At 44.3% G+C, this 115,343-nt stretch carries 100 protein-coding genes and 2 tRNA genes (2 of these 102 only partly in view); 36 read left to right on the top strand and 66 right to left on the bottom strand.

What is annotated here, in order from left to right; translation table 11 throughout:
* Positions 1-791, top strand: partial view of a phosphopyruvate hydratase gene (gene eno / locus QY318_03680; GenBank protein WKZ30923.1) — the 3' portion only. 484 nt of this gene lie to the left of the window's left edge; only the last 791 of its 1,275 coding nucleotides appear in the window; the start codon falls outside the window, past its left edge; the stop codon is at positions 789-791.
* A gap of 31 nt (positions 792-822) precedes the next feature.
* On the opposite strand, the gene QY318_03675 is transcribed toward eno, so the two are convergent.
* The 3 genes from QY318_03675 to QY318_03665 form a co-directional block, all read right to left on the bottom strand.
* A complete protein-coding gene (locus QY318_03675; protein ID WKZ30922.1) occupies positions 823-2,493 on the bottom strand; it encodes a CTP synthase in 1,671 nt (556 codons plus the stop codon).
* Between the two features lie 254 nt (positions 2,494-2,747).
* Positions 2,748-3,866 carry a tRNA (adenosine(37)-N6)-threonylcarbamoyltransferase complex transferase subunit TsaD gene (tsaD, locus tag QY318_03670; protein ID WKZ30921.1) on the bottom strand — a complete coding sequence of 373 codons (1,119 nt, stop codon included), beginning with the start codon at positions 3,864-3,866 and terminating at the stop codon, positions 2,748-2,750.
* Positions 3,866-4,975 (bottom strand): L-threonylcarbamoyladenylate synthase, encoded by a 1,110-nt coding sequence (locus QY318_03665; GenBank protein WKZ30920.1) that lies wholly within the window; start codon positions 4,973-4,975, stop codon positions 3,866-3,868. The genes tsaD and QY318_03665 overlap by 1 nt, the downstream gene beginning before the upstream one ends.
* 150 nt (positions 4,976-5,125) lie before the next feature.
* On the opposite strand from QY318_03665, the gene trxA reads away from it, so the two are divergent.
* Complete coding sequence (gene trxA, locus QY318_03660) at positions 5,126-5,446, top strand: thioredoxin (GenBank protein ID WKZ30919.1); 321 nt, start codon at positions 5,126-5,128, stop codon at positions 5,444-5,446.
* 16 nt (positions 5,447-5,462) lie between these two features.
* On the opposite strand, the gene QY318_03655 is transcribed toward trxA, so the two are convergent.
* The 3 genes from QY318_03655 to QY318_03645 form a co-directional block, all read right to left on the bottom strand.
* The gene (locus tag QY318_03655) at positions 5,463-5,795 is read right to left on the bottom strand and encodes an RNHCP domain-containing protein (protein ID WKZ30918.1); all 333 of its coding nucleotides are present in this window, start codon (positions 5,793-5,795) and stop codon (positions 5,463-5,465) included.
* Positions 5,796-5,899: 104 nt separating this feature from the next.
* Complete coding sequence (locus QY318_03650) at positions 5,900-6,112, bottom strand: hypothetical protein (protein WKZ30917.1); 213 nt, start codon at positions 6,110-6,112, stop codon at positions 5,900-5,902.
* The gene (locus QY318_03645; GenBank protein ID WKZ30916.1) at positions 6,060-6,623 is read right to left on the bottom strand and encodes a hypothetical protein; all 564 of its coding nucleotides are present in this window, start codon (positions 6,621-6,623) and stop codon (positions 6,060-6,062) included. Before QY318_03645 ends, QY318_03650 begins: the two co-directional genes overlap by 53 nt.
* 180 nt (positions 6,624-6,803) lie before the next feature.
* On the opposite strand from QY318_03645, the gene QY318_03640 reads away from it, so the two are divergent.
* From QY318_03640 to QY318_03630, 3 genes are all read left to right on the top strand, one after another.
* Positions 6,804-6,880, top strand: a tRNA-Asp gene (locus QY318_03640).
* A gap of 217 nt (positions 6,881-7,097) precedes the next feature.
* Positions 7,098-7,439: a DUF4238 domain-containing protein gene (locus QY318_03635; protein WKZ30915.1), complete on the top strand. Its 342-nt coding sequence runs from the start codon at positions 7,098-7,100 to the stop codon at positions 7,437-7,439.
* Between the two features lie 14 nt (positions 7,440-7,453).
* Positions 7,454-7,870: a non-canonical purine NTP pyrophosphatase gene (locus QY318_03630; protein WKZ30914.1), complete on the top strand. Its 417-nt coding sequence runs from the start codon at positions 7,454-7,456 to the stop codon at positions 7,868-7,870.
* Between the two features lie 109 nt (positions 7,871-7,979).
* On the opposite strand, the gene QY318_03625 is transcribed toward QY318_03630, so the two are convergent.
* Both QY318_03625 and QY318_03620 read right to left on the bottom strand, forming a co-directional pair.
* A complete protein-coding gene (locus QY318_03625) occupies positions 7,980-8,492 on the bottom strand; it encodes an NYN domain-containing protein (protein ID WKZ30913.1) in 513 nt (170 codons plus the stop codon).
* Between the two features lie 96 nt (positions 8,493-8,588).
* Positions 8,589-10,484, bottom strand: coding sequence for a GTP-binding protein (locus QY318_03620; GenBank protein ID WKZ30912.1), 1,896 nt, complete (start codon positions 10,482-10,484; stop codon positions 8,589-8,591).
* A gap of 173 nt (positions 10,485-10,657) precedes the next feature.
* Between QY318_03620 and QY318_03615 the strand changes: the two genes are divergently transcribed.
* From QY318_03615 to QY318_03590, 6 genes are all read left to right on the top strand, one after another.
* A complete protein-coding gene (locus QY318_03615) occupies positions 10,658-11,335 on the top strand; it encodes a hypothetical protein (GenBank protein ID WKZ30911.1) in 678 nt (225 codons plus the stop codon).
* A gap of 27 nt (positions 11,336-11,362) precedes the next feature.
* On the top strand, positions 11,363-12,517 hold the full coding sequence (locus QY318_03610) for a LysM peptidoglycan-binding domain-containing protein (protein ID WKZ30910.1): 1,155 nt from the start codon (positions 11,363-11,365) through the stop codon (positions 12,515-12,517).
* A 3-nt stretch (positions 12,518-12,520) separates the two neighbouring features.
* Positions 12,521-16,468, top strand: coding sequence for a hypothetical protein (locus QY318_03605; GenBank protein WKZ30909.1), 3,948 nt, complete (start codon positions 12,521-12,523; stop codon positions 16,466-16,468).
* 7 nt (positions 16,469-16,475) lie between these two features.
* Positions 16,476-17,087 carry a hypothetical protein gene (locus tag QY318_03600; protein ID WKZ30908.1) on the top strand — a complete coding sequence of 204 codons (612 nt, stop codon included), beginning with the start codon at positions 16,476-16,478 and terminating at the stop codon, positions 17,085-17,087.
* Between the two features lie 61 nt (positions 17,088-17,148).
* A complete protein-coding gene (locus QY318_03595; GenBank protein WKZ30907.1) occupies positions 17,149-17,820 on the top strand; it encodes an ABC transporter ATP-binding protein in 672 nt (223 codons plus the stop codon).
* Positions 17,810-19,114 carry an FtsX-like permease family protein gene (locus QY318_03590; GenBank protein ID WKZ30906.1) on the top strand — a complete coding sequence of 435 codons (1,305 nt, stop codon included), beginning with the start codon at positions 17,810-17,812 and terminating at the stop codon, positions 19,112-19,114. Before QY318_03595 ends, QY318_03590 begins: the two co-directional genes overlap by 11 nt.
* Positions 19,115-19,140: 26 nt before the next feature.
* Here the strand turns inward: QY318_03590 and QY318_03585 are convergent, their stop codons facing one another.
* From QY318_03585 to QY318_03535, 11 genes are all read right to left on the bottom strand, one after another.
* Positions 19,141-21,156, bottom strand: coding sequence for an ABC transporter permease (locus tag QY318_03585; GenBank protein WKZ30905.1), 2,016 nt, complete (start codon positions 21,154-21,156; stop codon positions 19,141-19,143).
* Complete coding sequence (locus tag QY318_03580; GenBank protein WKZ30904.1) at positions 21,143-21,982, bottom strand: ABC transporter ATP-binding protein; 840 nt, start codon at positions 21,980-21,982, stop codon at positions 21,143-21,145. Before QY318_03580 ends, QY318_03585 begins: the two co-directional genes overlap by 14 nt.
* Positions 21,983-21,984: 2 nt before the next feature.
* Positions 21,985-26,718 carry a DUF2341 domain-containing protein gene (locus tag QY318_03575; GenBank protein ID WKZ30903.1) on the bottom strand — a complete coding sequence of 1,578 codons (4,734 nt, stop codon included), beginning with the start codon at positions 26,716-26,718 and terminating at the stop codon, positions 21,985-21,987.
* A gap of 79 nt (positions 26,719-26,797) precedes the next feature.
* Positions 26,798-27,151, bottom strand: a complete 354-nt coding sequence (locus tag QY318_03570; GenBank protein WKZ30902.1) for a cytochrome b5 domain-containing protein — start codon at positions 27,149-27,151, stop codon at positions 26,798-26,800.
* A gap of 44 nt (positions 27,152-27,195) precedes the next feature.
* Entirely contained in the window at positions 27,196-28,176 is a 981-nt protein-coding gene (locus tag QY318_03565; protein ID WKZ30901.1) for a M48 family metalloprotease, read from the bottom strand.
* Complete coding sequence (locus tag QY318_03560; GenBank protein WKZ30900.1) at positions 28,166-28,528, bottom strand: BlaI/MecI/CopY family transcriptional regulator; 363 nt, start codon at positions 28,526-28,528, stop codon at positions 28,166-28,168. Before QY318_03560 ends, QY318_03565 begins: the two co-directional genes overlap by 11 nt.
* 17 nt (positions 28,529-28,545) lie before the next feature.
* Positions 28,546-30,966: a heavy metal translocating P-type ATPase gene (locus QY318_03555; protein ID WKZ30899.1), complete on the bottom strand. Its 2,421-nt coding sequence runs from the start codon at positions 30,964-30,966 to the stop codon at positions 28,546-28,548.
* Between the two features lie 17 nt (positions 30,967-30,983).
* The gene (locus QY318_03550; protein ID WKZ30898.1) at positions 30,984-31,193 is read right to left on the bottom strand and encodes a heavy metal-associated domain-containing protein; all 210 of its coding nucleotides are present in this window, start codon (positions 31,191-31,193) and stop codon (positions 30,984-30,986) included.
* 19 nt (positions 31,194-31,212) lie between these two features.
* The gene (locus QY318_03545; protein WKZ30897.1) at positions 31,213-31,620 is read right to left on the bottom strand and encodes a cupredoxin domain-containing protein; all 408 of its coding nucleotides are present in this window, start codon (positions 31,618-31,620) and stop codon (positions 31,213-31,215) included.
* Between the two features lie 8 nt (positions 31,621-31,628).
* Positions 31,629-33,041, bottom strand: coding sequence for a sulfite exporter TauE/SafE family protein (locus tag QY318_03540; GenBank protein WKZ30896.1), 1,413 nt, complete (start codon positions 33,039-33,041; stop codon positions 31,629-31,631).
* 147 nt (positions 33,042-33,188) lie between these two features.
* Positions 33,189-33,941, bottom strand: coding sequence for a ZIP family metal transporter (locus tag QY318_03535; protein ID WKZ30895.1), 753 nt, complete (start codon positions 33,939-33,941; stop codon positions 33,189-33,191).
* 49 nt (positions 33,942-33,990) lie between these two features.
* Between QY318_03535 and QY318_03530 the strand changes: the two genes are divergently transcribed.
* Complete coding sequence (locus tag QY318_03530; protein WKZ30894.1) at positions 33,991-34,389, top strand: HIT domain-containing protein; 399 nt, start codon at positions 33,991-33,993, stop codon at positions 34,387-34,389.
* Between the two features lie 3 nt (positions 34,390-34,392).
* Here the strand turns inward: QY318_03530 and QY318_03525 are convergent, their stop codons facing one another.
* The 5 genes from QY318_03525 to QY318_03505 all read right to left on the bottom strand — a co-directional run bounded on the left by QY318_03525 (position 34,393) and on the right by QY318_03505 (position 39,800).
* The gene (locus QY318_03525) at positions 34,393-35,358 is read right to left on the bottom strand and encodes a hypothetical protein (GenBank protein WKZ30893.1); all 966 of its coding nucleotides are present in this window, start codon (positions 35,356-35,358) and stop codon (positions 34,393-34,395) included.
* A 223-nt stretch (positions 35,359-35,581) separates the two neighbouring features.
* The gene (locus tag QY318_03520) at positions 35,582-36,031 is read right to left on the bottom strand and encodes a flavodoxin family protein (protein WKZ30892.1); all 450 of its coding nucleotides are present in this window, start codon (positions 36,029-36,031) and stop codon (positions 35,582-35,584) included.
* A 49-nt stretch (positions 36,032-36,080) separates the two neighbouring features.
* Positions 36,081-36,842 carry a radical SAM protein gene (locus tag QY318_03515; protein WKZ30891.1) on the bottom strand — a complete coding sequence of 254 codons (762 nt, stop codon included), beginning with the start codon at positions 36,840-36,842 and terminating at the stop codon, positions 36,081-36,083.
* Between the two features lie 40 nt (positions 36,843-36,882).
* On the bottom strand, positions 36,883-39,135 hold the full coding sequence (pflB, locus tag QY318_03510) for a formate C-acetyltransferase (protein ID WKZ30890.1): 2,253 nt from the start codon (positions 39,133-39,135) through the stop codon (positions 36,883-36,885).
* A 149-nt stretch (positions 39,136-39,284) separates the two neighbouring features.
* Positions 39,285-39,800, bottom strand: coding sequence for a hypothetical protein (locus QY318_03505; protein ID WKZ30889.1), 516 nt, complete (start codon positions 39,798-39,800; stop codon positions 39,285-39,287).
* A 4-nt stretch (positions 39,801-39,804) separates the two neighbouring features.
* On the opposite strand from QY318_03505, the gene QY318_03500 reads away from it, so the two are divergent.
* The gene (locus QY318_03500; GenBank protein ID WKZ30888.1) at positions 39,805-40,029 is read left to right on the top strand and encodes a hypothetical protein; all 225 of its coding nucleotides are present in this window, start codon (positions 39,805-39,807) and stop codon (positions 40,027-40,029) included.
* Between the two features lie 10 nt (positions 40,030-40,039).
* Here QY318_03500 and QY318_03495 read toward each other — a convergent pair whose 3' ends face one another.
* The gene (locus tag QY318_03495; GenBank protein WKZ30887.1) at positions 40,040-40,762 is read right to left on the bottom strand and encodes a hypothetical protein; all 723 of its coding nucleotides are present in this window, start codon (positions 40,760-40,762) and stop codon (positions 40,040-40,042) included.
* Complete coding sequence (locus QY318_03490; GenBank protein ID WKZ30886.1) at positions 40,762-41,469, bottom strand: NUDIX domain-containing protein; 708 nt, start codon at positions 41,467-41,469, stop codon at positions 40,762-40,764. The genes QY318_03495 and QY318_03490 overlap by 1 nt, the downstream gene beginning before the upstream one ends.
* A gap of 151 nt (positions 41,470-41,620) precedes the next feature.
* Between QY318_03490 and QY318_03485 the strand changes: the two genes are divergently transcribed.
* Positions 41,621-43,324 carry an ABC transporter ATP-binding protein gene (locus QY318_03485; GenBank protein WKZ30885.1) on the top strand — a complete coding sequence of 568 codons (1,704 nt, stop codon included), beginning with the start codon at positions 41,621-41,623 and terminating at the stop codon, positions 43,322-43,324.
* A gap of 1 nt (position 43,325) precedes the next feature.
* On the opposite strand, the gene QY318_03480 is transcribed toward QY318_03485, so the two are convergent.
* Both QY318_03480 and QY318_03475 read right to left on the bottom strand, forming a co-directional pair.
* Complete coding sequence (locus tag QY318_03480; protein WKZ30884.1) at positions 43,326-44,627, bottom strand: DEAD/DEAH box helicase; 1,302 nt, start codon at positions 44,625-44,627, stop codon at positions 43,326-43,328.
* Positions 44,628-44,839: 212 nt separating this feature from the next.
* A complete protein-coding gene (locus QY318_03475; protein WKZ30883.1) occupies positions 44,840-45,670 on the bottom strand; it encodes a hypothetical protein in 831 nt (276 codons plus the stop codon).
* Between the two features lie 45 nt (positions 45,671-45,715).
* Here QY318_03475 and QY318_03470 point away from each other — a divergent pair, with 45 nt between their 5' ends.
* Both QY318_03470 and QY318_03465 read left to right on the top strand, forming a co-directional pair.
* Complete coding sequence (locus QY318_03470; protein ID WKZ30882.1) at positions 45,716-46,483, top strand: excisionase family DNA-binding protein; 768 nt, start codon at positions 45,716-45,718, stop codon at positions 46,481-46,483.
* 175 nt (positions 46,484-46,658) lie between these two features.
* Positions 46,659-47,963, top strand: coding sequence for a hypothetical protein (locus tag QY318_03465; GenBank protein WKZ30881.1), 1,305 nt, complete (start codon positions 46,659-46,661; stop codon positions 47,961-47,963).
* On the opposite strand, the gene QY318_03460 is transcribed toward QY318_03465, so the two are convergent.
* Positions 47,960-48,379, bottom strand: coding sequence for an NUDIX hydrolase (locus tag QY318_03460; GenBank protein WKZ30880.1), 420 nt, complete (start codon positions 48,377-48,379; stop codon positions 47,960-47,962). The genes QY318_03465 and QY318_03460 overlap by 4 nt on opposite strands.
* Before the next feature lie 96 nt (positions 48,380-48,475).
* Complete coding sequence (locus tag QY318_03455; GenBank protein WKZ30879.1) at positions 48,476-50,095, bottom strand: MFS transporter; 1,620 nt, start codon at positions 50,093-50,095, stop codon at positions 48,476-48,478.
* Between the two features lie 176 nt (positions 50,096-50,271).
* On the opposite strand from QY318_03455, the gene QY318_03450 reads away from it, so the two are divergent.
* On the top strand, positions 50,272-51,105 hold the full coding sequence (locus QY318_03450; GenBank protein ID WKZ30878.1) for a class I SAM-dependent methyltransferase: 834 nt from the start codon (positions 50,272-50,274) through the stop codon (positions 51,103-51,105).
* Positions 51,106-51,160: 55 nt separating this feature from the next.
* Here the strand turns inward: QY318_03450 and QY318_03445 are convergent, their stop codons facing one another.
* The 5 genes from QY318_03445 to QY318_03425 all read right to left on the bottom strand — a co-directional run bounded on the left by QY318_03445 (position 51,161) and on the right by QY318_03425 (position 54,967).
* On the bottom strand, positions 51,161-51,862 hold the full coding sequence (locus QY318_03445; protein WKZ30877.1) for a hypothetical protein: 702 nt from the start codon (positions 51,860-51,862) through the stop codon (positions 51,161-51,163).
* A gap of 53 nt (positions 51,863-51,915) precedes the next feature.
* Entirely contained in the window at positions 51,916-52,329 is a 414-nt protein-coding gene (locus tag QY318_03440) for a VOC family protein (GenBank protein WKZ30876.1), read from the bottom strand.
* A gap of 15 nt (positions 52,330-52,344) precedes the next feature.
* On the bottom strand, positions 52,345-53,325 hold the full coding sequence (locus QY318_03435; GenBank protein WKZ30875.1) for an Ldh family oxidoreductase: 981 nt from the start codon (positions 53,323-53,325) through the stop codon (positions 52,345-52,347).
* A gap of 252 nt (positions 53,326-53,577) precedes the next feature.
* On the bottom strand, positions 53,578-54,783 hold the full coding sequence (locus QY318_03430) for a DKNYY domain-containing protein (protein ID WKZ30874.1): 1,206 nt from the start codon (positions 54,781-54,783) through the stop codon (positions 53,578-53,580).
* A 111-nt stretch (positions 54,784-54,894) separates the two neighbouring features.
* A tRNA-Lys gene (locus tag QY318_03425) sits at positions 54,895-54,967 on the bottom strand.
* A gap of 170 nt (positions 54,968-55,137) precedes the next feature.
* Here QY318_03425 and QY318_03420 point away from each other — a divergent pair.
* Positions 55,138-56,313 (top strand): serine hydrolase, encoded by a 1,176-nt coding sequence (locus QY318_03420; protein ID WKZ30873.1) that lies wholly within the window; start codon positions 55,138-55,140, stop codon positions 56,311-56,313.
* Position 56,314: 1 nt separating this feature from the next.
* On the opposite strand, the gene recO is transcribed toward QY318_03420, so the two are convergent.
* The 4 genes from recO to QY318_03400 are packed head-to-tail and all read right to left on the bottom strand — an operon-like array spanning position 56,315 to position 59,893.
* Entirely contained in the window at positions 56,315-56,947 is a 633-nt protein-coding gene (gene recO, locus QY318_03415) for a DNA repair protein RecO (protein ID WKZ30872.1), read from the bottom strand.
* On the bottom strand, positions 56,944-58,098 hold the full coding sequence (locus QY318_03410; protein ID WKZ30871.1) for a glycosyltransferase: 1,155 nt from the start codon (positions 58,096-58,098) through the stop codon (positions 56,944-56,946). The genes recO and QY318_03410 overlap by 4 nt, the downstream gene beginning before the upstream one ends.
* Complete coding sequence (locus tag QY318_03405; protein ID WKZ30870.1) at positions 58,082-59,233, bottom strand: glycosyltransferase; 1,152 nt, start codon at positions 59,231-59,233, stop codon at positions 58,082-58,084. The genes QY318_03410 and QY318_03405 overlap by 17 nt, the downstream gene beginning before the upstream one ends.
* Before the next feature lie 51 nt (positions 59,234-59,284).
* Positions 59,285-59,893 (bottom strand): hypothetical protein, encoded by a 609-nt coding sequence (locus tag QY318_03400; protein WKZ30869.1) that lies wholly within the window; start codon positions 59,891-59,893, stop codon positions 59,285-59,287.
* A 213-nt stretch (positions 59,894-60,106) separates the two neighbouring features.
* Between QY318_03400 and QY318_03395 the strand changes: the two genes are divergently transcribed.
* A complete protein-coding gene (locus tag QY318_03395) occupies positions 60,107-61,708 on the top strand; it encodes a P-loop NTPase fold protein (GenBank protein ID WKZ30868.1) in 1,602 nt (533 codons plus the stop codon).
* Positions 61,709-61,710: 2 nt separating this feature from the next.
* Here QY318_03395 and QY318_03390 read toward each other — a convergent pair whose 3' ends face one another.
* Positions 61,711-64,707, bottom strand: a complete 2,997-nt coding sequence (locus QY318_03390; protein WKZ30867.1) for an SEC-C metal-binding domain-containing protein — start codon at positions 64,705-64,707, stop codon at positions 61,711-61,713.
* Positions 64,708-64,860: 153 nt separating this feature from the next.
* Here QY318_03390 and QY318_03385 point away from each other — a divergent pair, with 153 nt between their 5' ends.
* On the top strand, positions 64,861-67,392 hold the full coding sequence (locus tag QY318_03385) for a peptidoglycan DD-metalloendopeptidase family protein (protein WKZ30866.1): 2,532 nt from the start codon (positions 64,861-64,863) through the stop codon (positions 67,390-67,392).
* 2 nt (positions 67,393-67,394) lie between these two features.
* Positions 67,395-68,231: a hypothetical protein gene (locus QY318_03380; GenBank protein ID WKZ30865.1), complete on the top strand. Its 837-nt coding sequence runs from the start codon at positions 67,395-67,397 to the stop codon at positions 68,229-68,231.
* Here QY318_03380 and QY318_03375 read toward each other — a convergent pair.
* The 5 genes from QY318_03375 to QY318_03355 all read right to left on the bottom strand — a co-directional run bounded on the left by QY318_03375 (position 68,217) and on the right by QY318_03355 (position 73,174).
* Positions 68,217-68,432 (bottom strand): DUF456 domain-containing protein, encoded by a 216-nt coding sequence (locus QY318_03375; protein WKZ30864.1) that lies wholly within the window; start codon positions 68,430-68,432, stop codon positions 68,217-68,219. The genes QY318_03380 and QY318_03375 overlap by 15 nt on opposite strands.
* Positions 68,429-68,716, bottom strand: a complete 288-nt coding sequence (locus tag QY318_03370) for a hypothetical protein (GenBank protein ID WKZ30863.1) — start codon at positions 68,714-68,716, stop codon at positions 68,429-68,431. The genes QY318_03375 and QY318_03370 overlap by 4 nt, the downstream gene beginning before the upstream one ends.
* A gap of 222 nt (positions 68,717-68,938) precedes the next feature.
* Complete coding sequence (locus QY318_03365; GenBank protein ID WKZ30862.1) at positions 68,939-70,060, bottom strand: glycosyltransferase; 1,122 nt, start codon at positions 70,058-70,060, stop codon at positions 68,939-68,941.
* A gap of 208 nt (positions 70,061-70,268) precedes the next feature.
* A complete protein-coding gene (locus QY318_03360) occupies positions 70,269-71,909 on the bottom strand; it encodes a glycosyltransferase family 39 protein (GenBank protein WKZ30861.1) in 1,641 nt (546 codons plus the stop codon).
* Between the two features lie 374 nt (positions 71,910-72,283).
* Positions 72,284-73,174 carry a glycosyltransferase family 2 protein gene (locus QY318_03355; GenBank protein WKZ30860.1) on the bottom strand — a complete coding sequence of 297 codons (891 nt, stop codon included), beginning with the start codon at positions 73,172-73,174 and terminating at the stop codon, positions 72,284-72,286.
* A 124-nt stretch (positions 73,175-73,298) separates the two neighbouring features.
* Between QY318_03355 and QY318_03350 the strand changes: the two genes are divergently transcribed.
* Complete coding sequence (locus tag QY318_03350) at positions 73,299-74,501, top strand: glycosyltransferase family 4 protein (GenBank protein ID WKZ30859.1); 1,203 nt, start codon at positions 73,299-73,301, stop codon at positions 74,499-74,501.
* Positions 74,502-74,676: 175 nt separating this feature from the next.
* Positions 74,677-75,423, top strand: coding sequence for a hypothetical protein (locus QY318_03345; protein WKZ30858.1), 747 nt, complete (start codon positions 74,677-74,679; stop codon positions 75,421-75,423).
* A gap of 50 nt (positions 75,424-75,473) precedes the next feature.
* Here QY318_03345 and QY318_03340 read toward each other — a convergent pair whose 3' ends face one another.
* From QY318_03340 to QY318_03325, 4 genes are all read right to left on the bottom strand, one after another.
* Complete coding sequence (locus QY318_03340) at positions 75,474-78,008, bottom strand: S8 family serine peptidase (protein ID WKZ30857.1); 2,535 nt, start codon at positions 78,006-78,008, stop codon at positions 75,474-75,476.
* An 83-nt stretch (positions 78,009-78,091) separates the two neighbouring features.
* Positions 78,092-79,885, bottom strand: a complete 1,794-nt coding sequence (locus tag QY318_03335; GenBank protein ID WKZ30856.1) for a glycosyltransferase family 2 protein — start codon at positions 79,883-79,885, stop codon at positions 78,092-78,094.
* Positions 79,886-79,952: 67 nt separating this feature from the next.
* The gene (locus QY318_03330; GenBank protein ID WKZ30855.1) at positions 79,953-82,025 is read right to left on the bottom strand and encodes a hypothetical protein; all 2,073 of its coding nucleotides are present in this window, start codon (positions 82,023-82,025) and stop codon (positions 79,953-79,955) included.
* 15 nt (positions 82,026-82,040) lie between these two features.
* Complete coding sequence (locus QY318_03325) at positions 82,041-82,478, bottom strand: GtrA family protein (GenBank protein ID WKZ30854.1); 438 nt, start codon at positions 82,476-82,478, stop codon at positions 82,041-82,043.
* Between the two features lie 173 nt (positions 82,479-82,651).
* On the opposite strand from QY318_03325, the gene QY318_03320 reads away from it, so the two are divergent.
* The 4 genes from QY318_03320 (at position 82,652) to QY318_03305 (ending at position 86,082) form a co-directional block, all read left to right on the top strand.
* Positions 82,652-84,139, top strand: a complete 1,488-nt coding sequence (locus QY318_03320; GenBank protein ID WKZ30853.1) for a hypothetical protein — start codon at positions 82,652-82,654, stop codon at positions 84,137-84,139.
* Positions 84,140-84,636: 497 nt separating this feature from the next.
* Positions 84,637-85,365 carry a glycosyltransferase family 2 protein gene (locus QY318_03315; GenBank protein WKZ30852.1) on the top strand — a complete coding sequence of 243 codons (729 nt, stop codon included), beginning with the start codon at positions 84,637-84,639 and terminating at the stop codon, positions 85,363-85,365.
* 97 nt (positions 85,366-85,462) lie between these two features.
* The gene (locus QY318_03310) at positions 85,463-85,768 is read left to right on the top strand and encodes a class I SAM-dependent methyltransferase (GenBank protein WKZ30851.1); all 306 of its coding nucleotides are present in this window, start codon (positions 85,463-85,465) and stop codon (positions 85,766-85,768) included.
* 14 nt (positions 85,769-85,782) lie between these two features.
* Positions 85,783-86,082: a hypothetical protein gene (locus QY318_03305; protein WKZ30850.1), complete on the top strand. Its 300-nt coding sequence runs from the start codon at positions 85,783-85,785 to the stop codon at positions 86,080-86,082.
* Positions 86,083-86,088: 6 nt separating this feature from the next.
* Here the strand turns inward: QY318_03305 and QY318_03300 are convergent, their stop codons facing one another.
* The gene (locus tag QY318_03300; protein ID WKZ30849.1) at positions 86,089-86,667 is read right to left on the bottom strand and encodes a hypothetical protein; all 579 of its coding nucleotides are present in this window, start codon (positions 86,665-86,667) and stop codon (positions 86,089-86,091) included.
* Between the two features lie 92 nt (positions 86,668-86,759).
* On the opposite strand from QY318_03300, the gene QY318_03295 reads away from it, so the two are divergent.
* Positions 86,760-87,716, top strand: a complete 957-nt coding sequence (locus QY318_03295; protein ID WKZ30848.1) for a class I SAM-dependent methyltransferase — start codon at positions 86,760-86,762, stop codon at positions 87,714-87,716.
* A 13-nt stretch (positions 87,717-87,729) separates the two neighbouring features.
* Here the strand turns inward: QY318_03295 and QY318_03290 are convergent, their stop codons facing one another.
* The 6 genes from QY318_03290 to QY318_03265 all read right to left on the bottom strand — a co-directional run bounded on the left by QY318_03290 (position 87,730) and on the right by QY318_03265 (position 94,616).
* Positions 87,730-89,583, bottom strand: coding sequence for a glycosyltransferase family 4 protein (locus tag QY318_03290; GenBank protein ID WKZ30847.1), 1,854 nt, complete (start codon positions 89,581-89,583; stop codon positions 87,730-87,732).
* A 7-nt stretch (positions 89,584-89,590) separates the two neighbouring features.
* Positions 89,591-91,555 carry a glycosyltransferase gene (locus QY318_03285; GenBank protein ID WKZ30846.1) on the bottom strand — a complete coding sequence of 655 codons (1,965 nt, stop codon included), beginning with the start codon at positions 91,553-91,555 and terminating at the stop codon, positions 89,591-89,593.
* A gap of 9 nt (positions 91,556-91,564) precedes the next feature.
* Positions 91,565-92,329, bottom strand: a complete 765-nt coding sequence (locus QY318_03280; GenBank protein ID WKZ30845.1) for an ABC transporter ATP-binding protein — start codon at positions 92,327-92,329, stop codon at positions 91,565-91,567.
* Positions 92,330-92,364: 35 nt separating this feature from the next.
* Entirely contained in the window at positions 92,365-93,135 is a 771-nt protein-coding gene (locus QY318_03275) for an ABC transporter permease (GenBank protein WKZ31576.1), read from the bottom strand.
* An 88-nt stretch (positions 93,136-93,223) separates the two neighbouring features.
* Entirely contained in the window at positions 93,224-93,664 is a 441-nt protein-coding gene (locus tag QY318_03270; GenBank protein WKZ30844.1) for a vitamin K epoxide reductase family protein, read from the bottom strand.
* A gap of 58 nt (positions 93,665-93,722) precedes the next feature.
* Entirely contained in the window at positions 93,723-94,616 is an 894-nt protein-coding gene (locus QY318_03265) for a thioredoxin domain-containing protein (GenBank protein WKZ30843.1), read from the bottom strand.
* A gap of 285 nt (positions 94,617-94,901) precedes the next feature.
* On the opposite strand from QY318_03265, the gene QY318_03260 reads away from it, so the two are divergent.
* From QY318_03260 to QY318_03235, 6 genes are all read left to right on the top strand, one after another.
* The gene (locus QY318_03260; protein WKZ30842.1) at positions 94,902-95,636 is read left to right on the top strand and encodes an HAD family hydrolase; all 735 of its coding nucleotides are present in this window, start codon (positions 94,902-94,904) and stop codon (positions 95,634-95,636) included.
* A gap of 109 nt (positions 95,637-95,745) precedes the next feature.
* Positions 95,746-97,293: a ribulose-bisphosphate carboxylase gene (locus tag QY318_03255; protein ID WKZ30841.1), complete on the top strand. Its 1,548-nt coding sequence runs from the start codon at positions 95,746-95,748 to the stop codon at positions 97,291-97,293.
* Between the two features lie 257 nt (positions 97,294-97,550).
* A complete protein-coding gene (locus QY318_03250) occupies positions 97,551-99,263 on the top strand; it encodes a hypothetical protein (protein WKZ30840.1) in 1,713 nt (570 codons plus the stop codon).
* Between the two features lie 89 nt (positions 99,264-99,352).
* Positions 99,353-100,021 carry a hypothetical protein gene (locus tag QY318_03245; GenBank protein WKZ30839.1) on the top strand — a complete coding sequence of 223 codons (669 nt, stop codon included), beginning with the start codon at positions 99,353-99,355 and terminating at the stop codon, positions 100,019-100,021.
* Positions 100,022-100,194: 173 nt separating this feature from the next.
* The gene (locus QY318_03240; protein ID WKZ30838.1) at positions 100,195-100,425 is read left to right on the top strand and encodes a hypothetical protein; all 231 of its coding nucleotides are present in this window, start codon (positions 100,195-100,197) and stop codon (positions 100,423-100,425) included.
* Between the two features lie 257 nt (positions 100,426-100,682).
* A complete protein-coding gene (locus QY318_03235; protein WKZ30837.1) occupies positions 100,683-103,505 on the top strand; it encodes a hypothetical protein in 2,823 nt (940 codons plus the stop codon).
* A gap of 32 nt (positions 103,506-103,537) precedes the next feature.
* On the opposite strand, the gene QY318_03230 is transcribed toward QY318_03235, so the two are convergent.
* From QY318_03230 to QY318_03195, 8 genes are all read right to left on the bottom strand, one after another.
* Positions 103,538-103,927 (bottom strand): hypothetical protein, encoded by a 390-nt coding sequence (locus tag QY318_03230; GenBank protein ID WKZ30836.1) that lies wholly within the window; start codon positions 103,925-103,927, stop codon positions 103,538-103,540.
* A gap of 2 nt (positions 103,928-103,929) precedes the next feature.
* Entirely contained in the window at positions 103,930-104,427 is a 498-nt protein-coding gene (locus QY318_03225; protein WKZ30835.1) for a type II secretion system protein, read from the bottom strand.
* Positions 104,428-106,416: a hypothetical protein gene (locus tag QY318_03220; GenBank protein WKZ30834.1), complete on the bottom strand. Its 1,989-nt coding sequence runs from the start codon at positions 106,414-106,416 to the stop codon at positions 104,428-104,430. It lies immediately after the preceding gene.
* Positions 106,409-106,861 (bottom strand): prepilin-type N-terminal cleavage/methylation domain-containing protein, encoded by a 453-nt coding sequence (locus QY318_03215; protein ID WKZ30833.1) that lies wholly within the window; start codon positions 106,859-106,861, stop codon positions 106,409-106,411. Before QY318_03215 ends, QY318_03220 begins: the two co-directional genes overlap by 8 nt.
* Before the next feature lie 50 nt (positions 106,862-106,911).
* The gene (locus QY318_03210) at positions 106,912-108,048 is read right to left on the bottom strand and encodes a type II secretion system F family protein (protein WKZ30832.1); all 1,137 of its coding nucleotides are present in this window, start codon (positions 108,046-108,048) and stop codon (positions 106,912-106,914) included.
* A 74-nt stretch (positions 108,049-108,122) separates the two neighbouring features.
* The gene (locus tag QY318_03205) at positions 108,123-109,775 is read right to left on the bottom strand and encodes a GspE/PulE family protein (protein WKZ30831.1); all 1,653 of its coding nucleotides are present in this window, start codon (positions 109,773-109,775) and stop codon (positions 108,123-108,125) included.
* Between the two features lie 131 nt (positions 109,776-109,906).
* A complete protein-coding gene (locus QY318_03200) occupies positions 109,907-110,350 on the bottom strand; it encodes a type II secretion system protein (protein ID WKZ30830.1) in 444 nt (147 codons plus the stop codon).
* A 204-nt stretch (positions 110,351-110,554) separates the two neighbouring features.
* A complete protein-coding gene (locus tag QY318_03195) occupies positions 110,555-111,865 on the bottom strand; it encodes a ferric reductase-like transmembrane domain-containing protein (GenBank protein ID WKZ30829.1) in 1,311 nt (436 codons plus the stop codon).
* Positions 111,866-112,042: 177 nt separating this feature from the next.
* Here QY318_03195 and QY318_03190 point away from each other — a divergent pair, with 177 nt between their 5' ends.
* On the top strand, positions 112,043-112,468 hold the full coding sequence (locus tag QY318_03190; protein ID WKZ30828.1) for a hypothetical protein: 426 nt from the start codon (positions 112,043-112,045) through the stop codon (positions 112,466-112,468).
* A 14-nt stretch (positions 112,469-112,482) separates the two neighbouring features.
* Here the strand turns inward: QY318_03190 and QY318_03185 are convergent, their stop codons facing one another.
* Together QY318_03185 and QY318_03180 are read right to left on the bottom strand one after the other, a co-directional pair.
* Positions 112,483-113,511, bottom strand: coding sequence for a hypothetical protein (locus QY318_03185; protein ID WKZ30827.1), 1,029 nt, complete (start codon positions 113,509-113,511; stop codon positions 112,483-112,485).
* Between the two features lie 186 nt (positions 113,512-113,697).
* Positions 113,698-114,321: a DUF4203 domain-containing protein gene (locus QY318_03180; GenBank protein WKZ30826.1), complete on the bottom strand. Its 624-nt coding sequence runs from the start codon at positions 114,319-114,321 to the stop codon at positions 113,698-113,700.
* A 230-nt stretch (positions 114,322-114,551) separates the two neighbouring features.
* Between QY318_03180 and QY318_03175 the strand changes: the two genes are divergently transcribed.
* Positions 114,552-115,343, top strand: the start of a protein-coding gene (locus QY318_03175) for a phospholipase D-like domain-containing protein (GenBank protein ID WKZ30825.1). The gene runs 1,827 nt beyond the window's last position; only the first 792 of its 2,619 coding nucleotides appear in the window; its start codon is at positions 114,552-114,554; its stop codon lies off the right edge, out of view.

Below are 115,343 nucleotides of genomic sequence, written 5' to 3'. Positions count from 1 at the left end.
AGCACGGGAACTGGGCAACTGATTTCCAGGAGTATATGGTTGTCCCAAAGAAAGAGAGATTCCCAAAGTATTCAGATGTAGTGCGCGCCGGAGCAGAGATTTTCAAAGCTACCCACGATGCCCTACTTAAGCGAGGCTATTCGGCCACGGTGGGCTTTGAAGGAGCTTTCGCACCACACGAGATTCGCTCGAATACTGAGGCTTTCGAGATTATGCTCGAGGGAGTCGAATTGGCAGGATATAAGGTCGGGGAAGAGATAGTGCTTGCGTTGGACATGGCGGCATCAGAGTTTTATGACCGCGAGACTGGTAAATATAACTTGAAGCGTGAGGGGTTGATCCTGTCATCTGAAGAGTGGCTTGAAAAGCAGGCCGACTGGTTCAGGCAGTATCCGATCTGGAGTATTGAAGACACACTCTTTGAAGAGGACTGGGATACATGGGTCAGGCTGGTGGATCAGTTTGGTAGCACCATGCAGATTGTTGGTGACGATCTCCTTACAACCAATGTTGAACGTATCCGCAAAGCGATTACAGCCGATGCTGCAAACGCAGTACTTGTGAAGATAAATCAGATCGGCACGATTACAGAGACGATTGAAGCGATTAAGATGGCCAAATCAGTAGGGTGGGGAGCAGTGATGTCTCACCGTGGTGGCGAGACAAACGACGACCTGATTGCTGACCTTGCAATCGGCACAATGTCAGGCCAGACAAAGTTTGGCGGTCCGGATCGTGGCGAAAGACTAGCCAAATATAACAGGCTCACTGAGATCGAGCTCGGCTGGTAGCCCATAATATGCCTACTGACTAATTCGTATCCTATTTCTTAGCTGCAGCTATAAAGCCCATAAACAACGGATGCGGCATTATAAACTGCGACTTCAGCTCAGGATGATATTGTGTCGCGACGAAAAATGGATGATCCTTTTTATCAAGCTCAATTGCCTCAACCAGCCTATCATCCGGGCTAGTGCCTGTGATCTTTAGGCCAGCCTTGCTCAGTGCCTCTCGGTATTCATTGTTAAATTCATATCTGTGGCGATGCCTTTCTTGGACGACGGGCAATTCATTAAATAGCCCGTTTGAGTACTTTTTATACATCTCCTCCAGTAGCGATCCTTTCTCGACTTTGCACGGCCATGCGCCGAGTCTTATCGTGCCACCATAGTTACCTTCAGCGATATGCTTTTTCTGCTCTTCCATTATGTGGATTACAGGATCGGCAGCTTTCTCATCGATCTCTTCAGAATTTGCACCGCTAACTCCGGCAACATTCCTTGCGTACTCAATCACAGCCATCTGCATCCCATAGCATAGACCGAGATAGGGGATCTTGCTCTCACGGGCAACCTGAACTGCTTTAATCTTCCCCTCACCACCTCTACTGCCCCAACCCTGCGGCACAATTATTCCGTCAACACTTTTTAATTCTTCAAGCATGGCTTCGTCATTTTCAAAATCGTCTGCAACAAACCATTTGATCTCTGGTAGTAGGTTTTGAGCCCATGCTGCATGTCGAATTGCCTCAATTACAGATACATATGAGTCCTTCAGGTCGAAATCGCCACTCTTGTAATATTTTCCGACGATCCCGATGGTAACTTTCTCTTTGGCATCTGATAATTTTGCAAATTTCTCTTTCCACTCTTCGAAGACGCCATTTCTCTTGGCCTGTAGGCCGAATTTCTCGAGAAGCTTTCGGCCGAGCTCATCTTTCTCAAAGTTCAATGGCACCTCATAGATATTTTCGATGTCAGGTGCAGATATGACGTTATCTTTTGGCACATAACACTTGAAGCTAAGCTTCTCCCGTCTGATATCGTCAATTGGAAGCTCAGAACGTGCAATTATGAAATCAGGATTAATTCCGGCGCCATTGAGCAGCTGCACTGAAAGCTGGACGGGCTTGCTCTTCATCTCGCCGAGATTTTTCGGGATTGGAAGATATGAGACATGTACATGAATTACATCATTTGGAAACCAAACCTTCATGATGCGATTGGCTTCGAGGTAGATTCTTTGGCCAAGCTCGCCAACTGTCGCGCCGATCTCAATCACAGTTATGTCAGATTGATTGGTTTTCTGCACATCTTCGACCCATTTGACCACCTCAAGTGGCACATGCGTATCAAATTCGACGCACCTGCCTTTATATTCCATCGATCTTTCATCTTCTAAGAGTCTTTTTAACACTCTACCGGCAGTCATAGAGCTCTTTTCATTAAATAGCTCTCCTGTAAAGCGCTCATAATGGCCTATATCCATATCGGTTTCGTAACCATCCTCTAGTACAAAAGTTTCGCCGTGCTCAAGCGGATTCATAGTACCAGCGTCGACATTTAGATACGGATCCATCTTAATCATCGTTATCTTGTAGCCGTACGATTTCATTAAGAATGCGATTGATGATGCGGCGATGCCTTTACCAATCCCAGAGATTACTCCTCCAGAAACAAATATATATTTTGGTGTCTTAACTTTGCTTGCCATAACAAAAAAACTAAAATATTAAGCATTATATGGGCATATTCCTAAACAGAATGTGGACATATTACAGGAAGGGGTGTTACTTATCATCAAGCAGCCGTTTAGCCGTTCGGTACAACACATTGTGCGTCGTTGTTTAAATATACACAATTTTTGTACAGAAAGCAGCCTCACCATCGGTTTTCATTTAGAGAAATTGACAATCGAAATAAAAAAGTAGAAGATGAGTGTTCCAACAGGGGGTTAATGAAGTTTCATTAATTGCCTATTTCAAGTCTAGGATTTCTATCTAACCTAGACTTCTGTTCGGTTGTAGTTGAGATCTCTCCACGTAGATATTTATAATATGCAACAATCCCTATCATCACGGCATTATCGGTGCGATATTTATCATCAGGAAGATTAAATTTCACCCCATAACTCCTGACCATATTGCTTAGGCTACGCGAAAGCTTTTCATTTTTGAGCACGCCGCCTCCAGCGAAGACAGATTTGGCCTCGGGATACCCTTGCAGAGCCTTTTCTAATTTGAGTACTATAGAGTCAACAATAACCTGCACAAATGCATAACAGAAGTCATTTGCAAAATCCTTATCCTTCAAACCCTGCTCACGCAGCTCGTTTATTCGGTAAAGCGAGGCTGTTTTTAGACCTGAATAGCTGAAATTCAGATCTTTGCTTTTTTCAAGCGGAATTGGAAGCTCAATCAGGTCATTCGGCTTACCTTTCTTTGCAAACTCTGACACTACAGGACCAGCAGGGTAGCCGAAACCCATCATCCTCCCAAATTTATCAAACGCCTCACCAGCCGCATCATCCAAAGTCCAGCCAATTTTTTTATACTGCCCGATTTTCTCTGAGTAGACTATCTCGGTATGCTTTCCCGAAACAAGCAGCCCAAGAGCAGGGAAATATTCATCTTCATTAAAATCTTCTATCGAGCCGTGCCCCTCCGAGTTCAACGCGAGTGATGAGAGAAAATGACCTTCCATGTGGTTCACTTCTATAAGAGGGATATTTTCATTAATTGCTAACTGCTTAATGAAATCAATCCCAACCTCCAGATCGACCGCCAGCCCTGGACCCTTGGTGACAGCAACAGCATCGAACTGCTTTGGATCATCTATGCCCGCACGCTTCATAGCCTCAGCATATGCCTTTGGGAGATTCTCTTCATGCGCACGACGTGCCACATGTGGCACGATTCCGCCCCACTTTTTATGGAGCTCCGTTTGTGACGAAACAATGCTTGTTATTACATTTCTGCCACGAAGAATAGCGACAGAGGTCTCATCGCAACTTGTATCTACAGCTAGGATTAAAGGCTCGCTACTATTTTCATTAATTTTTAACGCGCTCTTGCTCATAGATTTCATTAAATTTCTGAATAAACCTCTATTTTCCGCTTACTCTCGGAGATATGCTCGAAGCTTACCTTCAAGACTTTAGCCTTCGAATTCTTTGCAGCTTCAAGTAGCTCTGGATAAAATTTGTCTGCCCACTCGATAGCTATGACATTGCCAGGCTTAAGGTACCCCTCAAGACCTGTTCGTGCGAATTCCTCTGCCCCATCTACCCTCCATGTGTCCATGTGTGCGAGCAGCCCTTTTCTATGCTCACCAACCTCATATTTGTACTCATCAATGATTGTATAGGTCGGCGAAGATACATTTTCATTAATTTTTAACTGCTGGGCGAGACCCTTCACAAACTGTGTCTTCCCTGCCCCAAGATCACCTTTTAATGCAAGAATAAATGGCTGTTCTAGCATTGCGTCTATATGCTTCAGCATCACAAGGCTTCCAAACCTGGCGGTCTCATCTGCACTATCACTCTCAGCCTGCAAGATTAATTTATCGTTGCTTATATCTTCATTAAATTTCAATGTGCCCTCTCGCATGACATTTAAGCTATTTAAAGTTGTATCAACAACTGTTGAGGGCTCATTTTTCGGCAATACACCTGCATCAAGAATCAGATCGAGATAGCCTTTCTGCTGCTCCGAGCAATTCTTCAATAATGTATCGATATCATAAGGACGAGGCTTATATGAGACGTTGGCAGAGGTAGAGGTCACAGGCTTTCCAAATTTCTCAACGATATCAAGTATTAGCTTGTAATCCGGGACGCGGATCCCGAGAGTACCGTATTCTGACTCAACCCCAGCAGCAACCTGTCCCAAGCCCTTAGATACGACTGTTATTGGCCCGGGCAGATAGTTTTCATATAGATTATCAGCAAGATCATTTATCTCAACATATTTTGCAGCCATCTCGCGCCCAGTAACCGCCACAGACAACGGCTTCCCTTCTCTACGCGACTTATACTTCATTAAACGGTCGACAGCCGCCTGATTTGTGGCGTCAACGCCAATTCCGTAGCATGTTTCGGTTGGGTACACGACAATTCCACCGCTTGCCAACACCTCAACGGCACGATCCACTACAAGCTGATATTCATTTTCATTAATTGTTAATCTTTCCATAAAAGCAGGATAGCATTAAAACCGTTCTACTACGGCGTAATTATATTAAAAACGCCTGAAATTAGCTATACACCAGCCAATCACTTTTGATTGACCCTACCCTACTCTTGTCCTATCATAGGGCGACTAAACTATCCACAATTTTTAACTATGGTTAATGAAGTAACAGATGCAACATTTCAGGCCGAAGTTCTTAATGAAAAAGGCGTTGTTGTAATAGACCTTTGGGCTCCTTGGTGTGGCCCTTGCGTGATGCTTTCTCCGATTCTTGAAGAAGTAGCGGAGGAAATGAAAGGTAAAGCGAAAGTAGTCAAAATGAATGTCGACGAAAATCCTCAAACAGCCCAGGCAAACCAGGTCATGAGCATCCCAACGGTTATGTTCTTCAAAGATGGTCAGCTGGTAGAGAAAATGATCGGCCTACAGCCAAAGCAGAACTATGTAGAGACTATTAAAAGACTTTCTGCATAAACAACCGTTTAATCGTCTACTTTGAGGCCGTGCTGCCTTCCCAAGGCTGGACCGACACCTCGATCAGTCGGTTCATATCATCATCAGGCGCTACGATATTTCTAACGGTAGCACCGCATTTCTCACATTCGTATTCGATCTGCTGCCGATTATTGCTTTGGAGCACAGCTATTGGCTTCAAGATCCCTTTGCACGGGTTTGCTCTATCGCCTGGATTGATGTCCACATGGAGAGAATAAAGACATTGGTTACAATGATCGCGAGAGCTGCTGGGGTGAACTGGCACATCAACGCCACAATTCACGCATCTAAAGCTTTCATTATTTTTAACAAACTTTCTGTTTCCCACGGCTCCAAGTATATGATGCCGAGCGAAATAACAAAAGGGGCGGTGTGTTTTGCAAAACACACCGCCCCTGCACTTACATCAGTTCAGCAAAGTGCTCTTAAAAACTACTCCTCTGACTCTTCGTCTGAGCCATCATCAACCAATGATGGGCCATCAGTCACATTGTATGCGACTTTACCACCCTCAACATCGGTTATGACGATGTCAATTTCGACCCTCTCACCGAGCATCGATTGATCTTCGATCTCGTTTAGCTGATCACCATTAAATACAAAGTAAAGGTCTGCACCAGTTGTTTCGTCTTGAACTTTGAACAAGCGGACCATAGACTGTGTCCTCTTCTGTCTCCTCAAGCACACCAACAACTGTGTACTCATCACCTACCTGTACTCCCTCTTCTGGCTCTTGTCCTGAACCGACTGATTCCTCAATCTCGGACTTTACTGCATCATATGCCTCAACAACATATGCTGGATGCTCATCCTTCTCCAAATTAAGCCTGTTTGGATCTTCATCGATATACTCCATAACGATATCCAGATCCTCCTGTCCTTCCTGTGAAAGAGCAGGTCGCACAGTATCATACAGCTCCTGTACTGCATCATATTTATCCTGTGTAGCCTGGCTCAGCTCATCGCTCTCATCATTCTCAAAGAAAACGAAAGATGCGAATAGTAGCAGAAATACACCAGCAATGATCCAGCCCATAACACTCAGGACTGATCGGCCAGTGTCTTCTACACCCTGCGATTGAGAAGCTGAAGCACTCTGCGAACCTTGCGCAGATGCGCTACTTCCCTGACTAGACTTCTTATTTTTTGAAGCCATAATAGAGAGTTAATGAAAATTTATCTCTTTCATTGTACCACTCTCTATGGGATGTTGTAATAGGACAGCCGTGGTATTTCAACTATAGGATTACACAGGCAGGACTGCCCGATGTTGTTTGTGGCTTAGACATTTGATATACTTTCCGTGCTCCTAAAGAAAATAGCTCGTTATTTTTGTGGAGCGGTAGCTCAATTGGTTAGAGCATTCGCCTGTCACGCGAAAGGTTGCGGGTTCGATCCCCGTCCGTTCCGCCATGCTACTAACTTAGAGACCCGACAGGAAGTCGTGTACTTAGTAGAGATGGAACAAGATGTCGGGGTACCCCGCAACTGGAGATCCACGAATGTAGACTCGTAGAGGCAAATGAGTGGCTTTCGACAGGAGTACAACTATGATACGAACGCAGTGAGTGCATAGTTGACCGTTCCGTCATCTTGCAGCTCGTATCGATTGAAAGAATAACCCTTGTGTATGATTTCAGTATATGTAACTTTAGCCTCAGCTTTACTTACGTCAGACTGCCGAAACGACACCACTATCTACCCAAGTGCTGGAGCCTTGACTCGTTTGCAACAGAGAGATGAGCTTGTCTCTGTGCTTATTGCAAAGAAGCGTAACACATACATACAGCAATTAACTAAAGACACAGCAGTCGAATCAGGTTTCTATTCCTATACAGATGCAGATGGTGGTAAAAATAATGACGTTGAGAAGCTTTTAGGTGTAGTCGAGACAAGCTATCCGGTAATACTAAACAAAATAGTGAACTTTCAAGACCTCACTGATGACGAACAAGCAAGCCTATCGAAGTAGTTGCTATCTCTAAAGTGGAACAAGCATTTGAAGTCGCGAAATCAGCTGTCGTAGTAACAGATACCGGCTGGAATATCCATGCTCTAAAAGGCTTCCCAGGACCATTTATGCACTACGTAACCGATTGGTTTTCTCCACAGGATTTTCTAAACTTAATGAGTGATAAAGCAGACCGATCCATAACATTCATGGATGTACTTGCTTACAAAGATGGTGACAAAATGAAGATTTTCAAGACGATCAAAGAGGGTACAATTCTTACAGAGCCTGCTGGCGAAGGTATCCCAATTGATCAGATAGTTACCTTCAGGGCTGATGGCAAGAGTATTGCTTTATGCAACAGTGAAGAGATCTCTTCCTTTGATGAGACTGAGGATATTTCGGTTTGGACAAAGTTTGGGAAGTGGTTCAATGAACAGCATCCTAACTAATTAGCAGCATATCCATCTATTTGAGATCGGCGTTGTTTTAGTGTATAATGTCTTATCACGATGAGAGGACTACCAAAGGCTATCCTTGTATGCCGCGGGAATGCCTCTCTTATTTTTTAAGCTTCCCCTTAAACGACTGAATACTCACAATATTGCTTGCGAAATCCCTCAACAGTGAGGAGTATTTCTGATTTGGCACAATCATTTTGAGTAGCTTCTTCTTTTTGCTTAAATACTCTACTAGGCAGAAGAAGTCACCATCCCCACTCACTATTACCGCCTTGTCATAGTTGGGAAATTCAATCATCGCATGTAAGACCAGCTCCGCATCAACATTCCCTTTATACAACTTCTCATTCCCCCTTTTTATCTCAAGAACATTCTTGAACACCAGAATATAACCCAGCGCCTGGAGCTTGCTATACAATCTATGGTTCTTGGGGATATAACCGATAAACAGGAACGCTCGGGTGACATTATACTTATTCCTAAGCATAAGTCTGAACTTCCCGTAATCCAATTCCCACTTCTGAGAAATTACTCCGCGGTTCAGATTCTGACTATCAATAAACGCATAGTTTTTTGGCTTCTGATCTTTTCTGGATTTCTCTTTCTTCTTCATAGCTTGATTCTATACGATCTACAGATCGCTTCAAGCAAAACTAGATATAAATTCATGAAATTTTCATTAAATGCGAAACTGTGCAGGAAGAAGCTACTACTCCTCAACCTCAGAAGCAGCAACTCCACCCTTACCCTTCTTCTTAGTGGCCATATATTCCTCCGTCTTATTGAGGAATTTCTTGCGGATGCGCAAATTCAAAGGTGTAACCTCAAGTATCTCATCGTCTGCCAAGATACCGATCGCATACTCCAAGGTCACCTGAATTGGAGTCTTCAATGCGACGTCTGTCACAGTTGCGGTTGACTGACGTACATTGCTCTTCTCACGAGCTTTCATTGGATTTACGCTTATATCGTTCTCATACTTGCTGATTCCGATTACCATTCCCTCATATACTTCGGTTGCTGGTGTGATTAATAGCTCACCTCGCTCCTGGATAGAGTTCAAAGCATAGGCCAATGACGTACCTGTGGCATTCGAGATGAGGCGACCATTTCTCTCTTCGATTGTGCCACCACCAAGAGCTACTAGCTGGTGGAAAGTATTGCTGATTACCAGGTTGCCTTTTGTTGCTGTTGCGAGCTGCCTTCTTAGGCCGATCAAGTTGCGGGCTAAGATATGGAATGTCATCTTCGACTGACCGTTGGCGTTTTCTACATTTATTAAATTGCCTTTGCGAGTATTTACGATCTGTGAGACAACGCTAAAGTACTCCTCGGGTACCTCAACATATAGCTCCTCTTCTGGCTCCATCTTTTTGCCGTCAACAACTGTGATGATTACCTCTGGCTTGCGTAGCTGGAATTCATAGCCCTCTCTTCGTAGTGTTTCTACGAGGATTCCGAGGTGAAGCTCTCCACGACCGGATACATAGTACGATCCGTCGTCGTTCTTATCGATCTTAAGGCTGATATTGATCATCTTCTCGTGCTCGAGTCGTGCTTGAAGCTGCTTCAGGTTAGGGAATTTACCCTCTTTACCGAGGAATGGTGAGGTGTTTGCCTCGAATTTCATCTTGAGTGACGGAGGTGATATCTTGATGTCCGGCATGATCTCTGTGCCCTCCTGTACATATAGTGTGCTGCCGATGCGCACATCATCTAGACCAGCTATGGCGACAATATCCCCTACCCCAGCCTTATCTACCTGTGCATACTCAAGTCCTTTACGGACTGAGAGCATTTTTACTTTGCTTGAGATAACTTTGCCAGGAAGCTCGGGATGTGCTGCTTTTATACTATCGCCAAGGCTTACTTTTCCATGCGATATGCGACCAATAAGGTAGCGACCGTTGTGTGGGTCGTAATCTAGGGATGAAACCTGCATCTGGAACGGCTCATTAATATCTCCAGACGGTGCCGGAATATATGCGAGTACTTCATCCAAGAGAGGAGTCGTGTCACCAGGAACATTGGCTAGGTCATCACCTCTCTCTACTGGAAGCTCTTTGAAAACCTTGCCGTCACGGCCGATTGCATAATACACCGGGAATTCTAGCTGGTTCATGTCAGTAACAAGGCTCAAGAACAGATCCTGTACTTTCTTGACTGTAGATGCAGGATCCGCCAGCTTCTTATCAATCTTGTTAACCAGTACGATTATCTTCAATCCAAGCTCCAAAGCTCGCTTCAATACGAATCTAGTCTGTGGCATTACACCTTCCTGTGCATCAACTAGAAGCACAGCACCGTCTGCCATGCTCAATGTTCTCTCAACTTCACCACCAAAGTCAGCGTGACCTGGAGTATCGATAATATTGATAAGATGGCCTTTGTAAGGCAGGGCGATATTTTTAGCCTGAATAGTGATACCACGCTCTCGTTCGAGCTCATTGAAGTCTAAGATTTGCTCCTGCTGCATCTCTTCTTGATTCTCACGGAAAGTATTGCTCTGCTTCAGAAATGCATCGATAAGTGTGGTCTTCCCATGGTCTACGTGGGCGATAATAGCGATATTACGAATTTTGTCGTTAGGTGTGATTTCTGCCATATTTACGGGAAATATTGAAATGCGCGGTGATTATATCACTCCTGTAGACCAAAGTCACTCACAAAATATGAACCACGCAGTTATCCAGAGTTGAGAAAATTAAAGTATTGATTGCACTCTGTGCATATGCTACTTTAATATAATAAGTAAATCATTTAATTAGGGGTAATCAGATGAAAGCTCGAGCTGCCAAGGGAATTTTACTATTAGCTACTATTATATCTACACTTTCTTTCTTCGGTGCATCAGTATACGCACTAGACACCTCAAACTTCACCCAAACAATTAACGCAGGAACGCTTGCGATTGATATTGTTGACGGATCATATGTTACAGTTGGTTCCCCAAGCGTTGCATTTCCTACTGCAACATTCTCATTTGCTTGTCAGACAAGCTCAGGAACTTTCGGTACGGCATCTCAGAGAATCTATGTCTCAAACCCAGACGCTGCGGATAACGGATGGTCAGCAAGTCTCGCCGGATCAGCTGCAACAGCAGTATGGGATGGAGCAGCTTCTGACTACGATTTTAACGACTCATCGGGTGGTGGCTGTACAGATGGTGGTGATGCAGACTCGGTTGGTGGACAGATGACAGTTGATGCGTCGGTTGGCACATTAACAGCAGGTGCATGCTCAGGCTGTACTACCACCAACATCACTAAAGGCTCAGCCGCTTCGTTTGTTCAGGGTACTACCGACAGTATCACACTCCTAACTGCAGCTGCAGGCTCCGACGATATCGGTGATTGGGCATTAATAGGTGTCGATGTAGACCAAGATATTCCTGCACAGCAAGCAGCCGCTTCAGACTACGATATCAACATGGTTCTGTCTGTAGTTAGCAACTAAAACTTAGATTCTGCGGGATATAAACCTATGCTCAAACAGAAACTCGCTACGCCAGCAAGGCTAGCAAAACTGTCAATTTGTGTGATTCTTTTCACTTTATATAGCACTTCTTCAGCCGCTGCCATTGAATATGAAGGTATCGGACTGAAGCCTGCTCACCCAGACCCAGATAACGAGAGAACCAAATCGATTTTTATTTACAATCTCGCACCTGGTGTAAGCGAAGAGGATGAGATCCTAGTCATCAATAACACAGATCAAGACAAGACGGTGCTTCTATATGCCACTGACTCTCAGAAATCCACCGACGGCTCTTTCGCTTGCGAGCAGTATCTCGACAGCAAAGATAAAGTGGGAGGGTGGATTAATCTTGAGGCCGAAGAGCTAGACTTGGCTGCTCACACAAGTACAAGTGTAAGGTTCAACGTTGAGGTGCCAGAGGTAGCGGATGTAGGTGAACAAAATGGGTGCATAATGTTACAAGAGAAAAAAGACCCCACTGGAAGTGGATCCGGGGTGAGCTTATCATTTAGAACCGGCTTGAGAGTGGTAGTAACTGTGCCGGGTGAGCAGGTCAGGAAATTAAGCCTAACCTCTTTTCGAGCCAATCAGGCCAGCAGGTCGCTGATAACCACACGAACCGAGATCAGAAACGATGGGAATGTATCGATCGACGCCAAGCTTCATCTTGTAACCGCCTATTTCTGGGGTATTGGAAGCCATGAAGAAATCAGTCAATATCCGATACTTCGTGGTGACACCGGTGTATTTAATATTGACCTACAGCCACCGGAGTGGGGAGGCCTGATCAAAACAAGCGCAATAGTTGAGTACGACAACAGCAGCGAAGCAAGTGTTGGAGTGGACTCAGAGGCGCCAAATACATCTATATCCTCTGAGCCGAAGTATCTCCTATTCCTACCCCAACCAAGGAATGCCTTGATAGAGCTGGGTGTATTGGCCTTGGTCATCGCAGTTGGGGCTGCTATCTGGCTTCGGATTGCCCACCGAAACGAGATTAAGATGAGATGGGATACCTACACAATAAAGAGCGGCGAAAATCTAGAAGAAATAGCGAAAAGAAACAACATCGGCTGGAAAAAGCTGGCGAATGCAAACAAGATTAAGCCTCCGTATAATATCGAAGCTGGAAGGAAAATTAAAATCCCTCCAAGGGAGTAGGTTATGACAGGAGAAATTAGAAGGAAAAACCTGAGCATAGGATTAAGAGGAGCCCTGATGGCGCTGCTGTTAGTAGTGGTGCTGCTTGCCAATCTTTACTATATCACTAATAGAGATGCTACACAGAACTCTGAAAATGCAGGATCAGTTGATAGTGTAAGAGCCGATTCAAACTACATGGTAAGTGGTGGAACTTTGGTTGTCGGCTCCGAGGCATCAACAGACAACAGCAACACCGGCTCGTGGAAAGGCACATTCGGGTCAGATGACAACTACTGGACTGTCGCAAGAGCCGCTGCGAGCCCAAGTCTTGACGTGCAATTTGCTTTCAACAATGTCTCAATGCTTGGTGGCAACAAAATCATCATCTACTTTGAGGACTCAAATATTACTAATTCGATCGATTACGTTCATCAGATCTGTGATTGGACTTCTTCGACTGCTGTTGACAATGCTGCAGATGCAAACTGTACAACTGGTGGATGGAGGACACTGCACCCCCGGAGGACTACTTGGACAAACAACACCGACACCGCAAGAACGTATGAGATCTACGATGGCTACTTCTCATCAAGAAGCTCATCACCAGGAACAGTCGCTTCTACCCCGATGAGCAATTTTATTAATGCATCAAGCAATAACAAAGTATTATTGCGATCATACTCTACAACAAACGATACAACCTCATTCCGTACAGACATGGTTCGCATAGAGGTTGCCGTTGATCCGATATATGAACCGTCAGACATCACACTTACCGCGGCAGGGTCTGCTACGAACTATATATCAGACATCGTCGGTAGCCCGGCAGCAGCAGATGCTTCGGACGGCACTAAATTGACTATTCCAATGTCAGCGACGTCGACTGCAATCGAGTACTATTTAACATTTAAAAATGTAGAGACATTCAATGGCGCAAACACGCTATTGGTGGCCACAGAGCTGTGTATGTCAAATGCCAGCCTAACATTATCATCGATAAGCTTATACAATTTTGCTGACACAAACTGGACCTCAATCCCATCCCCACCAGCATCAACAGCCTGCCCCAGTGATACAGATTACGCATTCTCCTTCAACGATTCGCTCATTGGCGGTTTTGATCTGAATGAGCATATTTCGTCTGGAGAGGTACGATTTAGAGTTGTCACTAACGCTCCTGCATCGGTTTACAATATACAGATTGATAGGTCTTACATGATGGTAGGAGCTATCAATAGTGACAGCTCTAAGTGCGAGATATCATGGGGGACCGGAACTGCGACAAACTGCGTAAACACAAGGTATGTAGATGTTGGTAAGACAGGGGCACCATCAGGCTCGACTTGGCAGGCGGCTGCAACGCTGGAGTATCCTTCATCCTTTTATGCCCAGGATAACGATGATGATGCAAACGACAACGAGTACGCTGCCTCACAGAATCTTTCGTTTCCAGTAACTACTAGCTCGAACATGTCTATAACCGCTATGCATTTTGCGACAAAGCATCGTTCAAATAATTCTAACCAAACCGCATCGCCTCAATTAAGAACGTATGCTGGACAAAATGTGACCACCGGATGGACGGATACTCCAGGATCAGATAACAGCAACAGCTCCACTTATACATGGTCGGACAGCTGGGTAACTACAGAGATCCAGACCGACGCACCAATGTATGTAGACACCTCAAGCAATATTATGAATCTTCGACTTAGGACAAGTGCAGGCAATACATCGGACCCAGGTAGCAGAGACTGGGCTTTTGCAATGATGAGTATCAGATGGGTTGAGGAAACCGACAGAATAACCTTGCTAACAAAGCGAACCGCGACTGGTGGCGCGTTAATTACTGGGGCTGAGGTCTCCACCTCACAAACTAATACCGGATCGTGGAAAGGCACACTTGGCTCTGATGTTCAGTCTGATGGGACGTCAAACTACTGGACGACTGCAAGAGACAATGCTTCAGGTCTGGATAAGCAACTTACATTTGATAACATAAACCTGTATGGCGCAAATAAACTGTTCATTACCATAGAGGATACCAATATAACAACAGGTAATGCCTATTCTCATCAGATCTGTGACTGGGTCTCATCGACTGGCGTGGACAACGCTGCGGATGCCCAGTGCACAGGTGGAGGTTGGAGGACCTTAAACGATCGGAAAGCAGATCATACAAACACTACTGATACTCTCAGGGAGTATGCTGTTTATGACGGTTTCTTCTCAGACAGAAGCTCATCACCTGGAACAGCATACTCCACCCCACTTACAAATTTTATTGGTGGATCAAGCGATACAGTACTGGTTAGGGTCTACTCTACTGTAGCCTCAACAGTGCAACATAGGCTTGACTACGCAGCCGTTGAGGTCGGTATCGACCCAATCTACGAACCGGCAGCATTTACAAAGATATCACCATACACAGGATCTACATCAAACTATATCTCTGACATGATTGGAGCTGCTGCAAGCGATGGTAACAAGTTCACAATGACCAATGATGCTACCAACCCGCTAGATGTATATTTCTCGTTTAAAAACGTAGAGGCCTACACATCAGCAAATACCATCCTTGTAAAACCTGAAGTGTGTCTCTCGAATTCAGCTCTCACATTTGATATCTATATCTATAATTTTAATAGCACCAGCTGGGAAGCATTAACTAGCGGGGCAGTTACAGGCACAGCATGTGCAACAGACACTGTGTATTCGTATGCAAAGAATAATGTAACTCTTTCTAACTATATTAGCAGTGGTGAAATTAGAGTAAGGATAGCCACAGCCAGTAGCAATACGCACACGATGAGCCTTGATGCTCTATATGTAATGCTAGGCTCAACCAATACAGATAGTAGCCTCTGCGAGATCGCTTGGGGAAGCGGTACTGCAACCGACTGTACAAATACAAGGGATGCAGGCTCCGCTGACGGAGGTAGTTCTGCTGGTAGCACATGGCAGGTTAGCTCAACCACAGAGTATATCTCATCATTTTACTCTCTTGATAATGATGATGATGGTAACAACGGTGAATCTGCAATATCTACTAATCTATCTTTTCCTACTGAGATAGGTTCGGGCAGCTCAATCACTGCAATTCATTGGGCTGCTCGGATACGCTCAAACAGTGTATCGATTACTCGACAACTCGGTATAAAAGACTATTCAGCCAGGCTTGGAGTCTCAGGGTGGAGCGCCTCACAGCTTAGTAACTCTGGTACTTCATTTGGATATGGAGATAGCAAATTTACTCAAACAGCGGGTATCAAGGCATTCATCACTAGCCCTTACTACTATATTGATTCAGGTGCAGAGCTAATAAACTTTAGGCTCAGGACACTAAACTCCTCAATTTCGACATCTGTTACCGATGATATCGATTTCGCAATGGCAAGTTATCGCTGGGCAGAAGTCGAACAGGATATAATATCGGTCGACATCGTCGATAGCGGTGGCACTACTGTCTCGAACCCTTCTATTGCCTTCTCTATTGCAACTGCAAGCTTTGCATGCCAAACAACCACGGGCACATTCGGAGTCGCGAACGAAAAGATTCGTGTCTACAATAGTGGATCGAACCCCTCCTGGACTTTATCATTAGCAGCTGCCGACGGGATTACCTCCAGCTGGTCATCAAGCTACGACTTCAATGACAGTGCTGGATCACCTGCTGGATGTGGCGACGGCGGTGATGCCGACTCATATAAGGGTCAGCTAAGCATCGATCTTTCCAATGTAACTATAACTCCAGAGGGCGGCTGTAGTGCGACGGGGATTACTGTTGGCTCAGACGCAGGCTATGTTCAAGGAACGACCGACAGCATTTTACTTGTTCAGGCAGATGGAACTGCTGACACAGGCTGTTACTGGGATATTACAGGGATTGAAGTATCTCAGAAAATCCCTGCTGAACAAGCAAGTGGCAATTATTCAATTAATATGAGCCTATCGGTTGTTTCAAACTAATTGAAAGATGAATCTCGCAAGAAAGATCACAATTTACCTTTGTTTGCTCCTCCTAGCTCTGTCTGCTCAGCACTCTTATGCTTCCACATTTTATCAATATATCTACGGGTTCGAGGAGTGCAATGACGGAATGGACAACGATGGCGATGGTGCAATAGACTTCGGCACAGATCCAGGATGTGAGTCGTGGGGCGATAATTCAGAATTCCCAGATCCTGAGCCACCCGATGACCCACCTGATGATCCAGGCGATAGCGGTGGTGAGGAAGAAGAAGAGGAGAATGGCGGGTCGGGTGGTAGCAGCAATGGCTCTGGTAACGGCGGTTCAAGCAGCAATCCAGATGATGGCGATGGAGACAGTGATGGCGGGGAAGACACAGACGGCAGGGACAATGACCCGAATGACCCTGACAGTGACGATGACGACGATGGCGGTAGTGATGACGGTGACAACAGAGGTGGCGGTGGAGAGGAAAATGACGATGGCCTTATATTCGGTATAGATACAGCGACCTTCGTAGCAGGAAGTGTCAGTTCTTGTGGTTTACTTCTGCTCCTTCTACCAGCGATTTTTATCTTTATGAGGCGAAGAAGAGACAAGAAATCGGAGGAGTTATAGATCCCCTCGCCTTGACGTCAGCTGTACCTCAGATATGCTTTCGTGCTAATATATCTGTTGAATGATTCGCGCAGACAACATCACCAAAATTTACAAGATGGGTAAAACCAGCTTTACTGCGCTTGATGGTGTATCACTACAGATTGATCAAGGAGAGAGCTTGGCGATACTTGGCAAGTCAGGGTCTGGCAAGTCCACGCTTATGCATTTACTGGCCGCGCTTGATACCCCAACTGAAGGAAATATCAACTTTAACGGCAAAGATCTCCGCGATTTCAAGTCACGCCAGCTCAATAGATTCCGCAATGAAAATATCGGCTTCATATTCCAATCGTTCTTCATGTTTAATAGCGAAAGCGTGTACGACAATGTTGCATTTCCACTACTACTATTGAACAGGCCAAAGAGCGAGGTCAACGAAAAGGTTATGGAGATGCTAAAACTGGTAGAGATGGAAGATAAGGCAAAAAATAAAGGGAATGAGCTTTCAGGTGGCCAAAAGCAGCGAGTATGCATCGCAAGGGCATTGATAAATCAGCCACAGGTAGTTTTCGCTGATGAGCCGACTGGCAACCTCGACAGTGCAACTGGTCGCAAGATTGAAGAGATTCTTTTTGGGTTGAATGCGGAGCTTAATACAACATTGGTTATTGTCACGCACGATGAAGATTTGGCAGAGAAGTGTGGAAGACAGATAGAATTAGTTGACGGCAAAATCGTAGATGAAGATTAAAGATATATTTATCAAAAGTAATAGACATATCGTCCAGTCAAAGACCAGAAGCTTACTGACCATATTAGCAGTGGCAGTTGGAGGTACTACGCTTACACTAGCGCTTGGCGCAGGAATCGGTGTAATCACACTTTTTAACCGCGAGCTAAATAATGTCGAAGCTGAAGGGAGTCTCTCTGTCTTCCCAGGCGGTGACTTCGCCAATGAAAGAGAGCCTGGAGCTACTGGATTAGAAGAGTATGAGGAGCCAGAAGAGCAGGCGAATGTTAGTGCTGGTGGGATACCTATCTTAAATCAGGATGATAGAAGCTACTTTGAATCGCTCGACGGTGTCGATTCGGTCTATTACAACTACTCGACCGAAGTTCAATATGTCGAGATCGAAGATGTCGAGGGGAAATATCAAACAAACACTACACTTTTCTATCCAGATCTGAAGCTGCAACTGCTTGCAGGGCGCTTGCCAGAAGATGATGACGAAACTGTTGTCACCGAGGAGTATCTTGAGACAGCGGAGTTGGACAAGCACGATCCCGAAGAAGTAGAGAGGCTGGTTGGGAAGAGCATTACAATCAGCTATCTTGATAGCAGTGGCGTGATCGTTTCTGACGAATTGGAAATTGTTGGAGTCAAATCGACAGGCATTACTGATACAGAAGCATTCTATATTACAGAGGTGAAGGCTCTAGAGATCCAGACTGAGCAGCTAGGTGCTGAGAATCCGCTATTGGCATCTGCTCAAACAGCTGTATTAGTACTTGAAGACACAACAGCTGAGACCGAGAAGAAGGTCACCGACGAGCTAAACAAGGAAGGTTATCAATACTTCAATTTTGCCCAATTAAATCAGCTGGCGCAAAGTGCAGGGGTCTACATTACTTCAGGGCTTGTTGGATTTTCAAGTATCGTAATCTTTGCATCGCTTTTTGGAATCTTAAATACGATGCTAATGAGCGTATACGAAAGAACTAAAGAGATAGGCTTAATGAAGGCCATCGGGATGTCGAATCGCACAGTGTTTGCTTTATTCTCAATCGAGGGAGCATTTATCGGCTTCTGGGGAGGTGTTGTGGGCATTGTTTCTGCGTTGATTGTTGGTGGGCTTATTTTCAACCCGTTGTTGTTCAACTATTTTGAGAGCCAAGGCGTAGATGAGCCGATTCAGTTCCTCTTCCCTCCATTGATGCTCATACCTATCGTCCTTTTCCTTACAAGCATAAGCCTAATTGCGGCATTAATTCCGGCGAGGAAGGCTTCAAGACTCGACCCGATCGAGGCACTTCGCTACGAATAAGCTTGATAAAACTAAGAGGCAATCCCCTACTCGTATCTCAAGGCGTTCAACGCCGAGATCTTGGTGGCGCGGTTAGCAGGATATAATCCAGTTGCAAATCCAACAAAGAACGAGATCATTACCACACCAAGAGCTAGCAAGATCGGTATATTCGTCACATCGATAAACCCATACCCTTTACTTATAGATAGGAAAGAGAGAGCGATGCTTAATAGCTTACCGATGAAGAAGCCTAAAAGCAGTCCACCAACACCACCATAAAAGCCCATGATCATCGACTCGGAGAGGAAAAGCATCCTTACCTCCTCGGGACGCATACCCATGGCTCTAAGCAACCCAACCTCTCTGGTTCTTTCCAAGAGTGATACCGTCAATGTGTTAAACATTCCTAGGCATGCAACAGCAAGGGCAAAGCTACCCACAAGTGCGAGAATGATCCTAGCTGTGGCAAAGAATTGATCTATCTGTTCCTTGGTATCTGCGACAGAAGAAGTCGCAAACCCTAATGACTCGATCTTCTTTCGTATATCACTTAGAGCCTCATTGCTTTCAGCCACAACTCTGAGCTGTGAGTAGTTGGCAACACCGATACCTTTAAGATCGGTTATTGGTACGAAAGCAAATGGGCTGCTTTCATCAGAGGTGACTCCAACAATTGTATACTCTTCTGGCACCGACTCGATTCGTGAACCTGCTTCTGATATCAACTCATTGGTGACAGAATAGCCAAGTTTAAGTTTCCTACCTACCGCCTCCTGTTCCGAAACACCCAATAGGTTTAGCACAGAACGATTCACGATGACGACTCTCTCAGCATTTGCTGCCAGATTAACCTTTTCGACGACGTTTTCTGTGGTCTCTTCCTCATCATCTATCTCAATAAACTCCAGATCCACGGTGTCAGAAAGCTCGAGTGAAGCTCCAAGAACAGCACTACTCAGCCCTTCTTCAGATGGCTTAGGTACAATAGTACTTTGGTACTCCAGATACTGATTCTCGATGTAACCCCACTCGTTCGTTTGATAACCACGGTCATCTCTTACCGGCTCATAAATAGTATCTGCACACTCCTCCGAGCATCTTCCTTTGGCCCATAGAGGCATATGGCCATAGAACCAGTCATTCTTCTCCTCGTCTGCGTACAGATACTTACCTCCGCTTACATGTGAGGCTGCTTTATCCTTTAAAAGCCTGGCATTAGTCCATCCAAGTAGTCTAGAATCTTTATCCGGCGTTACCCTGACAGCTAGCCATACGGGCTCACTCTCACCCATTATCACATTCCCAAGATAGTTATCTAAACCTGGGTGCCCGGAGTATGTACCGATACCAAGAACATCCTGCTCGCCTTCTCCTGCCACAGCCATCTTGCCGTCAAACAGTGTACCCTCGACAATATTTATTGCCGACTCCTCGAGGTAACCACCTGGCACAGCATAGATAGCAATATCCGATGTAGATTCGGAGTACTCAACCTTACCCACCACTGCGATGACTGGGAAAACCTCATCCACTTCCGAGATTTTTTTAATATCTGTAACAGCTGAATCGTTTAACTTCAATTTGCTCCCGGGCTGTGTATCGACCTCTGCTTGCCTCATCTCTTTGAGTGAAATCGCTCTGCTAATTACTAGCTCCTGGAGACCAAAGCCGAGGGACACCAAAAACACGATAGTCGCAATACCTAATGATACTCCACTAACTGTAATAAAAGCTCTGCTCCTTTTGAATTTCAAGTTTTTCAATGCGAGATCAAGTATCGTAAGTATTGTCATATTGTTAGGATACCGCTTCATATCACCAACACGATTGAGGAAGGCAAATGTTTTAAGTGCGAAAATATTGTAATGCGACGCAACTAGAGATGGAAAAATCCTGATTGCCAGAATCTTCTGAATCGTACGTGTGACAACATATACATTTACAATAAACAGGAATCGGACAATATAGTTCAACTCAAAGGTAGCGGCTCTTAATTTGCCCGCAATATTATGCGGATTGAACCATCTCTTGGTGCTTGCGCCAATCTTAAGCTTCTTCATGATTATTACCGTTCTTTTTTAGACCAATATTATGGTGCAGCAGCTCTTCAATAGCACCCTTATCATGTGTTGCGATTACTTGGCCATCTAACATCTGGAATGCTTTATCAGCATAAATCAGATACTCCAAGTCATGCGTTACTAAGATCACTGTCTTACCTAATTCATGGTTCAATTTATAGAATAGACTCATCATATCTTTACCGCTTTCAAAATCAAGATTACCTGTGGGCTCGTCTGCCACTATTACTTCCGGGTCATTAACCAATGCCCTAGCCATTGCTGTGCGTTGCTGCTGTCCAGCAGACAGCTCTGTAGGGAAATAGTCCGCCCAATCGAGCATACCAACCATTCTAAGCATCTCGATAGATCGATTCAAAGCCTGATTTTTATTTGTGCCGGCAAGCATTAGAGGAAGAGCGACATTTTCTCGAACAGATAAAGATTTTACCCAGAGCGATTGCTGATACACCATGCCGATATTGAGCTTACGAAAAGTCGAAGTAAAATTAGGATCATTGCTACCGCTCAACTTTACCCCCATGAAGTCTACTTCTCCCGCTGTTGGATCCTCCAAACCAAGAATTAAATGAAGCAGTGTAGATTTTCCACACCCCGAGGGTCCAAATAGTATAGTGAACTCTCCACGGTTTATCGCCAAACTCACACCTTTTAGTACTTCTACATCTTGCTCGCCAACTTTAAAGACCTTCCTGACATCTGATACAGTTATCGCATCCTTCTGCAACGCGAACTGTTCACTCCTGTCACCTTTCGATGACTTAGCTGAAGCTATCTGTATGTCTGTAACCATATCCTGGTTCATAATTATAGGAAACCAAATATATCTCTTAATCCGTTTACTACTAGTTCGAACGCTGAATCAGTACGCTTCGGTGTTATCGTAATAATATCACCTGACTGCGCTTGGTTACCCTGCGAGTCTTGTGAAAGCACTCTGAGATGATAAACGGCTGAAGGATCAAGCTCAGAAATAACTACGAGGTGATTTAGACTCAAATCAGTATTAACTCTGGTTCTCTGGGTATACTCCGTACTATTTCCGATACCGTACTCTACCTGCGAGGTTGCGTCTTCATCTGTATTCCACGATACAACAAGCTGGGCTGTGCTTGTCCCATCCTCTGTTACCACTATAGAACTCTCTACACTCACATCACTGATCAATGGAGGTCGAGTATCTGTTGCTGTTGTAAATACCTGCTCAGAAGAGAGTGCCTCATTTCCCAATCTGTCGACACCTGAGACGATAAGTCCGTACTGTGTCTCAGCTTGAAGGTTAGATATCAAAAGCTGATGCTCACCTTTAATTAACTCTATATCAACTTCCTCAAGCCTATTCACTGGATCACTGGTCGGATAGTAAGAAACTACACTGGTAATCTCGGTGTTGCTGTCCCAGGTGACAACAATCGATGGTTGGGCACTATTTTTAACCTGCTGTATGCGGATATTTGATACTTGCGGCCGCGGAAGCGTCTCAAAGCTGAGAACTACACCTTCATACTCATTCCCTTCAGGATCAAATGTATTTATTTTATAAAAGTATTTAGATCCATCATCCAGACCCTCAATGTTTACGGAATAAGTAGACCTACTAGTGGCTGTCGAGATCTCCTCAGCCCCTCCAAACGAAGCCGATTTGCCATAATATATCTTCACTGCGGAAGCATTCTGTACTGTAAATCTTAGTGTAGCGAAATTAAGGCTAACTCTTGTAATCGCAGGATCTGTCACAACAGGTGCTGGCTGGGTCACGAATGATTGTTCATCTGATATTCCAAGGTTTCCGTCCTCGTCTGACCATTTAGCTCTATAGAAGTATTGTGTGCCTGGGCGAAGATTGATTAATCTTATTTCATGATCATTAACCTGCTCACCTTTTGAAGGCTCCTCATCAAAGTACTCACCTGAAGCAAGCCCGTACTGCACCTTGCTGTCAGATCCACGCCCGGTTGTCCATGTAATGAGCGCGTTAGTGGTGCTTAGTTCAACAACTTTCGGGCCACTCACTAGGTCGGCGGGCTCTGTATAGCTCCCTCTTGGAATTATTGATACGGAAGTCGAGAATGTCGGCGACGCTATTGACTCATCACTTGTGTCGTAGACCCCAACACGATAATAGTATAGCTGAGACTCAGGGACTATATCCGTATGAGCCAAACCTGGGGTGGTTGCGACGGTGGTCCAAGAGCTATCATCAGGACTTCTTTGTACGATGTAAGTAAGCTGACCTGTCCCTTGATATCCTGGAGCTTCCCACACTATCGTTGACCTCCAAAGCTCGTTTGTCCTGACAGAGCTATCTGTCACGAAGAGATTCTGAACAGGATCAGGCACCGTTGAATCTAAGGTATACTCGCCACATAGGCTATTTGATGCTGAATAGTTATTCTCATTATCGACTGCTACGACACATACACTATTGCTGCCACGAACCGATCCGGTCAGTTGTCCTGTAGGCACTGTGGTCGACTCCGTTGGTATATAGATAGAGCTGTTGGTGCTTAGTGTCGCAAAATTGCTCGGGGGAGTCCTGTTTATCATGTAGTAGTACGATTCAATTGTATTGCCATCTGTAGGATTTGCCTCTGGCCATGATAGCGAGTACGAGTTTACAGTGTTCGTTGATGGTGTAATGGTGATCTCAGCGTCAGGCGCAAATTGCGGTGCTTCTCCACCAAATTGCAGCACACCCGTTACGTGCGAAGAAAGATTCCCGGCGCTATCGACTGTCCTTACATATATTATATTATTCCCTATTGCGATATCTTCGCCATCTATCGCGTCCGAGAGCGTGTGCTCGTAGGTCAGGCCGTCATCAGGGATGTAATATATCCCAAGAGCTGCGTCATAATCTGTCCCTCCCCAATCCGTGGTCGAGTTTATTGAGTATTGCCACCCATGTACACCGGAGAGCTCTTCACCGTTATAGAGATCGTCTGAGGCAGCAGCACCAGCCGATGGCCAGCTAAAGAACATGTCATCTACCGAGCCAAACACCGTATTAGGCACGCTAATATAGTCAACATTCTTCGGCACAGCGCTATCAAATCTGAAGCTCAATAGATTTTGGAATCCAATGCCACTGTAGACATTGCCAGCAAAGTCTATAGCCTTTAGAGATAGATAGTATCGTTGCCCAGACTCAAGATCTAAGCTCCCAAGTGTCGACAGATCAAATGCCTCACCTGAGACAATAAATGGGCACGATGGGTGTGTGATCTCGCTGTCAGCAGGGTTTAAAATACCCGAAGATGTCTCAGGATCATTGTTTGGGGGAGGGTCAGACAGCCCAACCTCGTCCAAAGCTGCACAGTAACCCATTACACCACTTCCAAGCGCATCGTCGTCAGCAGCATCCCATACGATTGTCGGATCAACCCTCACCCATGAATCCGGATCACCGACAGATAATTCTACATTTGTCGCATTTGTAGTAGGAGCAAGGTCATCTCGAAGATAGCTAAGCGTGAATGTCTCTAAGGCCGGACTAACGGCCTCATCACCAGTAGTTAATGTCGCACGGATCTGGATGTACCGATGGAATCCTACAGCCACACCAAGGTTGCCGAGGTCATCAGCTGTAAGTATAAACGGTGAGGATGTTGCCACACCAAGTGTTGTATATGAAGCAGCTTCAAGATCTTCTAGGTCTTCTGCTGTTCGGATCTGAAATGTTACATTCTCACTTACGGTTGCGCCTGTCAGATCTGCTTCAAATGCGGTCGATGACGGAGTCCCATCCCCCCATCCTCCATTCCACACTATATCTATTACATCGCCTGCTTCACTCGAAGACTCCCAGCTTCCAGAAGGTGCATATAATACCTGCTCAGCACCGACAGTAGGCGCTGGCTCTGGATAGGTGTACTGACGCATATGAGCATAGGTCCAGTTCATGAAATCATACACAGCAAATTTGCGTGTATATGAGTACACAGGCATATCACAATCCATATACCACTCAGCACCGACATAGATACTTTGATCACCGGTTCCAAAGCCTAAATGATATACCTCATTATTGACCGAGGTCGCTGTACCAGTAAACACTACAGCATGTGTATCTGAGTCCCTTACTGTACATGTGGCTGGATATATTGAGGCTATAGCTATAGCGATTGTTTGCGTTGCAGCATGTCCAAAGGTCGTTCCCATATTTTCAATTTTACCCAGATAGACACCGTCGTTAGAGCTGCCGCCACCGCCGGAAGGTATCGCTGCAGTAGTTGGATTGCTTGAAGTCACCTTGTAGGCAGGTGGATTCCCAATTGGGCTTGCTACGGAAGTAGTAAGTATATATTGAGAGTTTGCTGCGACAGTTTGCATTGTTGGTGATGCTGAGTTCGAGAAATATATCGTATGGTCAACACCTGACAGGCCTGCATTAATTATGTTCGATGTACCACCAGTACCTACATAAGTGCCGCTCTGAATTGGTGGAGTAACCAATGCTGTTCTATAACCACCGGAATAAGACACCTTGCTCAATAGTAATATTGGCGCACTACTCACTACTCGATATCTACCAAGACCACTAGTCACGCAATCATATGAAGTCCCTGATGAAGTCACAGAAATACCTGAACATGTCAACACTCCATTGAAATATATATCAACGGTTGCGTTACCCCAAGGAGCTATCGCGAATATGCCTATGGATCCTGCCCCACCAGCGGGTTGGACTAGATGGAATTCTGTACCCGCCCACGAGATTGGTACAACGGACTCAGAAAAACTGCCCCCACGAGTCACCTGAAACAACCCCTTGGATGTAAATGGCTGAAAAGCATTCACATTTAGGATATTTAAGACTCTTTCACCTTTGTCCACATCAGTATAGGTAGTACCATTATGTGTAATGCTATTATCATCGACAAGCGACATAAGCTGTGTATTAGCAAGCCCTGTCAGAGTTGTATCCAGTAGATATCCTACTGTCTTCTCGGTTGAATATGTGAAGGTCGCTGCCTCGTCTTTTCCTTCTGCTGCTTCTGGATTTCCGTAGTACATATTTAATGTGGTACTCCCAGATCCAGGAATTGACGGAGTCTTAACATAGACGATCGTATTAGCAGTATTACATGTTCCTGGACCTATCCAATAAGACACCTCTACATCTGATGAGTCAGTAAACCTCAAATCGTCACAATCATCCTGCAATTTCCCTGTCGATATCAGCGAGGCAGTATCAAGATCGTCTATCACAACCTGGTACTCACTTAGCGATGTCGCATTACCGCTGTTATCAACAGTAATCTCACGATGGTACCCTGTACCATCTGGTCCGCCACTATTCGTAAGCTCAATATAAGAATTCGCACCTGTATCAATAACTTCAGTTGAGCTTGTCGTTCCGGTCAAAAAATCTGTGTCAGTCTCATATACAACTGTATCAAGAACAACCGCTTCCGACTGAGTCGAGAGCTTATTAAACAGCCAAAATGCAAGTGCAAAAAAAGCTGCAGTGAAGATAAATGTAGCAGCAATTCTAATATTTTTCCTATTTCTGCTCGTACGAGACAGCTTTCTGGGCATGATTTAGGCGCAAAAAATCAAGATTCAATTGCATCCATAGTAACCCGTACAGCTTGAAATTACAAACTTTGCATCGCTATTATTCCAGCGTACCTATCTGCAAACCGGCGAGTATTGCCTTGGCTGCAGCAGAGTGAAAACCCTCACCACCTTGAGTGTTGAATTTCTCGGTCGCATCAACACCGCACGCTTCCAAAATCTTATCCCCACCCGGGTGTGAGAGTATGAAGCTATTTAGCTCATACACCTTGCCATCAATTACTGTCCAACAATCTTCCTTACTATTGTGCAGCGCCACCTCTGCCATGCTAATGCCCCTTTCCTCAGAACCAAGCACATCATCATTCTGCGGTGCAGAGACAATCAGGTACACGCCCAGCGCACCGACAATCACGGCAAACATAGAAAATCCGGCAAGCATCCCTTTCGACATATTAAAAAAGCAGTAAATAAATTCTGGAGACAGTATACCTTTTTTTATCTAAAGGACTGATTAATAATTGGGGAAAACGGCTTGTCATCTGACTTATATCCCGGTAGTACAGTATCTGTACAGGTACCAGGCACCATATTAACCACATGACCTTCACTATTATCTGATGCTGAGAATACTAGAGAGCGTTCAGCATATATAAACCAGACCATCAGCAGTGGTAGGAAGGCAAACAGAAGCAATTTCCTGTAGTTTACCTTGAGAGAGATTATATCAGTAAGAAAATCGACCCTCCCGACATTTGAGTCCTCAAAAAAATAGTTAAGCGAGAATTTACTGTTGAACTTAAATGTGCTATTTGAGACTTTCAGCATCGCCGAAAGAAGCGGCTGATTTGAGCCGAGCCTCTCAACCACATGTGCATCTGCCTTCGCTTCAGAAATCTTCTCCCAGTTCAGCTCTCGAATTATCCTGGTTGATAACCCCGGGAGTGAAAATTGGAACAATCTTAACAGGCTCTTTTTCAGGTTGTCTTTACTGTTAATATGCGATTCCTCATGCAGTATGACAGCCTCGATCTCATCCTTTGTTAATTTCTCGAGATACCAGTCGGAGATATAGATTTTTGGATTGAAAAGTCCATAGGTGAAAGCCAATGGATCATCCGATCTAATCCTGAAATATCTGCCATTAAATCCTGCCGTCTCGAGCGACTTCACAAAGCTGTATGTGCGTACTTGGTTAATTATTGCAATCGTAATCCCTCTGAAGAGGAATATAAGTGCGGCTGCAAGGACGATTACATGTATTGATGAGCTTCCGAGTCTTGCAAGCAGAAGATTGCGAGCAAAATCCATGCATTGTATGCCCAGAAGGTACAGCGAATTGTACAGCTCGATCGAATAATGCACCTTCACAGCCTGAAATAACGCCAGCAGCAGCGTAGCATATGCCACTATTATCACCACCAATCCGATAAATGAGTGTCTTTCGATTTTTACTAGCTCTTTGTAGCTACTTTTCATCTATTGCTTTCTTTAGTTTACGGATGCTTTCCGGGTCGTCTGCCAGAGTATCTACAAACTGCGAAATTACTAGATCCCCGTAATCATCGAACAGCGTCGAAAATACTTTTGAAAGGTTCTTTTTCAAGAAACTTTCTTTGCTCTTAGCGCAGCTGTACTTATACGCTTTCCCAACCTTCTCACGCTTTAGTAGTCCCTTACCCGAGAGTCGTACCAAGGAGGTCATGATTGTCGTATATGCATACCCCTCACCTATTCTTTCAAGAACCTCGGATGGTTTCAACGACCCCTTCGATTCCCACATTACATGCATTATTTTCTGCTCTAGTTCTCCTAGAATCACTCTAGCCATAATTTTTATAGTTTAATTTATGATGTGCGGATATATCTCAACCGCAAGCTATTAGCCACCACGGATACTGAGCTCAAGGCCATCGCAGCACTTGCGATAATTGGCGAAAGAAGTATTGGAAACAGTAGTCCTGCAGCTACTGGGATCGCCACGACATTGTATCCAAATGCCCAAAAGAGATTTTGCTTTATCGCCTTCATAGTAGCCTTTGATATCTTGATTGAGTCGACTACTTTGTCCAACGTACCGTGTACAAGCACGATGTCACCTGATTCAATTGCCACATCTGTGCCAGTACCCATCGCGATGCCGATATCGGCCTGTGCCAGTGCAGGAGCATCATTTATCCCATCTCCAACCATTGCTAGCACCTCGCCTTTTCGCCTATTCAGATCGCTCTGCAGTTTAATTATGATATCCAGCTTCTCCTCCGGTAGGACTTCTGCTATAACTTCGTCGATACCCACTTCGTCTGCGATTTTCTTTGCTGTTTTCTCATTGTCTCCAGTTAGCATCACCGTCTTAATCCCCATGCTGTGCAGCCTTTCAACAGCACTAGCCGAGCTATCCTTAACTTTATCTGCAATAGCAAAGATAGCCACCGCCTCCGCATCTATAGCTGCTACGATGACAGTATTGCCCTCTTCTAGCATCTGTCCAAGCCTCTCCTGAACCCCTTCAGTGGATACCGAATTTTCCGACATCATCTTTGGATTCCCTATCAGCACAGATTTTCCATTTACCATCGCTTCGACCCCGCGACCCTCCACAATCTTAAATTGCTCAACATCAACCTTGCTGACTGAAGCACGGTCATCTTTTATAAATTCAACAACTGCCTCTGCAAGCGGATGCTCTGATTTGCTCTCGACTGAGTAGAAGACCTTGTAGATATTCTCTTTATCTACACTGTCGGCTAGATAGTGCGATACAACTTCTGGCTCTCCTTTCGTAATCGTTCCGGTCTTGTCGAAAACTATCGTACTGATATTACATGCAGTCTCAAGAGCTTGAGCATCCTTCACCAGTATGCCGCTAGTAGCAGCCTTCCCTGTACCAACCATCACTGCAGTTGGAGTTGCCAAGCCAAGTGCACAAGGGCAGGCTATTATTAACACAGAGATGAGAACATAAACCGCAAGCTGTGTAGCATCTGCACCAACACCGATAATGCCTAGCTGCGGAGCGACAAAGATCCAGAATAGAAATGCAGCGAGTGCAATCACAATGACAATTGGGACGAATATTGAAGAGATTTTGTCCGCAAGCTTCTGAACCGGTGCTTGTGTAGCTTGTGCATCTTCTACAAGCCTAATGATCTGAGCAAGCACTGTATCGCCACCTACTTTGGTGGCTTCAAATTGGATGCTCCCTGTTTTATTTATTGTCGCGCCAATTACGACATCTCCTACAGCCCTCTCGACTGGTAGCGATTCACCAGTAACCATTGACTCGTCGATCGTAGTTGCGCCATTAGTTATCCTGCCGTCTACAGGGACCTTGCCTCCCGGCTTTACTATTACTGTATCTCCCAAAGCCACCTGCTCAATCGGCACTGTGACCTCTTCACCATTGCGAAGCACGATAGCTTCCTTTGCCTGCAATTTAATGAGGTTCTTAACCGCTTCGCGCGTGCGATTTCGTGCGCGCATTTCAAGCAATCTACCTAGCAGTATGAAAAATGTAATAAACACCGCCGCTTCATAGAACAGCTCTAGCTCACCCGTGACTCCTTCAAAAAGTTGCGGCGCAAATAGTACGATCGTTGAGTAAACCCACGCAGTAAGAGTGCCCAAAGCAATTAAGGTATCCATATTTGCACTGCGGACTTTTAACGCGCTCCATGCGCTCTGGAAAAACTGCTTACCACCTATAAACACGATCGGGGTGGCAAGTGCAAATTGGATTAACCACAAAATGGAAATCTCAGTCATCCCAGTCTCTACCATCCCAAGCATATCCATAGGAAACTCAATTATCGAAAAGCTCACCAAAAACATTGCTACCATGTACAGGAAGAATGGTATCGAAGCGATTCCGACCCATGCTACTGTCCTCTTCAGATGGTTATACTCGCTAAGTTTTAACTCCTCGAGATGGGCTGCGTGCTCACCTGCTGACATCTTGGTCGTATGTTGGCTGTGCTCATGCCGATGATGGTGCCCTGACATATGAGCTTTCTCGACTTCAGGGGGAGAAGCAAGAATAACTTCGCCGCTCACATTTTGAATTAACTGATAGCTCCCGCCGCTCGCAACTGCCTTTTTAATATCATCTAAGCTTGCTACATCATTGTCATAACTCACTGTCATCTTTTCAGCAGCATAATTTACAGCTACCTCCTTCACACCTTCAACTTTTGAGACAAGTCTTTCAATTAGACTCTTGCAAGAGGCACAGTGCATCCCGACAATTGGGTATGATTCTTTGATTAGCATCTGATCAAAATGTAATTTTAGTTAATTTTGTCGCCCAGTGAGTACTCACCTGCAGCGCTAATTGCCTCGGCGATATCGTCCATCAGATTTGCGAGTGATTCGGGAACTGTAATTGTGCTATTCCCAAGGTCAACAGTACAGCCAAGTAGCTCTCTATCTTCAAGCTCCATGCCTATTAGCTTTGCACATGACTCACAGTGCATGCCTTCGATAAGATAGGTGGCCATTTTCTTTACGACCGTTAGCTTAAATTGCTTCTACATCCATACCTACCATTCCCATCCAACAAGTGATAGTGTAATTCCCTGGTTCCTCCGCCCTAATTATCTGCTCTACCTCGTCACCCTCTTGTCCCAAACTGAGTGGTCCCTTGAACAGGCTACGGCTGATAAGCGAGCTTGTACATCCTGATGCCCCATCATTCTTTACCTTCAATAGTACATTTTCGCCGGCAGGGATCTGGATCTTCGAAGGGCTAATATCACCACCGCTTACCGAAATTGACACCTCGGAATCTGCCTGCGCATCTCCTGTAGGATTTGACCCGCTATCAGCTGGTCCTTTGGCAAATGCCAGAAGCAGTATGAACAACATAGGCACCGCGACGAAAATACCCAATACCACCAATGTTCCTCTTTCAATTTTTATATTCATATTATTTATTAACTTAGCTTAGTAAAATCGTATTCCCACGGCATTATTAAATTGTAACTCACCATAAAACTTACAAATAGAAGCAGGTATATAAATGCCAGCATCAATCTGTAAATCTTCGCCATAGCCCCATCAACTCGCTTCACATACCCAAGATTGCGGATTATCAATGTAATCAGAGTCGCAAACATCGTTAGAAACACGCCGAATTCAATCAAGCTGTAGATATCGGTAACCGATGATAGGCTTGGCACACCAAGCACTTTGAATTGCGCATTTATGCTTGCCAGTCCAAAGTAGACCACTACATAGCCAGCAACTTTTGTAAAATAGCTTCCAAATCTGACGCTCTTATCCGAGTATATGCTTAATACTGAGATTCCGATCAAAGCTGGAAGTGTACCAAGTGCAAACAGCAACATCACAAGTGCACCAGTCAACGGATCACCCGAAAGCACTGCCGCTGTCATCGCCAAGGCTGTAAATCCACAAGGCAGGAAAATCGTCATCATACCAACCAGGAATGGAAACACCTTTCCGTTGAACTTCGATTCATCAACAAACCTATCTGTCACAAACTTCGGTGCTCGTATCGAGACACCACGGAACCTCTTCCATCCAAGCATCTGACCACCAAGTGCAAACATCAACACTCCGACTGCAAGTACAAGCAGCGAGCTCATCTCAAGCGAAAGTCCAAATCTGCTACCGAGCAATCCAAGCAAAGCACCGAAAAGTGGGAAGGCAATCAGCCTACCGACGTTGAACATAACATATGGAATAGCCCTCAACTTTGTATCATTGCTCTTGTTGTTAAGGGCGTTCCACTGTTTGCTCATCGAAAGCAGGAGGCCTCCCACTAATGATGCACAGCTTGAGAAACCAGCAATCAGTCCAGTAATCAAAACTACGAAGTATGCCGAAAGAGTCCAATCGACTCCAGGCTCCATCAATGACTCTATCCCTGTACTAAGGAGTCCGCTGCTTTGCAGCATCTCCTCAATGCCGAAAAAGAGAAGTAAAAAGCCACCGGCCATAGCGATAATCGCCACGCTTCTTTTCAATGCATTTGAATCAATCTGAAGGTTTCCAGACTTATCAAACTGGAATGTCTTCTTCTCATGGATAATATCCTCAGGAGTAGTACTGAAGTAATATTTATCTTCTTTAAAGAGCTGGCTCATTTTCTCAGGATCTGGAGCCGTGCCTTGATAGCTAACTCTTACCACTCCATCAGCCAACGACGCATCGACCGAGCCCACATTTTCATATTTTTTTAATATCTTCTTTTCAATCAACAGCTCGCAAGCAGCACAGTGCATCCCATCAACATAGTACTCACATGTCTCGTATTTCTGTTCTTTGCTGCGTGAGCTCTGCTTTTTTGTCTTAGCTACATTCTTCTTGCCTTTGCTTGCCATGAACGGTTTTTTGAAAATTTAGGACTTCACACAGAAACAGTATCGTATCATTCAAGCGAAGTCCACTACTACACTTGTAGTAGGTTACCACCGAGCCATACAGGTGTAAATGACTTATAGTGAGATCTTAATCTGTAGTTACACTGGTTACTCTAATGTTGCCAACCACCACATTAGCAGTAGCCCTAAAGCTGCCAGTAAAGCATAAGTGCCGAACCTGACTGGCCTATTCTCATTGCGAATCTCGGGGAGTAGATCGGTCAATGCGATATAGAGAAACATCCCGGCAGCGACTGGGAATAGATATCCTCTCAAGCCATCAATGCTATTGATATATAGCCATCCGATCATTCCTCCTGCGATCGCAGAGAGTGCCACAATGATATTTGCCACAATCGCTTTCTTCCTTGAAAATCCACCGCGAATCATTATCGATATGTCAGAGATCTCTTGCGGAATTTCGTGCACAGCCACTGCGATAGTGGTCGACACCCCTAGCGCCGGATTTGCAATAAAAGCACCCGCAATAATCAAGCCGTCTAAGAAATTGTGGAAGATATCCCCAATAAGCGAGAGATATGTGACCGAAACCTCCCGATGCTCATGCATATGCTCTTCGTCATGCGCAAGCCCACAGTGGTGCCAATGTATGAATTTCTCAAGCACCAGTATGGCAATTATCGTAATTGCGAATATTAGCGAGAATGTAGTTGGATCAAGCATCTCGACCCCTTCTGGTAGTAGATGGAAGAGTGCACCTCCAAGTAGCGTGCCAGCCGAGAAAGAGATGAGGTAGTTGATGCTGCTCTTATTTGCAAGCGGTTTGCTTGAGACAATCAGCCCGGCAAATAGTGCGGGCAGGCTAACTATGGTTGTAGCGAGAAGGATGGTTTGAAACATATGGGATTATAGCAGAGCTGGGAGCGCTCCACATCTGTTATAATTCAACATGCCAGACTGCATATTCTGCAAAATCGCAAAAAACGAAATCCCATCCTACCGCCTATATGAGACCGACAACTTTATCGTCATGCTAGATGCATTCCCGAAGGCTGAGGGACACACACTGATCATCCCGAAGGAACATTACCCACAGGTATGGGATGTGCCGGCAGAGCTTTACCAGGAATATATGGATATCGTGCGCAAAACAGCCATCTCACACAAAGAGAAAACAGGATCACAGTTTAGCTATTCTATGATTGCAGGCAACCAGATTGCTCACGCTCACATTCATGTGATTCCCAATATCGGGAAAGACTTCATGGAGATAATAGATACCCCAGCTGAGAAGATTGACCCTGAGCAGGCAGAACGACTCTTGGTGAAGCTGAAAATCAGCGAGTAAGTCTTACATTGCCATTGCGCGATTCTTATGTGGGGCATTCCATCTCTCACGCCACACATACACACCGTCGGACATACCACTTCGGGTCTTTGAGAAGATTTCTGAAAGGGTGTTGTATAGATCCTCTAACGATGAGGAGTTCGTTACGGTAACCCATGCAGGCACTCGGTCGAATCGCTGAGATAGGTCAGCATTCTTTTTCTTGACATATGTCTTGCGGATTTCAGGCGTGGCTGTTGCGAGGAATTCTAAATTGCTTACTGCATTAGCTCTTCGCTCTATGTCTTTGAGAGCTGCAGAGTCTGGGCGACTTGGCTGGACTACGACAAAATTTTCTAATTGCCTGGCTGCACGGTCTAGGTCTGCATCACTTAGCAAAGATTTGACTATAAGATCTTCCTTTGTGAATGGCTGATATATCAGACTCTCGACGAGGTAACCTCCAATTGCTGTATTGTAATCTGTGCCATCGTCTGCGATAGCTTCCCTCAGCTCTGGGTAGAGAGATGACACCATTTCATAGACCGATATACTCTCAAAATCTCTTTGTAGGAAGTGTATCATTGAGCGCATCTCTTCAAGATATGTGTCTAACTCGGAAGGTAGAAGCAGGGTGCTATCTACTACTGTCGCATATCCAGACAGCAGGGAAAACACAGCTTGGTGTGCCATCATTTTGTATACAATCTTGCTTGGGATATGTTGAACCTTGCTTTTAATCTCTTCAAGCTCATCCCCACCCTTTGTAAGAGTGTCGATGTTTGAGAAGTAGCCGAGGTGGACAGCAATCAGCTTCTTAAGAAAATCGGAACGGATAACTCTGGTTCTCTCCCCGTCCAGCTCTTTTATGACAGAGATCATCTGTCCTACCGTGCTTTTACCGTCACCAATATTGCCACGGAGGAAAATTAGCTCATACTCGGAGACATTTTTCTTATTGTTCGCATAGATTGTATAGCTTTGGCGCATTTCGCGTGCAATTATCTTATTTGAATTACGGATACTGCTATATCCGTATCCATTAATAATATCGGTGTACACTTCACCACCTTGCGGGTTAATATATTATAAGACTGGGGAAAATTAGCGAGTATAGCCAGTAGCTGCAATATGGTGACACATTGTAACGCCGCAGTTAAACGAATATGATACGCAAATATCTATACTTGCTAATAGGTAGATAAGGAGAGTGTTACTCACTCTTTAGATTATTCACCAGGCCTTTAACCCAAATTTCTAACTTTGCCGAGACCTCCTGGGTAAACTCACCATCAATCTTGAAGGTCTCACCTATCGCCGTACCACCGCTTTGCAAAGCCCTTTTCTTTAACAGATCAATGCCCTTACAGAATAACTCTTCCCCATAGCTCATGTCACCAAGCCCGATGAAGCCAAAGCGTTTCCCGGTTAAATCAACTTGAAGCAGCCCTTCGTATAACTCAAGATACATATCATTTAGCTGACCATTATTCCAAGTAGATGTGGCCAGTATGAAATCCCGTCCTTGTAGAAATATATCATTGTGAACCTCTTCTGCCTTGAAAAGCCCACTGTCCAAGTCAGCATCATCCAACAACTCGCTGACTTTTTCGCACACTATTTCAGTATTTCCTGTCGATGAAGCGTAGATAATTTTTATCATGCTGACCAACTATGAGATATTGTGTTACTCGATAATAACAGGAATTACGTTAAATTTTAATATTTAACTGATACGATTGCAGAGCGGCTTTAACTTTCTCTAGGTCAGAAGTCGTGGCTTCAGCGGTATTTTCCAGATCATATTTGCCAAATAGCTCAACCCACTTATACTTCCCTATCGATACATAAGGCAACAGTTCGAGTAATTCAAGATTTTTGATTCTACTAACAAAGCCTCCCAATGTTTTGATATGTGACTCATCATCAGTCATACCTGGGATTACTACAAATCGTATACGAATCCCAGAGCCTAGATTCTGGTTTGTAATTGCATCATCAAGGGTTCTTAAATTTTCATGAATTACGCGGCTACTTTTCCCTGTTAATTGCATATGTTGCTCGTCATCCATATGTTTCAGGCTTACCATCCATAGATCAATATATGGGACTAAAGCCTCAACAGCTCGTTCCCCAGCATACAAGGATGTCTCAACCGTAACGTGAACGTTAGCTTCATGGAATTTCTTCACTAACTCCTGTAAAAATAAGGGCTGACCTAATGGATCACCTCCACTTATTGTTACACCTCCTCGAATACCATCTGATTTCGATCCACCCCAGTAATCTTTATACTTCATAACTTGCTCATACAGCTCTTCGACCGTAACATCTTCGCCCCTGTCGGTTAGTGTCGTATCAATACTGTGGCAAAACTTGCACCGTAGCGAACAGCCTTGCAGAAAAACCACTGTCCTCAACCCTGGGCCATCCAATGTTCCCATACTCTGTATTGAGTGAAGTACACCTTTCATTAAATTCATCTTAAATCTTATTTACGACTATTTCACCGAACTAATCCATGCTGCTGTGGAATGTCCTCGCAATTACCTCATCCTGCTGTATCTTGCTGAGGTTGTTGAAATTTACAGCGTAGCCACTCACCCGAATCGTCAACTGTGGATACTTTTCAGGATGCTGCTGGGCGTCCAACAGTGTCTCTCTGTCAAAGACATTTACATTTAGATGGTGGCCATTATTTCCCACGAAGTATCCGTCCATCATCTGTACCAGATTTGAGATTCGTTCATCGCTATCTTTGCCTAGGGATGAAGGCACGATTGAAAAAGTATTTGAGACCCCGTCCTGGCAGGCAGCATATGGGATTTTCGCTACAGAGTTCAATGATGCTATCGCACCGTTCTTATCCCGGCCATGCATTGGGTTTGCTCCTGGAGCGAATGGGACCCCCGACTGCCTACCATCTGGTGTAGCGCCTGTCGCCTCACCATATACAACATTTGATGTAATTGTTAACACGGACAATGTATGAACCGAATCACGGTAAACCTCATATTTCCGGAGACATTTGATAAATTCTTCTACTATTTCTACTGCTAAAGTATCGACCCGATCATCATCATTTCCAAATGCAGGAAATTCCCCCTCGATTAGGTACATCTCGGCTACTCCTCTATCATTCCATACTGGACGAACTTTCGCATATTTTATTGCGCTTAATGAATCAACTACGACTGAGAGACCTGCCACACCGAAAGCCATAAACCGCCTTATATCCATGTCGTGCAGGGCCATTTCAGCCGATTCATAATGATATTTGTCGTGCATGTAATGTATTACATTCATTGCAGCGACATATCTTTGCGCGAGCCAATCAAGCAGCTCCATAAATCGTGGATACACTTCATCAAACTGTAGATACTCCTGCTGATTTAACGGCTTCATACCCGAGATCACTATATCGCCGCCCGGCTCAATCTTTTCCTTATTGTGAGTCTTTGGTTCCTCTTTACCACCATTAATTGTCAGCAGAAGAAGCTTGGCCAGGTTGGCTCTAGCACCAAAAAATTGCATATCTTTACCAATCGTCATGCCTGACACACAACAAGCAATCCCATAATCATCTCCATAGTATGGCTTCATTAAATCATCATTCTCATACTGGATTGAGCTGCAAGCTATTGATTGCGCTGCGCAGTAGTTTTTCCAATTTCTTGGAAGCTTATCGCCCCATAGTACAGTGAGGTTTGGCTCAGGGGCGGGACCGAGGTTGGTCAAGGTATGGAGGAATCTAAAAGAGCTCTTGGTCACCATATTTCTTCCATCAATGCCTGTGCCGCCAAGCACCATTGTTACCCATGTCGGATCACCAGCAAATAGGGCATTGTATTCTGGTGGGCGGAGATGCTTTACAATCCTCAGCTTAATTACGAAATCGTCGATCATCTCCTGAATTTGCGACTCATTATATTTGCCTTCAGCGAGATCTCTATCAATATATATATCCAAAAAGGCATCTATCCTGCCCAGCGACATCGCAGCACCATCCTGCTGTTTTACAGCAGCAAGGTATGCAAAATAGAGCCACTGTATTGCCTCTTTGCTATCTTCTGCAGCTCTGCTAATGTCGAAGCCGTACATTTTCGCCATCTCTTCCATTTCATGAAGTGCGGTGACCTGATCTGAAAGCTCTTCTCGTCTCCTGATCGTGTCTTCATCCATCCTCTCGACATCCCTATTCAACTCACTTTCTCGCTCTTCGATCAGCCTGGCCGTACCGTACAGCGGAACTCGCCTGTAATCACCGATGATCCTTCCCCGTCCATAATTATCGGGCAATCCAGTGATTATATGCTTGCTCCGCAATAGCTTAATCTCGGGAGAATAAGCATCAAAGACCCCATCATTATGTGTTTTCCGATACTTATAATAAATCTTTGAAACTTCTTCAGGGATTTTGTACCCATATGCTTCTGCTGCCTGCTCAACCAGCCGAATACCGCCATTCGGCTTAATAGATCTCTTAAGTGGAGCATCTGTTTGCAATCCTACGATAAGCTCTTGATCGCGGTCGATATAGCCTGCCTGGTGGCTTGTAATAGTTGATGGGGTGTTTACATCGAGGTCTAATATTCCCTTCTGCCTCTCGAGGTTGATAAGCTCCAGCACTTTTGACCAGATCGCTTCTGTTCGGACTGTTTGTCGCGCTAAGAATGACGAATCCCCTTCATAAGGTGTGTAATTTTTCTGGACGAAGTCGCGTACATCTATGTGGCTCGTCCACCTACCCTGTTTGAATTGCCCCATGTCAGGTGGTTTGGACAGATTACTGATTGATATTAGCACTAGGGATGATCGTATACAACAAGTGTGAATCCGCTTCCTGGTCACACAGATAATAAATACGTGACATTTATTTAAGGATTCCGTACTATGGAGTAGCTAATGTAAATCAATCAAGTAATATTTATGGACGATACAAAGAACACAAGTACAAATTCACAAAACGCACCGGATGGAGCTTCAACTGCAACTCCTGTTACTCCTACACCTGTAGCTACGTCAGCGGTAACATTATCAGCAGATACTTCATCAGCTTCTGCTACCACCGCTACTTCTGCTGCTACACCAACACCAACCGCTGTGCAAGCACCAGTTACTTCAACTTCAGCCACAGCTGCTCCGGCAGCACCACCTACACCAGCTCCAGTCGCCGAGCCTGCAAAAACCACAGTGGCCACAACAGAACCAGCCTGAGCCAGTCGACCACACCCACGCCGCCACACTACAACGGCTACAACCGCACCTACCACAGCCGCAGCCCCAACACCAGCTGCCACTCCTACGCCGGCACCATCTACACCAACTCCACCACCTGCTGCAGAGCCAGTGAAGGATAAGCCACTCCATGTCTCGGCGCCTGCTGGTCCTGCGACACCTGAGTCAACTGATGCAGCTCCTAAGAGGAGCAAATTAATGAGCCTGCTTCTTGCCCTGGTAGTGCTGATATTGCTTGGACTGGGTGGGTATATTATCTGGAGTCAGTTTCTTGTAACTGATCCAACTCTTGATGACGCAACCGAGGAGACGACTGAAGAGTCAACAGATGAGACTGAGATAGAGGACGAAGCATTGACAAAAGATGAGGCACTTGAAGAAAATGAAGACTCAACAATTCCTGCAGACAATGGAGGCATATAGATAGTCCCAGTTAAACCACTGGCTTAAAACCATTCCTGCTCCAATGCCACAACACTGGATGAATCTGCATCGGAATAAAATCGCTGCCACTCAACAGCTCTTTCCATGCCCGTTCGATCTCCATCGGATCTGCTGAGTCAATCACTCCGAGCACTGCACTCGCTTTTATCACATGGGTGTCGGGAATTATCGAAATATCTTCTTTGCCAGATAGCTCAACATCAGTGAATTCGCTCAATATGAACAACCAGTAGTTAGACATCTTTGGACCATTCAAGTATGGAAATGACTTCTTTTCGGAGATCAATTTATCTTTAATCTGTTTCACCGCATGACCACCTGATGCCAACAGTTTGCGTGGGTCAGATTCATATTCATTGAACAAAGTTTGTGAGATTCCCCACCAGATCTTGGAGTGATTGTTTATTTGGAGCGACAACTTGTGCTTTGCAAGGTCGTTCTGAAATTGGACATATTCTGCTTCAACGACTTTTTCAGGATAGAAAAGGTAGTTGGTTTCCGGATCATTAAAAGTCGCCAATGCTGATTGCCACATTGCAGGTGAGCTTCTTTGATAGTTTAGCGGGACGGTCAGAGTGAAATAGAGATAGTTGTCGCGGGATGATTTATCTAGATCTGGATATACTTCGTGCACTTCAGGGCGAGGAATCTCACCACTTTCGTACAGTTCAACAAGCTTAGCAATTTTAGACAGGATCGCTGATCTCTTCATTAATAATCTTGAGCCAGAGTATTTATTTCCGAGAATGAGAGGATGTCAGGCTCGTAGTTGTTCATTAACTCAAAATCATCAAACATGTCGTATTCTTTTGGGTCGAATGACTCGACATTTATCCAGAAATTCTCTTGATGTGGGGTCTTTGTAATCAAATTACCATAAGTATCCTTAATCAGAAATCTGTAGAAAAGATTATCCTGCAGATACTCACCCTCCACATTGTGGCGTAGCTTGTGATAAACATTTTCTAAGATCACTGCCTTTGCAAGCAGGCCGGTTTCTTCGTACAGCTCTCGACGCGCAGCCTCTTCTAACTCCTCACCAAACCGTACTTTGCCGGTTAGTCGACCGACTTTGCCATAGTATGGCTGCCTCAATCTACGACACACCAATTGCTCAACAACCCCTTCATCATTTTTGCGCAGGATTCTTAGCAGCACAGAGGTCTTCGGCTGACGTTCGATAAACTCGACATTGTCGTCCATCATGTTGGAGCAATCTTTACCCTTATCAGTAAGCCGATATTTATTTTGCGATTTCTCAACCATTCCGAGGTCAATCAGCTTCTTCAGGTGGTAGTTCATATGCTCACTTTCTAGACCCTCGATCAGAAGGTCGTTAAAGCGCGCGTCGACTACATGGCTTAGCTTGCCAAGAATTTGCTTCTGGAAATCGTGAAGTTTTATATTGATGTTCTCCATAGTCGGATCATATTCGACCCGGCTAGAAGAATCAACTGAAATCAACTTTAGCGAGCTTTCGTCTACTCAATTTGCAGCCTGCATCCCCTAGTTGATGTATAATTCACTAAACTAATGAGCACAGATGCATTACTTTTAACACCTACCTATCTTGAGCATATTTTGGAAACATAAGCTAGATAAAGTCGAGAGGATAGAAGATATAACCTCACTACCCAAGTACTCTCACACTTTTTTCTTTAGATATATAGGGCCTTTCAAGACTTCATTCCTAGTACTAAGTTTCGTAGCGGTAATTACTGCTCTGTCTAGTTTCTACGCTACATATTTGTTGAGCGACCTATTTTCAAACATAGAGAACATCGATGTGCATGTTTTAATCACTCACTATTTGCTATTCTATTTTTTTGCCAAATCTCTCAGCGAGGTTGCTGGATATTTCATACGGAAATACTCAGAGGCTTTTCCACAGATGTTCTCAGATTACGCGAGAATCCGAATCTACAGGAGCATACTCGATTCGAATTTCCATAAGATGATGGGCTACTCAAACGAGAAGCTCATGCAGATGATAAATAAGTACCTGTCAGGAGTGTCCCATTTCCTCAACCAGTGGGTGTGGGGAATACCTTTTCTGCTAACAAACTTCATAATCGTTGTAATTATCTTGGCACAGCAAGGCCCATGGATACTTGCATTGAATCTACTGTATTTTACATTTTTTATTGCATATTCATTCCGCATTTCAGCAAAATTTAGCACACTTGCAAATGCGCACTCGGAGCAAAGCATAGCTTCTGACACCCGCATAACGGAAATGATTCTGCAGCTGACAAGCATCAGACGGATGCTTATACCAGATTACATGATAACTGCGAGTCGCCTTGAGACCTCACTAAAATGGGACCGGTTAAAAGATGTAAGAGATTTCCACGCCAAAAGGTGGCTAATTCAGCTCAACCTCTTTAATTTTCTGTTTATAGCCACACTTTTCACGGGTATCTACCAGGTAATTTCTGGCGAGCTCGAGATAGGTTTCGTGCTACTCATTAATTGGGCATATTCGCAGCTTTGGGGGATAGTTGTATTTATTATTGAGTATTATGCATCAATCGTTGAACAGCGGGTGAACGCAAAAATTGTAAATCGTGAGCTAGCTGAGATACTTTCATTCCCTGACGCAGACAAGAAGCTTCCATTTCCTGAAGAGTGGAATAGCATCCAGTTCAGCAATGTGACCACGAAGTTTAAGCTGTCGGATGGGAATTTGCTAAACATAAGTATCCCGAATTTTGAGCTAAAACGAGGAGAGAAAGTTGGTGTCGTCGGTAAAAGCGGATCAGGGAAAAGTACCCTCATCAACCTACTACTCGGCCTGCTTGATTATGACGGTGAGATAAGTATTGATGGATCACCCATAAACCTACACAGGGTAACAAGAGGTGACCTCTGCCTAGTTTCAAATGACGACCATATCTTCAATACAAGTTTTAGAGAGAACATTCTTCTTGGTGAGAAGGAAGACCCTTTCGATCTCGACAGGGCACTCAAAATCTCAGAGTCATACGATTTTATCAAGGACTTGGATGAAGTTATTGGAACTCAACGAGTAGGACTGTCAACTGGACAGAAACAAAGGCTTAGACTAGCAAGAGGTATATACCGAAACGCTAGGATATACCTCTTAGATGAATCTTTTAACGGGATCGACGAAAAGAATAAATCCGAGATCAGACACTCCCTAAATGAATTTTTAGCCGATAAAACCGCCATTCTTATCACTCACAACAAAGATGAGCTTGAGATCGTCGACACGATTTACACTTTTGAAGACGGAGTCTTGGTTAAGCAGTAATCTAGTATACAAAGGTATACGCCTGACCGCTCCTACCGTTTCGGCCAGTACGCCCAATTCTATGAATATACTCGTCGTAGCTCTCCGGCTCATCGAAATTGATCACATGGGTGATATCTTTCACATCCAATCCTCGAGCGACCACATTGGTAGCGAGCAAGATCTTGACCGCGTTGTTGCGATAGTCTTGAATAATTCGCTTTCTTTTACTCTGTGATTTATCACCATGGATACCGGCGACTGCGAAGCCTCGATCACGGAGCTGTCGCTCCACCTTATCAACTTCGCGCTTTGTTTCGACAAATATAAGCGTCTTATTCACATCCTCGCGGTTGAGCATATCGTGCAGCTTCTCAATCTTATCCTGATATGAGGTCACTTTTACGATATCCTGCGCGACATTTTGCGCTGTCTGGTTCTCGCTCAATTTGATGCTCACAAAGTCTGATGCAAGTCCTGAGGCTATAGACTCAACTCGCTGGTCGATTGTCGCTGAGAAGAACAGTGCCTGTCGCTCCTGCGAGATCTGTGAGATCAAGAACTGAATATCATCTACGAAGCCCATATCGAGCATTCGATCTACCTCATCTAACACGATGTTGTTAAATTCATTGAGGTAAAGAGCCTTGCGGTCATGCATATCTTTCAATCGTCCCGGTGTACCGATCACGATCTCCGGTCTTCGCCTCAAGTAGCTGGCCTGACGGCCGATGCTCTCTCCACCAATAACGCGTGAAGTTCTCAACTGTGTATTTCTTACCAGTGAAAATGCCTCACTCTCGATCTGCATTGCAAGCTCTCTCGTAGGAGCAATTACCAACAGCTTCTGATTTCTGTCTGCCAGCATCTTGTTAACAGATGGGATCAAGAAGGCAGCGGTCTTGCCCGAGCCTGTGGATGAGATTCCAAGCACGTTTCGACCGGCCATAATCTCATTGATGGTCTTCTCCTGGACTTCTGTCGGTCGACTGTAGCCCTTGCTCTTAATATTTGAGTGAAGGGATGGATGGAAATTGTAAGTATCAAATGTAATATCGCTTACATACGGCTTTGTCTCTGTGATTACAGCTTTTGACACATATCGGTCATGGCTTATTGGGGCTCCCTTAAACCTGCCACGTCCACGTCGACCACCACCATATCGGGATCTTCCACCGTAGCCGCTTCTGCGACCCTGGCTGTAGCCGTTTTGGCCATAGCCACCTTGGCTATACCCACCACGGTTGGAACCAGATCTGCGCTGGCCTCCATCTCGTCTGCCACGGTAATTACCGCGCTGAGAGTCTCTACTTTCGTAGTTCATAACTTTATCCGAACAAATTTAATATATTTGCATCGGACAAAATGGTAATAGCGGCAAATCAGAATAGAAGTGCAGACCTTTTATACGACGCAAGCCAATCTAACTGGCTCACTTAATTACTTATCTTTTGGAAATTCTTTAAGCCTTTTAGAGGGAGCAGAGTATAGCATATTGTGAGTGATTTGAAAAGCGGCGGCAGCTCGAATGTGAGTTTAATGGGTACTGAAGAGAAATCCTCTCGTCAGGATTCTCTTGTCATGCTCCATTAGGAAGTGACTCATCTGCTTAAGCTCATCAGCCATAGGCCTAGGTATTTGATTCTCAGGTACCTCATCCCAAAGCCTTAATATACCATCGATCTGCAGGCAAAGAAGGCTCAGGCAGTATACTTTTATCTCTTCAGATATTGAATCTGATCCATTTATAGAACTCCATACTTTCTTAGTTTGCAATAGAGTGTATGTAAAAAGTACTTTAGGAGGGGTAATACCATCATAGACATTCCCTTTCCTTATCCATTTGGTGTACCAATAGAAGAAGTCAATTGGATTTTCTATAAAATCTAGAACCTTAGCGACGACAAATTCCTTTGATACATTGACTGGGACTTCCTTCTCAAAGCTATCGGATACCTGTCTAAATTGTAAAAGAAGCTTATAATCCTCTTCTGACAACATTCCCTTTGCGACAACTTCCTCCGACATTTTTTCATTTACCCTCCTATTGGGTTTATCAGACTTCTCGACATTTATCACATCGTTAGCCTTCCCCATCTCACCAACATCATGAACCCAGAGCGTGCGCGTTAGCGTGTCTCCATCCATAGGAGGAATATATATCTCTGTGGCCAATATAATCAATCTCTCGAGATGCATATACAGGTTATCCTTAATAAGCCCCTCTGGGATATATCCTGGGGACACATATCTCTTGACTATATGCATTTCCGAAACTAAATGGACCAGATCATTAGGGATTAACGACTTAAAGTCTTTCGGTGTAATTCCATATAGCTCTTTTAGTAGCTTCTGATTCTTCGTCATTCACTCAAAATAGCATTATCACTTATCATTGGATATAATAAATATATGATAAATAGTGATAAGCTCCTCACAATTAAGGAGGCCGCTCTGTACCTTAAGGTTCACTGGCAGACTATACGCAATTATATAAAGAATGGCGACATAACAGCTATAAAGTTTGGACATAACGTTAGAATCCACCAGTCAGAGCTTGATAGATTTGTAGCAAATCAAGAACCAGTAAGCGAAGAGATTACAATTGAGCTACGTTATAAATGTACTGACCTCATAACCATTGAAAACATATTAATTAAGATAGGGTCAAAACTACTCTACAATGGTGAGTTAACAGATCACTGGTATGTGCCAAATGATATAAACGATAGTACTCATACGAGTATCTGGTTTGAGACCGGCAAAGGACAGGGAGTAAGGATACGTGAGCAACGGATTGGTTATAAGGACAGCATTATTACGACTCTCGGTGTGAAACGACTTGCAGAGCCATATAAAAAGGAAACCACTCTAGAAAAAGAGATTGCTGTTGACGATTATGAGAATACTCATAGCCTTCTAACCCTTATGAGCTTTAAGGAGTTCGTAACAATAGTGAAGACCCGAAAACTGTACAGCTACGAACAATTTGAGATTACTATCGATATGATCAGGGATTTTGAAAGTGGGTTGGAAGTTAAAACAACCTCTGTAATCTCTGGGTTGGAGGCTAAGGATAGGATTCGTAAATTTATCAACAGAAGCGGACTAGACAAGTATCTCGAAGAGACGGAGATGAGTGTCTCATCTTTAGCGATGCGAAATTTCGCCAAATATTAGCAGTTATCACATATCTATCTCCAGATTGTGTAAGATATTATAAAGATAAGGCTTTAAAAAGATCCAATTTACGACTACTACTCAAAGAATATTTTCTGCTTGTGCTTGATTAGAGTTGCCCTCAATAGTCCCATAGTGTACAATTCACTCTTCTTTGATTAAGTTCCCTCAATACATGAATAAAGGCCGTTTTCTAATTACTGCAGCGCTGGGTATTGCATTGGCTGGCTGTAGTGACTCACAACAAAAGCCACCGAATCAGCCGGCAACAGAGTTAGGCGAGCAGTCAACAACTGAACGAACACATTATAGTCAAACCGCTATTGACTGGTTTGAGGCCAACCCTAACTACACCGAGGTTCTCAGCCCATCTGGGCAGTTCAAGCTTCACATACCAATATCCGCAGAAGGCACTGAGCAGACAATACTTTCTGCCGAGCAGATTGCAACAATAACTGAGACTGCAGACCATTTTAATAGTTGGCTCAAAGGTATGGGGTTTGCTCTCACTGCCGACCAAGATGGCACAACCAAGATTTTCATCTTACATGATCAAGCAGTGAGCGGCAGTGCAGCTTTCAAAGGCGAGCCTGGCGCATATGGAGCCGACATCACTTTGTCGCTAAACGAGTTTGCCATGGGGGATATCATACAGCATGTCCTTGTCCACGAACTAGGCCATAGATACCTGATGCAATATGGACCACCATTCCACGATATGTCAGCAGGGAATGAAAACGGCCAAGAGTCTTGGAGCACAGCTATGACGATGCTATATATGATGCAAGTTGAATTGAACTACCTGAATAAAAGCCCGAACTACCTGAGATACTACGATGGCTTATACAACACAGTATGCAACGAGTCTGGATGTGTTCCGCGTACTGACAGCTTCGCATATGCAGATTATGGATCCTGGACAATCTTTGTCGATGCTGCTTACTCACGTGGTACACCTGGTATCCCTGATATTAAGACGCTGTTGCAATATCCATTCCTCGCTCAGTCTTACTATCAGATGGGTTATGTAAATTATCTTTTGGCAGCTCTGAAAGAGCTCGCACCAGAAGACCATATATTTCAAAGCGCAACCACTTTAGAAGAGTTGCATGCAATTCGTATAGCACTACATCTGCAAAGAAACCTATCGCCTGATAGGTGGTGGTATCCACCATTGGAGGAACCGTTTTCAGTGATCATGCCTGTGCTCTCTCCTGAATGGCGTTCGGATGGAGTTTACCAAGTCACTTTGCCAGCAGAGCGTAACGGGATAGTAGATCTAGCCGGGTTGCAGGGATTGTATTATTCAGGAACAGATCCGGAAAATATCGTCGTAATCGTACAACCGGAAGGAGTGAGAATATTACGCTATGGTGAAGCCTTCAATTTGCCAGCGCAAGTGAGAAGCTACTTGATTGTGTACAACACTTCGGATGTGCCAACAACCACAAATCTTATACTCGCCCCATCGACTAACTAGTTAGCAAGCAGAATTGTATCCGTACAACCCCTTCCCGATTCAAGAAACTCTCCAACATAGGGTGACTCAATCACCTTGCCAAACACTTCCTCTTTAAAAAGCTCAATCGCTGCCTTTGTATCGTCAAGAATATCAAGAGAATCGAGTTGATCTAGTCCAACCCAGCTTATATCGCCTTCATTGCAAGGGGGTAGATCGGCATGTGAATAGGTCGCATCGAAATAACCGATCTCATAGCCATTCTCCCAGTAAGTGCCTTTTCCTCCCTTGAATGTAAATAAGCCGATCATTCTGAACTCTTCTATGTCGCTACTCTTTATTCCGGTTTCCTCTTCAAGCTCTCTCAATGCACCCTCAGGATAATCCTCACCAGGCTCAACGCTCCCCCCCAATCCCTGTGCATCGGTTCGGGGCAAAGCTCATCCAGGAGGCTCTTTTGAGCAGCACCAGCTTTGAATACTTTTTGTCTAGTAGGAATACTACAGTAAATCTATTCATCGCAGTCGAGGCAACTAAGCCGAATTCTCCATCCCCTCAACCAACTTCCGCTCCGGCAAGGATGCTGCCGTTATAAACATCAATAGCCCAATAAAGCCCACGCTCAACATTGTAACCCTAAATGCATTTGTGCGCGCGCTATCATACATCTGCAGTACCTGCTCTTCAACTTCTGGGTCTAGATCAGAGAGCTGCTCTTCGATTTGAGAATTTGAAAGGATCTCCACCCCATCATTTACAGCTGCCTGGGCTTTCTCACGGATATCAGCAGGCAGGCTTGTGTCGGCATTTAGCTGCTGGGTTAGTGAAAATGAAAGCGCTACAACTAAGACCGATCCAAGGATTGCTACACCAAGAGAATTGCCAAGCTGCTCAAGAGTGCTGGTAATTCCAGATGCCTCGGCTGTCTCCTTCGGCGTGACCGATGAGAGGATCAGGTTCACGATCTGTGAGCCAATCAACGCGAGGCCAAATCCAAATACTATCAAGCCGAGCCCGATCTCTGCAGGCTCGCTACTATTTGTAACCAGAGCCATTAAGATCACCGATCCAGCCATCACTATCAGTGCTCCAAGCCGCACAATATTTTTCGGCAGATATTTCTTGGCCATGCGCACACCGATAAACGATCCGATCACCAGGCTAATTGATAGCGGTAACAAAGCTAAGCCAGTCTCAAAGGCCGATATCTCAAAAGTCACCTGCAAGAAAAGCGGCATCGAGAAGAGTATTCCAGCTACGAGAAATACCTGCATGCTCCTTACCTTCAAGCCTGTCACAAAATCACGGATTTTGAACAGCGCCACATGCACGAGCGAAGGCTTCCCTTTCTCAAGCTTGCTGTTCTCTACATGGATAAATAGCATTAGCAACACCAAGCCGAGACCTACCAGCCATACGACCGGCGAGAGCCCCAATCCCATTTCAGTAATATTTATGCCGTTAATAATCACCGGCTGCTTTGCCATAAATGCACCGTAGTCTGAGATCATCAAGATACCAAGCACAATCGAAACCATGGCTCCAGCCTGAAGTACGAGTCCCCACCCATCGATACCGACCTTCTTCGTAATCGCTTTATCTTTAGGTATATAGTGATTCATCACCAGGATGAAGAGCAGGAAAGCTACCTCCATACGGAATGCCCATCTCCACGAGAAATATGTCGTCAAGAAGCCACCGATCACTGGCCCCAATGCTGCAGCGATTGCATTCACTGCCGCCATTGCGCCATATGCCTTCGCCCTAGCCTCCCCATGCAGTACAGCACGGATAAGTGTCTGCACATTTGGCAGCATCATCGCCGCCCCAAACCCTTGTATCAGACACCATCCAAGTATGAATACCCCCAGATTGTTGCTAAATGAAGCAGTGAGACTTCCCGCGATATAGATCAGCACACCCGTCATAAATGTCTTCTTCATGCCGATAATGTCGGCAAGCTTCCCGCCGAAAAGCACAAACGCCGCCATCATGAGTGCGTTTAACGCGATCGCTGTCTGGACGCCAGTTACTGTGGTGTTGAGGTCTTGGACGAGAGCCTGGATGGAGACATTCATTATGGTGTTGTCGAGGACAACCACGAATGTTCCAAGGGCCATTACGATTGTGAAGATTTTGAGTTTCTGGTTCATGTGAGTACTATTTTACTCTATCAAGGGCGAAGGGGGTAGGTATGGGTGCGTTAAGTGATTTACTATGCATAAATATTTGATATGACTGGCTAGAATCACCACCTGTGATAATAGGTGACATCAGTCAGGAAGCTGATACGGCGACAATTCTGTTAAAAAAATGTACTATATCTCATATGGAGATAAGACTCTCAGAAGATCCAATCAACGATTACTACTCAAAGAATATATTCTATCGCAATGTGCGCCATTTGCACTATCCTATCTGGGAAGAAGGAATTACCGAGTACAAAGATGCGTCATTAAATACGAGTAGAGTTGTAATTAAGGCTTTGCAGGTGAAGGATGGGGACAAGGTGCTTGATGCAGGGTGCGGTGTCGGGGGGACTTCATTGATGATCGCAGAGGGATTTGATACAGAGGTTACTGGGATAACTGTAGTACCTTCACAGCTTTCGCTTGCTGAACAGTATGCAGCTGGTTCACCAGCAGCAGACAGAGTTAAATTTCTGTTACGGGATTACACCGACACGAAATTTGAGGATGGTTCGTTCGACAAGATTTTTGGCATAGAAAGTGTTTGCTATGCAATTGATAAGCGGGATTTCCTGAAGGAGGCGTACCGACTACTCCGACCAAAAGGCAGGGTAGCAGTGCTGGATGCGTATAGGATCAAAGAGAAGCTCTCCGTAAAAGAGGAGAAAGTTTATAAAGAATTTCTGGATGGGTTTGCGCTGGATAATCTGGCGTTTAAGGAGAGATTCCATGAGGATATGGAGTCTGTGGGGTTTAAGGATGTTAAGTTTGACAGTAAGAATGAGGGGGTAAAGAAGACTTTAGATATCTACTATCGATATGGGACAATCATGTTGCCTGTGATCTATTTGCTGGAGAAGGCTAGGCTGACCTATGGATCGCTTGGACATACGGTGTCGGCGAGGAATAGTAAGTTTTTGATTGAGAAAGGTGTGCTGGAGTATGGAGTGTTTTCGGGAGAGAAACCACGGTAGTAAGAGTTCTTTGCGATGATGCGGTGATTAGTAGGGAGAGGCTTAGCGAGGGGCTTTAGAGCGAGTCTGTGTCGTAGTACTCGAATGTGTAGAGTGGGAAACCGTAGCCAACTTCACTGAACTCAACACGGTACTTAAAGTAGTGATCTATTTCCTTTTGTTCATATGAAAGCTTCTTGAGTTCTCCGAGTAGATACTTCAATTCAGCTCTTTTTCTAACTATCTCTTTGTCTTCATTGTACATCGCCTTAGCACGCGGCCTAAGTCTTCTGATTTTGCCCTTCCGAATTCTGATGTCAATGAATAGGAAAGCCGAGATAATCAGTATGAAATTTAGTATCAGCAGACAGGCGTATGGGACTCCAACGTGCTCAAATGAGGTCGAGCTTGCGATCAGACCGATTAAGAGGGTACTAATTAGCCAGGACAGCACGAAAGCAACTATCAGACCGCTGCATCCAAGTAGATTCGAGACTGACTTAGACCATTTCGGCTTCCCTGCTAGCTCAGTCCATATTGACCTATTAATTTCTTTTTGGAGTTTGATGTATCGGCCTTCTATCTCACTGAGTTTTTTCGTAGCAGGGGTAATATCCCGTTGCAAATCACAGCAATATTCTTCGTACATGTCGTCCTGCTTCCACTCTTTTTTGGTGAAATCACCGTCCATCTCCTTCCACCCAAATTTACCCCACACCTTCAGGTGATCTGAGATCTTCTCCACCTCATCTACTAGATTGTACTTTTCGTATTTCATCTTTTCTCCCATATTTCTACAAGTTGACTTTCTACAGCTGCGATTAATAGAATCTACCCACACTTTGCTCCGATATACACTATCTCCCACAAGATCTTATCCGGTGACTCAAACATAATCTGGTAATAGGTCTCACCCTCTTTGCTTGCAAACTCTGGTCTGTGCAGTGGCGTACCGAAAAGCATCTTCACACCGTTACTTTCTAGGTGAGCTTGAATCTGGTTGATATCGGCTTGATTCTCGACACGGATAGCGATGTGGTTCATCCCTCTTGCGTCGTAATCAGTATCCTCTTGATGATCAGCGTGTATAAACCAGAGGTCGCCGTTGGTCTCACTTCGAAATCCGATTGTGGATTCTGGTTTCTCAAAGATCACGCTCCAGCCCATGAACTCCATTAGCTCTTTGTAGAAGTCTCGGTTGGCGAAGTCGATGTTGAGTTGGATGTGATAAAGGTGGCTTTTCATGTTTCTCAAATGAAATTACTTAGCAACTGCCATTAACTCTTTATATAGATTTTCCTCTATCTCGATCTCCCCTCTCTTCATAGCTGATTCCATAACCTTATTACCCCGCTCGCCTGGAATCAGGATCTCATCGACACCTTCCAGCTTTCTCGCTGATTTCACATTTGCTACGATCTCTGACACCCTCTTTTTGAAATCATCTTGAGTCAAGAAGATTGCCGGGTCAATCGCAATAACCAAATTTCCAGCATTTTCACTATCATTGTTAAACGAATCTGCATTTACTAATGCCCCAGCGAAGATCTGCACTATTAGTGCGAGGCCCGATCCTTTATGACCACCAAAAGTTTTTAATGCACCGGACATTATTTCTGCAGGATCGGTCGTTTCCTTTCCGTCCTTATCATAACCAGTACCCTCTGGTACATCTTTCCCCGCCGTTTCCGCTTCAATTAAACCGTAATAGGCCATAGTTGAAGTAGACATATCCAAAATGATCGGGTCACCCTCTGTCGGGATACCGTAAGCCATTGGGTTTGTGCAAAATTTAGCCTCAGTTGCGCCGTATGGTGCGGTGGTCTGAAATGGAGCTGAGGCAAATGCTATACCTATTAATCCCTTCTCGGCTATCCTGTTTACGTAGTAACCTATCGCCCCTGTCGAAGCATCTCCATTGTAATTACCCGCGATTCCAATTCCTGACTTCTCTGCCTTCCCAATCGCAATATCCACAAGCATATCCATTACAACCATTGCATGGGTACTATTACCATTTACTAATGCTGAGACGGGAGTCTCTTTTTCAATTGTTGGAGCTACTCCTTCAGGATTGCGAGGTATACCGTTTCCTATCAACTTTACTACCCCCTGGTTGTTTCCTCGGAGCTGGGCAAATAGGAGGATCTTCTGGATGACTTTCGCTTCTTCTTCCGAGTATCCATATTTGAGCAATGCCTTAGATACGAGTGATTCTAAATCCGTAAGTTTGACCTTCATTGATTAGAGATAATAGTTTATGTGGATCCCAGCCAATTATAAACCAATTGGCTTGGCAAAGACAGTGTGTTAGATAGAAAGCTGAGAATCACTACGTCTCATTTCGGTATCTGCTCACTGCGCTCGCAGACCTCAATCGACTCAGTATGACGTCACATCTGCCACTCATTACATTTGTGGGATGCATCCTCACGAACCGATGGTTTTGAATGAGATCACTCTGCAGAAGTAATATCTGGGAATCAACAGGGCTTATTCAAGTTCCTCCAGCCTATACTTCCCCTGATACCTGTAGTTTTTATCATAGCCTCCATAAACCCCTTGGGAGTGTGTTGTTTGAAAAGTTTCAGCGTCAGCCCCGACTACTACCGATCCGAGATAATAGACTTGATTTTCGTCTTTTGCATATCCCGACCAATTTGAATCGCTAGTATAACCAAGCAATTCAAATGTACACGGATCGCTATCGTCGAGAGGTTCAAAATCTGCCCTATTCATGCCTGTTGTATAAACATTAGATCTATCCCTATAATAGCCGCCACCAAGCTCTTCAAATGCCTCTGCATCTACACTTGGGACTACTATACCCTCATAATAAACATGGCTCTTATCTTTCGCCAAGAGATATGTATTTAGAACAATAAATGTATCAACATCCGCCTCACTTATTACTGTTTCCGAAGGTGTAAGATCAGCTTCTTGCGAACCGAAATAATATACGCCATTCCTATCTTTAAAATATGTCTGTATATTGTGCTGATTTTGTACAACCGCAAAGGTTGCAGTATCAAAGCCAGGTATTGGCCTAATATCTACTTCACCATCAGAGAAGCTGACGTAATAGACTCCGTTTTTATCCTTAATATAACTCGCAGAAAGAACCTCTACAGACTCCAGGTTGATTTGATCTACTATGCTCAGGTTCTCTCCAGTATCGTAATACAAATTTGTATTATCCTTATAATAATTCCAATACAGATTTGTGAAGCTTTCCGCATCTGCTTCCTCTACAACAATATATGTTGAGTAATTCGAGCTACCAGGATCATATTGCCATTTATATACATTGTTTTTATCTACAATAACGTGTGTTGAAATCCTTTCACAGCTAGCAGTATCTAACGATGCGATACTAATCTCCGGGGAAAATTGGCAGTCGGATGGAGCATATTTGCGTGTAAAATCTTTAGCGATAGTTTCACTTTCTACACTTTGGCCATCTGCCTGCGGCACGATCGATTCTGTCTCGTAGACCGAGCAGCTTTTCTTCGTCTTTATAGAAGTACTCTCTTGTGGCTTCTCAGGTTTATTAAAGTAGAGATCTCCCAGAGGAGTAATTATCAATGCAATGAATACGAAAAGTGCGGCGAAGATTAGTAGCTTCTGGCTTCTGTCTAAACTTGATATCTTCCCATTTGTTCGAGAAACTCTTTTGGATAGATTTGAGAATATATTCATATATCTAAATCTTCATTATTATTTCTTGCATGCGTGGGATGCGTCCTCACGAACCTTGGGTTCAATTTCACTCATTCATTTTGTAATATCACCAATGGTGGTATTACAAAATGAGCCAGCTGGGAATCGAACCCAGAACCTAGCGATTAAGAGTCGCTTGCTCTACCAATTGAGCTACTGGCCCACATACAAATGGGGTTTGCCTGTCCCGCTACGCTAACTTATCGCCTTAGAAAATCTTTACAGATGTACTAAGCATATTATAAGCTGGCGTGGCGGGATGGTCGTAGCAATTATATAAGCATTTTCCGCTTTATTCAACAGCTATTTCAGAAGTTGTATACTGATACTAGTATGATCAAAGCGAAGAAAACCATAATCGCCTTTTCCGTTCTGACAGTTCTGCTTGTTGGACTATTTACGACATATCTATACCTCACCACCCGCACCGACACATACATCGGCAGATGGTTTGCCTGGAAGGCGTCAGATGTTGAGGATTACAAGAAATTCCCTGCAGCTACCTTTATAGCAAGCGACTCACCCTACTACCTTGAGGTAGCAGATGATCAGTCACTTGGCGAGCAGAAATTTGAACAGCAGGGGAGCGAAGTCGAATTAGACCGCCTCTTGGAGGAGAACGATACTACAGCCTTCATTGTGGTCAAGGATGGCAAGATTATCTACGAGGAGTATTTTAATGAATATGAGCGCACCTCAATTAACACATCTTTCTCTACTGCGAAGTCAATTACTGCCCTAATGATCGGAGTCGCAATCGAAGAGGGTGCAATCGAAAGCCTAGACGATCCTGTTACGAAATATCTACCAGAGCTTTCAGACACCGACCCAGATTATCAAGATGTGACAATCGAGGACCTGCTCTCGATGAAATCTGGGATCGAATTTGCGGATCACGATCTCCCTTGGGGAGATAAGCCGAAAGCATACTACCACCCAGATCTCCGGACTCATGTCATGAGCCTGCAGGTCACAGGTGAGCCGGGCGAGGAGTTTCAATACAATAGCTACAACCCGATCCTTCTGGGCATGATCTTGGAGGAGGCTACCGGGATGAAGGCGTATGAGTATTTCGAGCAGAAGCTTTGGAGCAGACTAGGCATGGAGTATGAGGGCTCGTGGAGCCTCGACAGTGAGCAGGGTGGTATGACAAAGATGGAGAGTGGCATCAATGCTCGTGCAATTGATTTCGCCAAGCTGGGAGTACTGGTGCAAGACAAAGGCGAATGGGATGGTGAGCAGCTGATCTCATCTGAATGGATCGAGGACTCGATGGAAATGAATGAGGTGAATGCGGTGCCTGAGTATGGTGATGATTTACACTACAATCGCGGATGGTGGCTCACTGATGCAGAGGATGATCTGGACAGCGTCGCTGGATGGGGACATCTTGGGCAATATATTTATGTTTTCCCTGAGAAGAATATGGTGATAGTGCGGTTTGGTACTGGGCAAGGGGATCTGGCTTGGGGAGAGCTAATTGAGGATGTGGCCGCAGCTGTTGAATAGACTAAGCGTGGAGCACCTGCTCGATTACTCGATCTAGCAGCTCGCCCATTCTACTTGAGCCGATAGGGATTTCATTAATTCTGATGTGCGATGCTCGCGAGACTTCATTAATATTTCTGGCGCAGTTTTCGCAAATCACCTTAAATGCATGTGGATCTAGATAGTCCTGCTTACCAACTTTCTTGCCGCAAACATTGCACAGGCTCATCTCATTAATATATCCCAGGTTTTGTAGGAACTTTATCCTGAAGCGGTTTAAATCTTCCGCTTTAATACCTTCACTTATCACTCCAACCGCCATCTCGAATATCTCTTCTTCAGGCACGGCTTCGGGAAGAAGCTTATTTAAGACAAAAAGCAGCCGCTTCGCACTATCCATATCAATATCCTCTGGCGGCACCAGCACGACCGCATTAGATTCTTTCAAAATCCCCAGGTTCTTCCCTTCAAAATATGTGATCTCAGTCACCGACAAGGTCTGCATATTGCCGCGATTTTTGCTGGTGATTTTGCGAATGCCTTTGGCGATGATGCTGAATTTCCCTCTATTTCGGCCGAAAACTGTGAGGATCTTATCCGCCTCTGAATAGTTTACTGATTTAATGATTATGACCTGATCTTTTAACTGATTCATTGCCCGCCGCGCTTGGATAACGTCTCTTTCGCTATCGCATCAACATAGGTGCGGAACTTATTTTCGAAGCGTTCGTAGGAGAATTCCTGTGCGTGTGAGCGGATTACATTTGGCTTAAAGCCATGAATTTCAAATTCATGAATTGCATCTACTAGGCCTTGTGCCGTGTAGTCGTCGAAAAGTATTCCTGTACTGCCGTGCACAACCGTTTCGGCTGCACCGCCACCATTGAATGCAATCACCGGACAGCCTGCGGCCATTGCCTCGATAGGCACAATGCCAAAGTCCTCGTCTTTGACTGGGAAAACAAGCGCTCTCGCCTTTTCAAGTAGCTCAAGCTTCTGCTCTTCCGATACAAACCCCATTATCTCTATTAAGTCTGTTGCTTCAAGCTCTGCGACAAGTTGGCGCATACGCTCGATATCACTGCCTGTTCCAGCAATTTTCAATTGGTGCTTCAAGAATGCGCACGCCTCGATCAGCATCTCGATCCCTTTGTAGCTCTCAATCCGGCCGAGGTATAGGAACCACTTTTCTCGCGACGACATGCTCTTGGTGAAGCGGATATGGTCGAGCTTGACTGGGGGGTAGAGAACTTCTGAGTACTCACCATAGATCTTGGCGACACGTGAGCGGACATCGTTTGAGATCGAGGAGATATATTTGAATCTCTTTACTGCTGCCTTGTCGATTGATTGCCATTTTGGGTGCAGCTTATCTTCTATTGATTTGTACGCTTTATATGTTGGCTTTGGTAAGTTGACGGTAGAGCGGGTATCCATCCAGAGAAATCTTGGCGGCGTCATGATATTTAAGACCTCGACGTTGTTATTTCTGAGTGTGATCTGCTTCTCGAACTGATCCGAGATAACCCAGACGAGGTCGTAGTTCTGGATTACCATCTTCTTATAGGCCTTTGGAAGGAGCGGAATTAACTCCTGTCTCAACTTCTTCTTGAGTGGAAATTTTTGGAGGTAGCTGGCATATACTTTTCCTTTTATGCCGAGCTGGTCGGTAATCTTCTTGTCGTACCAAGCGGTATACACATCGCTATTCGGATAAACTCGTATCATATCTCTAAGCATCGCCTCTGCCCCACCCCATGTATATAGCGGATGTATAACGAATGCGACTTTACTTTTCTTCTGCATATAGCTTTAACTGGTTGAGGTATTTAATGAAATTTTTCTGAAACTGGCTTTCTGAAAAGCGTTTTGCGTTCCGAACTATCTCTTTTTCATTATATTTTAGCTTGCTGAATTTGGCGAGTTTTTCGCATAATTCTTCTTGAGACTCGAAAAATTCACCAGTTTTGCCTTCTACAACGGTTTCTTTAACTCCGCCTTCGCGAAGTGCGACTTGGGGTGTACCGAGTGCCATCGCCTCAATAGGCGTATAGCCGAAATCCTCTACCCCAGGGAATATTAGGGCCTTGGCATTTTTATAAAGATACTTCAATTCGAGATCATCTACCCATCCTAGAAAGTTAATGAATTTACTATTGCCGGCTTTCTTCTCAAGATATCTTCTGTCGGGACCATCGCCGACAATAAGCAAATTCTTACGAGCTTTTTTGCATGCCTCAATCGCCCAGTCGATTCGCTTATAATCGTACAGCCTTGAAACGACCAGAAAATACGATTTTGGCAAATATTGATTAGGCCTTCGCATTTCATTGCCAAACCAACACTCATCGATTCCAGGATATAGCACCTCTGAATCGGCTCGATATACTTTGCGCACTTTGTCTGCAATATATTTCGATATCGAAAGGTGCAGGTCGGCACGCTGGAATGCTGCAATATCCCAGCTACGCATATAGTTCGCTATAAATGGTGAAGCGAGCTTGTAGAAAAATCGAAAACGTGACCCTCGCACATTGCTTTCCTGATCCCACAGCGACCTTTGCGGCGTCAGTATAATCGAAATATGCGGCTGATCTACTTTTGTAATAACACCCTTCGCTGCTCCAGCACTTAATGAAATTACCAGGTCATAGCCTGTAAAGTCGAAACTCTCAAATGCTAGCGGCGTAAAAACATTGTAGTGGCGATGCAATGATCTCACAAACGGCATCTTCTGGATAAATGAGGTTTTGACCTCATAATTTTCGGCGAAGGTTCCTTGGTAGGCTTTTCTATTATAGTACGACGTAAAAATCGCAGCTTGCGGGAAAAGCTTTAAGAGCTGCTCCATAAGCCTGTCGCTTCCACCTGGAGTTGCCATCCAGTCGGTTACAACGGCTACACGTATCTTTGAGAATTTGGCTATAGGTTTTGACTTCATTTAATGAAGTTTACCACAGAAACCACTATATACATGGAAAAATTGCGAATACTAAAGAGAAGGTAATTCCCCGTCGTCGTCTGAGAAGTCATCCAGCTCAATATCACCAACTTCGTCATCCTGATCAAGAAGTGCAAGTGCATCAGCCATATCCACATCTGATACCGCAGAAGTAGCATCTCCTGAAGTGCCATCATCTGGGAAAATATCAAGCAACGAGTCGTTTGCAAATGCGACCACATCCTCTTCAATATCTTCAAAACTGCCAAGCTCTCCTGCCACTTCCTCCTCCTCATCATTCTTTTTCTTCGCAGCGCTATACCCACTACCATCCTGAACCAAGCTATCATCCACATCAACAGCATCTCCTAGATCATCAATAAATGTGGACGAGGACTGCTCGGTCTTCTTCTTCGTCTTGCCAAGTCGTGTGAGATACTCATCAGCCTCTTCGCCAGACTTTTCTACCACCTCAACAACCTTAAGCGACGCAGGACAAACCATATAGATACGGCTATCCTCATCATCTGGATCGGCATTTACTGGGGCGAAAACAACGAATTGAATCCCTTTCTCGTCGGAGAGCTTCTTCATCGACTCATCAACTGTGGCCGATTGCTTCTCCTTCGGCGAGATTTTCTTTGCTTTTGGGGCAGTCATTAAAAAACAAAGTCGAGATTAAAATTACCAGCCTTGAAAACCGGAGCTATTCAATATTAGAAATTCCTCGCTCCAAAGCTTTTATTTATAGTTCAGAATAATATAGGCAAATAGTCCTGTCAATAAACCCTGTAGTACGAGGCTTTCTACATTAGACCATTTTCCGCAAATGTGATATTAGGAAGGTAATACTTAATATTAACCACAACTGAAGTGATATACCTCTTCATCACGCTTATAATACTTGCTCTTCTTGGCTACCACTCAAAACATTTGTTTGCCCTTATTAAGTTCAATTCTCGAACTAAAGGAGTTGTAGATACTTATGTGCGAATGCTTGTCGGATGTCTTATCCTTTCCATTATACTAATTCTTTCTGCTGACAAGGTTGTCGACGCGCTCCAAACATTAGATGAAAATATTGAATCCCGCGCTGAGGTAGTAGTTGAATTTTATGAGGCAAAAATGGAATCAGACGATAGCGGGGGTAATGTGGAATCGGTAATTATTTTCTATTATTTCCTTTTAGGCGTTCTCGGTATTGGTGCTATCTTTGTAGGGAGTAGTTACAAGCAAAGACCTCTCAATGAAGATGACGTAGATCTATCCAGTTTTCTGAAGTCTCACCAGAGCGGTGATAAACTTGATCGTGATGAGGTTAGAGACAAAGCACTAGCAGCTATCCAGAACACTAGTAAGAGTTCAGTCGCTATCACTGGAGGATGGGGTACCGGGAAGTCATTCGTCCTTGCTGAGATGATCAAGGGATTGAAGAAACCACAACAGACCCAAAGCAAAAATGTAGTTATATACGCATCTTTCCTAGGAGCTACCACCTACAACGACATACTTTCCATGATCTTAGAGAAAATTGCCTTAGAAATAGAGCGAGAAACAGGATTTAATCTCTATGCCGACCTAGCAAAGTACGGAGAGCTAATCTCAACGATACAACCAGAGTACGGGATCCTATATAAAGTGATGAGTACTATGCTCCCGCGCAAGTCTTCGAGTGACATACAACGGCGAATAAGCGAAGTAATCGAGGCATTTCATATTGATCTGTATGTATTCCTTGATGACATCGAAAGAGATGTGCGCGCTCAGTACCTCGTTTCCATCCTCAAGATTGCTAAAGACCTTTCACAGTTCAACCATCTTACTGTTGTAACTGCATTTGACAAACATATGTTAAGCAAAGTAATTGGAAAGATGCTCACGAAAGACGAACAAAAGTGGGTTATGGAGGGAGAAGCTTTCCTCGGTGGCACAAAATTTTTTGACGATATAATCCCTCTGCCCTCCCCTACAAAAGAACGATATACAGAAGTGTTTCTCGATGAAGCACAGAAACTACTGGGTGTACACTTCAATACAGAGGCTGCTACTGAGCAGTATGGCATCTTGCACGACCACCTTTACGAAAATGATCAGGATAGTATTGCCCCGTTGAGTAACATAAGAAGTGTCTATTACGCAAGAAATATTGCGAAGGATTACTTAGAATTTACGGAGAAGTCGCTGACCCACGCAAGTTTTCTTGAGAATCGAAGCTTTATACCACTGATTTTTCTACTGTCACTATTTAAGGCTATTAGCCAAGTTAGCCCAAGAACCGCTAAGTCTCCGACTGTTTGGGAGTCCTACGAGCAACAGATTCAGCAAGGGAATTATGCCAGCCAGACAAAAGGATTCTCCGACAGCCTTGACGGGTTGGGGCGACTTGTCGCGAAGATAAATGCATTGGTCAAAGTAAGTGAAGATCGGTCGGAGCTTTTCATTTCCGAATTTGTATCGCATGAATCTCCTGTGTAAGGCTACAATCCCTTGCCGTGACACTTCTTATACTTCTTCCCGCTACCACACGGACAAGGATCATTTCTCCCCACCTTCTGGTCCTGACGTACCACAGTTTTCTGCTTTGAGGTCTCACCAGGACGCTCATCTTTGCGTGACTGCGCCGCATCTCGCCTTACTGCACGCACTTTAGCATCCAAGGCGCTGCCTGCATCACTTTTCACCGATCCGCCACCGATAGCTCCCACAGTCTCATGAATCGCTCTTGCCTGAGCTACACTTTCATCCCGTTCCACTACGCGCACTTTATAGAACCTATTTACAACTGCATCGTCAACACTGCTCAGCATCTTCTCGAACAGCTGGAATCCTTCATTCTTATACTCAACAAGCGGATCTCGTTGAGCCATGCTTCGCATGCCTACACCCTCTCGTAGGTCACCCATAGCATCCAGATGCTCCATCCAGAAATTGTCGATCGACTGCAAAATGAGCAATCTGCTGAGCTCCCCAACAGCTTTCGGATTAATTGCATCGATATGCTGTATAAACCCTACAATTACTAGCTGCAGCAATAGATTTTCTTTCTCAGCGGCATCTTTCCTCGAATCTACATCTTTGAAGAAATCTCCGAAATCCTTGTAGCCTAATGCTTTAGCGGCGCTCTCAGTAATTTCGTCAGTCATCAGTGACTGCACCTGAGCAAACGTCTTTCGCTCCTCCTCATTGTCAATCTTCATATCATCTTGCAGCTGTGCAGCGACGACATATCTCACATGATCTACAATCCTTTTCAAGATCCAGAAATTTGCAGGGCGGTGAATCTGCGGATATTTCTTAAACTGATCGACCTCCCAACTTTCCTTGTCTTTTAAGGAGAAACCATCAATATCCTCCAAGATTGCATTTATATCCAGCTTTTTCAAAACCTTCTCATCGATCTTTACTGCTTTTATCTCTGCCTTATCGCCATCCTCAATCACAGAGAGCACTCTCTTCCTCAATCCATACACAATGTCTCTCTGCTGATTAAGCACGTCATCATACTCAACCAGTCGCTTTCTGATGTCGAAGTTGTATGCTTCGACCTTCTTCTGTGCGCTCTCGATGATGTTTCCCAGCATACCTGCCGAGATCGGCATATCATCATCCATGCCGATTGAGCTCATGATTGACTTTACTCTCTCACCTGCGAAAAGCCGCATCAATTCATCTTCAAATGAGACATAAAATCTCGAAGTTCCTGGATCACCCTGTCTTCCTGATCGACCTCGTAGCTGGTTGTCGATTCGCCTAGACTCATGTCGCTCTGATCCGATCACATATAGACCGCCAAGCTCTTTAACACCTTTCCCAAGTGCGATATCTGTACCACGACCGGCCATGTTTGTAGCGATAGTGACAGCACCGAGCTGGCCAGCATTCTGGACAATCTTTGCTTCTCGCTCGTGATTCTTTGCGTTCAGCACCTCGTGTGGAATTCCCTCCTGGTCGAGCATATTCGAGAGGATCTCTGACCGCTCAACTGACGCAGTACCCACAAGCATCGGCTGTCCTTTCTCATGGTGCTCTTTGATATCATTCACAATTGCCTTGAATTTCCCCATCTCGCTGCGATATACCAGGTCATTCAGATCTTCCCGCACCACAGGCCTGTTAGTTGGCACAACCACAACATCAAGCTTATAAATATTTGAGAATTCCTCGGCCTCAGTCAAAGCTGTAGCAGTCATACCGGACATAAAGTCGTAAAGCCTAAAATAGTTCTGAAGTGTGATAGTAGCAAGTGTTCGAGACTCGCGCTTTACCTCTACTCCCTCTTTCGCCTCGATAGCCTGATGCAGACCTTCTGAATAACGCCTTCCTGTCATTGCGCGTCCTGTAAACTCATCCACAATCAGTACCTCTCCATCGCGGATAATATACTCGTCGTCGCGGACATAGAGCTCTTTTGCCTTCAATGCATTTTCCAGATGGTATGCGAATTGAGAATTTTCATAAATGTTGTCTGTCTTCAGCAGCTTCTCTAATCGATCTATTCCAGCATCATTTAGAGCTACGGAGTTGGTCTTCTCGTCAATTGTGTAATGCTCGTCCCTGTTAATCTGCTTAACTATATTAGCAAACTGCTTATAAAGGTCATTTGATGCTTGCGCGCTTTGCGAAATGATCAACGGAGTTCTCGCCTCGTCAACCAAGATTGAGTCTGCCTCATCCACAATCGCGAAATGCAATCTCCTCTGAACCCTATCACCCAATCTTCTAGCCATGTTGTCACGGAGGTAGTCGAAGCCAAACTCATTATTAGTCCCATACACCACATCACATGCATACGCCTCCTGCTTGCTCACCTCTATCAGATTGGTGCCGTCCATCATGTCGAGCTTGAGCCTTCCAGCCTCTTTCCGCTTCTTATCTCGTTCTTTGATTGCGTTCTTGGCATCGTCGCCTTTGCGCTCGATCGCCTCCTCATCTGATACGAATTTGTATGTGGCGCCATTATTTACTACCGCAACACTTATGCCAAGTGGATTGAAGATATGCCCATTCCACTCACCGTCACGTCTTGCGAGGTAATCGTTGACTGTAATCAGATGAGCGCTTCGACCAGTAAGTGCATAGAGGTAAAGAGGTAGGTTTGCTGCGTTGGTTTTTCCCTCTCCAGTGAATAGCTCGGAGATCTTGTTGTCTGCGAGAAAATAGCCTGCCACCATCTGCACATCGAAGTGCTTATGGTCCGTGTATCTTTTGGCCGCCTCACGGACAATTGCGAATGCCTCCGGAAGTAGCTCGAACAGCTCTGCCTTGACCTCTTGCTTGTTAAACTCCGAATCCCACTCTAGCTTGTTTATATCCACTCCCAGTTTTTTGCGGAATTCCGTGGTCTTTGCAGCAAGCTCATCATCGGACAGCTTTGAGCTCCAATCCTCAAGCTCATTGATCTTATTAATTATGGGCTGGATTTTCTTAATCTGCTTATCGTTTGAATCGAACAGCTTCGATATTAGGTTGAACATTTTTTAGGAATATTTGAAGTAGAACTTTGTGATTATATCACCTGAGGCTTAAGTAATCTTTAACTGTAGAGCTGCGCGGTTTTCTGCAGATTTTAATTTATTTTAATAATTTACTGAGAGAATCTGAGTAGGTATAAATTTGAACTGGAAAATATGCTCAGATCAATATTGATTACTGCCATTTCTGCCATCCTTTACCTAATCTGCGCGGGGGTTGCGAGCGCAGAAGATCAACGCTTCATCCTCTACCCCACACAAGACACGCTCACAAAGCGCTGGTATCCGACATCTTCTTCGTATCTCACACGAGATCTCTCGGTAGGCTACGATGGTGTAATACCGCGACGAGAAACACGTACCTATCTCAAGTTTGACTACTCGGTTATCAGGGACGAAGAGGTCAGACAGGAGAATCTGGTTTCGGCAAAGCTGTATCTGTCAGAATACAGGGATATGGCCGGCGAGGAGTACACTGTGGAGCTGTTTGAGACAGCGGCTTTGTGGGAAGATCGCAATCTGAATTGGAGCAACCAGCCAGCTCTGCCTGATGTGCGATATCAGCAGGTGGTGAATCAGAATATTGGTGCAGGAGTTGAGGTCTTTGATGTGACCGAGATCTTTCGCTCGCAATTTGCCGATGAGAGCCGGTGGCCGCGAGGCTATGGCATCAAGGTGCTAGATGAGGCTCTCCCTGGTGCACTCTTCTGGTCGAAAGATTGTGTGAACCATCTGGATTCACCGCGTTGCAATCTAAATCAGATCCCTTATCTCGAAGTTGTGTATGGTGAGGAGCTGCCTGTCGCTGCTGCGACAGAACTTACTCCTGTGGATGGGTTGCATAGCGCGGATCGGAATATCCTATTTGAGTGGAAGCATGAGCAGCAAGATGGCGTGGAATATCAGCTGATGATTAGCCGGAATAGCTCAGCTGTTTATCAAAGCGAGTGGGTCGAAGCAAAGTCGTTGACCTATCAGTTCGAGCGTGAAGGTGAATATGAATGGATCGTGAAGAGCAGGAGAAGAAATTCCGACCTCGTATCGGCAACAGCACCGAGTAGGCTCACTCTCGATTGGAGCTCGCCAGGCGCTGTTCGAATCCTTTACCCAACGAACGGGCTGCTTACAAACAAGCATGTAGTCCCTGTCGAGCTAAGCGGCATGGAGGCTGATAGCGAGTATAAGCTGTATATAAATGAGGCAGAGATTTCACTCCCGGTGAGCAGTGTGAACACAGATAAGGAGGGCGAGAACTTGCTGAAGGTAGTTGGTGTCGACAGTGCGGGCAACAGCTCTGAGTCGTCGGTTAGTTTTATAACCGACTGGACGCCTCCGTCTACTCCAGTAATTGAACTCTTGCCAGACGTGCTGGCTAAAAGCATCAGCGCTAAGATCTCAGTGGATGCTGATAACGCGGTGAGAGTACTCGAGAATGGTGTGATAATTAAAAACATTTCTGGTGGTGAGTTGAGTCAACCACTTTTACTGGTCGAGCAGTGGGAGCCCGGGAAAGAGTACTCGTACAGTGCTTCTAGCTTGGATGCTGCGGGTAATCAGAGTGAGCGATCAGTTCCAATCAAATTTGTAGCTCCAACCGAGGCAGTGCTCGGAACTGAATCCACAGCTGAGGAGCTGAGATCTGTTCTTGGATCTCCTCTCGCTAGTCGTAGTAGCACAGCCAATCGGTGCAAGGTTGAGGCCAACCTAGATCTGAAAACTCTTCGTGTTGTTTCCTGTAAGTTTGGCGCACCAAATCTCAAGCAGGTGAGTCAGATAAAAGTGGATCAGAAAAACTACTGGATTAATGCCGTCTCACAGTTTAAAAGAAATGTGACTCTGGATATTGATTATTATAAGTGCAAGATCCCACACGCTTTCACCACATTCTGCCTACCATTTAAGGATAGCTCTGAAAAAGTCATAGTCACAAGCATCGGAGCTGCTAAATTAGTCCTAAACAATAAAAGTACTCGCGAGTATCAATCATCCAATGTCGATGAAAATATACACTCGCTTTTCTCAAACGGCGAAACATATAAAGGAAAAGCTGCTACTATTGCATTCGAACTTAATCTCGCGACACGAATAAAGGGTGGCTTCTGGCTGCAAATCAACGGCACTTCTAAAACTTCTAATAGCAGCACTATCAACCAGATTGAGGATAGGACATTGATCGAGAAGTATTTTAAATACCCGTTTGCCAAAATGATTGGAGTAACTCAATGGTGGGGCAAAACTGCCTTCAATGACCACCACACCGGTATAGATTTTGGCAGTACGCGCGAGAAACTCTTTGCCACCGCTAATGGGAAGATCGGATTTGTAGGTTGGGATAGCTACTACGGCCCATGTCTATCCGGTGGCAATATATTAAGGATTGATCATGGTAACGGCATGAGCTCACTCTACTTTCATCTAGAAAATTATAAAAAGGCCGGTGGAATTGATTGGAGAGTTGGTGAGAATATCAAAAAGGGCGACCAGGTTGGAGTAAGCGGCAACAGCGGTGCATATAATTGCCAACCTCTCGCATACCACCTCCACTTCGAGCTGCGCAAGAGCAAGGATCAAAAGGATAACACTGACCCAGTGCCACATTTGGATGTTGACTGGAGCAAGATCCCGACTCTTGGAGCCAACGCAAATCCTGGAAGATTGACAGGAAATAATCCACATCCAAGTTACTAATCATGAGAAGATTCAAGCTATTAATTATTTCGCTATCATTATTCCTTCTGTTCGCTCCAGCTATACCGATTGTGTGGTTTGTCGGAAAAGGTAGGAATGAGCCAGAGTCGAAACCAAAGATCCTGCTCTACCCTATTGGTGAATTTTCGAGCGTAAGCCTTGTTGAATGGATAGATGAAGAGCTTATAATCCACACACCCACCCTCCTGGCTCGACATGATCCGAAAAATAGAGTGAGTAAAATTCTAGCTGAACATCCAGAGGGTGAGGTTGCAGGCTACAACGGTCGTGAAGTTTTCTTCTGCCAATATAGCAACTCCGTTATATTCTCTCCTGATCAGTTTGCGACTAGCATCACGATTTTAGATTCGGAACGGAAGAGTATCGACACTATTGAGCTTCACCAAACTGTCAGGCCACTCAACTGCTCACCTACCTCTATCTTGCTGACAAACAATTATCACGGAGCCCCAGAGAAGTATTACCAGTACGAAGGCGGTACACGACAGCTAGCCGAAGCAAAAACACCTGGAAGTGATGTAATTATTAGTGGCCAGGAGGAGACAGAGCTAATGGTCGGTAATCAAAACATTGGCCTGCAGATGCCGAATAACTTCAAAGCCGGCTATCCTTCGGCAGATGCCAAACAGATTGCCCTAATTGATATGTCCAGGAATCTCTGGATCGTAGAAATAGTCTCGACTGCTTTCGAAAAGAGCTCTTACTTAGTTATGCCTGTCTCATCTGACACTGATCTTATCGCACAGGCCAAGGAATGCCAAGCCGTTTTAACGAAATATCCCTCTATAAGTCACAGACTCCTACTATCCTACCAATAGCAGCAACATTATCCCAACAATCGACATTGAAAGCCCAAACTTCAAGAAAACCGAAGCAATGAAACCAACCACGGTGCCAAGCCCAGACTTGAGTGCTGCCTTGATCTCTTTCTTATCAATCAACAGCTCAAATATCACCACACCAACAAACGGCCCCACAATTACACCGACGAATCCTCCGACAAAGAAGCCGACAATCATCCCCAGTATCGCCCCAACAATCCCCCACTTTCCTGCGCCAAACTTCTTGGCGCTGAAAGAGCACGATCAGGTTGTCCAACAAAGATCCCTGCGATCGCCATAAACAAAAATAGAATAATCCAAGGCCAGCTAATCTCGTCGAATCTATTGATGAATGCAGCAAGCAAAGATGCAAGAAACACCAGCCAGATGCCTGGTAGATTGATAGCGCTAAGTACAAGTCCCGCTACTACCAACAGCGCGACCAGCACGTAACCGAGCAGAGCCAAGATTTCAATTACCATTGAATTAGAAGAGTTAATCTCAAAATCAGGTCAATTATACGTGCGACCAGCATAAGAAGCCACTACCTTGTTTTGCGCTTTTTGCGGCTCTTTGCATCAGGGAAATACTCCCTGTAGACACCCTCCAAGACCTTCTCGACCTCACCCGCGCACTTCTCCCAAGTGAATCTTTCAGAGTACTTACTCCCCCTCCGCCCCAGCTTCCCAGCATACTCTCGATCCTTATACAGGCGTCACATACGCCTCGCCAACCTTCTTGTAATCCTTCCCATCCACCAACATACCGGCATCGCCCACGACCTCAGGATGACTGGATGTCTCACTCACTACCACAGGAGTCCCAGCTCGCATCGCCTCAGCCACCGCCAGGCCAAAGCCCTCATAGTGGGACAGATGGGTAAAGGCAAATGCATTTTTCAACAACAGCTCTTTATGCTCCGGCTCATAGAAACCAGAAAACACCACCTTGTCCTTCAGCCCGATATCCTTGATCATCTGCTTGAAATCTTTAACTGGCGCACTGTCGATCTCGTAAGCGGCACCGGCGATCACCAGATATGGAGCCTCAGCTTTTGAGACTCCGTCGCTTGAGAGCTTCTTCAACATCTCTTGGTAGCTGTACACGACACCCTCGTTATTCTTGGTGCGCTGTATGTTGCCACCCATGTAGATCAGGTACTTTTTCTTTTTCCAATCTTTGGGCAGGTATTTCGCTAAAATTTTAGCCTCACTCTCGGGAGAGCCTGATTCTGCACGCGCCTCTGCCGACATCTTCTCTAGCTCAACACCCATGAATGCCTTGTAAACACGCTCTTCAGGATAATCTTTGTAGCATTTCAGGAAGTCGCGAGCGGTCGACTCGGAGATTGCGATTATTGCATCCGCACGAGCTGTACGATTTTGCCAAAACCAATATTCACGCTTACGCAAAGCATTCACAATCACACCTTTATTCGCATACATGTCCAGCATAGGCATGGCGAAGTCATAGATCATGACAGCGGTTGGATGATAGCCGGCGGGATGCCCCTGCCAGAAGTAGGTAGCGAAGTAGACTGACTCGGGAATCTCGCGATATATATACTCGATCACTGGCTTCAAGTGCAGAGTGTATGTCAGTGGGTTGAGGTAGCCTGGGAAAAGCACTCCAGCGTCATACAGGATCACGTTGTCTGCATTTTTCACGGCGGGGTCTAGGGTGCTTTCTGCATCTGTATGTAGGATTAGGTGGTAGGTGACCTTGGGGTTGTTGCGGACTAGTTGTTCGGTGATTTTCTTGGTGGCAATGCCGATACCGGAGTATGGTTTGGACTGGGTTGGTGTTGTGTCGATGATGATGTTCACAGTTTTATGATACCCCAGGCTGACTACGCTGTCACATCATTATCAAATTTCACTCGATGTGGAACCATAGCAATACTGTTTATATCAATATGCTGATTGACACTAGTACTGTTGAACAAAAATCAATGACGTGGCAGTTCTGGCATAATATTAAAATCATCCTCATTTCATTTCTTCGGGTATGACCAGAACATCCGAAGATAAAGACCTACCGACTATACTCGCAGATTTTATACGAATTGTTAACATCCTCCCAAGATATGAAGGTATCCCATGAGCAGAACAACCCTAGGTCAGCACAGACAAGACTCTTGGCTCCAGGTCTCTCGTAGCTTATATGTATATCAGTACAGTTTGACTGAACATATTCGTGGCCGGATATTTGCATTTTCAACGTATCCTGAGCATTAGCGATATTAGCTAAGTATATTACCTTATATTTAGCTAATGGTAGAACTTGTTCAACATCTCCCATTGTATTCGAGTCAAGGATATAGCCATCGATGTTGTATCTATGTGTAAGTTGTGACAGATATGACACTTCGGAATAACCAGAAGAGTAAACAATTACACTATCAGGTTCTATATGAATAAAAGCCGACCTCGTTGTTTCATCCGAGCCACGATTTTGTATAAAACCGAAAGATGTGGAGGCCATATAGGCAGTAATTAGGACAGCTGAGCAGGTCAAGGATATCAGCGCAATGTATACTCTTTTATTCAGCCTTCCAGCATATATTACATAACAGTATGCCAGCAATGTAACTGGAATTGTAATAAATAGATATCGTCTTGACCACCAGTACAAGGGACTAGAATGACTTGATTCGAGTATTGGAAGTAGCGCAAGGATTCCAACTATAAATATCACAACGCTTTCACTATGTCGTCTATACATGAGTAGCGAAAGCCCTAATAACCCAATGATAGTAATATAAACGGGATAAAAATAATTGAGCCGAACGAGGTTTATTAACTCAATATTCTGTTCAGTAATAGGAGCAGTGGTTATAGTATATGCCGTAGATATAAAGACGACCGCAGATACCACCATAAACATTAAAGCTAAAAGAAGTGCAATGCGTTTTCTCCACCAACCACTCACAGACTTAAATCTCGAAATAAGATGAGTGTGTGACAATATAAATATAAACGATAGAGCCACAGACACTGCTACTAAAATATAAACTGGCAGCGGTCTCGAAGCAGTGCCACCAATCGTCTTATTAATATATGGTTGCGAAAAAAAGTACATAAATAACGCTGTAGCCAGAAGGCTAAGTACCAAGAAATAGTCGTCCCACTTGGACTTTTTATGCAAAGACCGCGTTAAATAGTACACAGGAAGAATCAGAGATATAACTATCGCATCAAGCTTTGTTAAAAACAGCACCGAGAGCAACACTACTGCTATAGAAGTAATTATCGACTGTTCTTTCTCCTTATTTAACAAGTACAGCCATACAATTAGAAGCATAAGTGATTGTGCAAACACCTCAGTCATAAACTCTTTAGAGTAGTTCAACTGGATTGCGTTAAAAGAAAACAGCATTAAGCCGAGGGCAATTATAGTCTCATACTTACCAAAAAGTCTTTTCAGGATCACATAGAAAGTAACCGCACTCATAAAACTAACTAGGATCTGGATGACTTTCATACCAAAATAACCTTTGATGAGGTTTCCGTATGACAATATGATCGGATACATCGGGAGATACTGAGTGACTGCAGACCCATCCTCTCTGCATATAAGTGCAGAATTACAGACAGAACCTTCTATCACCTCTTCTTTATAAGCCCCATCTCCAGCATAACTGTACGCTATGCTGACATATCTACCCGCGTCCATCTCGCCCCTTACTGTCCACTCCGAGAAGGAGCCAAGTAAAACACAGTGTATCGAGCCGATCAAAAGAATATATATTAAATCCTTTGTGGTTCCTTTCAGCTCCCGAAGCTCTTGGAAACGAAGCCGCTTAAAGTAAAAGTATAATAGCAAAATCGCTACAGAGGTGAGAGACACTAATATAAGATTTATAACTGTGAACAATGATAACAGTAAGAGTAGTAACCCAATCACACAATAAAACGCTAAAGATAAAGCGTAAGAAAGTAAAAAAAACTCGACGATGCTCTTGAGCTTTAGGCGATTGTTTACACAGACTGACAGCAGAACTGTATTAACCAGGATCACCGACAAAAGTAATAGCCACATATTTACCCTTAATTAGTATTAGTCCTTTTGACTATCATCTGCGCAATAAAGCCAAGCATAAGGAAGTTCAAAGTGAATACGAATGCTAAGACAGTTTTATCAGTCAGATTGCGCAAAACAAACAGATCGTAAGACAGTGAGATAACAGTGCCAATAAAGGACAACAGAGCCAAAGGCAGGAATATTCTGAACGGTTCAAAGTACATAATCGTGTTAACAATCTTAAAAATAAACCCGAAGAAGTCGTTAATAGGCCTGATTTTCGATTTGCCATCACGCTTGAAATACTTAGTATCCAAGTAGTAGACCGATTTGTGTTCACTCAAATATGCAATCGTTATAGTAGTCGTGAACGAAAACTGATCCGGGAGTAAAGGATATAGGTGCTCCATGTCCGAGCGATAAAACCCTCTAAGCCCCGAGTTAAGATCAATTATCTTCGCTTGCATTAGTGCAGATGTAAACCAGGTCAGGAACCATTTAGCAGGCTTCCTAACTAGCGGAATATTCTCTCTATTGAGAGTTCTTGCCCCAACAACCATTCGGTAATCGCTCAGTAAGTCTGATATTTCAGGTATCCTTGTATTGTCGTAAGTACCATCGGCATCTGTAATAATAATCTTATCGTACATAGCCTCCCTGATCCCTCTTTTAAGTGAGCAACCGTAGCCCATATTTCTCTTATGGTTAATCAATATGAAATGCTCTAGCTTGGCCTTAGATAGCAATGTCAATGTATCATCTGTTGAGCCGTCATTAATGACTATGATCTCGTACGGATCGGCGTAATTTCTTAGTATTTCTGCAATGGATTCGATTGTCCCTAATATCGCGCCTTGTTCATTGTACGCCGGGATAACTACCGTTATTCCTACATTATGAGCTTTGACTTTTTTCATGCTTTGAATTTACACTATGAGGATGATAAGATCAATAAGTCAAACCATCGAAACTCAGTGTTAGGTAGGTTATTTATGAGTAGGTTTATAGCAAGATTACTTCACAAATTATCATCATATCCCCTTGACTGAAAGACAATTAATAAAAGAAACCTCCGCAGAGAGCAGCAAAAACAGAAGGGTCTTGATGTTTTGCTACGAATACCCTCCCCTTGGAGGCGGCGGGGGATGCTTTGCCAGAGACTTGCTGTACGAGATAGCACATAGCCATCAAGATGTAGAGGTTGACCTGGTTACTTTCGGGAATTATAAATTTCCTCCTTTTATCTCAGAACAATTCGGAAATGTAAAAGTTCACCGAATTGGAAAGTTCCTCCCACGAAAGAATAGGGCGACAAGCGGTATCCTACTGCTTCTTGCATATCCTTTTTTTGCTATCCCGAAAGGGATAATGCTTTCATTGAGAAACAAATACTCACGCGTTTACAGCGTATTTACGTTCCCTTCTGGCTTTGTTGGAGCAATAGTATCAATCCTGTTTAATAAGCGACACTATGTGACTGTCATAGGTGGAGACATATATAAGCCAACTGAAGGATACTCTCCACACAAACACTTACTCCTTAAAGTTGCAGCGCGCCGGATTATAAACAACGCATACAAGGTCAATGCTATATCAACAGATGTGCGGGAGAAAATATACAAATTTTACGGAGTCAAAAAAGAGGTCGAAGTCGGTCATATAGGAATCCCTTTCACGACTCTGACTAACTTAAGAGATCATAAGTTCGACCTCTTTACGTTTGTTGCACTTGGTAGGCTCGACACAAGAAAGGGCTATGACATAATGATAAAGGCGTTTGCAATTCTCCCACAAACCAGTGAATGTCAGCTACTAATAATCAGTGACGGGCCGGAGAAAGGACATCTGCTGCGACTTATCGATGAACTAGGCGTTAGTTCAAGGGTACATCTATTGGGATATGTAAGCGATAAAGAGAAATATCAAATAATGGCCAAGTCTCACTGCTTTGTACTTTCCTCCTACCATGAGGGTTTTGGATTGGCTTACATTGAGGCATTGAACAGTTCTCTCCCTGTAGTTTCAACAGCAAATGGCGGTGTAGAAGATATTGTATCAGAAGGATATAATGGCCTCCTATCACCAGTTGGAGATATAGAAGGCCTGTCAGAAAATATGAGCCGCATTATGCAAGACCAAGAGCTGTATACTAAATTATTGTCGAATTCACGGAAGAGCGTGGCTCAATTTAATATCACTTCCGTCACCAATAACTACTTATCTTTCCTCGATCTCAATTCCTAGTCCTCAAGGGCGTTAACGCTACTACGCAACTGTTGATAAGGCTTTAAAGTATCATGTTCACTAAACTCTGCCTCCAAGGGATAATTGAGTGTGAGCATCCCGAACAATTTCACAGGCATCTATGCTACAATAGTGACCATTGTAACCTATACACTCGTAATTGTGTAAAACAACCGTGAAGCCAAGAATCAGCTACAATGAAGCAATAGATCTCCTCAACAGAAGGCCTGTGCGTTTAGCGATAAAACTTTCAAATGGTGTACGCCGGTTTAAATACAAGGTCACTCCACATATACCAGATTTTACTGAAGATGAGGCAATAAGGTTATACGAACCATTTTCAGACCCAGTAAGAACCTGGTCCAACCAGGAGCTCAGGAGATTTTCTCACCTGTTCGGAGGAGATATAGTTAACATATCCGGCTGGGAGGATAAAGATAAGGATGGCGATTACTACAGAAACTACTTTCCCAAGGCAAGCTCTTATACAATCACAAACTACAGCCAACACATGCCTGACCGGGATGACGAGATTACTCTCGACCTCGAGCAAAATCTGAACACATCGCTTAAGAACAGGTTTGATACTGTATTCAACCATACAATTCTTGAGCATATCTACCAAGTCAAAAAGGCTTATAAGAATATGGCTATGATGTCGAGAGATGTTGTCATCACAGTTGTACCTTTTATTCAGCAACAGCACGAGCAGGAGACTTTCCGAGATTACTGGAGGTTCACACCAACTGCGCTTAGGTACCTTGCACGAGATAATGGTTTGGAGATTATATATGAGAATTATAGAAGAGATCCATATGAGATAACTTATATAATCTCCGTCGCATCAAAAAAACCAGATGAGTGGAAGTTAAAAATGCCACCATACGAAACACTCTCTCAGATTGCCGACTGGATCGGCTAGATCACGAGTTAGAATACGTTGCATAAATATCCAATCGCTAAGTGAAGCAATTAGTAGGTGTAAGTCCTTAAGAATATGTACCCACTATTGCCGATTACTGTTTCAAACAATTCATCTGTAACAGAGAAATAGGAAATATTGGTACGTTGAGGAGAAGTACCAGTCCTTCGCTCCCAAGGATACCAAGTTATGCCATCATTACTGTAACGGATGAACAGATAATTCGTGGAATTGCCTTTAACCGACTGGAATAACCTCCCATCAAAGGATACCATAGAAGGGGTTGCCGAAGTAAATCCGCCGTTCTGAGTCCAATCGCCCCAAGTGACTCCATCGCTTGAACTCCTCGTAAATATACTTGAACTATTACCTCTTACAGTCATATATATTTCGCCGTCAAATGCAGCAATCTCTGGCACAGATGGTGTCTGTCCCGTTAAGGTAGTCCAGTTCTCCAAAGTGTCAGGTGAAGATCCATCCGCCAACCCGTCAAATAACCCATCACCACTACTTCTTACGTAGATATTGTTTGTTGAAATGCCGCGAATACTTTGGAACAACCTTGAATTAAATACTGTCGAGGAAATCGTTGTGCTTGTAAGGCCGCCATTTTCTGTCCAATCTGTCCAAGTCGATCCATTTGAAGTATATCTAACATAGATGCTTCCACTATTACCTTTTACAGTCATGTATAGCTTTAAACCATCCCCTGGATCATATGCAACCAGATTTATCTGCTCAGGCGTCTGCCCTGGAATTTGAACCCAATCCTCTGCAGCCTCACTATTATCAAATACTCCGTCAGCTGTACTCCTTAAATACACGAAGTTAGTGGAAAATCCTTTTATAGCCTGATAAAACCTTGAGTTAAACTCTGCTGATGCAACTGGTTTGCTAGTCCTCCCACCATTCTGGTATAGAGTAGAATCAATGTAATAATGGTAGTCGTTAGCTAGCTGAAAATCTAACACCCCATACCCCGTGGTATTATCTCTACCGACACCATAGCTAGTAATGTCCTGGACTGACATCAACAATATAGACTCAATATTACTTGCTGTCATAGTTGGGTTATTACTCTTAATAATCGCCGCTGCCGCTGCCACCTGTGGTGCAGCGAAGCTTGTACCTATAGACACATCCGTCGCTGTGCCTGTAAATACACCTCCTCCATCACCGGCACTAGTACAACCGTAACAGGTAAGTGTTTCCTGATATGCAGCCGTACCTGCGGCTCCTCCTTCACCTACATATGCGACGAGGTCGAGGTTGCTACCTCCATTTGAGTAATCACTCCTTGTGTTATCAGCATTAACTGCACCCACGGCAAGAACGTTGTCGAATGCAGCTGGGTAACTCACAGCCTGCATAGATCCTGATGTCGAATCATTTCCAGAAGCAGCTACAAAAACCATACCCTCTCCATACCAATAATCAATCTGATCCTGGAACACCTGGTCAAACGGAAATCCACCGATACTCATATTTACAACGTCAGCACCGTTTACACCTGCGTACTCAATCGCCGTTTGTACATCTGCCATCCAGAAAAGATGATAATCGCTCTCATCATATGTCTGCGAGGTATGGGTGTTGTTGGTAGTATTTATTGAAGCAGCAAGTGGCATTATACTTACATTAAATGCAGGCGATACTGTATCCCCACCATTATCTACACCTCCTGCGATCAAGCCGGTCACAAATGTACCGTGACCATATGTATCGACAGGATGACCAGGCTTTCGCCTAAAAGTATTCGATGTACCAGAAAAATCCACAGGGGTCATACCGTTGCATGTTCGTTCTGAGAGACTTTCGGTTGCTACTATGTCTGTAATCTCAAGCTCTGCAAAAGCGAAGGTGTCCATGCCGTGTGCGTCATCGATCACACCATTACAATCATCATCCATCCCGTTGCTTGCTGTCTCGCCTGCATTCACATATAGATTTGGAACATCATCGGCAACTGCTAGGAAGTTATTCTCTGTAAATCCGTCACCAGTGTCATCATCGAATGCACCGTATGCCAAGCCGGTATCGATTACAGCTACTACCACCGATGAATCACCACCGCACGATGCGCCACCTGGACATCCCTGATCATGCCACATCTCTTTGACTTTGCCGGAGTTGTAGTACCACTGGTTAAATGTAGGGCCTGTGACGTCATAGTCACCTGGATATGCTTGGGTGCCGTTATCTGTCCATGCTGCAATTTTGCCTAAGTAGTCAGGAGCTGCATAGGCAACTTCTGGGTCTTCCATTAGTTCAAGGAGCGTATCGCCAACATTTTCTTTCTGTTGAGCGGTGTTTGCGAGGTAGTCAGAGTCGTTTCCGTTTGCATGTACGGTTACTGTTGAAACTACTTTGAAGAATCCGTCCTCTCCACGCTTCTCGAGATCATCTTTATACACAACCCTTACTCTTTTTGAGGAGTACTCTCCTCGCGAGAGCATTTCTTCTACCGATGCCCTACTAGCAATATCATCTCTCGAGGCTAACACATCAAGAGAGAACTTATTATCTAAGGCTCCAATAGTGAATAAAGTTGCAACAAAGGCTCCAAGCAGAAAAAACTTCTTCATATCTGTTGTTAAATGCGGTATATTTTATCTCCTACCACAATACATGAATTTACCTTCTAATTTCAAGTCAAGAAGCAGTCCGACTATATTATGAAAGAATGCACGGTGTTTCGAGCGAAATTAGGGTTGTAGTAAGGGTCGTTTTCAATGTACTTTTTCCACTTATCTCTCATGAATTCGGTTTCCATTTTTGGAGGCTCCTTGATCCTAGAAGCAGACTCATGGTGGAAAAGCCTTGCATGTGCTGTATATACATTACGGTAGCCGGCCTGAAGAAGCTTAAGGCATAAGTCAACATCATTATAATTAACCTTAAGGTTCTCCTCATCAAATCCTCCTACTTCATCGAATTTGGTGCGTTTTATCATCATACATGCACCAGTTACTGCACTATAGTTTCGAACTAGGTTCATCTGATTAAATGCACGAGGACTTCCTTCTCTCTCTTTGTAAAAAGCATGTGCGGCAACAGGTCTATGACCATCATTAACATCCGGCCCGAGCCCTAGAATGACCCCAGCATGTTGGATTGTATGATCCGGGAATAGCAGCTTTGCCCCAACAGCGCCAATTTTTTCCATCTGAGCCCACATTAACATCTCTTCTATCCAACGAGGCTCTATAACTTCTGTATCGTTATTAAGGAAGAGTATGTAGTCAGCTACTGACTGCTTAACAGCCCAGTTATTTATCGCTGAGAAGTTGAACGGCTTGCTATATTCGGCTACCTTTACTCTGTTATCCCTTTCTTGAATCTCCTCCAAATATTCCAGCGTCTCCTCTTCTTCTGAGTTGTTATCTACAATATGGATTTTGAGATTCCCATAGCTGCTTTTTTCTATAATTGACTCAACACATCTGCTCAGAAGTCCCTTCTTATCTTTAGTTGGGATTATAATGTCAACCTGTGGATTGCCTTTTATCTCAATATTCGCTTTGAAGGGATAGTTATCGCCAATAACTTCTGCCTTATATCCTTTCCTTTCAAATGACTCTGTTATTGACCTTTTTGCTGCAGCAATAACATAAGGCTTATGCTCTACACTATCAGCAGTTGACCCTGGGATTTTACGCCAATGATACAATATCTTGGGGATATGATAAATCTTGTCTGTAAGATCAAAGACTCTAAGACAGAGATCATAGTCTTGACTACCTTCATATCCTTTCCTGAGCTTACCTGCTTTCTCAAATATATCTCTGCTGTAAAGTGCGTGTGTAGGATACATCATCGATAGCAGGAACTCTGGCGATGGGCCAGGCTTGAAAAATGGTTCTACCCTGGCGCCGGACACATCTAACTTATCTTCGTCGAAATATATAAGATCCGCCCCCGGATTTGCCTCTATCCCCACAACAAGCTCTTCAAGTGCTCCAGGAGCAATCAGGTCATCATTGTCCATCAGGAGCAGATAGCTACCTGTAGACAGGTCGAACGCAGTATTGGTGGTTTCGGAGATATGCCTATTCACTGGAGAGAATTGCACCTTTACCCTTTCATCTTCTGCCTCTAGTTTCTCGATGAGTGGGGGGATCTCACTATTCGTCGAAGCATCATCAACAATACATAGCTCCCAATTCGTATAACTCTGGGTCTTTATCGAGTCAACAGCCTCAACAAGGTAATTGGGTGAGACATTATACACAGGCATAAGGATCGATATTTTTATATCTTGCGCAACAGCAGCCACCTGCGTATTTTTCGACTCTACTTCATTTACCCAATCTTTGTACTTACTTTGAGTTATATCAACAATATCTGTTCCTACACCCAGCCACCTATCTAATACCGACTTAGATTTTCGCGCACTTGCTTTCAACCCATGCGCCCTCAAATATCGAACTGCATTTCGGCTTAATCTAGCAATATAGCTCACGTTTACCTTCCATTAATTATTTTAATTTTGCATACAATCATATACGATGCTGGGTTAAGAGCAACCACTAATCATTCTCTACCAACGCTACCAACATATCTGAGCCTCTAAAAACTATCCTATGGTTGTATTTTTCTTGAAACTGCTCAGCCATCTCCGATCCTGTACCTATTGCAATATACTTCACGTTAAAATCGTACTTCTCATTATTACTTGCAACAACTTCCATATCTGGCAAGTACTGAATTAACTCCCAAGGGCCTTGAGGTGAGTATGCCTCATAAAAGCGTTCCGTAAACTGCTTTTCGCCCATAGCATCGTAGCTTCTGAGGTCGTGTATTTTATATTGGGTTGCTATATTTGGCGGCAATGTTGTATCGATAAACAGCACGCGTTCCTCAGTAGTATTTTCTTGCAAGAACTGTATTCCAGGTGTCACAGGGAACCTCGAATTAAGGTCATACGAAGGATTATAATTGTAGGCATAGCTCACGATATCTATTGCGAATATTATGAAGATGATTGCTGTGGCATGCCACCTCGATAGTTTACCCCCACTGTAAAGGAGTATAACTAACAGGAAAGAGATTAATAATATTGCGGATATCAGTATCTGCTTCATCGAATAGTTGACCATCGCAATCGCATCTGCTCTCAGATCGCTTCCGATTATCATAAGCTGGTCGACTAGCGCTATTGAGAGCAATTGACTCTCCGTAACATAGACCAATAACGACGCACAAAGTATCAGTAGTCCCATAAAGAAGACGATTCCTGCGTAGCGATAGTTGGAAGGAATACGATGGAAGACGCCTTCTCCTCGAAAAATATATTGCAAAGCAATTACTCCAAGAATGATATTATTCATCCCAAACAGCAGCAGCAGTCGATGGTTTGGCGCTAGATCAAATGGGGGGATCTCGGTCACAAGCTGGAAGATTGGCCAGATTCTTAGCGACATAAGGAGGATAAAAATGTTAAGCGCTATGAGTAGGATAACCAGCGACCGATACTTCTTGGCAAGCAACGCCAAAGGGGCAATGATGATAAAGATCAGCCCTGCAAACCCTTGGACAGACTCGTTATAGTTCGTTAGTGGTGCAAAAGTTAGCTCGAAACCCTTATCTAGAGATAATGTGGGGAAAGCATGGGTATAAATATCATCTCGCGGATTGCCATAAATATTTGGGACGAACCAGGTAAGTGCAGCTGCAGGTGGCTGACCATATGTGTTGGTCTCAACTCCACTACGAGATTCCAGCACATATGACTCTTTCAGGTATGAGAGGAATGGCACCAATTGTATCGAGGCCAGCAGTAGGCCCGCGAATATGGGCAGGGCATAAAGCGCCGATTGTCGAACCAAAGACTTTATCTGAATCTTCCTGAAACTCGTCGCTGCAAGGATTCTATACATAAAATAGATGCCTGTTACAAAGCATATATTAAACGAGGTCTCTACATGCCCACCCAGAAACTGCAGCAATATAAGTACCGTGAGAAGCAGCGAGTGCTTTATTCTATTTCTCCGACTGATTTCTAGCTCTGTCAGCTGATGAGTTACCCAAAGAAGCCAAGGGAGGAAGATAGATACATTAGAGTGCGGGTGGGATAGCCACACAATGTTAAAGCCGGCAAACGCAAATATCAAACCACCAAGAAGTGCAAACTCTCTCTTGATCTTCAGAGCCGTAAGCAGGAGATACATACCAAATGCAGCAAAGATGAGCCGGATAAGCACTCCAAGTGTTGAAGCGAAATTTACCTCTAAGAGGTAGAAAATAATATTGGTCGGGAAGAATACTGCAGACTGATCATTTCCAATCAGAGGTGCACCATCTGCCTGATATGGGTTTTCCCACGGCAGCTTGCCTTGTCGTATCTGTTCCCTCGCATACATTTTCCATGGCTCGAACTGCAGAGTCTGATCAGATAGTAGCTCATTAGACGGTACATAATCATCCTCCACCAAGTATGAATAGTTGTCATAGATATAGATCATGTCCGATGGACTCACTGCTTCACCTCGGAGAATCGGTTGCATAAAAAACACCGATATTACTAGCATGAACAGTAGAAAGGCACTAACAGCTGGATGCTTCTGAAATTGTCCTTTTAGATGGATCAGACTCTTTTTCATTCTCAATAATTGAATCTATTCTGTCATATCTGTAAGAATCTCAGAGTTCTTTCTGAAAATAAAAAATTTCCTCACAAAATAGTTGAACAGCACGATAAACACGATCGATATATTCTTCGATATTAGGTAGTGGACGCCAAGTCCTACCGTCAGGTATTCAAGGATTAGCTTGGTGATCAACACGCCGAGGGCTGTGGTAACGATATAGAGTGGCAGTGTAAATCTTTTCTTCCTACCACTGCTGGTGAAAACATACCTGATAGTCAAGACATAGCTAATTAGCGTAGATATAATGAACGAAATAATCGAGGAATTAACTGCGTCTATATTTACCAGATTTACCAGAAGGATATAGAAAAAAATATCTATTAAGTAGGTAGTGAAACCGACCGCTAGGTAATTCAGTTTTTCTGAGCTTCTAATAGAATCGTATATTGCGAAAACTTTTTCCATCTCTTCTTTCCCGCACTCTAATTATGCAAACACTCGATGTTAGCATAGATACCCTTTTCACAAAATCATAAACCTATTATTATGTCTGTGGTATATCCGACTTTTCTATTACACGATAGCACAGTGAATATCAGAGGATCTTATTCGTAACAGTAACAATTACATCTTTACACATGGGTGCCAATAAAACCAGCACAATGGGCAGCAAGATTGTAGATACGCGCATAGAGAAAGCCCTGCTTCTCGGCCTATTTATTACATTTCTCATCCTAGTTCTTTATAAGACATACTTGATTACCGATAGCAGTGACTTCTTAAATAGGTACAAGTACTTCACCCCTGACAGCTATGACTGGATCGTCAACGGAATATACCAATTTAGAGACGATAAAATATCGTATCGAAGCTCAGGACTGCCACTGCTTATCAAACCGCTGTGGGACTTGAATCTGCTGTGGCTTCTTCCGTTTATCAATGCTGTCACGTTTATCGGCCTTATTTTTACGGTTAACCGTTCTGTTAATTTCTGGACCAAGAACTATAAGCTTGCCATTTTTCTATCGATAATTCTTTTTCTGAACTTCGAGCTCCAAGAGTTTTCAAAATATATACTGGCAGATCTATATGCCGTGCTATTTCTAGCAGCATCGGTCTACTTTATATCTACCTCTAGGCCCAACAAGTCATTCCTATTCCTAGGAGTCTCGGCACTTTTCCAAAGTTTCGCGTTTTTTGTTTTCCCAGCATGGATCGCAATCAGTTGCCTGGATCTGCTGCTGAGTAGAAAGAAGCATAGGACATTGGCCGCATTTACGAAAGAAGGTGTAACAGAAATATTGTCAAAGACATTTATGTTCCTGTTCCCATTGCTGCCTGTAATGATCTATAAGGCGATCAAGTTTGGAAACCCACTCTATACCTCTGTAGGGCAGTTCGACCTATTAAAACCAAATGTAGATTCTGTTTTCTACTACTCAGTTAGCCTTGTTGATATCTACACATTGCCAATACTCCTGCTTGGATTGCTTGGAATCTTCTACTACATCTATCGCAGGCAGCTGATGCAGTATCGATATATCCTATCGGGACTGCTTGTTGCAACAATCTTCTGGGTTGTGATCTATGATTGGAACGATAAAAGGTTCATGCTATATCTCTTGCCTTTCATATACATCTTGGCTGGAGATGGCTTGAACTTCCTTATCAGATCGCTTGAGAAGTACAAGGATATCCGGGGAGGTATTCTAACACTTATTACACTCGCTGTTGTGGCTCAGGGTATGACACCAGCTGCCGATTTTTTTACTTCAAACGAGCTAGTTATCTTTCCGAACCTGAAATATACATTTAAGAATGAGTTTGTGGATGGCAAGGGGATGGCCTTGAAGAGAAGTGGCGAACTAAGACAGCTCACCTACAAAGAGTTAGTTCAAGGTATTCCATACATCTCCGAGTACACGAAAACCGAAGAGCATAAGACCGTACCGAATAGCTACGCACACCATGCTGGACTTGTAGACAAGCGGTTTGACCCTGCTGAGAAAGAATTCTGTGTGAATGAAGGTGATATCTTCGATTACTACTCGCTCAACTCTATTACAAAGATAAAGACTGGCTATACACTCGGAGACCTTACGATTGTATATAACTGCCAGTATTAATGCAGATTAAAGTAAGCTATGCCTGCGGTGGTAGTGACTTGGAGGTGGTTATCCGACTGCCAAATGTCATTGCATTCCTGCTGTACCGAGGATCTGCTTTTTCTTGTCTTCGTTTGAGGATGTTACCTACAAGAGGTTTTTCCAAAGCCTGGCAGTACTGTTTGTCAGTAATTCGCTCTTGATGTAAGAAAGATTAAGCGAGCCAAGAAGAACTTTATAAAAACAGCGATAGAGTATGTCGACTACAATCTTATTATTCTGGTTATAACAGTTGGTTCAGTAGCTTTTGTGTCAGAAGTGATAATTGACCAAAAGCTTGCATATGTAATTAGCCTCGAGCCGAAAACGACTTTGAACGATATCTACAGACAGAAGCAGCATGAAGATGCCTCTGTTTACCTATACATCAAATAAATCTATACATCGTTTGAAACTAGATTGACTCAAGTGATATTATGGTCGATCATTATTTTGATATAAGTTGGTAAACTTGTTAAATGACAGATCTTTCGATTGTAATACCGGTATATAACGAGGAAAAAACTCTAGAGAGAGTAGTAAATACTGTTTTGAAGCAGGACTGGAGGGGCAATATTGAGGTAATAATTGTTGACGATGGATCTAAGGATCGAAGCAGAGAGATAGCGAAATCGCTGGCAAAGAAATCTACAAGTGTTCGGACACTCGAAAATAAGAAGAACATGGGGAAATCACAAACGGTGAAGAGGGGAATTCTCGCATCAACCGGCAAATTCGTGACAATCCAAGACGCTGACCTAGAATATGATGTCTCAGAGCTGTGTGCAATGTTCAAGGTCATATCCGAAGATGAGTTTGATGTCGTTTACGGCAACAGGTTCGGTAAGAAAAACAAGGTAATATACATCCAGAACTATATCGGCAACCACTTCGTATCGCTATTCTCCAACTTTTTCACCTACCCCAGGATTAAAGTGTATATCCCGGATATGGAAGTTTGTTACAAGCTAGCAAAAGGCGATATATTCAGAGAAGTCGCAGAGAAAATCGTATCGAAGAGCAATTTTGGATTCGAGCCAGAGGTTACCGCAAGGTTTGCAAGGTACAAGAAGGATGGTAAGCATCTGAAATTCAGCATCTATCCTATCAGCTACACTGCGAGGACGATACAAGAGGGCAAGAAGATGAAGGCTTTTCAAGATGGCTTCAAGGCTGCAGTCGAGATTGTGAAATTTAATATCTGGTAACTTTTTGTGTGCATAGGAATTTTGATTACGTAGATGTGACAACGTAGGACTAGAGACTCTTGACACCATGACTGGGGCGCCGAACCTTAACCGATAAATGTACGAGACAATTAAGCCGCACTGTCCTGGCAAGATACTTGAGATAGGTAGTGGCATTGGCAACTTCTCTGAACACTTCATCAAAGATGGATATAACATCACTCTGAGCGATATAAGGCCACACTATTGGGACATCCTTGCTCAGAAATTTAAAGTGGTCGACAGAGAGACATTTGACGTTACAGAAGATAACAGAAAGCTGAGAGGTAAATTTAACACTATCTTCGCACTGAATGTGATTGAGTATATTAAGAACGACCGCAAAGCGGTTGAGAATATGCGCAAGATGCTACAATCGGCGTAAAGGTTGTAATCCTGGTGCCAGCATATATGTGGCTTTACAACAGTTTCGACCGTGAACTGATGCATTTCCGCAGATATAACAGGTCAAGCTTACGGGCGCTACTCAACAAGTCCCGACTTAAAGTAACCAAGAGCTTCTACTTCTACTCCGTTGGGACAGTTGGGTGGTATTTTTCTGGCAAGGTACAGAAGAATAACCAGATTCCCAACGGGCAGATGAGGACATACAATAAGCTTGTCCCACTCTTCAGAACAATCGACAATCTTTCGATGAGAAAGGTTGGGCTATCAGTCGTTGGAATCGGACAAAAATAGTAAGGACTATTTCTTGTGTTGGTGAACTAGGAAATAGGGGTTGTCGAAAATGTCATACTCAATGATGTGTACCTTAAGTGAATTATACATCGACAATGCATACGGGAAAGTAATCTGATCACGACTGCCATATAGACATATAAGACTCCACCAAAGCTCGTTCAACTTCCTACAACCTTCGGATCGAAATAGCACACCACATGCATATAAAGGCACTTTGGATATGTTAAGTGAAGCAGATTTATATAGCTCTTCTACTCTTTGCCGAGAGACATTATCTAGTAATCCCTTAGCATGGCATGCCTCAATCTCTTCACCAACATTTTTATGAAATGGATGGCGAAAGACGGCAAGGTCAGAATCGCCCATCAATTTCTTGAAACCACTGCTGTTTAGGATCTCCATATTGGCATCAACCCAAACATCATATGAATATGGGTTCAATACTTTATAAAGTTTTGCCTTCATCCGATTTGAGAGATGGTCTTCGCATCCGCTGAACGGATTGTTATCTTCGCTGAATCTTAGATCTGCGCCTTTATATTCACCTTCATATCCTCCAAACGATGCCGTGTATATCCTCACCTGCTTCTATTGAAAATATGTTAAGTAATCTCTATACTTTCACAGCAAGTATGGTATATTTTTCAAAGTAAATTTGCAAACCACCTCTGGTTATGTCTAATTGGGTCTTCTACAACAGTAAACTTAAATACAGAGATGAGTACGATGACCTAAACACTCCATGGGCTGGACACACTTCCTTCGCATACGACCTAGTAAGAAATCTAAACCCGGGGGTTATTGTCGAACTCGGTACCCACAAAGGAACCTCTTTCTATTCGATGCTTGAGGCACTTCGGGACATTAAATCCAATAACGCAGCCTACGCAGTGGATTCTTGGCAAGGTGATGAACATGCAGGGACTAGTGAGTCCGGTTATAACCCTGAAGAGGTTTACTCGTTTGTAACCTCCATGGTACGGAAATATTACGCAGAACAAAATGTTCACCTAGTCAGGAAGTTCTTCAGTGAGGCCGCGAAAGATTTCGAGAAGGGAAGCATCAACCTGCTCCACATAGACGGTTTGCATACATACGAGGCCGTGAAAGAAGATTATGAAACTTGGTCGCCAAAGCTCGCTAAAGATTCTGTCGTACTATTCCACGACATAGGAGTCGCAGACTTCGGAGTTAACAAGCTATGGAATGCTATTAATAAAGATTTCGACTACGTATTTGAATTTAGGCACTCTTACGGACTAGGTGTTGGCATCAAGGGCAAGAAATTTACAGATATATTGAAATCTGCAACTGAGTGTCCTGACCTAGTGCGTGAGTACTATAACTCGGTATTCTTACAAAATTACTCAGAAGCAAAGCTTCATGCTACAGAAAAAGCTATGATGGAAGTTGAAAAGAGGCTTCCAGAAATCTTACACCTGAGAGATGAGATCAAGAATCATGCTGAAGAGAACTCAGTGCTAAAGAGGCAAATTGCGATTTTGCAGAAGCGGAGTGATGACTCTGAAGAGCTTTATACAAGCGCTAAACGACAGCTAGATCAGCTTGCATCCCGCAAATTGGTTAGGATCTACAGAAAAGTCATGCGCACAATGGGCCGCGATATATAGAGGCTTCTTTGCACTATTTGTATAGATCCAGAATCTGTGGTTTTACATTCTCCCAAGAGAATTTTTTAGCGGTTTCCACCCCACCCTTGATTAGCTTTTCCCTCAAGCCTGCATCGCTTTGGAGTTTGAGAATGTATTCTCTTGCCAGCTCTTTCTCTCCAGACTCATAAACCAAGCTGTTCTCCTCATGTGCCGCATATACCTTATTCCCTTCATTTGAAGCTATGACGCATAGTCCACCTGTCGCCATCATTTCCAGTGGTGGATATGAGAAGCTCTCCAATGTACTACACTTAAGCATAATATCGCAGGAAGAATATATCTTTGAGACCTCATAATAAGGCACTGTGAAATAGGAGAAGTCTGGGTCATACCAATCCTTCATGCTTTTCGTATAGGAAAGATAGTGAATCTCAAACTGATTCCTATCCAGCCCCTGGACAATCTCAAAGGCTTCATCGATCCCTCTGAATGGTTCCTCACAATTTCCTTCAATGATTATTTTCAACTTTCGACCGGCAAGCTCTGGTCTTGTGGTGACATCGAACAATTCAATATCAAGCCCATTTGGCGCATAACCCACTTTTTTCCTTCCATAATCTTTGGTCAACCAATCTTGGCACCATTTAGAGATGGTGATGTAATTGATATTGTCATCAAAATATGTCTTGTTAGCTTCCGTTTTATAAATATCACCATAAGGCAAGAAATCTGTCTCATAGCCCTGTACTAGATAGTACTTCTTCAACGCCCTTGAGTATGGAGAAACAAACCTAGTCGTATTCCATAAAGTTGCAACAAGTATATCGAATCTACACTGAATCATAGACTTATCTGTAGCGACCAAAGGTATTTCTCTGTGATCAACATGAACATTCTGCTCATTGTCTGTAATCGTGTCTGAGATAAGCGTGACATCGAATCCAGCATCAAGGAGGAACTTTGCATGGTGCATAGCAACATTCACCCCACCACGTATGACACTGCCTGGGATATTGAACCCAACAGATGGCTTGATGCTATCCAGTACTATTTCTCGAATTTGCCTCCCTTTGTACACTGCCCCTTTTGAGTGGAAGCATTTATACCTGGACTCATGCAGATCTCTTAGAAGACCTGCATCCGTCTGCAACCTATCGACTGCTTTCGAGGCGTCATCGCCGCTTTGGCCTATTTTTACTATCGGTGTCATCGAGAGTGCAATAATATCCCTATCAAAAGTAACTGTATCCTGATCTTCTCCAATCCATATTGCAGCTCTTACATCTTTGACTACTCTCAACAAGTTTTCCAGGCTCTTTACCCGAATAACATACTTAGGTAACCTGCCATTAATACCGCCTGTGAAGTAGATCGGCTCTCGCCGGAGAGGTGCTATCAAGTTTGTAATGTATTCTGCACTAACTTCTGAGTCTTTTGATATTACTAGGTACCCTTGCCTCTCTTCCGGTTTCTTATAATGGTTGAACTGTGAAAGGAATCCTTCACTATACGCCTCATCTATGAAACGGATCCTGGTTTTCGGTATAAATTCAAGACTGTCCATTTTGTATGCGAAGGTTATGTCTACCAGATCAGCTAGCAAGATGGTATTCTTCGTACCGCCTTTAGTAAACTTTCCACCCATCTGGAAGAAGGTCTTATTGAAAATCCTCCCTTTGCTTACAAATCTGCTTACCCTATCCGAACTTCCGATGTTTACAAAGACAAACCCATGATAGTAGTTCAGCAACCCAACTCTTAAGTCAGATGATTGTATGACATCATATGCAAGATCTGCTGCGCTCAACCTATCACTTAAAGATGCTAGATAGCGCTCTCTATCTTGCGATGACAGGCGGCCGCATATAATAAGGAGGTCTTTCATAATTTCACTATCTCAACTTAGATCTAACACGACGTAATAGACTCTTCACTCTTGGAGGGATTACACTGATTATATCGGACCTGAACGATCGGGGATTTTCAACTGGCGATGACTCCTCAGCCTCAAGAAGGTCTTTCAATTCATCCACAGCTTCACCACTTATATATTCAGAGATTTTCTCCATGAACAGATTGTCTTGAGCCACTTTACTCTCAAGAAGCCCATTGAAAACAGCTACTATCGCCTCTTTATGATCGTACGACGAGAAGGAGTAATACAACTTCTCAATATTAATACCTCTTTCCCTAACAAGTATTGACCCTAGTTTCTCCACAAGAGAGATATCGTCAATATCGTTGGTATATTCCACATCGAATTTCTCCATTAGTTCTACCTCAGCCTTATGTTTATCCAGAAGTAAAAGCGTAACATTCGCATACGCAACGAGCTGTAGCTCGCTTGTTGAGATCTGGTCTGAAAGGTTAATGTAAACCGAGGTATCCTTGAGCAACTCATAAAGTTTCTCTGTCCCGGGCCATTTAAAGATTGAAACCTCATGACTACCGACAATTTCTGTCTTCTGCTTATCGCCGAACTTATAGAAGTGATAGCTCCCAGCCAAATTCGAAGCTGTCCTAGCCAGCTCAATCATTCTATCGTAAGAAGTGTCGGATGAGAACATTATCTTTGTATACCCAGTTTTCCCATTCTTCTTGTAGCCAATGTTGGATAAAATATCCGCCACTTCTGGCGCAATCAGTGGCTGCTGATCAACCTCGCGTATGTACTCATCGTACACCCCTTTGGACAATGCATCTTTCAATTTAGAATAGTACGAAGAACCAAATACAATCTTAGGGGAAGTACCATAAGCTAAGTGCAACGCAGATGCATAGTCTAAAGCAGATCGGTAGAGCAATCTATCGGTAACAACAATAAGCTCTAGAGGCATATACTTATTTTTAATCTCGGATATCTCAATTGGTGTATATAGCCTATCGTCAGCGAAACTTAACTCTGTTGTGCGATGCTTGTATGCTACATTTGCCGGGATGCCAAATTCAAGCAGTGTGTTAGCCAATACATGTGCATATCTATGCTCTGGATCTGCGAGTGAATTACTGTGTGTCAAAAATAAAACCTTCGTCAGATACCTACCATACTCGTTTACATGCGACTTTATCTTGTTGACTATGGTTTTCTGTGCGAATTCTGGAAAAGTTTTGTCATATAGCTCCTGGTATCTCTCGAATACTACCTTCCTTGCAAACAGTACTTTCTCGTCCCTATCGCTAAAAGATCCTTCACCCCTGTGATATACGAAGCTATCAGTTGCTATTACGGCCCGTAAGCCATTGTCGACATACCGGAAATGAAGATCTGTATCTTCACCATATCCATAGCCAAATATTCGATCGAAAAAGCCGAGCTTTTCAATATACTTCGATTTTATCAGCATACAAAACCCAACAGATGTCACCAAATCAATGAAATCACTCTTCGACTTAGGGAAATTTCCTGCAGCCTCCTGCATGTCGTAAATATTGAATCCGGCTGGCATTTCCGCGTTGATAACGGCTATCTGATTTGTGACGGGGTTAACTATAGCAATTTCATCTTCGCTTTCAGCAGTAGCGATCATCTTGTCTAACGAATCAGACAACATCAGAGTATCGCTGTTGAGGAGAAGCTTATAATCGCTATCCCTATATTCGACCCCGGTGTAACAAGCCTCAATAAATCCTTTGTTTTTACCGTGCTTTAGAACCGCAATCTTTTCAGGCGATCCAAAGTCTGCCACCTGCTTGCTTAGAAGCTCTCCATACTCAGGGTCACCGCTATCATCAACGAGTATCAACTTCAGATCATACTTATCAAAATCGCACTGATTTAGGACAGAATAGACCGACCTTGTCGTGATACCCAGTCCGAAGTAGGCAGGTATTACTATATCTACTTTAAGCTTCGCCATGCTGATTTATCACAAATTACTGACCTCCTCTAAATACCTCCCCACAACACCCTCCGGCTCTCCAATCTCCCTCACCTTCCCATGCTCCATCCACACCACCCTATCACAGTACAACTTAATCGTATCCATCGAGTGACTCACATAAATAATCGTCTTCCCCTTCGCGATCAACTCTTTCAACCGCGCAACACACTTCTGCTGAAACGCTACATCACCCACTGCAAGCACCTCATCCAAGATATAGATGTCAGCCTCAATCTGGATCGCAATAGCAAAAGCCAATCGCACCATCATACCTGACGAGAAATTCTTCACCGGCGTATCGAGGAACTCGCCAATTTCTGCAAATTCTACAATCTCGTCAAACTTGCGGCGCACAAACCTACGATTCATACCGAGAATTATGCCGTTTAGGAAGATATTCTCTCGCGCTGTCAGGTCGGGATTAAAGCCTACTCCAAGCTCCAAGAACGGAATAATCGAGCCACGGACTGTTATCTTGCCAGAATCTTGCTGGTATACCCCTACCAATGTCTTCAGGAGGGTTGATTTACCGCTACCATTCCTTCCAATAATGCCTAGAAATTCACCAGGAGGGACATCGAAGCTCACATCATCGAGCGCGTAAAATTCATGCGCCTCTCCCTTGCGGAAGATCCCCATGAATGACTCCTTAACTGTATCGGTGCGCTCCTTGTAGATCTTGAACTTCTTCGTAACGTCTTGGATCTCAATCAGCGGTAAATTTTCTCTTTTCTCTTTTCTTAGCTTCATAATTTTCTAATACTCCCTATATGGCTGATATCATTTTAATAATACTCCGCTACTTTCTTCACCATCTTATTGAAGAAAAGCGTACCTGCACCTATCATGAATATCCCCAAGCCTAACAACACCATCATATGATTAACATATATGATATTTCCATTTGCAATTGCATCGCGAGCGGCTTGAATAATTATCGTCATAGGATTGTATTGAATAACCGTCCTGAATGGCAGCGGCACTATATCAAGCGGATAGATAATAGGTGAAAGATAGAAGCCTATCTGCAGAAATACCTCGATCAGATTTTTGACATCTCTCAACCGCACCGACATTACACTTGTAAACAGAGAGATCCCATATGTAATTGTCGTCAGCACGACCATGATAAATAAGAAGTAGAGGATCGCCATAGGATTTGTATTTACACCACTCACATATGCAAAGACTGACAGAATCCCCAAATTGATGACCAAGCTTATTACAGCCAAGCCTTGTGTGCTTAATACAGCAATCTCTTTCGGGAATTGAACCTTCAGTATTATATGTGCCATGCCCAGCAAGCTGCCGGCTCCACTCAAAACACTCTCGCTAAAGTAGTTATAAATGATCAAACCGGAAAATAGATACACTTGGAAATTCTCAATCTCACGATTAACAAAGAATGAGAACACTAGGTAGAGTACTACGAAGTTGATAAGCGGTCTTATAACGACCCAAAGTACACCCAATAGCGAATCATTGTACCGCAGGCGGAAACCGGTACGCAGGAGTACATAGAGCAGGTCGAGTTTATGTGTTAGCGAGCTGTTCAACAAGCTATCGATTCGGGTAGAAAAGTTAAATCAGGAATATCTTACCATAGAATCCCGTTCGTCTGAACTTCGCTATTAGAGGGATAATTTAAGCGAGCTTCACCTTATCTTTGATCACCCAATATACATAGGTAATTGTGATCGCTAGCATCGTGACAACACTACCCCAGCACCACATGCATATCTCTTCTATAACTCCAAATTCAAGATATCTGAGATAAATCGTGAATAGGATGCCGGCCAATATCGCAATCGCGAGCATCCGATCTAGGAGAATATGCTTAATGTGTATCCTCTGGAAGCATAACGTCGCCATGCCGGCGTAATAAACAAACCCTAGTGCGGCGACAGGAATTCCAAGTATCTTGGAGTATGGGCTTGTTAATACCGCCTCGCAGTTTGTCGTGCAAAAGTCGACTGAGCCTTGAAGCGTGCTGTTCCACAGATATAGAGAAAGCAATCCCCCTGCTGCTGCCAGCAGGAGGATTATCAAATTCGTTGTAGATCTAAGATCTTTCTTGCTTCCCATAAGTACAGCTATAAACGTGCCGTAACTAAAGTCTTAAACGATTTCTGCCTCGTTCGGCCTAGATTCCGTTCCCGAAAATCTTGTCATGCATCTGGAAGTATCCCTCAGCACCCTTCTGATCCATTACACAGTTAGCCGCAACAGCTGCTGGTACTGCCTTTGGATGGAAGCTTAGTGGGAAATCTCTAAATGCGTAAACTGCCTTACCATTGTCTACATATCCATCAATGATAGAACTGTAGGTCTGCTGGTAATGTCGCTGACAAAATGGACACTCAAAATCTGAGAACTCAACAATCGCATACTGTGCATCATCCTTGTTGCCTTTATATGCATCATCATCGAGAGATGTCTTACCTGTTGGCCATGCATCAAGTGTACCGTCCTGGTTGAAGTCATACTTTGGAGCTGGAGTATCACCGCTTTCCAATGCCGACAAAATTGTCTGGAAGTCGCCATATGGGTAGGCTCCTGAAATTCTATAGCCTTCAACCGTCCCATCATCTGAAAGCTTTCCAATGATGAATCCTGGGGTTCCGCTAACACCTGCGCTAGTACCAGCGGCAGTGTCTGCATCAACCTCTGAAGTATCGTTGGCTGCGACACATTTGTCATACTCATCCATGTCTACACCAATCTCTTCGGCATAGCCGGAGAGTGTAACGCTTACATCTGAGTCAACTTCTACAGTTGTACCTGTAGTTGTAGTGGTGGTCTTGTCTGTAGCACCCAAGGTCTTCGATGAGCTACCTGTACTGTCATTTAAGCTAAAGTAAAGTGTGCCGCTCACCATCATCCCTGCGAGCAAGATTGCTACAGGCGTCAGGAGCTGCTGCACATCAATCGAGACGACATTTTCTTCTCCTGCCGTGTGTGATTGCTTAGTCTGCTTCGATTGCGAGGCACTCTGCGCTGGCTGGCCCTTCACTGGGGCATTGCTTTGTTCTGCCATGTAAAAAATAGATAAAAAATATTAAATCTGAGCAATGATTCATGGATGAGTGTATCAGATAAAATTTTGCCGCGCCACTTTTTGCTTGTTAGGGGCTGGCGATTCTTAAATCTTTCTTAAGCGGGCAGCCCAGCAGAGGTCAGACCCGAATTGCTCAGACCCGATCGGGTCTGAGCAATTTTATAAACGCTTTCAGTACAGCATAATTTTCAAAATCACCACATTAACTCTCACTACCCCTGCCCTATACTGGGCGAGTTCGCAGAAAGCTGATAATATAGAGAGATGAAAATTAAAGCTGCCCTAGTCGATCTAAACGACACAATTTGTAATACCTCCGATGTTGAGCGCGACGCGTTAAAAGAGACCGCCAAGCTTTTCTCAGACCTGACCGAAGGCAAATACTCGGAATCAGACTCTGAGAAAATGCTCTCATCATCGCGTGAATATATCAACAATGCGACAACCAGCGACGCTGCTGCCTACGATACAGCACTTTACCTTCAGCACATGGTCGAGAATGCCGATATCAGATCAGACAGATTCGAGCTACTATACCGACTGCAGGACTCTTACTATAAGTATATGCTCAAAAATCTCCGACTTTACGATGATGCGGAGGAATTCCTCCAGTGGCTAAAAGAAAGTGGCCGAAAAGTTGCAATTATCTCTGACGGCACGGTCAAGATGAAATTAGAACAGATCCACGAGCTTGGGATAGGCCGATATGTCGACTTACTTGTTACGTCAGAAGAGTCTGGAAGCAATAAGCCCGCACCTAATTCGTATATGCTTGCGATGCACAAATTAAAAATGTCGCCAAGCGAGCTTTTTGTGATTGGGAATAGTCTGAAGCTAGATATATATGGAGCAAATATGCTTGGTATGGTAACTGTAGAAGCAAACCTGACAAAATTGGGCCAGACCGCGACAAGGGAAGGAATGTTCAAACCACGCTACACTGTTGACTCGCTTGCAAAAGTACGGGATATTATTGAGTTCCTCGAAACCAGCAATTGAGTCAGCCTACTAGTGGGCTAACCCAACCGGGTCGCACCTTAAGTGCTCAGACCCGATCGGGTCTGAGCACTTAAGGTCGGAGTCGAATAAGTTATTAAACCAACACAAAATGCAGAAACAATACATCTCACTCGGAAACAAAGACGTATACAACGGCGAGTACCTACTCGCAGCATATCGCGTAGAAACATATGGTGGGCAGTCAATTCTCGAAGCTGCGTCAGAGATGGCATCAGAGTCCTCGACAGGCTCCAACCTCACAGTTGGCTCAGCGACAGGATTCTCAAAGGGACTCGACGCGCTAGTATATGAAGTCGATGAAGAGAAAGGCTTCGCATATATCGCCTACCCTTGGAGGATGTTCGACCAGGGCGGAAATATCCAAAATATCCTTACCTTCATCGCCGGCAACCTTTTCGGTATGGGCAACCTGAAGGCATGCAAGATGGAGGATGTCTATTTCCCGTCGCAGATGATGTCGATGTATGACGGCCCAAGCGTATCACTCGAAGACCTACGCGAGTACCTCCAAGTGTATGACCGCCCAATTCTTGGTACGATCATCAAGCCAAAGATTGGACTCACCACGACCGAGTATGCCGAGCTGTGCTACGACTTCTGGATCGGAGGCGGTGATTTCGTCAAAAACGATGAGCCACAAGCAAATCAAGATTTCGCACCATTCGACAAAGAGGTTGTCGCAGTCAGACATGCTATGGACATGGCAGAGGACAAAACGGGCAGGACCAAGGTACACTCGTTCAACATATCTGCGCCAGATTTCGACACAATGATTCAGAGAGCGGATCATGTACGACAAGTGATGAAGCCAGGCAGCTACTCATTCCTGGTTGATGGGATCACTGCTGGTTGGATGGCAATTCAGACAGTGCGCAGAAGATATCCAGATGTTTTCCTTCACTTCCACCGCGCTGGACATGCTGCATTCACCCGCAAAGAGAACGCTTTTGGATTCTCGGTGCCAGTTCTTACAAAGTTCGCACGACTGGCTGGTGCATCAGGTATCCACTGTGGTACAGCTGGTGTTGGGAAGATGGATGCAGGTGCAGTAGGATTGAGTGAGGATGTAGTAGCAGTACACCAGTGCCTAAAAGTTGAGGCACAAGGGCACCATTTCAAGCAGGTCTGGAGCAAGGTCCCAGAAACAGACTCAGATGTACAGACGATGATTAAAGCAGAAGAAAATCTATGGAACGTCGGGCCACTCGAGGTAAGTAGGATGAGAAGGGAAATTAACAAGAATGATATACATGCAGTCACTGCGAAGGCCGACTGGCGCACAGTTAACAGATGTACCCCTATCGCATCTGGAGGTATGAATCCTGTGCTTTTAGCCGACTATATTAATGCTGTTGGTACGATCGACTTCATAATCACCATGGGAGCAGGTGTTCACTCGCATCCGATGAAAACCACCGCAGGCATGAAAGCTGTAATGGAGGCATTCCGTGCATGGCAAGATGGAAAAACATTGGAAGAGGCTGTTAAGGATAAGGAGGGAAATGATATTGAGTTGGCGACCGCGATTCGGTTTTATAATGAGAAGGGAACTCAGGCGCACAGAATAGTGCAGGATGTTAAACCGTCGGAGGATAAACCCTCTCAAGATGAACCAGATGCTCCTAATAAAGAGTAGCGTTTGAGATATCTTTGTATTGGGCTAAGAAGTTAAATTCTTCCTTAATCTTTTACAAACCTCATTGCCAACCCATAGCTAGGTGCTGAGATTGTCGTATCACGACATTGGTGCTTGAAAGTGCCAATTTATTGCTTTACGCAGTGAGATATTGCCAGTGTAATTACACCAAGTCACGCCCATAGTCGCCAGCTTCACAGATTGAACTATAGGGTGAATTATAGTATAATTGGCCATAAAATTATTACATCGGATCAATGAGCTTTTGGTCTAGAAAGCAATCTGACGTGGATACACATCAGACAGATCGGCGTCCCGAAGAACATATCCCTGAGATCCATGATGATGGGATAGATCCTAGCGCTACAGCAGCAAACTTATTAATGCGTGAAGTAATTGAGAATAAATACACAGTCCCTGCATACCTCCTAACTGGCGAAAAAGATGAATATCCACTGTTTTTGACCAACACAGTTGGGCTCGAAACATACATTAAAAACAACTATTCCTGCACTACAGAAGGATTAGGATCAGAAGTTATACAAGACTTTACACGCCAAAGAATTGTAGACATTGTCAGGATGGCAACGGCTATTTCTAAATCAGCCGATACACTATTCAGTAGTATGGAGGTCAGCGAGATCGAAAGACTTATGCCACAGCAGTACGAAGCATGGCTTGCTTTACAGGAAGCAAGGAGTGCTATAATGACTGACAGGGTAGATAGCAATGTGGATTCATATATAAAAGCGCATGCACTCTTCATAGGCATGTTCCTTGGTGATGCTACTAGGCGAGTGCAGGCTGGTGAACCAATTAGCAGATTCCGAGTGGGACGTCGAGGGGCGGCATTACTCGTCCTTTTAGCGGGATTTCTTACTGCATGTGGTGCTCAGGTAAGCGCAGGGGGAAATTTATACAGTAAAGAGGCATCAATACCAACCAGGACTCCTGCACCTGCATTAACGCACGATAAAGTGGCTAGTCAAACAGCTACGAACACCCAGACTCCTACAAGCACATCAACCCCGACCGCTACAGCTACAGCTACCAACACTCATACCCCTACTTCAACTCCAACACAAACCACAACGAATACACCGACTCCAACCTTCACACCGACCTGGTTGCCCCCAGTAGCTAACACATGCGAGGTAGACGGTGTAAGAGGCATAAGTGGTCCAGAGATAATGATACCGCAAGGTACAGAGATAAATCGTTATTTTATCCCGGAATATCGCGTTGATGGTGTGACCTATAGGGTCAGTATAAATATGACAAACGGACAAGATAGAACCGCTCCTATAAATTTTAGAACGAATGGAGAGGCTCCCGCCGAGCATGCTGGAGTGCCACTTGTTTTTGATCAAGATACTTGCGTGTATCTTAACGGTTCACATGTAAGAGTTATTGAAGCGGAGAATGGTGAGATTGCTTATACCCCTTATCTCAGGCTTGTAGTTAAAAACGAGGCTGGGCAGTATATGGAATACTATGTAGCCGCTTCTGACCTTCTGCCCTTCCTTGATGAAAATACTTTGATTATGGCATTAGGGCCATTAGCCATTGCATGGAAGCCAACAGGCCCAATCCAAGATAGCAACGGCGACACATATTTCGGAGTTGAAAGGTCTCCGGGCAATGTGAGTGCTCACCAATGGAACGTGGATGATCCTTTCGAATTCCGGGTGATAAACGAGGATAGCTCCCCGTTACTAGGTACTGCTCAAATAACAGATGAAAACATTTTATCATGGCTTACAGAGGGGCAGTTAGTATTAGTTACTCACAGGTCTGTACAAAGTTACTCAGTCTATGAGGTCGTAAATAATGGTGATCAGCTAGAATTAAGACTCTTGCCGACGATACCAGGGTGGGGTGAAAAGTTAGCGGAGTGGCAGCATGAGCTTATGCAGCAACCACAAGAAGATGAGCCAAGTCAATTGGAAGAAGCCGACGCTGGATACTAACTAGAGATTACGCATCCTCTAATCCCTGCTTGACAACAATGTTCCCTACTATTACGCTTAGGTGTGAAAATTAAACACCTAACCAAGACATGAAGGTTACACTCCGCAAGAGTTATCTCTATGCAATAGCAATATTGGTCGTTCTTATTCCCGTAGTTATGGGCTCTTTGTTTATTCTTCGGAGAGAGAGCGATTCACCAGACGAGACTGTAGAAAAGTGCCAAATGGATGATTCACTTTACTATTATGGCGGTGAAGATGGTGATGTTACGGTTTCAGTAGGTAGTATCTGGAAGCTATACAGTGTCCAGCCAGTAGTTGAAGAGGTGATTGAAGAAAATGACATTCAATATTTAGTGGGCAAGCTACCTGACATAAATAATAACTGTGTGAAGGTGAAATTTATCATAACTGGAGATTTACCGATTGATGATAAGTCTGGATTTACAAATGATTTTACACTTAATTACGCTGGGCGGGACAAGAAGGGAATTGAAGGATTTAGAGAAGGTATCAAGATTGGTGAGCAAATTAACATAAAATACTTAGCTGCTGCCCCAGACAGTTCTCAGCTAACCGATGAGTTCTGCTCACAGTCAGGGAATAAGTCCGAATATTACTGTGCATTGCAGAGGCTACATAATGATTACCTGCGCTATGAAACAATTGAAGAGCTTGGCCCTGGCAACATAGATCTGTACCCCGTAATATATGGCGCAAATTTCAACTATGATTTGAGGATTATTAGTTATGAATAATGGAGCTCTAGGTAGAAACATATCTGTACTAGGATTAGTCGTAGCACTGCTATTTACTTTTCATTTTGTTCTCGCTGACAAGGCTTTAGCCTTTACTTGTGGTGTATGGAGCTGGACAACTTGCGAAGTGACGGAACAGGGTTGCGAGGGAGATGAATGGGTAACAGTTGAGTGTGAACGAGAGTTTCCGCAATGCCCTGCTGGACATTCTGGAACACCTCGATGTTTTCATCAAGGGCTGGACTACATGGGGTTGGATTATTGTGGAGTGGAAAACTGCATTACAAGCCCACGAAGCTTGCCCGCCGGCGATTATTGCAACGGCTGTATCCCACCCTCAGAACCACCTCCAAACTGCGGAAACGGTGTGCTCGACCCAGGAGAAGAATGTGACGGGAGTCTAGGAAATTGTTCGAATGGATGTTCTAGTAGTTGTACCTGCAATCCCCCTCCCCCACCCCCACCTTGCAGCTGTTCACCCACCTGTACCCCACCATCAGGCTTAAACTACACCGCACCGGCCGCCGGATCCACAATACACACAGGTACAACACTTACATGGACTCTCGGAAGTTGGGGCGCTGATACAAATTCCTCAGCATGTAGCAATAACCAATGCCAATATCAAAGCCACTCTGGTGTTGGAACCTTCCGTCTATATATGGATGGCGCAAACATTACAGAAAGGTGCTCCGGTCACACAGGGAGTGGACAAAACGCATACCTTACTGGCACACAATGCACTATTACATCTGTTGACCCTTCGTGGCCAGGCACGACTCGCACAATCGAGATAAGGGCTTACAACCTATGTGGAGAGACATCAACTACTAGATCGTTCCAATGGGCACCGAACCTCCCCCCATTCTGTGACGCCTTTACTTTCAATCCTGGGGCAGGGCGAATTTTAGGAGGAAGATATGCCAACTATGGTCAAAACCAGTTCAGTATAGATGTAACAGCAGGAGAGACCGACCCATACGGTAATCCACGACACCTCCGATTCTGCTACAAGATTGCCACCGATCCCGACCCTGGGGCACAGTGGGTGTGTCCATATATAGCTAGTGGACAAAACAGTGGAGTCTTCACCTCTTCAATCGACCAGATGAAGGCTCAATTTGTCGGGAACCCTTACTATAATGATATCGATACTCAAGGCTTCTGGACGACTACAAATGTATATGACAATGTAACCCAGAACTTCTGTAACGGTTGGGATATGTACCAGCCGGTAGGAGGCACCTGTGATGGTGGAGATTGTCTCCTGAGATTCCAAAATCAGGCCCCTTCAATTACCGCCACTACGCCGGATCATGACGACAATCCAATTGTAGGTACGGCTACAGATAACGACAATGGCCCAGCCTGTGTTGATAATAATCCGACAAACTACAGCATGACTGTGAACGATCCTGACGGATCTGCCGATATCGATCGCATGGAATTCTCTCTTGCTACACCTGCTATGCTTGGCGGGGACAATCAGAAGTATCTGCCATTGAGCATTATTTTCTCTAAGAAGCTGACACTCCCTGGCTATCAGGCGTTTGCCGCAAACACCTTCTTTATACGTGACTCTAGGGTTGATGGGTCAGGGACGCAGCGATGCATCAGGTCAAACCAGACCGATTTCCCACTCACCACAGCCAACAGCGGTTGGTCACCTAACTTCACAGATCCGAACAATGTTGCCAACACATTGACTGCGAGGACATCTTCAGATCGGAATGTATGGTGTTACGCGGAAGACAGCCACTCATGGTCAGATGGTGTCGCGACTACTGCGACCGTTGGGGGTGTTCAATACAATGTGTGGTACCTGCAGGGTGACCTGACAATTCACGGTAACGGTTATAGCGCAACACTTAAAGGGGCCACTGGAGGAAACTGGAACACAGGTACATATGTGCTCTATCAGCAGAACGGTAACAACGCTATTGCAAACTTCCAAGTACAGTTCAACGGCGAAGGCACAGGCTCGTGGAGCGGCACATACCACAACTTGTGGCTGACAAAGGATGAGATGGGCAAAATGGACGACACAGCAAACCTACCTGGCGAGAGCATCGTGAACTATACATCTGGACATGTAATGCACAACCGAGGCACTACGACCATTGACTTAGTTCGCCCAACAGTCACGTTAGATACTGCTTCGATCGTAAACGCAGAGGTTATAGCAGTACCTTGGAGCGCTCAAGATCAGCATACTGGTGCTACTGGACTGGATAACTACTATATGGAAGGTTTACTGCAGGATGGTGGTCCAACAATTGCTCCTATTGCTTCAAACAACAACTTCCCAGGTCAGCCTGTCGCTTGGTACAACCCATGGCCAGCTGACAATCCAAATAACCCTGATGGTGACTACAATGATGATAGACCTGAGTCACAATACCTTCGCGAGCTAGATATAACTGGAGCACCTCAGACCCAAAATGAGACAGAGTGGATCAATATCGGTGATAATGATTCTGGCTCGTTGGTATTCGACGGATATGCAGTAGATCGAGCCTGCAACATGAACAACAACCCATCGAGTACAATATTCGAGGATATCTTCAGACCATGGATGGTCACACGTGCAGGTCTTGTTTACACAGATGAAATAACTGATACCGTCACTGTGAGAGAGTACGACCCAGACCATCCAAACTTATGCCTTAGCGTGCCTGGATGTACCACATTTACCACATACCCATTCAACTTCGCTACAGACACAATTGACATCACAACTGAATGGATCGGAGCAGGTAGCAGCACTATTCCCCAAGCTATCTTTAAAAATAGCGCGAATAACTTCCTATTTAGATCACCTAACTATGCCGACAATAACAACAGGAGCTGGTATGAAGATCTATTAGAATCTGCACAGAAAACTATTCAGTCCTCACCTGCCGATGTGAATGTAGGTACATTCGCAGGTGGAGCAATGCCAACATATGCTTCAGGGGTTACAGGATGTACGACAACTAACGGCAACCCTTGCATTGTAATTAGCAATGCAGCCGCAGTGATCGGGGGGGCACAACCATTTACATGCAATGTTCCCGCTGTATTTTTCCTACCATCGCTCACAATCGATCAAGATATAGTGAATGACAATAACCGAAACGGCTGCATATTTGTCGTGTCAGGCAATGTGACAATCAATGATGGCCTGTATCGTTCAAGCGGATCCGCATATCCTAAATATGATACTTTAAACACATTTATAATCGCCGATGGGAAGATCGATATCCCCGAGGTTGATCTGGGACAACCTATAAGAGATGGACTCAAAGTCCGCGGTAGTCTCTTGGCTTTCGGTACAAGTGAGAATGGCAAATCTATCGAAATGGATAGGACATTGCGATTAGCAAATAACGCCACATACCCTACATATGTGCTACACCACGATACGCGCTACTACGAGATCGCACGAGCTGTGTTCTCAAACGACCGAGAGGCAATCAAGCAAGAGGTCGGGTTCAAGCCATAAGCTAACATATGTGTCGCTCTATCCGTTGCAAATCACTCCAATGTGTATGGATAATCTGAGGTATCAAGTCTAAACTGCCTATCTACCTCGTATTGGTCTGCTGTGCTAGTAACATCGATCACTTTAATGTCCTGCTGTGCGGCATTGCTAACGACTACAGTGCAGTCCCCTCCATCCAAAGTTATCTCCATTGTGCCGGTGTATGATTTATCAATTTTTAATCGATCTACGCTCTCCTCAAGGCAGTTAGTGACATATGCTGCGGCAACCTTAGCATTGTAATAAGCTCGAGTTGAATTCCGCAGGTTGATGCTGGTTAAGACCAGTGCGATTCCAGAAGCAGTAAGAACTGCCATAACTACGAGCATTGTTGTTAGGGCGATGGCTCCTTCATATTTTGCTGTTGATTGAGCATTAGCCATAATTATTGAATGTAATAAAGATTACTCCAAGATTTCGAGTTATCTGAATCAAACTGAGAATTTACCTCGCAGCTCACACGCACTCCTATAAGATTGCTATCCTCATCTAGCACCTGTTCGATCCTAAACTGTGATACCGTCACGGCATTATTGCTTAGCGGGGATGTTGTTGAATCCCTTGTGAAATTGAGTGTACCACCCACTCGTTCATATTCGACAGTCGAGGCATCGTTCAAAGTTAGTTGCAAAGTCCCGGTGTCATTATCGAAAACAGAGCCAGCTGCATTTATAGAGTCGACATCGTTAAAAACCATGTTTATATGCTCATCGATAAACATCATGTTCTGCTCGATCTTTATCGAGTCACGTGCTCGTCTATTCTGCTCGCGTGTCTGGATAAGCACACCCACTACTAGCGCAAACACTACCCCGAACAGTGCCATATATACCAGCACCTCAATTAATGTGATCCCGCTGTATTTTTTGATTGCTTTGCTCATTTATTCCGAATAAAAAAGTGAAATATCCTTAAATACTGGAGATTCAGCGATATCTCCACTAGTTAAGCGTAATCTGTACTGAATATATCGATGATTCTGAAGCTGTGATGGCAGCGTATTTGTAGTGAATCCTGTGAAGTATGTCGAAGCGGTGCCATCTGGGCCACGCCAAGGCTGTCCGCTCAAGTTAGCTGTATCACCGCTCCGCAGCTGAACCTGCACATTTGTATTAGTGGGTAGGTCACCGTTCCATGCGAAATTGTAGTAGGTCGGAGTTGCGCTAGTTGTATCGAAGACTCTCGAAGTAAAGTACCCTTCGGGCACATAGCCATATCCGTTTGCACCACCACCGCCGGGACCGCCACGCAAGATCTTAAACTCGCTTGTAGTGTCACCTGTCATCAGGTATGAGAAAGCATTTCCATCTCCGTCGACCACTGTATCGATATCGTAGATTCCATTGTTTATCTGCATACCGCCACACTTTGTTGGTGAGTTCTCATTGCTAATATCAAGCCCCTGATACTCTTCTGCGCTTGTTCCGACGAGCACAACTCGGTCATCCTCCTCGAGTAGTGCAAGACCACGCACAGACATACCGTTCGTGTCATAGCTACCCACAATGGGTCGAGAACCAGTTTTCGTAGTCGTGTCGAGTATGAAGAACTCACGCTCGCTAGAGGAGCTATTAGTACCAAAATAGGCACGACTGCCGTCAGCAGACATATAGATATCTTGCACCTGTTGGTTATTTACAGTGGTTTGAGAAGTTACTGAGATGTTATTTGGAGCCGCGACGTTTACAATACCTAGCTCGTACCAGTCATTGTTGAGAGAGGCATACAAATAGTCACCGATAACGATTACCTGGCTCACAGTCCCAAATAGCCACACCAGGTTTAGCTCATCTAGACTTGTCCTTGCACCTGTGTTGGCTGCGGCGGTTCCAGGATTGCCCGCAGTATAGCCAACATCAAATGTGTCTACCTTACGGCCTTGAGCAAGATAACCAACCCCTCTACCATCTACCCAGACGCTATATCCGTTGTTTGTGCCCGAGCCATTATAATGCCCAACTTCGACAAAAGGTGTGACCGAGATATCGAGTATCACTACCTCTTTGTTATCGTCGGTGGTTGCAAGGTAGGCATAGTTGCCTAATACGAAAATATTATTAACCAGATAGTTGTCATACTCATGATCAACCGCTACCACTGGTGGATCGACACCATTTATCGATAGCTTGGTGACAGATATACCAGAAGAAGAGCCTGCTGTGCCGAGATAGGCATACCCAGGGCGGGCAAATACTGTAGTCGCAGTAGCAGATCCCGGGATATCGTACTGGTTGATAGAGAGCGAAGGATTGCACCAATCGGGATAAAAGACTGTGCCAAGCCAGATTTCTCCGCCCTCGTCATTTTCGACGTACGTATCTGAGAGTGTGCCAGCATCAAAATTCGCTTCGGTCGTGTCGTCAAATTTCTGAATTTCCCAGTTATTAACATACATAGTAGTGTTGAGGTTCTGTGATGCGCCAAGGAAATCATTCCATGTGACTTGCACATTCAGCTTCAGCGTGTGTATATCTTCAGTGCCTCCGCTGCTGACAATATTGCGCGAAGCGTCTCTATAAACACGTTCTGTGCTAAAGCTTAGGTTCATATTGTCGTCGGTAGAGGCGCCAGCGACTATCGAGTACTGGTTGCCGCTGAATTGCAGATGCATTGCCCCATCGTCAAGCGACGAGTAGAGCTGCGACCAGTTGCTGCCTTTTACTGTCTCCAAAGCTCTGGTTAGCTCCTCAATCTTCACGGCGGCTAAGGTCTTATTGCGGCTATTTTGGTGGAAGCGCATGGTGTCGATTGAGAAGAATGACATCACACCAATTATCGTACCAAGAATTCCGACTACGATGAGGATCTCAACAAGGCTAAGGCCGCTATATCGATAATTCTCTCGATTTTTGGCTTTGCTGAGTCTAGTCATTTATAAATATTGCACCCTCTGAGTTTATGCTTACGGTGACTGTCAGCGCACCATCTGAGATTGTTATCTCTCCTGGATCGTCGGGCCTCACAGAGCCGGGCTGGAAGAAGATATCTGTTTTAGTACCGAAAAGCGATTCGGTAACATCAACACCTGATTCGATTGTAAAGAGGTCGTCTGCAACTGCTTCATTATAGTTTGCTCCAGATATATACTCGTACGAGTCCGAATTAAACTTAATCCCGTAGCCAAGCCCATTCTTCTTATTATATGCATACTGCTGGGCTTCGAAAATGGCACCAGCGACCTCTTCGGCTGTGCTTATCAGCTTATTCTCACGAATCTGACTGACAGTTAGTGGAAAAACGACAGCAAATGCTGCGATCATTATCCCGATTACTACTACTATCTCAATCAGTGTGAATCCCTTATACTTGCTCCCCATGGATCTGCCTTATAAATTTATGCGTGATCCCCACAGACATCAAAAAATCATTAATTATTGATACTTCCCGTCAGCTGATAGATCGGACCTACAATCATGATTGCAAGCACGCCGATCATTATCCCGATAAATACTAGGAGAAGCGGCTCAAGCAGGGTTGCAAGGTTGTTGCTCATGTCAGTCACCTCTTCAGCATAGAAGTCGTAAAGATAATTCAAGTTGTCTTCAAGGGTGCCGGTCTCCTCACCTATCTGGATCATCTTAGTGAAAGTACTCGGGAAATATACTGGGAATTTTTCTAAAGAGGAGGAGAGAGTGTTTCCAGACTTCACCGACTGGTGTACCTGCACAAGCATCCCTGTGTAAACGCTATTCTCGACAGTCCTTGAAGCAATCTCCAAAGCCGAAGAGATAGGTATACCGCTGTGGAGCAAGATGCCTAGGGTACGCGAGAAGTTGGTGATTATATGCTTCTTGTTGAGCTCCTTGATAATTGGAAATTTCAACATAAATCGATCCTTGAAGCGGATTCCCGCCTTGGTTCTAAGCAGAAGCACACTGGCCACTACGACAACAACAGTTACCCCTATAATCAGGAAGATATTTTCTCGAATAAACTTCGACATGTTTAGGATAAAGAGTGTAAATGGCGGGATTCCGGTGAATGACTCAAATAGCTCTTCAAGCTTAGGCAAGATGAAAAACATCACACCTACCATCTCTATCACAGTAATGGCGAAAACGATGACCGGATACACTAGAGCGCCTTTAACCTTCTTGTTAAGGTCGTGATTTTTCTTCAAGAAGTCTGCGAGGAAGATCAGGTTCTGCTCCAATGTACCACCCTCTTCGCCTACGCTAATTACCGACACGACGATGTGTGAAAAGGCTTTTGGGTGCTTCTTCATCGCATCTGCGACGGTCATACCACCCTGTACGTCGGCAAGGACGAGCTCATAAGCACGCTTAAGCTTCGGATTGGCGGTCTGTGACGCAACAACATTGAGTGCTTCTGAAAGCGACATACCAGACTTGAGCATGATCGAGATATGTCTAATTGAAAGCGCTACATCAAGAGGATTTACCCTACCGATCGGCTTAGTCGATGGTTTTCCTTGTTTCTTTTCCTGAGTGCTTGGCGCATTGCTACTTTTCGGATTTGCACTTTGAGCTACCTTTTCAGGCATTCGGAATGGACAGTGATTTTAATCTGCTCGGGAAAGCCTTTGGATTCAACTATCGAATATTCGGAGAGCTGTCACTACTCCTCTCGTATTGCGGTCACACGTTGCAACTCATCAATGCTAATAATCCCGAGTTTCACCTTCTTTATCCCATCTTCTACAATCAACGTCAAGCCTGATTCTCTCGCGGTTTTGAATATCTCATCGGCCGACGCGCCGCTGTTCACCTGGTCACGCACTGGCTTATTCATTTCCAATATTTCGTACAGACCGATACGGCCTTTATAGCCTACTCCACCGCACGCAGCGCACGACCCCGCCTTGAAATGAGGCTCACCGGGCTTTATCAATGCGGCAATATCGGGTCGGATCTTGGCCAACTCGGCATGCTCTTCTGGAGACATAGTTGTCTGCGCTCTACATGATTCGCACAACTTACGAGCCAACCTTTGCGCAATCACAACATTTATTGTTGATGCCACCAGATATGGCTCAATTCCCATATCCACCAGACGCGGTACTGTGGTGATAGCGTCATTGGTGTGAATCGTAGAGAGCACTAAGTGACCTGTCATAGCTGAGTTTATCGCAATACGGGCTGTCTCACCGTCACGGATCTCACCGATCATAAGCACATCAGGGTCTTGCCTCAGGAGAGACCTCAATCCCGTGGCGAAAGTCATATTTGCCTTGCTGTTGACCTGCACATGGTTGATTCCATCGATGTCATACTCAACCGGATCTTCAATCGTTGTGATATTGATCTCCGGATCGTTGAGGATCTTCAAGATGCTATACAGTGTGGTCGTCTTGCCTGATCCGGTAGGCCCAGCCGCGATGATCATGCCGTAAGGCTTGGTAAAGCTTTTCTGAACCAGCTCAAGATCCCGGCCAACGACGCCAAGATCCTCAAGTCCGAACGCCTTCCCTTGCTGGGTAAGCAGACGAAACACAACCTTCTCGCCTTTTGTTGTAGGAAGAATAGATACACGGGTGTCGACCTTCAGATCCTCAAAAAGGAAGCGGATCTTACCGTCTTGAGGTGCGAAATGCTCGTCGGTTCTCAGCCTCGATGCCACTTTAATCTTGAACACCAATGCCTGCTCTAGCTTTTTATCAATCGTCATTACCTCTCTAAGCAGACCATCAACGCGGAATCGAACTACAACATCATCTTCACGCGGCTCGATATGGATGTCCGATGATTTTTCTTCGAGAGCTTTCTTAACGATCTGCTCTAAGAGCGTTCCTACATCTAATCCACCATCTGTATCGACGAGGTGATCGATAACTTCGTCATACTTACGATTGTCGCTTGGTGGCATTGGGGCTTGTCCAGATGCAGGAGTGGCTTGAGTAGCTTGGGCTGCTGTATCGGTTGTCGTTGCCGCAGGCTCATCAGTTGGCTGTGGCTCTGGTGTCGGGGCTGGAGGAGTTGATGCCGCAGGTGCTGCCGCCTGATCCGGGGCTGGATCTGCTGCTATAGCGATCGGTTCTGCAGGCGCTGAGAGTTCGGCCACTGGCTGTGCAGCTACTTCGGCACTGATAACGGCTTCTTCTTCGCTCGTATCGGTCGATGGCAATGTAGCAGCTGAGGGCTCTGGAACGACTGAAGTAGCAACTGCGCTTTGATCAACGACTTGATCGGCTTGAGTAGCTGCTGGATCGGTTTGCGGCTGAGGAACAGCCGTTTGGGCAGGTTGTGTTTGGCTCTGATCGGTATTAGCCATGCTTCAGTGTACCATAACTCAAGTTGATTAGTGCTTGTCCTATAAAGAGATCCGCCAATTAAATAGAACCCGCCCTCCGTAGCTCGTAGAGCGAAGGAGGGCGGGGTTATTAGCTTACGAATGTAAACCTTTTATCTCTTTACGCTGATTACTTTTCCGTTCTCAGCATCAGGAGCATCGATCTGTACACGACCACCAGTTGTCTGGCAGATTGTGTAACCAGTATCTGCATCATCACCTGTCTGTGGGTCTACAGGAATACCTACGATGTACTCATCAACCAATGTAGCTGCGAGGTCTACGTTACCGGTACCATCTCCAATAGGTGAAGGTGTTGCAGTACAAAGAGGAATTGTACCAAGGTCAGAAAGCTGATTACCTTCCTCAGATGTATACTGAGTTACAGCGTTTAGGATTGCTGTGGCATCAGACTGCCTTGTCGTATTTCGTGTATCTGCGAAGTTCTTACCAGGGTTGATAGCGATGAATGTGATCGCTGCCAAGATCGCGATAAGACCTACGACTACGAGGATTTCAATCAATGTGAAACCTTCATATTTCTTTGCTGAAACCATATAGGGTTAAATATATACTTAGATTAATTAATACAAATTACACTTAACCAATCCGTAATGTCAAGGGCTGTGTCGGGAGTTGTCGCCAAATATTTCCACAAGGTTTTGCTTTGGCTAAGGCATTTTATAGTTGACACAGCATTATTATCGACACTATAGGCGGAGTTCAAAACCATTTAGCGATGGAAATTAGTATAAATCTAACTACCGATACAGAATGAACAGCTCATAATGAATGTTGGATTGCTTTACACCTTTCGCCTTCAGCTCTCGGGCGATCCCTTTGATCATCTTAGAGGGGCCGCATATGTAATAGTTGCGGTTTGAATCAAGATAAATCTCCTCTATCTTAAGACGCTCACGCTCTTCAGTGTCGCAGAGAACTACCTCAAACCAGTCATATTTATTTGCATACCCGGACAGCTCGTCGATAAAGACCTTATCTTCCTCACCTCGGTAGGTGAACAACAGCTTAATCTTCCCTAGGAAATCTCCACCTGCCTGATCAATACTCCGAATCATGCTCATAAATGGCGTGATCCCAATGCCACCAGCCACCCACACCTGATTACCACTATCATAGAAATTGGTAAACCCACCGTAAGGCCCTTCTACGACTATCTGCGAGCCTACATTGAGCCCTCCAACCTCACCAGTGAAGTCTCCAGATTGCTTGATCGAGTATCTGAGCAGCTCTTCATTATTCCCCGAAGAGATAGTAAATGGATGCTTCTCATCGGGCAGATTCGAGCCAACAAACCGAATCCAGGAGAATTGGCCTGGCATATGGTCAAATTTCTTGCCATTCAATTTAACCGAGACCTGATTAACCGTCTGCCCAACAGGATCTACTGCCACTACCTCGCCTTTATACTTCTTGACGAAGAAGCGCTCTAAGAGAGTCCTGAATATATAGCTTATCAATGCAACTGTTACCAGTGTAAATACAGTAAATTGCAGGTAAGGGTTAGTATAAACATCGGTTTTCATTGTAAATGCATGAAGTCCTCCGAAGAAGAGCAAAAAACCCAAGAACTTATGAACGGTTTTCACGATTTCATACTTGCCTTTCCAGAAAAGTGTGAGGCCAATGATTATTAATAAGCCTGTATAAGTAAGCTTCCCGATATTTTGAGGAATATCGGAGAGATTCATAAGCTCGGAAAGATAAAATTGCTGAGAAATAAAGATATTGCGGCTGGTTATGAAAAGTACATGCGCCGAAAGCAGCAGAAAAGCTGTTTCTCCGACCTTTCGATGGAAAAGATACAGCTTATCTAAGCCATCAAAAATTGTATCCATAAACCTATATCTGCCTGAAAGCAATAAATTCGTCGCAAAAAATCCGATACCCATAAGTCCAAACAGTTTGCCAATATTTCCAACATACACGTATGCCGATTTCACCTCCCAGATCCAGGGCTGGGTTATCAGAAATACAATTGCAGGGAATGAGGCAATAAATATTACAAGACATTTGGCTAGCAGTGTGTTGCGATAGAACGGTTTCTTCATTTGACAAGGCTTTCAACTTATACCTACAATATAACATATACAGTAGCTTCACTGCCCCAAATTGCCTAGCTCAGATAGTTTCAGTTACAGGCCGATAACACACTGTTATGAATTAGATAGAAATTCGATTAATATATTAAGTGGGGACAAAGGGATTAAATTCAGCTATCTTTGAGTATGCGACCAAGGTATCTACTAGGTCTGATCCTTATACTTCTCTTTACCGCCGTTGGCGGGCTGACTCTCTTTGTCATTACCACCGACAGTGCCAATGATGTAAATGGAAATAGTGATAGCGAAGTGAAGGTCTTTACCGACGAGGACGATCAGTTTGCTCTCGAGGCAAGATATATCGAAGATAAATGGGAGTACACATTAACTGGCTATCTACCCGACCCATGCCACAGCTTTACGGTTACAGAGCTTATCGCCGAGAGCTACCCAGAACAGGTGACAATCCAAGTTGAGATACTGCCACCGGAAAACGAGATCGCCTGCGTACAGGTAATTCAGGATGTCACCTATAAAGAGGATTTTGTGGCGTCTCCCAATGCCTCGATCAACCTCGTTGTGGTCGAAGCGACTTCGGATAACTCGGGCTAGCATAGCCCTAGAAATTAGCCCTCTGCTCCAAACTGCCTAGAGCTGATCTTTCTGTCTTTAGTTACTGTGAAGTCGATGTTTGCATTCCGCAGCATCCCCTCATTATCCAGTAGCTGTTTAGCAATATGTGCTGTCTCCAGTCTCGCGCGCCTTCCCCTGGCCTCTACCTCAATCCTAAAAGTTTGATTTCTATCCTCTTTTGAGAGGTACTGATAAAACTTAAGTGGAGATATACTTGATCTTTTCAACACCTCGCCCAAGTCTGCAAACTGTTCATACGCCATCTTCATTGGGAAATGATGCTTTAACACTCTCTGACCCGAGAATGAGATAAAGTCTCCCATTCCCAATATATTGCGAGAGCTAGTGAGATCAACTTTCATATCTCCGCTCTTGCTGTAGGCATTTCGGTGATCCCAGATGAACGACTCTCCGAAATTTCCACGGTTCAATTTTTTGTACACAACATGGGTAATTTCACGATTGCGACCAAAGAACTCTTTCCAATTTTTCTCAAAGCTTTTCAATTTATCCCCTGTGCTCGATTCGCGCAGAACAAATACACACTCTGATCGGACTGTGACTTGGTAGTTCTCACTGGTCCAAGAGATATTATCCCGATCGCCAAGGTCGGCGACTATTATACGATTGGCAGAATACTTCCCATTCTGGAAATAGCATCTAAGTCTCTCAGAAATCTGCAGCTCACTATTTAGGACATAGAAATCAATTGTCTCGATCTCATCTTCTTTGACAATTTTCTTCCCGTCGCGAAGAGCGAGGCCATTGTCAAAGACTATATCTACAAGATTAATGAACTCCTGTTCGCTCTGTGGAGAGATCTCGATCGCCAACTCTCCATGTGTATTTACAATTACAAACTGGCCGTCCTGTGGCAATATCTGCATCGATCTTAGCTGGTCAATCTTATCGACTGCGTACCTTGGGACAAATGCAGGATGTGCGGCATCATGAATATGATGTAATCGGTCTGAAGATTTCTCGAGCTTGTTGAGAAGCGTGAGGCTGTTAGCGGAGGCCATTTATTAAATTTTTCATTAAGTTATTTCACTATTTAATCGGAAATTATATCCGATTCATTGCGATCATGGAGCTATAAGATAGCATCGCACATTGGACTGTATTCTATAAGAGGAAATCCTCTCAGTTGATGAGAGGATTTCCGATCAATCTTAATAGATAGATTGTAACCTTATGAGGTATATGGATTAATATTCCATTCTCTCAAACTCAGGGTTTGCCTGAACCTGGAATAGCATCCCAGTCATCGCAATAACCGCGAGTGCCACGACTAACAAGATCGTAACAATAGGGTTCATATCGCTGAAAATATCCCTCGGGATGAGGTGTGGTAGATAAACCAAGAAATCCTTGTCAAAGATTGCCAATACTCCAAGCACAGCCAACGCCGCTCCTTGAAATGCCGTCACCACAACGACTAGATAGTTCCATAGATTTCCCATGATCGCAAAAGCGCCGAATACTACGGCTGATGCAATTGCTAACACCATAAATAACACAGGTGTGTTCCACCCGAGCAAGCTAAGGAGGAATATAGCTATCGAGTAGCCCAAGATCAGGAATGCGATTACAACTGCTGCCTTCCATATGAAGAAACAGGCGAGCGCGAGCCCCAATCCTAGAACAGCTGCCAAGATAAACTGAAATACCGACCCGAATCCGGCTTCATCACCCAGATACATACCCATCTGGATTCCGGCAAAAAGGGCAAGTATAGGGAGAAAGAGCTTAAATACTCTTATCCCGAAGTAGGCATAAAACACCCCTCCGAAGACGAGGAGAATGCCTAGAAAAATACTCCACAAGGTCATTGGATTATGTTTTGATAAGTTAAATAAATATTTGAAATTACCTTGATTATAGCAGCAAACTAGCGAAAGTACACATCACAACAGCTTGTGACCACATAAAAGAGCTATATCTATAGGCTTAGCCCATCGCAAAAGTCCCGCCGTTTTGTAGCTGACAGCCATGCCACTAGTTCAATAGCAAGATCGTTCGGAGTATAATTGGGTAAATTATTTCTAACTAAAGCACTATTTTGAAATCCATTAACAAACCAGCCTTAACCATACCTACATATCTGTATGCCGGCATTCGTTTCGGCGTCGCATCAATATTTGCGGTTGTATTGCTCTATGTTTTGGTCGAGGGTCGAATATTCACCGGGTTGCGAGGCCTAATCCCAGATGAGCAGCTATTTCTGAAGCTTCTGTTTGGGATAATCTTCTTACTGCTTGCGTTTGGAGCGATGGGCTTGGTGATCGGAGTAGTTGGCGGCGATTCATTGAACGACCTGAATAAAAGGCTGCGTGGTCAGGATACTGGAATGAAGCTTGGGCTCGTTATGGCTCTCACAAATGCAATTTCTGCTTTCCCACTCCTAATACTATTCCTTACATTCGGCTACTACAACGAGGTCTTTACCCCTATCCGATTGGGCTTTATCTTTGCTCTACTGGGTGGCGTGTATGGGCTGATTTTTTCGATCCTGTTTATACTATTCCACTCAAGACAGGTGAAAAAGATGCGCTTCTTCTTGAATGCAACCGGTGGGTTCCTGCTCGCGGGCGGACTGGCTGGAGTGTTGCTCTGGGCGGCAACCATGGCAGCATATCGAGAGTCGATGCAACTTGCAGAGGCAGCCTTGGTCGCGGCAGCACTTTTTGTATTCTATACAATAGGTGGAATTTTTCTCTCACGCGGCGCGATGGTCTCTGAGAAAGAAAATACACCAATCATCCGCCCCCTCTATAGCAAGATAGCACTTGGGGTATTGATTACTGTTGTGCTACTTATCACGGTGCTAAACCTGGCAAAAGTCTCAACATTC

The sequence above is a fragment of the Candidatus Dojkabacteria bacterium genome (genome assembly GCA_030583845.1).
In the GTDB taxonomy this organism is placed as follows: Bacteria; Patescibacteriota; Dojkabacteria; order SC72; family JAHDCA01.
Note: the sequence above shows the minus strand (reverse complement) of the source record. Positions and strands in the feature narration are given on the sequence as shown.

What these genes read in the sequence shown, in the direction of transcription:
- QY318_03260 (WKZ30842.1), top strand. Translation starts at nt 94,902, where the DNA reads ATGAAAATTAAAGCTGCCCTAGTCGATCTAAACGACACAATTTGTAAT.
- QY318_03635 (WKZ30915.1), top strand. Translation starts at nt 7,098, where the DNA reads ATGATTTCAGTATATGTAACTTTAGCCTCAGCTTTACTTACGTCAGAC.
- QY318_03515 (WKZ30891.1), bottom strand. Translation starts at nt 36,842, where the DNA reads ATGAAAGGTGTACTTCACTCAATACAGAGTATGGGAACATTGGATGGC.
- QY318_03540 (WKZ30896.1), bottom strand. Translation starts at nt 33,041, where the DNA reads ATGGCAAGCAAAGGCAAGAAGAATGTAGCTAAGACAAAAAAGCAGAGC.
- QY318_03500 (WKZ30888.1), top strand. Translation starts at nt 39,805, where the DNA reads ATGAGCCTGCTTCTTGCCCTGGTAGTGCTGATATTGCTTGGACTGGGT.
- QY318_03190 (WKZ30828.1), top strand. Translation starts at nt 112,043, where the DNA reads ATGCGACCAAGGTATCTACTAGGTCTGATCCTTATACTTCTCTTTACC.
- QY318_03490 (WKZ30886.1), bottom strand. Translation starts at nt 41,469, where the DNA reads ATGGAGAACATCAATATAAAACTTCACGATTTCCAGAAGCAAATTCTT.
- QY318_03370 (WKZ30863.1), bottom strand. Translation starts at nt 68,716, where the DNA reads ATGGTAATTGAAATCTTGGCTCTGCTCGGTTACGTGCTGGTCGCGCTG.
- QY318_03675 (WKZ30922.1), bottom strand. Translation starts at nt 2,493, where the DNA reads ATGGCAAGCAAAGTTAAGACACCAAAATATATATTTGTTTCTGGAGGA.
- QY318_03605 (WKZ30909.1), top strand. Translation starts at nt 12,521, where the DNA reads ATGACAGGAGAAATTAGAAGGAAAAACCTGAGCATAGGATTAAGAGGA.
- QY318_03525 (WKZ30893.1), bottom strand. Translation starts at nt 35,358, where the DNA reads ATGCGCCAAAGCTATACAATCTATGCGAACAATAAGAAAAATGTCTCC.
- QY318_03185 (WKZ30827.1), bottom strand. Translation starts at nt 113,511, where the DNA reads ATGGCCTCCGCTAACAGCCTCACGCTTCTCAACAAGCTCGAGAAATCT.
- QY318_03470 (WKZ30882.1), top strand. Translation starts at nt 45,716, where the DNA reads ATGATAAATAGTGATAAGCTCCTCACAATTAAGGAGGCCGCTCTGTAC.
- QY318_03340 (WKZ30857.1), bottom strand. Translation starts at nt 78,008, where the DNA reads ATGAAGAAGTTTTTTCTGCTTGGAGCCTTTGTTGCAACTTTATTCACT.
- trxA (WKZ30919.1), top strand. Translation starts at nt 5,126, where the DNA reads ATGGTTAATGAAGTAACAGATGCAACATTTCAGGCCGAAGTTCTTAAT.
- QY318_03270 (WKZ30844.1), bottom strand. Translation starts at nt 93,664, where the DNA reads ATGGGAAGCAAGAAAGATCTTAGATCTACAACGAATTTGATAATCCTC.
- QY318_03180 (WKZ30826.1), bottom strand. Translation starts at nt 114,321, where the DNA reads ATGACCTTGTGGAGTATTTTTCTAGGCATTCTCCTCGTCTTCGGAGGG.
- QY318_03375 (WKZ30864.1), bottom strand. Translation starts at nt 68,432, where the DNA reads ATGATTGTCGGCTTCTTTGTCGGAGGATTCGTCGGTGTAATTGTGGGG.
- QY318_03405 (WKZ30870.1), bottom strand. Translation starts at nt 59,233, where the DNA reads ATGAAGTCAAAACCTATAGCCAAATTCTCAAAGATACGTGTAGCCGTT.
- QY318_03560 (WKZ30900.1), bottom strand. Translation starts at nt 28,528, where the DNA reads ATGGCTAGAGTGATTCTAGGAGAACTAGAGCAGAAAATAATGCATGTA.
- QY318_03595 (WKZ30907.1), top strand. Translation starts at nt 17,149, where the DNA reads ATGATTCGCGCAGACAACATCACCAAAATTTACAAGATGGGTAAAACC.
- QY318_03315 (WKZ30852.1), top strand. Translation starts at nt 84,637, where the DNA reads ATGACAGATCTTTCGATTGTAATACCGGTATATAACGAGGAAAAAACT.
- QY318_03600 (WKZ30908.1), top strand. Translation starts at nt 16,476, where the DNA reads ATGAATCTCGCAAGAAAGATCACAATTTACCTTTGTTTGCTCCTCCTA.
- QY318_03590 (WKZ30906.1), top strand. Translation starts at nt 17,810, where the DNA reads ATGAAGATTAAAGATATATTTATCAAAAGTAATAGACATATCGTCCAG.
- QY318_03625 (WKZ30913.1), bottom strand. Translation starts at nt 8,492, where the DNA reads ATGAAGAAGAAAGAGAAATCCAGAAAAGATCAGAAGCCAAAAAACTAT.
- QY318_03420 (WKZ30873.1), top strand. Translation starts at nt 55,138, where the DNA reads ATGATCAAAGCGAAGAAAACCATAATCGCCTTTTCCGTTCTGACAGTT.
- QY318_03255 (WKZ30841.1), top strand. Translation starts at nt 95,746, where the DNA reads ATGCAGAAACAATACATCTCACTCGGAAACAAAGACGTATACAACGGC.
- recO (WKZ30872.1), bottom strand. Translation starts at nt 56,947, where the DNA reads ATGAATCAGTTAAAAGATCAGGTCATAATCATTAAATCAGTAAACTAT.
- QY318_03440 (WKZ30876.1), bottom strand. Translation starts at nt 52,329, where the DNA reads ATGAAAAGCCACCTTTATCACATCCAACTCAACATCGACTTCGCCAAC.
- QY318_03230 (WKZ30836.1), bottom strand. Translation starts at nt 103,927, where the DNA reads ATGGCTAATGCTCAATCAACAGCAAAATATGAAGGAGCCATCGCCCTA.
- QY318_03360 (WKZ30861.1), bottom strand. Translation starts at nt 71,909, where the DNA reads ATGGACGCGGGTAGATATGTCAGCATAGCGTACAGTTATGCTGGAGAT.
- QY318_03615 (WKZ30911.1), top strand. Translation starts at nt 10,658, where the DNA reads ATGAAAGCTCGAGCTGCCAAGGGAATTTTACTATTAGCTACTATTATA.
- QY318_03310 (WKZ30851.1), top strand. Translation starts at nt 85,463, where the DNA reads ATGTACGAGACAATTAAGCCGCACTGTCCTGGCAAGATACTTGAGATA.
- QY318_03210 (WKZ30832.1), bottom strand. Translation starts at nt 108,048, where the DNA reads ATGCCTGAAAAGGTAGCTCAAAGTGCAAATCCGAAAAGTAGCAATGCG.
- QY318_03195 (WKZ30829.1), bottom strand. Translation starts at nt 111,865, where the DNA reads ATGAAGAAACCGTTCTATCGCAACACACTGCTAGCCAAATGTCTTGTA.
- QY318_03580 (WKZ30904.1), bottom strand. Translation starts at nt 21,982, where the DNA reads ATGAACCAGGATATGGTTACAGACATACAGATAGCTTCAGCTAAGTCA.
- QY318_03475 (WKZ30883.1), bottom strand. Translation starts at nt 45,670, where the DNA reads ATGACGAAGAATCAGAAGCTACTAAAAGAGCTATATGGAATTACACCG.
- QY318_03455 (WKZ30879.1), bottom strand. Translation starts at nt 50,095, where the DNA reads ATGAACCAGAAACTCAAAATCTTCACAATCGTAATGGCCCTTGGAACA.
- QY318_03325 (WKZ30854.1), bottom strand. Translation starts at nt 82,478, where the DNA reads ATGGAAAAAGTTTTCGCAATATACGATTCTATTAGAAGCTCAGAAAAA.
- QY318_03465 (WKZ30881.1), top strand. Translation starts at nt 46,659, where the DNA reads ATGAATAAAGGCCGTTTTCTAATTACTGCAGCGCTGGGTATTGCATTG.
- QY318_03435 (WKZ30875.1), bottom strand. Translation starts at nt 53,325, where the DNA reads ATGAAGGTCAAACTTACGGATTTAGAATCACTCGTATCTAAGGCATTG.
- QY318_03330 (WKZ30855.1), bottom strand. Translation starts at nt 82,025, where the DNA reads ATGAAAAAGAGTCTGATCCATCTAAAAGGACAATTTCAGAAGCATCCA.
- QY318_03400 (WKZ30869.1), bottom strand. Translation starts at nt 59,893, where the DNA reads ATGACTGCCCCAAAAGCAAAGAAAATCTCGCCGAAGGAGAAGCAATCG.
- QY318_03530 (WKZ30894.1), top strand. Translation starts at nt 33,991, where the DNA reads ATGCCAGACTGCATATTCTGCAAAATCGCAAAAAACGAAATCCCATCC.
- QY318_03355 (WKZ30860.1), bottom strand. Translation starts at nt 73,174, where the DNA reads ATGAAAAAAGTCAAAGCTCATAATGTAGGAATAACGGTAGTTATCCCG.
- QY318_03565 (WKZ30901.1), bottom strand. Translation starts at nt 28,176, where the DNA reads ATGAAAAGTAGCTACAAAGAGCTAGTAAAAATCGAAAGACACTCATTT.
- QY318_03495 (WKZ30887.1), bottom strand. Translation starts at nt 40,762, where the DNA reads ATGAAGAGATCAGCGATCCTGTCTAAAATTGCTAAGCTTGTTGAACTG.
- QY318_03235 (WKZ30837.1), top strand. Translation starts at nt 100,683, where the DNA reads ATGGATGGCGCAAACATTACAGAAAGGTGCTCCGGTCACACAGGGAGT.
- QY318_03390 (WKZ30867.1), bottom strand. Translation starts at nt 64,707, where the DNA reads ATGTTCAACCTAATATCGAAGCTGTTCGATTCAAACGATAAGCAGATT.
- QY318_03320 (WKZ30853.1), top strand. Translation starts at nt 82,652, where the DNA reads ATGGGTGCCAATAAAACCAGCACAATGGGCAGCAAGATTGTAGATACG.
- QY318_03550 (WKZ30898.1), bottom strand. Translation starts at nt 31,193, where the DNA reads ATGGCCACCTATCTTATCGAAGGCATGCACTGTGAGTCATGTGCAAAG.
- QY318_03265 (WKZ30843.1), bottom strand. Translation starts at nt 94,616, where the DNA reads ATGGCAGAACAAAGCAATGCCCCAGTGAAGGGCCAGCCAGCGCAGAGT.
- QY318_03620 (WKZ30912.1), bottom strand. Translation starts at nt 10,484, where the DNA reads ATGGCAGAAATCACACCTAACGACAAAATTCGTAATATCGCTATTATC.
- QY318_03445 (WKZ30877.1), bottom strand. Translation starts at nt 51,862, where the DNA reads ATGAAATACGAAAAGTACAATCTAGTAGATGAGGTGGAGAAGATCTCA.
- QY318_03430 (WKZ30874.1), bottom strand. Translation starts at nt 54,783, where the DNA reads ATGAATATATTCTCAAATCTATCCAAAAGAGTTTCTCGAACAAATGGG.
- QY318_03610 (WKZ30910.1), top strand. Translation starts at nt 11,363, where the DNA reads ATGCTCAAACAGAAACTCGCTACGCCAGCAAGGCTAGCAAAACTGTCA.
- QY318_03645 (WKZ30916.1), bottom strand. Translation starts at nt 6,623, where the DNA reads ATGGCTTCAAAAAATAAGAAGTCTAGTCAGGGAAGTAGCGCATCTGCG.
- QY318_03545 (WKZ30897.1), bottom strand. Translation starts at nt 31,620, where the DNA reads ATGAATATAAAAATTGAAAGAGGAACATTGGTGGTATTGGGTATTTTC.
- QY318_03200 (WKZ30830.1), bottom strand. Translation starts at nt 110,350, where the DNA reads ATGGTTTCAGCAAAGAAATATGAAGGTTTCACATTGATTGAAATCCTC.
- QY318_03520 (WKZ30892.1), bottom strand. Translation starts at nt 36,031, where the DNA reads ATGATAAAAATTATCTACGCTTCATCGACAGGAAATACTGAAATAGTG.
- QY318_03535 (WKZ30895.1), bottom strand. Translation starts at nt 33,941, where the DNA reads ATGTTTCAAACCATCCTTCTCGCTACAACCATAGTTAGCCTGCCCGCA.
- QY318_03295 (WKZ30848.1), top strand. Translation starts at nt 86,760, where the DNA reads ATGTCTAATTGGGTCTTCTACAACAGTAAACTTAAATACAGAGATGAG.
- QY318_03280 (WKZ30845.1), bottom strand. Translation starts at nt 92,329, where the DNA reads ATGAAGCTAAGAAAAGAGAAAAGAGAAAATTTACCGCTGATTGAGATC.
- QY318_03450 (WKZ30878.1), top strand. Translation starts at nt 50,272, where the DNA reads ATGGAGATAAGACTCTCAGAAGATCCAATCAACGATTACTACTCAAAG.
- QY318_03410 (WKZ30871.1), bottom strand. Translation starts at nt 58,098, where the DNA reads ATGCAGAAGAAAAGTAAAGTCGCATTCGTTATACATCCGCTATATACA.
- QY318_03380 (WKZ30865.1), top strand. Translation starts at nt 67,395, where the DNA reads ATGAGAAGATTCAAGCTATTAATTATTTCGCTATCATTATTCCTTCTG.
- QY318_03225 (WKZ30835.1), bottom strand. Translation starts at nt 104,427, where the DNA reads ATGAGCAAAGCAATCAAAAAATACAGCGGGATCACATTAATTGAGGTG.
- QY318_03290 (WKZ30847.1), bottom strand. Translation starts at nt 89,583, where the DNA reads ATGAAAGACCTCCTTATTATATGCGGCCGCCTGTCATCGCAAGATAGA.
- tsaD (WKZ30921.1), bottom strand. Translation starts at nt 3,866, where the DNA reads ATGAAATCTATGAGCAAGAGCGCGTTAAAAATTAATGAAAATAGTAGC.
- QY318_03205 (WKZ30831.1), bottom strand. Translation starts at nt 109,775, where the DNA reads ATGGCTAATACCGATCAGAGCCAAACACAACCTGCCCAAACGGCTGTT.
- pflB (WKZ30890.1), bottom strand. Translation starts at nt 39,135, where the DNA reads ATGGGGCAATTCAAACAGGGTAGGTGGACGAGCCACATAGATGTACGC.
- QY318_03585 (WKZ30905.1), bottom strand. Translation starts at nt 21,156, where the DNA reads ATGAAGAAGCTTAAGATTGGCGCAAGCACCAAGAGATGGTTCAATCCG.
- QY318_03575 (WKZ30903.1), bottom strand. Translation starts at nt 26,718, where the DNA reads ATGCCCAGAAAGCTGTCTCGTACGAGCAGAAATAGGAAAAATATTAGA.
- QY318_03570 (WKZ30902.1), bottom strand. Translation starts at nt 27,151, where the DNA reads ATGTCGAAAGGGATGCTTGCCGGATTTTCTATGTTTGCCGTGATTGTC.
- QY318_03220 (WKZ30834.1), bottom strand. Translation starts at nt 106,416, where the DNA reads ATGACTAGACTCAGCAAAGCCAAAAATCGAGAGAATTATCGATATAGC.
- QY318_03555 (WKZ30899.1), bottom strand. Translation starts at nt 30,966, where the DNA reads ATGCTAATCAAAGAATCATACCCAATTGTCGGGATGCACTGTGCCTCT.
- QY318_03245 (WKZ30839.1), top strand. Translation starts at nt 99,353, where the DNA reads ATGAAGGTTACACTCCGCAAGAGTTATCTCTATGCAATAGCAATATTG.
- QY318_03215 (WKZ30833.1), bottom strand. Translation starts at nt 106,861, where the DNA reads ATGGGGAGCAAGTATAAGGGATTCACACTGATTGAGATAGTAGTAGTA.
- QY318_03665 (WKZ30920.1), bottom strand. Translation starts at nt 4,975, where the DNA reads ATGGAAAGATTAACAATTAATGAAAATGAATATCAGCTTGTAGTGGAT.
- QY318_03250 (WKZ30840.1), top strand. Translation starts at nt 97,551, where the DNA reads ATGAGCTTTTGGTCTAGAAAGCAATCTGACGTGGATACACATCAGACA.
- QY318_03385 (WKZ30866.1), top strand. Translation starts at nt 64,861, where the DNA reads ATGCTCAGATCAATATTGATTACTGCCATTTCTGCCATCCTTTACCTA.
- QY318_03480 (WKZ30884.1), bottom strand. Translation starts at nt 44,627, where the DNA reads ATGAACTACGAAAGTAGAGACTCTCAGCGCGGTAATTACCGTGGCAGA.
- QY318_03285 (WKZ30846.1), bottom strand. Translation starts at nt 91,555, where the DNA reads ATGGCGAAGCTTAAAGTAGATATAGTAATACCTGCCTACTTCGGACTG.